Raw genomic sequence first — 113,474 nt, 5'->3', positions numbered from 1 at the left:
CGGGTCGCGATCGAGTACGAGGGCCGGCAGCACGCCGACCCCGACCGGTTCGGCCGGGACGTCGACCGCTACTCACTCATGGCGGCCGACGGGTGGCTCGTCGTCCGCTACGCCGCCGTGCACCTGCGCCGGCCGGAGGTCGTCGTGGACCGCGCGGCGCGGGCGCTGGGCAGCCGCGGCGCCACCTGGTGAGCGCGAGTGAGCAGTCGTGGTCGTCGACACGCGACGACACGCCGCGGCGAGCGACCACGACTGCTCAGTCGGTGGAAGGCGAACCCTCAGCCGGTCGGGTCGGAGGGACCCGGCGCGCCGGGCTGACCGGGCAGCGGCGGCTCCTCGGCCACCGCGTCGATGCCGGCCTCCTTGCGCTGCGCGTCGGTGATCGGCGTCGGCGCCCCGGTCAGCGGGTCGTAGCCGGCCCCGGTCTTCGGGAACGCGATCACCTCGCGGATCGAGTCGACGCCGGCCAGCAGCGCGGTCAGCCGGTCCCAGCCCAGCGCGGCGCCGGCGTGCGGCGGCGGGCCGTAGGCGAACGCCTCGAGGAAGAAGCCGAACCGCTCGCGGGCCTCCTCGCGCGACATGCCGAGGGTCTCGAACACCCGCTCCTGCAGCTCGGGGTCGGCGATCCGGACCGAGCCGCTGGCCAGCTCGTTGCCGTTGACCACCAGGTCGTAGGCGTCCGACAGCGCGCCGGCCTTGTCCTCGGCGAAGCGGTCGCGCCACTCGGGGGTGGGCGAGGTGAAGGGGTGGTGCATGAACGTCCAGTCGCCGTCCTCGGTCTCCTCGAACATCGGGAAGTCGACGACGAACAGGAACGACCACGACCCCGGCGCGATGAGCTCCAGCCGCCGGGCGATCTCGTTGCGCGCCGCGCCGAGCAGCTCCTGCGACGACCGGCGCGGACCGGCCGCGAAGAACACGCAGTCGCCGGGCGAGGCGCCCACGGCCTCGACCAGCCCGGCACGCTCGGCGTCGGAGATGTTCTTGGCCACGGGCCCGCCGAGGGTGCCGTCCTCGGCGACCGTCACGTAGGCCAGGCCGCGGTAGCCGCGCGAGCGGGCCCAGTCCTGCCACGCGTCGAACGCCCGCCGCGGCTGCGCCCCGCCGCCGGGCATGACCACCGCGCCGACGTAGGGCGCCTGGAACACCCGGAACGGCGTGTCGGCGAAGTAGGCGGTCAGCTCGGTCAGCTCGATGCCGAAGCGGAGGTCGGGCTTGTCCGACCCGAAGCGGTCCATCGCCTCGCGGTAGGTCATCCGCGGGATCTCGGGCACCTCGTAGGAGGCCAGCTCCGACCACAGCGCGCGGACGACGTCCTCCACGATGGCCAGGACGTCGTCGCGCTCGACGAAGCTCATCTCGAAGTCGAGCTGGGTGAACTCCGGCTGCCGGTCGGCGCGGAAGTCCTCGTCCCGGAAGCAGCGGGCGATCTGGTAGTAGCGCTCCAGGCCACCGATCATCAGCAGCTGCTTGAACAGCTGCGGCGACTGCGGCAGCGCGTACCACTTCCCCGGCTGCAGCCGCACCGGCACGAGGAAGTCGCGCGCGCCCTCGGGCGTGGAGCGGGTGAGGTCCGGCGTCTCGACCTCGGTGAAGCCGTGGCGCGCCATGACCCCGCGGGCGACCCGGTTGACCTCGCTGCGCAGCCGCAGGATCCGGGCCGGGCCCTGCCGGCGCAGGTCGAGGTAGCGGTACTTGTAGCGGACGTCGTCGCTGGCGGCCTGGTCGGTCTCGATCGGGAACGGCAGCGGCGCGGCCGGCGAGAGCACCCGCAGCTCGGTGGCGGCCACCTCGATCTCACCCGTCGGCAGCTCCGGGTTCTCGTTGCCCGCCGGCCGCTGCCGCACCTCCCCGGTCACCAGCACGCAGAACTCGTTGCGGAGGGAGTGCGCCTCCTCCTCGCGGACGACGACCTGGACGTAGCCCGAGGCGTCGCGCAGGTCGACGAAGACGACGCCGCCGTGGTCGCGCCGGCGGGCCACCCAGCCGGCGAGGGTGACGGGAGAACCGGCGTCGGACGCGCGCAACGTGCCGGCGTCGTGGGTGCGGAGCACTAGAGGGCCTTTCGCAGGGGGAGGGTCACCAGCGGTCGTGCACGTGCTGCCGGATGCGCTCGTCGTAGAGCCGCTCGAGGTCGGCGAGCTCGGCGTCGGAAAGCGGCGGGAGGCCGGCGGCCTCGACGTTGCTCCGCACCTGGCCGACCCGGCTGGCGCCCGGGATGACCGACGTGACGCCGGGCTGCTGGACGACCCACCGCAGGGCCACCGCCGCCGGCGCCCGGTCCCCCGCGATCTCGACGAACTCGCGGGCCGCGGCGACGCCGACGTCGTAGGGCACGCCGGCGAAGGTCTCGCCGACGTCGAAGGCCTCGCCCTGGCGGTTGTAGTTCCGGTGGTCGTCGGCGCCGAACGTCGTCGACTCGGTGAAGCGGCCCGACAGCAGGCCGCTGGCCAGCGGCACCCGCGCCAGGACGCCGACGCCGCGCTCGGCGGCGGCCGGCAGCAGCTGCTCCAGCGGCTTGCGGCGGAAGACGTTCAGGATCACCTGGATCGACTGCACGCCGGGGTGCTCGAGGGCGGTGAGCCCCTCGGCGACGGTCTCCACCGAGACGCCGTAGGCCGCGATCGCCTGCTCCTCGACGAGGGCGTCCAGCGCGTCGTACACCCGCTGGTCGGAGTAGACGGCCGTCGGCGGGCAGTGCAGCTGCACCAGGTCGAGGGTGTCGACGCCGAGGTTGCGCCGCGACCGGTCGATCCAGGCCCGCAGGTTCTCGGGGGTGTACTGCGCGGCCTCGAACGGGTCGGCCCGGCGGCCGGCCTTGGTGGCCACGAACGGCCGCTCCGACCGGGTGGCCAGCGCCGTGCGGATCCGCTCCTCGCTGCGCCCGTCGCCGTAGACGTCGGCGGTGTCGAGCAGGGTCACCCCGGCGTCGAGGGCGGCGTCGAGCACGCCGGCCGCGGTCTCCTCGTCGACCTCGCCCCAGTCACCGCCCAGCTGCCAGGTGCCCAGGCCGACGACGGAGACCTCCGCGCCGGTCCGTCCGAGGGGTCGGGTCTCCATCACGCAGTCACCACGTCCTTCAGCGCCTGGAACAGCTCACCCACGGGGACGGCGCGCTGCTCCCCCGTGCGCAGGTCCTTGAGCTGGCCGACGCCGTCGGCCAGGTCCCGCTCGCCGACGACCACCGCGTGCGTCGCACCCGAGCGGTCGGCCGCCTTCATCGCGCCCTTGAGCCGCAGGTCGCCGTAGACGGTGTCGGCCGACACGCCGGCCGCGCGGAGCTGTCCGACCAGCCGCACCGCCAGCCGCTTGGCCTCCGCCCCCAGCGGCACGACGAACGCCTGCACACCGGCGGACGCGGCGACGTCGAGCCCCTCGGCCTGCACCGCCAGCAGCGTCCGGTCGACGCCGACGGCGTACCCGATGCCGGAGACGTCGGGCCCGCCGAGCGCGGCCGAGAGCCCGTCGTAGCGGCCGCCGCCGCCGATCGCGGACTGGGCGCCGAGGCCGTGGTGCACGAACTCGAAGGTGGTCTTGGTGTAGTAGTCCAGCCCGCGCACCAGCCGCGGCGCCTCGGTCCAGGTCACGCCGAGGTCGGTGAGGTGCTGGCGGACGGCGTCGTAGTGCGCCCTGGTGGAGTCCGACAGGTGGTCGACCATGAGCGGCGCGTCGTCGAGCTGGGCCTGCACCTCCGGGCGCTTGTCGTCGAGCACCCGCAGCGGGTTGATCTCCGCCCGGCGGCGCGTCTCCTCGTCGAGGTCGAGCTTCTCCAGGTGGGCGACGAGCAGCTCGCGGTACTGCGGGCGGCAGGTGGCGTCGCCCAGCGAGGTGAGCAGCAGCTCGAAGTCGGTCAGCCCCAGGTCGCGGAACCCCTGCACGCCCAGGGCCACCACCTCGGCGTCCAGCGCCGGGTCGTCGACGCCGAGGGCCTCCATGTCGACCTGGGTGAAGTGCCGGTAGCGCCCCGCCTGCGGCCGCTCGTAGCGGAAGGCCGAGCCCACGGTCCACAGCTTCACCGGGAGCGCGCCGGTGTGCAGCCGGTGCTCGATGAACGCGCGCACCAGCCCGGCGGTGAGCTCGGGGCGCAGCGTCAGCGACCGGCCGCCGCGGTCGTCGAAGGTGTACATCTCCTTGGTGACGACGTCGGTGGACTCACCCACGCCGCGGGAGAAGACCTCGGTGTGCTCGAACACCGGCGTCTCGACGTAGCCGTAGCCGGCCCGCCGCAGCGGTGCGGTGAGCGTGTCGCGGACGGCGAGGAAGCGCGCCGAGTCCGGGGGCAGGACGTCGAAGGCGCCCTTCGGGGCGGTCATCCCGCTCACAGCCCCCGCCCCCTCGGGGCCGCCGCGCCGGCCTCGGCCAGGTAGGGGTTGGTCGCCCGCTCGCGGCCGATCGTGGTGGCCGGGCCGTGGCCGGGCAGCACGACCGTGGCGTCGTCCAGCGGCAGCACGACGTCGCGCAGCGAGGCGAGCATCGCCTCCCAGGACCCGCCGGGCAGGTCCACCCGGCCCACCGACCCGGCGAAGAGCACGTCGCCGGCCAGCAGCCCGGGGGCCTCCCCCAGGTCGAGGGAGAACACGACCGAACCCTGCGTGTGCCCGGGCGCGTGCCGCACGGTCAGCTCCACGCCGGCCAGCGACAGCACGGCGCCGTCGTCGAGCGGGCGCACCTCCGACGGGTCGGGCAGCGCGACCCCGCTGATCAGCGGCGCGAGCGCCGGGCCGTGCCAGCGCGCCGGGTCGGCGAGCATCCCGTGGTCGTCGGGGTGCAGGTAGGCGGGGATGTCGTACCCCTCGCACACCGGCAGCACGGAGAAGGTGTGGTCGAGGTGGCCGTGGGTGAGGACGACGGCGACCGGCTTGAGGCCGTCCTCGGCCAGCATGCGGGCCAGCGGCTCGACCGCGTCCATCCCGGGGTCGACGACGACGCACTCCGACCGGGGCCCGGAGGCGACGGCGTAGCAGTTGGTGCCGAAGGCGCCGGCCGGGAACGAGCGGATGAGCACCCGTGCAGGTTACGCGGGTGATCTCACGCCCCTCCGGTCCGGCGACCGGGCCGGCTCAGGGAGCGCACCTACACTCGCGGCCGAGCAGCGGGGCACCGCGCGGCGCGCCCGGGACCGGGCAGCGGCGCCGCAGGGAGGCAGGCCCCGCCGAGCAGCCGCCCGTCCGAGGAGTGTCCGTCCCGTGCCGACCAACAAGCAGCGCCGCGTCGCCGCGCAGCGCCGTCTGCAGCGCCAGCTCGAGCGCCGCGCCGAGCTCGCCCGCAGGCGCCGCCGCAACCTGCTCGTCGTGGTGACCGTCCTCGCCGTGGTCCTGGTGGCCGGGGCGGTGGCGCTGGTCGCGGGCCTGGGCGGGGACGACGACCCCGGCGCCGCGGCCGCCTCGAGCAGCAGCACCAGCGCCGCCGCGGAGGCCACCGCGGCCCCGGCCACCACGAACGCCGACGGCACGGTCGGCTGCACCTACGTCCCCGACACGTCGGGCAACAGCAACCTGGTCGAGGCCGGCACCCCGCCCGACCCGGCCGCCACGCCGGCCACCGGCACCGTCTCGCTGCTGATGAGCACCTCACAGGGCGAGATCCCGCTGACCCTCGACCGGGCGAAGGCGCCGTGCGCGGCCGCCAGCTTCGCCTACCTGGCCCAGCAGCGGTTCTTCGACGGCAGCCCCTGCCACCGCGAGGTGAACGCGGAGAGCTTCGGCGTGCTGCAGTGCGGCGACCCGACCGGCACCGGCCAGGGCGGCCCGACGTACAAGTTCGCCGAGGAGGTCACCCCGGAGACCACCTACCCGCGCGGCACGATCGCGATGGCCAACAGCGGCTCCCCCGGTTCCACCGGCAGCCAGTTCTTCCTCGTGTTCACCGACTCGCAGCTCCCGCCGGACTACACGGTGGTGGGCACCGTCGACGAGGCCGGCCTGGCCGTGCTCGACACCATCGCCGCGGCGGGCAACGACGGCTCGTTCGAGCCCAGCCCCGGCGGCGGCGCCCCGAACCTGCCGGTCACCATCGACTCGATGACCGTCGTCGCGTGAGCCGCCGGCGCGCGGCCGGGCTGGCCGCCGCGCTGCTGTCGCTGGCGGCGTGCGGCGGCACGGTGTCCGGCGGGGCGAGCCCCACGGCGGAGGCCGGCGGCGGCGCCGCCGGCGGGGGCGGCACGGCGGGGTCGACGGCGGCCTGCGACTGGGTGGCCGCGCGCTCGGGCAACCCCTACGCCGTCGAGGTGCCTCCGCCTCCGGACGAGGTGCCCGCCGAGGGCACCGCGGCGCTGCGGGTGGGCACCAGCCTCGGCGAGCTGACGCTCACCCTCGACCGCGCGGGCGCCCCGTGCGCGGCGGCGAGCATGCTGCACCTGGCCGCGGAGGGCTTCTTCGACGGGTCGGCCTGCCACCGCGAGGTCGACAGCGAGGGCCTGCAGGTGCTCCAGTGCGGCGACCCCACCGGCACCGGCGCGGGCGGGCCCACCTACGCCTTCCCCACCGACGTCGACGGCGACGAGACCTACCCCCGGGGGACGGTGGCGATGGCCAACAGCGGGCAGGGCCTCGACGGCAGCCAGTTCTTCCTCGTGTGGGGCGACAGCCTCCTGCCGCCGGACTACACCGTCGTCGGCACGGTCGACGACGCCGGGCTGGCGGTGCTCGACCAGGTCGCGGCCAACGGCAACGACGGCTCGCTGGACCCCAGCCCGGGCGGCGGGGCCCCCACGGTCCCGGTGACCCTGACGTCGGTGACCCCGGTCCCGTGAGCGACCCCGACCCGTACGCCGGCTCCCACGAGGACCCCTACGCCGGCTTCCCGAGGGGCTTCTTCGACCGCGACGACGAGTCCCCGGACCCGCTCTTCTACGGCCCGCCGCGGCTGGTCACCCACATCGACGACGCCGCGATCGCCGCCGTCGGCGAGCTCTACGCCGAGCTCGGCATCGACGGGGCCGCCCCGGGGCCCCGCCGCGTGCTCGACCTCATGTCCTCGTGGGTCTCGCACTTCCGCACCCCGCCGGCCGAGCTGGTCGTGCTGGGCCTCAACGCCGAGGAGCTGGCCGCCAACCCGGCGGCCACCGAGCGGCTGGTGCACGACCTCAACGCCGACCCCCGGCTGCCGCTGCCCGACGACGACGTCGACGCCGCCGTCTGCTGCGTGTCGATCGACTACCTGACCCGCCCCGTCGAGGTGCTGGCCGAGGTCGGCCGGGTGCTGCGCCCCGGTGGCCCGCTGGCGGTCACCTTCAGCAACCGCTGCTTCCCCACCAAGGCCGTCCGCGGCTGGCTGTACACCGACGACGTGCAGCACGGGGCGATCGTCGCCGAGCTGGTGCGCCGCACCGGCCGGTTCACCGAGCCCGAGGTCTCGCTCCGCACCCGCCCGGGCGCCGGCGACCCGCTGTACGCGGTGGTGGCCCGGGCCCGCTGAGCCGGGGTCAGGTGAGGTCCTCGACCTCGACGTCGACCGCGGCCACCGGCAGCCCGAGGGTCGCCCCGGCCACCGCCGCGACGCGGGCCCGCACCCGGTCCGCGAGCTCGGGCAGCGGCACCCCGGCGCGGGCGGTCACCGCGACCGACACGCGCAGCACGCCTCCCCCGGCGGCCACCCGGCACCGGCCGGCCCGGACGTCGCCGGCCGACTCCACCGCCGCGCGCACCACCCGCAGCACCGCCGCCTCGGCCACCTCGACCCGGGCCCCGGGGACGGCGGAGAGCACCACCGGCGCCCCGGAGGGCCGCGGCTCGGCGCGGACGGCGTCCATCACCCGCCGCAGCAGCGCCGGCGGGGGCACCAGCGAGGCGTCCTCGCGGCGGGCGGCCGCGGTGGCGGCGGCCAGCACCTCGGACACCGGACCGTCGTCGTGCACCTCGTCGTCGTGCACCGCGTCGTCGTGCACCGCGTCGTCCGGCACTGCCTGGTCCGGCTCGCCGGGGGTCAGCGCCACGCGGTCATCGCCTCCGCCAGGTCGGCCCGGGCCCGCGCCAGGCGCCCGCGCACCGCCACCGGGGTGGTCCCGAGCGCCTCGGCGATCTCGGCGTAGGAGCGCTCGTGCAGCTCGCGGAGCACCCAGACCGCGCGCTGCTCCGGCGTCAGGCCGCGCAGCGCCGCGGCCAGGGCGTGCACGCCGGCGGCGGCCTCCACCACCCGCTGCGGCTGGTCGCCGGGGCGCGGGTCCGGCAGCTGCTCGAACGCGTCGGCGGGCAGCGCACGGCGGTCGCGCAGCCGGTTGAGGCAGCGGTTGGTGGCGGCCCGGTAGAGCCAGCCGCCCACGGCCGCGTCGTCGCGCAGCTCCGGCAGCCGACGCCAGGCGGTCACGAACACGTCCTGCACCACGTCCTCGGCCTCCTGCCGGTCGTCGAGCACCCGCACCGCCAGCCGGTACAGCGGCGCCTGGTGGCGCCGCACCAGCGCCTCGAAGGCACCGGCGTCACCCGCCCGCGCCCGGGCGGCCAGCTCGCCGTCCGGGACGGGGTGGTGACCCGCGTCCGGCGCCGCGGCGCTCAGTCCGCCCCCTCGTGCACCCGGCCACTGTGGCAGCGCCCGCCCGGTCCGGCAGCGCAGTGGCCGGCCGGTGACCCTGCGTACCGGCACCACGAGGTGGCGCGCATCACAGGACGGATCGGCGGTGAGCGCGTGACGACCCGGGAACTGGTGGGTCCTACCTGATGTCACGACATCCGATGCCGCACAACGGATCCCAGGAGGAACGACATGAGCGCCCCCACCACCACGTCCACCGCCACGTCGACCAGCAGCACCGCGGTCGCCACCAAGCAGAACGCCGGCACCTCGACCGGCACACAGCTGACCAGCTCGCAGGGCCGGACCACGATCGCCGACACCGTCGTCTCCAAGATCGCCGGCATGGCCGCCCGCGAGGTCAACGGCGTGTACCGCCTCGGCGGCGGCGTGGCCCGCGCCTTCGGCGCCATCCGCGAGCGCATCCCCGGCTCGGGCGGCCCGAACGTCTCCCAGGGCGTCTCGGTCGAGGTCGGCGAGACCCAGGCCGCCGTGGACATCGACATCGTCGCCGAGTACGGCGTCCCGATCGCCGACCTGGCCACCGGCATCCGCCGCAACGTGATCACCAGCCTGGAGCGGATGACCGGTCTGGAGGTCGTCGAGGTGAACATCAGCGTCAACGACGTCCACCTGCCCACCGACGACGACGCCGAGCAGCCGCAGCCCAGCCGCGTCGCGTGACGTCCCCCGGCACCGTCGTCGGCGGCACCCTCGTCGACGGGATCGACGTCGACCTGCTGGCGGCCGCGGTGGCCGCCTGCCCCGTGGTGGCCCGGCTGACCGCCGGCCCCGCGGGCGCGGGCGTCTACCTGCCGGGCCGCCGGGTGGCCGGCGTCGCCGTCCGCCCGCAGCTGGGCGGCGACCCGGCCCGGGTGGCGGTGCACGTCGTCGCACGGGCGGGGGTGCCGGTCCGGGAGGTCGCCGACCAGGTGCGGGCGGCGGTCGGCACCGTCGCACCGGGCTCGCCGGTCGACGTCGCCGTCGAGGACGTCGAGGACCCCGCTGCCGCGGACGGCTCGCCGTGAGCCCGCCCGGCGGCCCCGCGCCGGACGACGCCCGCGCCCGGCGGCGCGCGGAACGGGCGTGGATCCGCACGCACCACCCCGACGTCGGCGGCGACCCCGCCGCCTTCGCCGCGGGGCTGGCCGCGCTCCGGGCCGGCCACCTGCCGGCGAGCGACGCCCCGCCCCGGCCGCGGGTCACCGTCGTCCGCAGCCGCGGGCCGCGCGCCTGGCTGCGGCACCTGCTCGCCCCGCGGCGCCCGCCCCGCGCCCGCCCCCTCCGCTGACCCCTCAGGAGATCCCCATGCGCCCCAGCCTCGTCGGCCTGCTGGTCGGCCTCGTCCTCGGTCTCGCCGGTGCCTTCGGCGGGTTCGACGCCTTCCTGCTCGTCGCCGTCCTCGGCGCCGTCGGCCTCCTCGTCGGCCAGGTCGTCGAGGGCCGCGTCGACCTGTCCGCCTACCTCAGCGGCACCGGGGGACGGCGGTGACCGCGACGCCGGCGGGCGCGTCCGCGTCGGGCACCGTGGCCGACGCGCCGCGCGGCGAGCTCGACGGCCGCGGCCGGCTGGTCGTGGCCGACCGGGTCGTGGAGCGGATCGCCGCGCAGGCCGCCGCGGAGGTGGACCGGGCCACCGGGTCGCCGCGCCGGCTCCTCGGCGTCGCGGTCGGCTCCGCGGAGGACCGCCCGCAGGTCGACGCCCGCGTCGACTGGCCGGTCGCGACCGTCTCGGTGGTCATGTCGGTCGCCTGGCCCGCGCCGGTGCTCGAGGTGACCGAGCAGGTGCGCCGGCACGTCACCGAGCGGCTGGCCGCCCTGGCCGGCGTGCGCACCGCGGGCGTCGACATCCGGGTCACGGCCCTGCCCGGCCCGCGCTCCCGTGACCGGCGGGTGAGCTGACGTGCGCGCGGTCGACCGCGTCCTCGCCGTCCTGCTCGCCGTCGCCGGCCTGCTGCTCGGCGTCCTCGTCGTCGTCGAGGTCGTCGCCGCCGCCGTCGGTCGCGGTCCGGTCGCGCTGCCCTACGGCGCGGTGGCGGCCTGGCTGCGCGAGACGCCGTGGTCGGCGGGCGCCGCGGTCGCCGTCGCCGTGGGGCTGCTCGTGCTCGGCCTGCTGCTCCTCGTGGCCGAGCTGACGCCCCGCCGGCGCACCGACCTCGTGCTCACCGGCACCGACCCCGCGGTGACCACCACGCTGTCCACCCGCAGCCTGGGCCACGTCCTCGAGGCCGCCGCCACCGCCACCCCCGGCGTCGAGCGGGCCACCGCCCGTGCCCGGGCCCGCCGCGCCCGGCTGTCGGTGCGCGTGGCGCTGCGCGACGCCGACGAGGTGGCGCGCGTCGGGCGCGAGGCGCAGGCCCACGCGACCGCGGCGCTCGAGGAGCTGCGGCTGCGCCGGACGCCGCGGCTGCGGGTCCGCACCCGACAGGAGGCCCGATGACCACCACTGAGGACCGCCCGGCGCCCGCCCCTGCCCCCGGCGGGACGGCCGGCCCGGCCGCGCTGCTCCCGCGCACCCGCGCCCGCGGCGTCGTCCGCGCGAACCGGGTCGTGCTGGCCCTGCTCGGGCTGCTGCTGGCCGCGGCCGGCGCCGCCGCGCTCGCCGTCGTCCTGGGGCTGTTCGGCTCCCGGCTGGCCGACCGGCCGGTGCTCGACACCCCGGTCGCCGGGTTCGTGGACGCCCGCCCCTGGGCCTGGCCGGTGGTCGGCGTGGCCGGGGCCCTGCTGGCGCTGCTGTGCCTCCGGTGGCTGCTGGCCCAGGCGCGGTCCGACCGCGTCACCCGGCTGCCGCTGGCCCGCGACCCGCGGCGCGGTGACACCGAGCTCGACGCCGCCGCGCTCACCGGGGCGGTCGAGGACGAGGTCGAGGGCTACCACGGCGTCACCCGCGCCCGCGCCGGTCTGTCGGGGGCCGCGACCGCGCCGCTGCTCACCCTCACGGTCACCCTCGACGGGCGGGTCGACGCCGGGGAGCTGCACACCCGCGTCGTCGACAGCGCCATCGCGCACGCCCGGCAGGCGCTGGGCCGGCCGGACCTGCCCGCCCGAGTGGAGCTGGTGCTGCCCCGCCGGACCCGCCGCGACGTCCGCTGACGGAGGCCGCACTCAGGCGGTGACGCGCTCGACGTCGAAGACGCCCTCCACGTTGCGCACGGTCTGCAGCACCGCGCCGAGGTGGGCCGGGTCGGCCAGCTCGAAGGTGAACCGGCTGACCGCCACCCGGTCGCGGCTGGTCTGCACCGACGCCGACAGGATGTTGACCCGCTCGTCGGCCAGCGCCTTGGTGACGTCGGAGAGCAGGCGGTGCCGGTCGAGCGCCTCGACCTGGATCGACACCAGGAACACCGACCCCGGCTGGCTGGCCCACTCCACCTCGACCAGCCGCTCGGGCTTGCGCTGGAGGTCGCCGGCGTTGGTGCAGTCGGTGCGGTGCACGCTGACGCCGCCGCCGCGGGTGACGAAGCCGAGGATCTCGTCGCCGGGCACCGGGGTGCAGCACTTGGCGAGCTTGGCCCACACGTCGCTCATCCCGTGCACCACGACGCCGGGGTCGCCGCTGGCGGGGCGCCGGTGCGCCGCCCGGCGGGTGGGGATGGCGGTCTCGGCGATGTCCTCGACGGCACCCTCGGCGCCGCCGAGCGCGGTCATCAGCTTCTCCACCACCGAGGCGGCGGAGATCTGGTTCTCCCCGACGGCGGCGTAGAGCGCGGTGACGTCGGCGTGGCGCAGGTCCTTGGCCAGCGTGGCCAGCGCGTCGCCGCCGAGCAGCCGCTGCAGCGGCAGCCCGGACTTGCGCATGGCCCGGGTCAGGGCCTCCTTGCCGGCCTCCACCGCGTCGTCGCGGCGCTCCTTGGTGAACCACTGCCGGATCTTGGTGCGGGCCCGCGACGACCCGACGAAGCCCAGCCAGTCCTTCGACGGGCCGGCCGTGGGCGAGCGGGAGGTGAACACCTCGACGACGTCGCCGTTGGACAGCGTGCTGTCCAGGCTGACCAGCGCCCCGTTGACCCGGGCGCCGATGCAGCGGTGCCCCACCTCGGTGTGCACCGCGTAGGCGAAGTCCACCGGCGTGGACTGCCCGGGCAGGCTGATGACGTCGCCCTTGGGCGTGAAGACGAAGACCTCCTGGGGCCCGAGGTCGTAGCGCAGCGTCTCGAGGAACTCGCCGGGCTCCTGCGCCTCGCGCTGCCAGTCCAGCAGCTGGCGCAGCCACAGCATGTCGTCGGGCGAGCCGATCTTGGCCGCACCCATCTCCCCGGCGCTGGGGCGACCGCCCGCGCGGGCCTTCTCCTTGTACTTCCAGTGCGCGGCGATGCCGTACTCGGCGGTGCGGTGCATGTCGTGCGTGCGGATCTGCAGCTCGACCGGCTTGCCCTGCGGGCCGATCACGGTCGTGTGCAGCGACTGGTACATGTTGAACTTCGGCATCGCGACGAAGTCCTTGAACCGCCCGGGGACCGGCTGCCAGTGGGCGTGCATGATGCCCAGCGCGGCGTAGCAGTCGCGCACGGTGTCGACCAGGATGCGGATGCCGACGAGGTCCCAGATGTCGGTGAAGTCCCGGCCGCGGACGATCATCTTCTGGTAGATCGAGTAGTAGTGCTTGGGCCGGCCGGTGACGACGGCCTCGATGCCGGCGGCCTTGAGCTGCTCGGTGACCGCCGCGGTGACCTCGGCGAGATAGGTGTCGCGCGACGGCGCCCGCTCGGCGACCAGCCGGACGATCTCGTCGTAGCGCTTGGGGTAGAGCGTGGCGAAGGCGAGGTCCTCGAGCTCCCACTTGATGGTGTTCATGCCCAGGCGGTGGGCCAGCGGGGCGAGGATCTCCAGCGTCTCGCGCGCCTTCTTCTCCTGCTTCTCCGGCGGGAGGAAGCGCAGGGTGCGCATGTTGTGCAGCCGGTCGGCGAGCTTGATGACCAGCACCCGCGGGTCGCGGGCCATCGCGACGATCATCTTGCGGATCGTCTCGGCCTGGGCGGCGTCGCCCAGCTTCACCTTGTCGATCTTGGTGACGCCGTCGACGAGGTGGGCCACCTCGGGGCCGAAGTCGGCGCTGATCGCCTCCAACGTCGCGCCGGTGTCCTCGACGGTGTCGTGCAGCAGCGCGGCCACCAGCGTGGTGGTGTCCATCCCGAGCCCGGCGAGGATGGTGGCCACGGCCAGCGGGTGGGTGATGTAGGGGTCGCCGCTCTTGCGCTTCTGGGTGGCGTGCGCGGCCTCGGCGACGTCGTAGGCCCGCTGCAGCAGGACCAGGTCGGCCTTGGGGTGGCTCTGCCGGTGCAGCGCCGCCAGCGGCTCGAGCACCGGGCGGACCGGCCCGCCGCGCTGGCCGGCGACGATGCGCCGGGCCAGTCGGTCGCGCACCCGGCGCGGGCGGGGGGCGCTGGTCTCGCCCTCGGCCGGCGGCTCGCTGCCGACGTCGTCGGGACGGCGGACGAGGGGGCGGCTGGGCAGCGGGGCCCGCTGGTCCGGCGACGTGCCGCCCGGCTCCTCGGGTCGCGCGGCAGCCACTCCGGTGGCGGGCGCGTCGGGGGACACGGCGGCTCCTGCGCGGCTGAGGAGGTGAGACCCTCCCCATGCTAGCCGTGAGCAGCTCGTCCGCGGCCCGACCGGGCGGGAGAGCTCGCCCTCAGGTGGCCCAGAGGGAGTGGACGGCGTGCGGGGCCAGCCGCGCGCGTCCGCCCAGCTCGGTCAGCTCGATGACCACCGACACCGCGGTCACCACCGCGCCGAGCTCCTCGACCAGCGCCAGCGCCGCGGCCAGGGTGCCGCCGGTGGCCAGGACGTCGTCGACGAGCAGCACCCGCTGGCCGGCCCGCAGCGAGTCGGTGTGCATCTCGATGCTCGCCGTGCCGTACTCGAGGGCGTAGTCGGCGCTGACCCGCTCCCGCGGCAGCTTGCCGGCCTTGCGGACGGGGACGACCCCGACGCCGGCGTGCAGCGCCACCGCGGCGGCCAGCAGGAACCCGCGGGCCTCGACGCCGACGACGACGTCGAAGCCCGGGTCGGACGCGCCGCGGTCGTCGGCGTGCGCCACCGCGGCGGCGCGGGGATCGGCCTGCTGCGGCGCGGCCAGGCCCTCGACCATCCGCCGGAACGCCGCACCGTGGGCGAACACCGGCGTCAGGTCGCGGAAGAGCACCCCCGGCGTCGGGAAGTCGGGGACGTCGACGGCGAGCGTCGCGATGAGCTCCTCGAGCGGGAGCTCGGCCTCCGGTGCGCTCACCGGCGTCGCTTGGCGCCGGGGCGGCCGCCGGCGCGCTGGGGACGCTGCCCCGGCCGCGGCGCGGCGGTGGCGCCCCGCGGCCCGGGGGTGCGGGCGGGCTCCGGCGCCACCGAGGACGGCGACTCGACGACGACGTCGGCCTGCGCCGGGCCCAGCGCGCCGGGGTCGCGCTCGGCCAGCGCCACCCCGCCGCGGGCGGGGCCGCGGGTGCGGCGGGCGCTGGCGACGGTGCCCGCGGGGGCGCGGGTCCCCTGGCGGGCGGCGGAGGACCGGCGGGCCAGCACGCGCCGGCGCAGCGCCTGCACCTCCGGCTCGCGCTCCTTGAGGTCGGCGACGATCGGCGTGGCCAGGAAGATCGACGAGTAGGCGCCCGCGGCCAGGCCGACGAAGAGCACCAGCGCGAGGTCCTTGAGCGTGCCCACGCCGAGCAGGCCGGCGCCGACGAACAGCAGCCCGGCCACCGGCAGCAGCGCGATGACCGAGGTGTTGATCGAGCGCATCAGCGTCTGGTTGACCGCCAGGTTGGCCGCCTCGCCCCAGGTCATCCGGGCGCTGGCGGACAGACCCCGGGTGTTCTCGTCGACCTTGTCGAAGACCACGACGGTGTCGTAGAGCGAGAACCCGAGGATGGTGAGCAGGCCGATGACGGTGGAGGGCGTGACCTCGAAGCCGATGAGCGAGTAGACGCCGGCGGTGACCACCAGGTCGTGCAGCAGCGCGAGGATGGCGCCGATCGCCATCTTGGGCTGGAACCGGATCGCCAGGAACGCGATGACCGCGACGAGGAACACCGCGAGGGCCAGCAGCGCCTGGTCGGTGATGTCCTGTCCCCACTCGGCGCTCACCGACTCGGGGCTGACCTGGTCGGGGGTGATGCCGACGGTGCCGGCGACGGCCTCGACCACGGCCCGCTCGCCGGCGTTGTCCAGGGCGCCGGTGCGCAGCAGGATCTCGCTGCCGCCCACCACCTGGGCCGAGGCGACGTCGGCGCCGGCCTCGGTGGCCGCCTCGCGGACCTCCGTGAGCTCGGCGGTGGTGCCGGGCAGCCGGAAGCTGTTGCCGCCGGCGAAGTCGATGCCGAAGTTGAAGCCGCGGAAGACCATCGAGGCGATGCAGACGAGCACGACGACCGCGGTGACCTTGTAGATCAGCCGGCTGCGGCCGACGACGTCGAGGCCGGCCTCGCCGTTGTAGAGCCGGTTGACCAGCGACGCGCGCCTCTGCGGACGGCGCACCCCGCCCTCGGCCGGCAGGCCCGCCTCGGCCAGCGCCGCGTCGTCCGCGGCCGCCGCGGCGTCCTCGGTCGCCGATCCCGCCGCGTCGCCCGCGCGGGCCTCGTCGGCGTCGGTGCCCACGGGCACCTCGGTGTCGTGCTCGCGGCTCATGCCTGGCTCCTGTCCTGCGGGCGGCGGGCGCCGGACCCGGCGCCGACGAGCTCCCGCTCGGCGGCGGGCGCCTGCGCGGCGGCGTGGCTCGAGCGGTCGACCCTGCCGAGGCCGGAGAACCGGCTCCGGCCGAACGCCCGGTAGCGGGCCAGCACGGCCATCAGCGGGTGGGTGAAGAGGAAGACGACGATCAGGTCGAGCACCGTGGACAGGCCCAGGGTGAACGCGAAGCCCTTCACGTCGCCGATGGCCAGCCAGTAGAGGATCGCCGCGGCCAGGAAGCTGACCGCGTCGGCCGACAGGATCGTGCGGCGGGCCCGCACCCAGGCGCGCGGCACCGCCGAGCGCAGCGTGCGGCCCTCGCGGACCTCGTCCTTGAGGCGCTCGAAGTAGACGACGAAGGAGTCGGCGGTGATGCCGATGGAGACGATGAACCCGGCGATGCCGGCGAGGCTGAGCGTGAAGCCGATCTCGCGGCCCAGCAGCACGAGGCTGGCGTAGACGACCACCGCCGACAGGAACAGGCTGGCGATCATCACCAGGCCCAGCAGCCGGTAGTAGACCAGTGCGTAGACGAAGACCAGTGCGATGCCGATGGCGCCGGCGATCAGGCCCGCCCGCAGCTGCTCGGAGCCCAGCTCGGTGGAGATCGACTGGGCGGTCGCCTGGGTGAAGGTGAGCGGCAGCGCGCCGTAGCGCAGCTGGTTGGCCAGCTCCTCGGCGCTCTGCTGGTCGAAGGACCCCTGGATGGTCGTCTGGCCGTTGATCGCGTTCTGGATGGTGGGCGCGGAGACCACGCGCCCGTCGAGGGTGAAGGCGACGTTGCTGCCGATGTTGGCTGCGGTGTACGCCGCCCAGGTGGCCCGGCCCTCGCTCTTGAAGTCGAGCAGCACGACCCACTCGCCGGTGGTCTGCTGCGTGCCGGCGCTGGCGTCGGCGATGTCGGTGCCCTCGAGGATCGCCGGGCCGAGCAGGTACTTCTGCGTGCCGTCCTCGCTGCAGGCCGCGACGTGGTCGATCGACCGGTCGACGCTGCCGGTGACCTCCTCGGGCGAGCAGGTCAGCGTCGCGTACTGGGCGGCCGCCTCCTCCTGGGTCACCGCGGGCGCGTCGGGGGCGGGGATGGAGGGGTCCTCCACCGCGCCGTCGGTCGGCGCCGCGCTGTCGGTGGGTGCCGCGCTGTCGGTGGGTGCCGCGCCGTCGGTCGGGGTCGCGGCGTCGCTCGGCGTGGCGGCGTCCGACGGCTGCGCGCCGTCGGTGGTCTCGGCCGGTGCGGCCGGCTCGGGGCCGCCCAGCACCGGGCGGAAGCGCAGCTGCGCCGTCTGGCCGAGCTCGCGCGCCTGCTCGCCGTCGTCACCGGGCACCGAGATGACGATGTTCGAGTCGCCCTCGGTGACCACCTCGGCCTCGGCCACGCCCAGGCCGTTGACCCGCTGCTCGATGATCTGGCGGGCCAGCTCGAGGTCCTCGGGGTCGGGCGCCTGCCCGTCCGGCGTCCGGGCCGAGAGCGTGACGGTGGTGCCGCCGCGCAGGTCCAGACCCAGCTGCGGAGTCCGGTCGCTGCCGGTGAGGAAGATGAGGCCGTACATCACGGCGATGATCAGCACCAGCGCCGCGAAGTAGCGGCGCGCGGGCAGGGCGCGGTTGGCCACGGGTGGGACTCCGCTCAGAGGGTCTTGCCGCTGGGGCCGTCCCCGGGACGGTCGTCCCGGGACGGCGTGTCGTCGACGACCGGGTCGACGACGGTCTCGCCGGTGGCCACCGGGCCGGCGAGGTCACCGGCCGGCGGGCGCACCTGCAGGACCGCCTGCCGGGCGTAGGTCACCACGACGCCCGGGGCGATCTCGACCTGGATGGTGGCCGGGTCGGCGATGCCGGCCACCGTGCCGTGGACGCCGCCGGCCATGGTGACCGGGACGCCGACGGCCAGCGCCGACTGCGTCTGCTGCTGCTGGCGCTTGCGCGCCCGGTTGGGCAGCACGATCAGCGCCACGAAGGCCAGCACGAGCAGGAGGAGGGGGAACAGTTCCACGACGGTGGTGCCTCTCTACCGCGCTCGCGTGCACGCGGTCGGTGCGGTCCGGGTCGGGACCGCTCGGGTACGTCGGTCACGGCGCGCACGGCGACCGGTCGCCGATCCCGCAGGTCGCGCGGCCGGGACCGGTCGACCCGAGGGGTCGAGTTGCGCGCCAGCGCGGACGAGTCTAGGCGTCGAACAACGGTTCCGACGACGAACCCGGGTCACGCGGGACTGCTGTGACACCTCCGAGGGGGATCCCGCCGCGCGGCACCGGCCGGCCGAGGTGCTGCCAGGCCGCCTCGGTGGCCACCCGCCCGCGCGGCGTGCGCGCCAGCAGGCCGGCCCGCACGAGGAAGGGCTCGCAGACCTCCTCGACGGTGTGCGACTCCTCCCCCACCGCGACGGCCAGGGTGCTGACGCCCACCGGGCCGCCGGAGAAGCGGCTCACCAGCGCCTCGAGCACCGCGCGGTCGAGCCGGTCGAGGCCGAGGTCGTCGACGTCGTAGAGGGCGAGCGCGGCCCGGGCGACCGCGCGGGTCACCCGCCCGTCGGCCTCGACCTCGGCGTAGTCGCGCACCCGGCGCAGCAGCCGGTTGGCGATGCGGGGCGTCCCGCGGGAGCGGCGGGCGATCTCGGCCGAGCCGTCGTCGGTGAGCTCGACGCCGAGCAGCTCGGCGCTGCGGGCCAGCACCAGCTGCAGCTCGGCCGGCTCGTAGAACTCCATCTGGCCGACGAAGCCGAACCGGTCGCGCAGCGGCCCGGTCAGCAGCCCGGCCCGGGTGGTGGCGCCGACCAGGGTGAACGGGTTGATCTCCAGCGGGATGGCGGTGGCACCCGGGCCCTTGCCGACGACGACGTCGACCCGGAAGTCCTCCATCGCCATGTACAGCAGCTCCTCGGCGGGCCGGGCGATGCGGTGGATCTCGTCGATGAACAGCACGTCGCCGGGGCCGAGGTTGGACAGCATCGCCGCGAGGTCGCCGGAGCGCTCGATCGCCGGGCCGCTGGTGATCTTCACCGAGGTGCCGAGCTCAGAGCCGATGATCAGCGCGAGACTGGTCTTGCCCAGCCCCGGCGGACCCGACAGCAGCACGTGGTCCGGCGGCCGGCCCCGGCGCTTGGCGCCCTCGAGCACCAGCGCGAGCTGGCGGGCCACCTTGGGCTGGCCGATGAAGTCGGTCAGCGAGTGCGGCCGCAGCGCCGACTCGACCACCCGCTCCTCGTCGCCGGCCTGCGGGCTGACGCCGAACTCGTGGCCCGGCCCGGACTCGACCTCGCCGGTCAGCGACCGGTCGAACGGCGCGCTCACGACCGACCCAGCAGCTGCAGGGCCTGCCGCAGCAGCGCGGCGACGTCGACCCGGCCGGTGGCGGCCTGCTGCTCGTCGGCCACCGGGGCCAGCGCGGCCAGCGCGGTGTCGGCCTCACGGCTGCTCCAGCCCAGCCCGACCAGCGCCGAGGTCAGCTGGTCGCGCCAGGGCGCCACCGGGGTGAACGGCGCGGCGCCGCCCGGCAGCGGCGGGCCGTCGAGCTGGGTGTCGGTGGTGGTGGCGCCCAGCCGGTCGCGCAGCTCGAGGATCAGCCGCTCGGCGCCCTTCTTGCCGATGCCGGGCACCTGCATGAGCGCCTTGACGTCGGCCATCGACACCGCGCGCCGCACCTCCCGCGGCGGGTGGATGGCCAGCACCGCCTGGGCCAGCCGCGGCCCGACCCCGTTGGCGGTCTGCAGCAGCTCGAACAGCTGCCGCTCGTCGTCGTCGGCGAAGCCGTAGAGGGTGAGGGAGTCCTCCCGGACGACCAGGCTGGTGGCCAGCCGGGCCTGCTCCCCCACGGTCAGCCGCGCGATGGTGCCGGGGGTGCACTGCACCGCCAGGCCCACGCCGCCGACCTCGACCACCGCGCCGTCGGGCGACACCGCGGCCACCCGGCCGTTCACCGACGCGATCACCGCGACACCCCCTGCCAGCGCGGCAGCGTGCGCTGCACCACGGGCGCGCCGATGCCGCCGGCGAGCGCGGCCGAGCGCAGCCGCTGCTGGGCCGGCCCGCGCCACACGTGGCAGACCGCGAGCGCCAGCGCGTCGGCGGCGTCGGCCGGCTTGGGGGCGGCCGCGAGGCCCAGCACCCGGGTGACCATGAGGGTGACCTGCTCCTTGTCCGCGCGGCCGTTGCCGGAGATGGCGGCCTTGACCTCGCTGGGCGTGTGCCAGGCGACCGGCCGGTCGGCCTGCGCGGCGGCCAGCGCCGCGACCCCGGCCGCCTGGGCGGTGCCGGTGGCGGTGCCCTTGTTGTTCTGGGTGAACACCCGCTCGATGGCCACCACGTCGGGCCGGTGCTCCCGCAGCAGAGCCGTGACCTGGGTGTGCAGCTCCAGCAGCCGCAGCTCCAGGTCGAGGTCGGCGGAGCTGCGGATCACGCCCACGCCGACGGCGGCCGGGCGCGCGCCGGGGCGGCCGTCGACCACGCCCCAGCCGCACCGGGTCAGCCCCGGGTCGATCCCGAGCACCCGCATGGCGCTGCTCCCCACCGACGTCTCCCCCTGGCCGAACTGGTGTTCGACCGAGGCTAACCGCCGCGACCGACACGGGGAACGGCGACACGCCTGGTGACGGACCGGAACGGCCCCTCTGCAGGACCCCGCCGCGAGCCTGCGAGCGGTGGGGGGCAGAGGGGTCCTTCACCCGACGCGCTCGAGCACCTCGTCGGAGACGTCGTAGTTGGCGTAGACGTTCTGCACGTCGTCGCAGTCCTCGAGGGCGTCGATGAGGCGGAACACCTTGCCGGCGCCCTCCTCGTCGAGCTCGACGGTGACGCTGGGGACGAACCCGGCCTCGGCCGAGTCGTAGTCGATGCCGGCGTCCTGCAGCGCGGTGCGGACGGCGACGAGGTCGGTCGGCTCGCAGACGACCTCGAAGGTGTCGCCGAGGTCGCGGACCTCCTCGGCGCCGGCGTCGAGGACGGCCATGAGCACGGTGTCCTCGTCCACGCCGTCGGCCGCGGGCACGACGACGACGCCCTTGCGCGTGAACAGGTAGGACACCGAGCCCGGGTCGGCCATCGAGCCGCCGTTGCGGGTCATCGCGGTGCGCACCTCGGAGGCCGACCGGTTCTTGTTGTCGGTGAGGCACTCGACGAGCACCGCCACGCCGCCGGCGGCGTAGCCCTCGTAGGTGATGGAGAGGTACTCGACGCCGCCGGCCTCGGCACCGGAGCCGCGCTTGACCGCGCGGTCGATGTTGTCGTTGGGGACCGAGGACTTCTTGGCCTTCTGGATGGCGTCGTACAGCGTCGGGTTGCCGGCCGGGTCACCGCCACCCGTGCGCGCCGCGACCTCGACGTTCTTGATCAGCTTGGCGAACAGCTTGCCGCGCTTGGCGTCGATGGCGGCCTTCTTGTGCTTCGTGGTCGCCCACTTGGAATGGCCGCTCACTGCTCTCCTCCGGGGTCGGGGGCGCCGGCTCCGGCGCCACTGGGGACGGCCACCGCCCGGCCGACCGCGGCCGCCTGCCGCACGACGTCCACGAACAGCGCGTGGACCCGGGTGTCCCCGGTCAGCTCCGGGTGGAAGCTGGTGGCCACGACGTCGCCCTGGCGCACCGCGACGATCCTACCGTCGGCCGCTCCGCCGACGACCCGCCCGAGGACCTCGACGTCCGGCCCGGCCTCCTCCACCCACGGCGCGCGGATGAACACCGCCGACAGCGGGCCGCCGGGCACGCCGGCCAGCTCGACCCGCGACTCGAAGGACTCCGCCTGCCGGCCGAAGGCGTTGCGCCGCACCGTCACGTCGAGGGCGCCGAGGGTCGGCTGGCCGGGCGGGGCGTCGAGCAGCCGCCCGGCCAGCAGCACCAGGCCAGCGCAGGTGCCGTAGGCCGGCAGCCCGCCGCGGACGGCGTCGCGCAGCGGCTCGAGCAGCCCGGTGCGGACGGCGAGCGTGGTCATCGTCGTCGACTCCCCGCCCGGCAGCACCAGCCCGTCGACGCCGGCCAGCTCCTCCGGGCGCCGCACCGGCACCGCCTCGGCGCCCAGCGCGGTCAGGACGGCGAGGTGCTCCCGGACGTCGCCCTGCAGCGCGAGGACGCCGATGCGGACACGCTCCGGGGGTGTGGCGCTCACCAGCCGCGGGCGGCGAAGCGCTGGGAGTCGGGCAGCGTGTCGACGCTGATGCCCACCATCGGCTCGCCCAGCCCGCGGGACACCTTGGCGATCACCGCCGGGTCGTCGGCGAACGTGGTGGCCTGCACGATGGCCGCGGCCCGCTGGGCGGGGTCGCCGGACTTGAAGATGCCGGAGCCGACGAACACGCCCTCGGCGCCCAGCTGCACCATCATCGCCGCGTCGGCGGGGGTGGCGATGCCGCCGGCGGTGAACAGCACGACCGGCAGCGTGCCGGCGCGGGCCACCTCGACCACCAGGTCGTGCGGCGCGCGCAGCTCCTTGGCCGCCACGAACAGCTCGGTCTCGTCGAGCGTCGTCAGCCGCCGGATGCCGGCGCGGATCGCGCGCATGTGCCGGGTGGCCTCGACGACGTTGCCGGTGCCGGCCTCGCCCTTGCTGCGGATCATCGCCGCGCCCTCGGCGATCCGGCGCAGCGCCTCGCCCAGGTCGGTGGCGCCGCAGACGAACGGCACGGTGAACGCGTGCTTGTCGATGTGGTGGGCCTCGTCGGCGGGGGTGAGCACCTCGGACTCGTCGACGTAGTCCACGCCGAGGGCCTGCAGCACCTGGGCCTCGACGAAGTGCCCGATGCGGGCCTTGGCCATCACCGGGATGGAGACCGCGTCGATGATCCCCTGCACCACGTCCGGGTCGCTCATCCGCGCGATGCCGCCCTGGGCGCGGATGTCGGCGGGCACCCGCTCGAGGGCCATGACCGCGACCGCGCCGGCGTCCTCGGCGATGCGGGCCTGCTCGGGGGTGACGACGTCCATGATGACGCCGCCCTTGAGCTGCTCGGCCAGGCCGCGCTTGACGCGGTCGGTGCCCGTGGTGGGCGTGGCGGGGACGTCGGCGTGCGAGGACACGGGCTGCTCCAGGTCGCGTGGGGTGGCCGGCCGGGGAGGCGCTCGGCCGCCGCCATGGTAGGTCGCCTCAGCGGGCGACCGGTCCGGCGCCGCTGGTGACGGCGTCCAGGCCGTCCTCGACGTCGAAGAAGCGCGGCAGCGGGCGGTCGGCGTGCAGGCGCAGCAGCCGCGGGAACCGGTGCAGCCGCAGCAGGTGGGTGTCGCGGACGGCGTCGTTGTAGAAGCGCCTCGCCAGGCCCATGCGCGCGTCGGCCTCGGCCAGCTCGGTGAGCAGCCGCGCGGGCACCCCGGGCAGCTCGTCGGGCAGCGTGCGCAGCTCCCGGCCGAGGGTGTTCTCGGCCAGCTCGCGGTCGCCGGTGCGCGGCTGCCGGGCGTCGTGGGCGGCGGTCTTGAGCCGGGTGGCGCGGTCCTCCCCGAGCGCCGCGGAGTGCTCCGAGGCCAGGTCGGCGGCGAGCGCGGCGCGCTGCTGCAGCCGGGTGTCGAGCACCGACCAGGCGCGGGCGACCCGGCTCTCGAGGCGGCGCAGCCGGGTCAGCGTCCACGCCGTCCAGGCCAGCAGGAGGACGGCGACGCCCGCGGCGAGCAGCAACCAGGCGCCGGGCGTCACGACCGCCCACGCTAGCGGCGCGGCCTCCGGAACGGGGACGCCCACACCCCGTCGGGGGCACCGGCGGCGGCGAGGTCCGCGTCCTCGGCGGCGGTGACCGCGCCGGTCCCGGCGAGGACGACGGTCTCGTAGACGTCGAGGACCCGGCGGGCCACGACCTGCCAGTCGTAGCCGGCGGCCGCCTCCTGCCCGGCCGCCGACAGCCGCGCGCGGCGGTCGGGGTCGGCGAGCAGGTCCGACAGCGCCCGGGCGAGCGCCGTGCTGTCGCCGCGGCGCACCAGCACGCCGGCCGCGCCGTCCTCCAGCACCCGCGCGAACGCGTCGAGGTCGCTGGCCACGATCGGCGCCCCGGCGGCCATGGCCTCGATGAGCACCACGCCGAAGGACTCGCCGAGCAGGTTGGGGGCGCAGTACACGTCGACCGAGCGGAGGAAGGCGGCCTTCTCGGCCTCGGAGACCTCCCCGAGCACCACCACCGAGGGTGCGAGGTCCTCGCCCAGCCCGTCGCGCAGGGCGTCGGGGTCGCCCCGGCCGGCGACCAGCAGCCGCGCGCCGGGGTGCTCCCGGACGACGGTGCGCATCGCTTCCAGCAGCACCGGCAGGCCCTTGCGCGGCTCGTCGTAGCGGCCGAGGAAGCCGACGGTCGGGCCGTCGCCGCCCCGGGCGACCCCGGGCAGCGTCGGCCCCTGCGCGAAGGAGGCCACGTGCACGCCGTTGGGGATGATCACCGCGTCGCCGCCGAGGTGCTCGACCTGCACCCGCCGGGCGAAGTCGGAGACGGCGATCCGGCCGCTGATCCGCTCCAGCCAGGGCCGCACGAGCGGGCCGAAGGTGGCCAGCCACTTGGAGCGCACCGTGGCGGCGTGGAAGGTGGCCACGATCGGGCCGGTGGCGATCATGCAGACCAGCAGCCCGGTCGACGGCGGGGCCGGGTCGTGCACGTGGACGACGTCGAAGCGCCCCTCGCGCAGCCACCGGCGCACCCGGGACGCCGACACCGGGCCGAACTGCAGGCTGGCCATCGAGCCGTTGTAGGGGATCGGCACGGTGCGCCCGGCGAAGGTGAGCCAGGGGTCGGTGAGGGACTCCTCCCGCTCGGCCGGGGTGAGCACCTCGACGTGGTGGCCGAACCCGCGCAGCGTCTCGGCGAGGTCGCGCACGTGGTACTGCACGCCGCCGGGGACGTCCCACTGGTAGGGGCAGACCAGGCCGATGCGCATCAGCCGCGCTCCCCCGCCGGCGGGTCGGGCGGCACGTCGGCCCAGACCCGGCCGAGGACGTGCCAGTCCTCGGGCTGCCGGGCGATGCCGTCGCTGAACGCGTCGGCCACGCCCTGCATCGCGTGCTGCACCCGGTCGCGCAGCCGGGTCCCGCCGTCGAGGGGCACCTCCGGGTGCACCTCGTGCACCCAGCCCCGCTCGCTGAACCGCGAGACGGCCGGGTGCAGCGCCGCCCCGGTCTGCGCCGCGAGCAGGGCCGGGCCGCCGGGCATCGTGGCGCGGCGGCCGAAGAGGTCGACCGGCACGCCGCCGCCGCCCAGGTCGCGGTCGACCAGCAGGCAGACCGACCCGCCGGCCTCGAGCCACTCGCGCAGCACGGCGGAGCTCGGCCGCGGGCCGCCGGTCAGCGGCACCACCCGCATGCCCAGGGTCTCCCGGTAGGCGAGGAAGCGCGCGTACAGCGACTCCGGGCGCAGCCGCTCGGCGACGGTCAGGAACGGCCCGCCGAGCCAGTCGACCAGCCAGACACCGGCGGCGTCCCAGTTGCCGCTGTGCGGCAGCGCCACGACCACCGGCCGCCCCTGGTCGCGGGCGCGGGCGAGGTGCTCCTGCCCGGGCAGCAGCGTGTCGCGCAGGATCCGCGCGGTGCCCAGGCGGGGCAGGCGGAACGCCTCCTGCCAGTAGCGCGCGTAGGAGCGCACCGCGCGGACGGTGAGCGCGTCGAGCTCGTCGGCGTCCAGCTTGCCGCCGGTGGCCACCCGCAGGTTGGCGCGCAGCTGGCGCACCCCGCGGCCCTCGCGCCCGGCCGCCCACCGCCCGGCCGCGTCGAAGGCGCCGCGGGCCACCGGCTCGGGCACCCGCTGGACGGCCTGCCAGCCGGCGGCGTAGCCCAGGTCGGTGAGGCGGGCGGCGACGCGGGCGCGCACGCCGCTCACCGCGCCGGTGCCGACGCCGTCGGGGCCGCCTTCCCCCGGGCCCCGCGGTGGACGGCGGCGATGCGCTGCGCCACCGTGATCGCGCCCCCGACGACCGACAGCCACAGCCCCACGTCGACGAGGTACGGCAGGCCCAGGCCGGTCAGGCCGGTGCCGGTGAGCACCAGGATCAGCCGCTCGGTGCGCTCCACCAGCCCGACGTCGCACGGGATGCCCACCCCCTCCGCGCGGGCCTTGGTGTAGCTGGTGAGCACGCCGAGGACCAGGGCCACGAGGGCCAGCAGCGCCAGCAGCCGGTCGTCGCCGGCGCCGGTGTACCACCAGACCAGGGCGCCGAAGACGGCGGCGTCCACGGCCCGGTCGCAGGTGGAGTCGAGCACCGCGCCGAACGCCGACCCGCCGCCGCGGGCGCGGGCCAGCGCGCCGTCGAGCATGTCGAGCAGCACGAAGACCGTGACGGTGGCCGCGCCCCAGAACAGCTGCCCGTGCGCGATGAGCAGCACCGCGCCGGCGATGGCGCCGAGCGTCCCGGTGACGGTGACCATGTCGGGGGTGACCCCGGCCCGCGCCAGCCGGGTGACCACCGGCGCCCAGAACCGGCCGACGGCGGCGCGGGCGCCCTGTCCCAGCACGTCAGTCCCCCTGCACCGGGGCCGAGGCCGGCCAGGACCGGGCGAGCAGTGCCCGCGTCTCGGCGAGCACCTGGGGCAGCACCCGGGTCAGCCCGATGACGGGCATGAAGTTGGTGTCGCCGCCCCAGCGCGGCACCGCGTGCTGGTGCAGGTGGTCGGCGATGCCCGCGCCGGCCACGGCGCCCTGGTTCATGCCGATGTTGAAGCCGTGCGCGCCGGTCACCTCTCGCACCACCCGCATCGCCGTCTGCGTGAACGCGCCCAGCTCGGCGACCTCGGCGGCGGTGAGGTCGGTGTAGTCGGGCACGTGCCGGTAGGGGACCACCATGAGGTGCCCGGCGTTGTAGGGATAGAGGTTGAGCACCGCGAACACCGTCGCGCCGCGGGCGACGACCAGCCCCTCCTCGTCCGGCATGGCCGGGATGAGGCAGAACGGGCAGTCGTGCTCACCGGTCGGCTTGCCCTCGCCGCGGATGTAGGCCATCCGGTACGGCGTCCACAGGTGCTCGAAGACGGTGGCCGGGCCGCCGTCGTCGCTGGAGACCGGGACGGCGAAGCCGTCCGGGCCGATGGTCACGCCCGCCCCAGCGGCGTCTCGGCGGTCGGGTCGGCGTTGTGCCGGGCGGCCACCCAGGCGGCGACGGCGTCGACGGCGTCGGCCACCGGCACCCCGTTGCGCTGGCTGCCGTCGCGGAAGCGGAAGGAGACCGCGCCGGCCTCGGCATCGGTGGCCCCGGCGATGAGCACGAAGGGCACCTTCTGCTTGCTGGCGTTGCGGATCTTCTTCTGCATGCGGTCGTCGGAGTCGTCGACCTCGACCCGGATGCCCCGCTCGCGCAGCCGCAGGGCGACGTCGCCGAGGTAGGGGACCTGGTCGTCGGTGACCGGGACCGCCGTCACCTGCACCGGCGCGAGCCACGCGGGGAACGCGCCGGCGTAGTGCTCGGTGAGGACGGCGAAGAACCGCTCGATCGAGCCGAACAGCGCCCGGTGCAGCATGACCGGCCGCTGCCGCGAGCCGTCGGCGGCGGTGTACTGCAGGGCGAAGCGCTCGGGCAGGTTGAAGTCGACCTGGATGGTCGACATCTGCCAGCTGCGGCCGATCGCGTCGCGGGCCTGCACGGAGATCTTCGGGCCGTAGAACGCCGCGCCGCCGGGGTCGGGCACCAGCTCCAGGCCGGAGTCCAGGGCCGCCTGCCGCAGCGCCTCGGTGGCGACCTCCCAGCTCTCGTCCGAGCCCACCGACTTCTGCGGGTCGCGGGTGGACAGCTCCAGGTAGAAGTCCGACAGGCCGTAGTCGGCGAGCAGCCCGAGCACGAAGTCGAGCAGGCTGCGCAGCTCCCCGCCCATCTGCTCGGGGGTGCAGTAGATGTGCGCGTCGTCCTGGGTGAAGCCGCGGGCCCGGGTCAGCCCGTGGACCACGCCGGACTTCTCGTAGCGGTACACCGTGCCGAACTCGAACAGCCGCAGCGGCAGCTCGCGGTAGGACCGGCCGCGGGACCCGAACACCAGGTTGTGCATCGGGCAGTTCATCGGCTTGAGGTAGTAGTCCTGCCCCTGCCGGCGGACGGCGCCCTCGGCGTCGCGCTCCTCGTCGAGCTGCATGGGCGGGTACATGCCCTCGGCGTACCAGTCCAGGTGACCGGAGACCTGGAACAGCCGCGCCTTGCTGATGTGCGGGGTGTTGACGAAGGAGTAGCCGGCCTCCTCGTGCCGCCGGCGGCTGTAGGCCTCCAGCTCGCGCCGGACGACGCCGCCCTTCGGGTGGAACACCGCCAGGCCCGACCCGATCTCGTCGGGGAAGCTGAACAGGTCCAGCTCCGCGCCCAGCCGCCGGTGGTCGCGGCGCTCGGCCTCGGCCAGCTGCTCCAGGTACGCCTTCTGCGCCTCGCGGCTCTCCCACGCCGTGCCGTAGACGCGCTGCAGCTGCGGGTTCTTCTCGCTGCCGCGCCAGTAGGCGGCGGCCGAGCGCATGAGGCCGAACGCCGGGATGCCCGAGGTGCGCGGCAGGTGCGGACCGCGGCACAGGTCGGTCCACACCCGGTCGCCGGTGCGGGCGTCGAGGTTGTCGTACATGGTCAGCTGGGCGCCGCCGACCTCGACGTCGGCGCCCTCGGTGTCGCCGGCGCCGCCCTTGAGCCCGATCAGCTCGAGCTTGTAGGGCTCGTGCGCGAGCTCGGCGCGGGCGTCGTCGTCGGCGATCTCGCGGCGGGAGAACCGCTGGCCGGCCTTCACGATCTGCTGCATGCGCTTCTCCAGCGCCTGCAGGTCCTCGGGCGTGAACGGCTTCTCGGGGTCGAAGTCGTAGTAGAAGCCGTTCTCCACCGGCGGGCCGATGCCCAGCCGGGTGCCGGGGAAGAGGTCCTGCACCGCCTGGGCGAGGACGTGCGCGGTGGAGTGGCGGATGACGGCGCGGCCCTCGGGGCTGGCGGCCGCCACCGGCTCGACCTCGGCGTCGGCCTCGGGGGTCCAGGCGAGGTCGCGCAGGTCGCCGGAGGCCAGGTCGCGGACGACGACGGCGCCGTCGGGACCCTTGAGCGCGACCCCGGCGTCCTTGAGCGCCTGCTCGGCCGTGGTCCCGGCCGGCACCCGGATCGGGGCGGCGGCGGCGGGGGTGGGCGCGGCGGACACGGGGTCTCCTGGGGGTCGTTCGGGGTGCCGGTCGGCGTCCGTCCGTCGGGGACGGGCACCGGCCAGCGTATCGACCGTCCGCCCCCGGCCCGGAGACCCGACTACGCCGGGACGACGTCGTCGCCGACGGCCACCGCACCCGGCTCGACCACCTCGGCGTACACGCCCAGGCAGTGCTTCGGCAGGCGGGTGACCTCCAGCACCGCCGAGCCGAGCCGCAGCCGGCGGCCCACCCACGCCCGCTCCAGCTCGCGGGAGGGGTCCCCCGGCAGGTCGAGCAGCAGGTTGGCGCGCGGGTCCTCGGCGCCGCAGCCGGCCGGGACGACGCCGGCGGCCGCGAGGTCGAGGGCCTGCCGGGACACCAGGTGCACCGCGGCGGAGCCGTCGGGCCGGGCGGTCAGCGGCTCGAGGCGCACCGGCCGGCCGAGCGCGGCGGTGACGGCGGCGGCGTCGGCGGCCGGGTCCCCGGTGGCGGCGACGCCGGCCAGGGCCGGGGCGTCCCTCCCGCGCAGCACCCGGCCGGCCTCGTCCACGGCGGCCCAGGCCCGGTCACCGGCCAGCCCCTCGGGGTCGACGTCGGCGCGCGGCAGCGCCGTCCCGGCGCACCCGCGCACGGGGTAGACCGAGATGCCGACGACGGTGCCCGCGCTCACGCCGCCACGCTACGGCGGGCGTTCGGGCCACGGGGCTCGGGCGGCGGGGCTCAGGCGGCCAGGCCACCGCGGCGGCGCAGCCGGCGCAGCTGGGACTCCAGGTAGGGCCGGGCCCGGCGCTGCCCGCCGCGGACGGCGATCGCCTCGGCCAGCTGGGTGAGGATGCGCGCGAGCCGCGCCTCGTCGGCCGGCCAGCCCCGCCGCAGGCACTCCTCCAGCCACTCGACGGGCGCGGTGTGCCCGCGCTCGGCGTTGCAGCGGCGGCAGGCGGCGACCTCGTTCTCCAGCCACGACGGCCCGCCCTTGACCCGCGGCACCACGTGCTCGGTCGTGGGGGTCACCTGCCCGGAGAGCGCGCGGCCGCACCAGATGCAGGTGGGGCCGTCCCGCTCCACGGCCGCCTCCAGGCGCGCGGCCCTGTCCAGTGCCATCTCCCCCATGGTGCGCCCGGACGACCCGGGGCGCCCGAGGGACCGGCCCCCCGGCGGGTCCCCCCACCGATGAGAAACGGGATCGGCCAGTGTCTGACCCCACGACACCGACCGAGCGGCCGCCAGGGCCGACCGACACGCGAGGAGCACGACATGGGCGCCATCCGGGTGCACGAGTTCACCACCGTCGACGGGGTGGTCGACGTCCCGATGTGGACCGTCGACTACGGCTTCCCCGACGACCTGTCCGAGTCGATCGGGGCGCTCACCGCCGCCTCCTCGGGGATCCTGCTGGGCCGCACGACCTTCGAGATGTTCGCCCCGGCCTGGTCGACGCGGACCGTCGAGGAGGACCCGGGCGCGCCGTTCTTCAACGACACGACCAAGTACGTCGTGTCCTCCACGCTTCCCGACGCCGCCGCCGTGTGGCGCAACTCCGAGGCGCTCGGCGGCTACGACCCCGACCGGATCCGCGAGCTGAAGGCCGACCGCGACCTCTACGTCAGCGGCAGCGCCACGCTGGTGCGCGCGCTGGTCGCCGACGGCCTGGCCGACGAGCTGCACCTCTACGTCTACCCGGTCGCGCTCGGCGAGGGCATCCGGCTGTTCCCCGAGGGGACGTCGCACAAGCTCTCGCTGCTCGACGTCGAGAAGCTGAGCAACGGCGTCGCGCACCTGACCTACGGCCCCGCCTGACCCACCCGGACCCCGAGGGGCCGGTCCCGCGGGACCCGGCCCCTCGGCGCCCACTCCGCGCTCCCCAGGCGCTCACTCGGCGACGACCGGCGCCCCCACGCGGATCTCGCCGTCGGTGAGGACGTCGGCGCGCAGCCCGCCGCGGTGGATGAGCGGCCGCAGCGTGCCCGGCCCGCTGAGCCGGTCGAGGTGCACGCAGGGCTCGCACAGCCGGCGCCCCTCGCACAGCACCTCGCCGACGCGGAAGCGCCGCCCGACCAGCGCGTTGACGTCGATGCCCCGGGTGAGCACGTTGCGCCGGGTGCCGGCGAGGTCCAGCGGCACCCCGGCCGCGGCCAGCTCGTCGAGCACCTCGGCGGCCACCAGCGTCAGGTCGTAGCCGGGGCGCCGCCCGGCGCGGGGGCTGAAGGTGCCGGCCCCCACCGCGTAGCGGTCGCCGTCGAGACCGCGGCCTGCGCGGGCGTGCGCGACGTCGAGCAGCCGCATCGGCGCCTCCGCGGCCGGCGCCACGGCGAGCCCCTCGACGGTGCCGCGCAGCACCTCCGCGACCGGACCGCGGCGCGGCACCGGGTCGAGCGAGGCGACGGCGTGGGCCTCGCGGATGCGCAGGTCCGCGGTGGCCCGGCCGAGCAGCGCCGGCGTCTGCGGGCTGAGCACGACGCCCGGCGGGGTGCCGAAGGCCAGCACGGCCGCCGCGCCGCCCCCCGCGCCACCCCCCGTGCCGCCGTCCTCCTGCTCGACGACGGCGATCCACCACCCCGGCCACTGGAAGCGCACCGGGTCGGCGATCGGCACCAGCCCCGAGCCGTGCCCGGCCAGCCAGCCGCGCCAGGCGCCCAGGGCGTGCGCCAGGTCCTCACCGGGCGCCGGCAGGTCGGTCACCGCCACCTCGGTGACCGAGGCCAGGCACGCGGCGAACCCCCGGGCAAGGGCGCTCGCCGGGGGGCCGGGCGGGAGCTCGACGTCGATCACGGGTCCTCCAGGGGATCGGCCGGCCGGTGGGCGGGCGGCGCCGCTCAGGCGCCGCCCACCCCGCGGACGGCGAGGGACACGGCGAGGAGGGTCATCACGGCGGCGATGACGCCGTCGAGGACCCGCCAGGCGGCCGGGCGGGCGAACACCGGCCGCAGCAGGCGCGCGCCGAAGCCCAGACCGGTGAACCACAGCACGCTGCCCAGCCCGGCGCCGGCGGCGAACTCCCACCGGTGCTCGCCGTAGGTGGAGGCCGTCGAGCCGAGCAGCACCACGGTGTCGAGGTAGACGTGCGGGTTGAGCCAGGTCAGGGCCAGGCAGGTGCCCACGGTGACCGCGAGGCCGGTGCGCACGCCGGCGGCGTCGGGCAGCAGGACTCCGGGACGCAGCGCCCGCCGCGCGGCCAGCACGCCGTAGCCGAGCAGGAAGGCCGCACCGGCGAAGCAGACCACCGGGACCAGCCACGGCAGCCGCTCCAGGGCGGCCCCGGCCCCCAGCACGCCGGCGAGGATGAGCACCACGTCGGAGAGCGCGCACACCGCCACCACCGCGGCCACGTGCTCGAGGCGCAGGCCCTGCCGCAGGACGAAGGCGTTCTGCGCACCGATGGCGACGATCAGCCCCAGGCCGAGCGCGAACCCGGACGCGACAGCGAGCAGGGCGGGGGTGGTGAGCACGCCGTCGACGCTACGAACCGCCGAAAGTGCAGTCCAGCTACAGATCCTGATGCGTCGTTAGCATCGCTGTCCGTGGACCTCGACCTGGCCCAACTGCGGGCCCTGGACGCCACCGTCCGCGGCGGCACGCTGGAGGCGGCCGCCCGGGCGTTGCACGTGACCCCGTCGGCGATCAGCCAGCGGCTGCGCGCGCTGGAGGTGGCGACCGGCCGGATCCTGCTGGTGCGGACCAAGCCGGTGCAGGTGACCGAGTCGGGACAGGCGGTGCTGCGCCTGGCGCGGCAGGTGGACCTGCTCGCCGCCGACGTCGCCCGCGAGCTCGGCGGCGAGGAGTCGTCGGCGGTGCCCACGCTGCCGATCGCGGTCAACGCCGACTCGATGGCCACCTGGGTGCTGCCCGCGCTGGCGCCGCTGGCCGGCGAGGTCTGCTTCGACCTGCACCGCGAGGACCAGGAGCACACCAGCGCCCTGCTGCGCGCCGGCACCGTCATGGCCGCGGTGACCGCGGAGGCCGAGCCGGTGCCCGGCTGCACCGCCACCCGCCTCGGCGGCATGCGCTACCGGCCGGCGGCCACGCCCGCGTTCGTGCGGCGCTGGTTCCCCGCCGGGCCCACCGCGGAGGCGCTGGTCCGCGCCCCGGTCGTCGTCTTCGACCGCAAGGACGACCTGCAGGACCGCTACCTGCACGCCCGCGCCGGTGCCGGCGTCTCCCCGCCGGTGCACTTCGTCCCCGCCGCGGCGGACTTCGTCACCGCCGTCGCCCTGGGCCTGGGCTGGGGGATGGTGCCCGACCTGCAGGCGCGCGGGACCGCCGCGGAGCTGGTCGCCCTCGACGACCCGGTCGACGTCGTCCTGCACTGGCAGCAGTGGCGGCTGCGGTCGGCCACCCTCGACCGGGTGCGCGACGCCGTGCTGGCGGCCGCCGCCCGCGAGCTGGACCGGCCCGCCCGCTGACGGGGCCGGGAACGCCGAGGGGCCGGGCACCCGGTCTCCCGGTGTGCCCGGCCCCTCGTGCCGGTGGGCGATACTGGGTTCGAACCAGTGACCTCTTCGGTGTGAACGAAGCGCTCTACCACTGAGCCAATCGCCCGCTGCGCCGACCATGATGCCAGACGCTCACCGCCACAGCGGCACCCACCCCGGCACCCAGTGCGGCACGCCCATGAGGTGCAGCACGACGACGAGCGCGCCGTAGACGAAGGCCGCCGTCAGCAGCCCCACCGCCAGGCGGACCCACACCGGCTGCCGCCCGAGCCACTCGGTCCAGGCCGAGACGCGGCGCTTGGTGAACTCCAGCAGCCGCTCGGCCCACATGAACTCGGTGGCGAGCACGAACAGGCCGGCGATGACGGTGAGCCAGCCCGGGCCGGGCAGCGGGATGGTGACCAGGCCGGCGGCGACCACGAGCCCGCCGACGATCCCGACGCCCACGCGGTAGGCGGAGTCCACCGACCGGCGGGCGGCCACCCGCCGGCGCCAACGGGTCTCGGCGACCCGCTCGCGCAGGCTGTGGTGCCCGTCCTGGTCGAAGTGCGCCCGCCGCTCCTCCGCGGTGGGGCGGGCCCGCCGCTCCCGCGGGGGCGCCGTGTCCTGTCCGCTCAGCTGGTCACCTGCCCGCTCGCCACCACGTCCGACGGTTCCGCCGGAGCCTGCCGACCGGGCTCGATGCTGATGGCGTAGCCCTCGTAGTCGTCGAGACCGGTCGAGGCGGAGCCTACGGTCCGCAGGTCGGTCTGTGAGGAGACCACGTCGAAGGTGCCCAGCGGCACGGGGGTCTCCCCCGCCACGCCCCAGACCACGTACGTGCTGTCGCTGCTGTCGTTGACGGTCAGCCCGTCGGTGACCACCTGCAGCCGGCCGTCGCGGGCCACCACGGTGGCCACGGCCGCCCCGTCGTCGTCGACGACCGGCGCGATGGCCGCCCGCCCGGGCTGCAGCAGCGACTCGAGGACCTCGGCCTGCTCGGTGGCGAGCGACCGCGCGTCGTCGCGCGCCGCCCCGAGGACGACCACCCAGGTGCCCAGCGCCAGGATCGCGGCGACCGCCGCGGCCACCAGCGCGTTGGGCAGCACCCGCCGCCACGCCGTCCGCTCGGCCTCCGCGGCCGCCGGGGCGTGGCCGGGGAACCCGGTGGCCACCGGCGGCGGGTCGGTGCGGCGGCGCCCGCCGGGCCGGCCGGCAGCGGGCGCGGCCGGCACGGAGGGGCCGTCCCCGGCGACGGCGGCGCCGGCGACGGCGTCCCCGACGGCGCTGGGCGGGGGCGGCAGCTGCTCGGTGCGCTCCACCGCGGCGCGCAGCCGGTCGCGGAGGTCGTCGGAGGGCTCGGCCGGCGGCAGGTCGCCGGCCATCGCCGCCATCACCTCGGAGGTCTCGGCGACGGTGCGGGCGCAGCGCGGGCAGCCGGGCAGGTGCGCGCCGAAGACGGCCTCGTCCTCGGGCTCGAGGGCGTGCAGCGCCCAGCCGACGGCGAGCTCGTCGAAGATCTCGTGCGGGTCGGGGCGGGTGCTCACCGGGCGGCGCCCCCGTCCACTGCCGCGGGGCCGCTCAGCGCGCCCCCGGCGCTCGCGCCGGCCACGACGCCCAGCTCCTCCTTCAGCCGGCGCATCCCGGCCAGCATGCGGGTCTTGACCGTGCCCAGCGGGGCGCGGGTGAGGGCGGCGACCTCCCGCTGCGTGTAGCCGCCGTAGTAGGCCAGCGTCAGGGCCTCCCGCTGCGCGTCGGGCAGCGCGCTCAGCGCGGTGCGCACCCGCTCGGAGACCACCCGCGCCCAGGCCTCGTCCTCGACGTCCCGCGCGCTGGTCGGCGCGGTCAGGGCCAGGTCGTCCTCGGCGCGGGACTGCCGCCGCCGGTGGGACTCCTCGCGGCGGACCGCGTCGACCGCCTTGTGGTGGACCATCGCCATGAACCAGGAGGAGAAGCTGCCCCGGGAGCGGTCGTAGGCGTACGGGTCGCGCCACACGGTGAGGAACACGTCCTGGACGACGTCCTCGGCCAGCGTGTCCTCGGCGAGGATCCGCCGGGCCAGCGCGAAGGCGGGACGGCGGAACCGCTCGTACAGGTCGTCGACGGCACCCCGGTCACCGGCGCGCACGCGCGAGACGAGGTCCGCGTCACCGGAGTCGCCCTCCGGACGTCGTGCCGGACGCGTCACGGCTCCCATGGTCACACGTCACGTTCGACAGGCACACTGATCCCGGTTCACCACGCCGTAGAACGGGTAGCGGACGGACACCCGGTCGGATGACACGTCCGGGCTCCGGGATGCGCATCATCCCGGCGTGCCGGTCGTTGGAGAGGTCATGTCGCAGCACGCTTCCCCCGGGTACTCGGTCCCCACGACGTTGCACCTGGTCGGCCCGACGTCGTGGACGGAGGTCCCGGCGGTCCTCACCTACGAGGCGCGCGACCCGTTCGCCGTCCGCATCGGTTTCGGGGAGGCCGGGGACCCCGACGACGGGATCACCTGGCTGCTCAGCCGCGAGCTGCTCGTGGCCGGGCTGGACCGCCCCGCCGGCGAGGGCGACGTCCGGCTGTGGCCGGCGCGCACCAGCGGTGACGTGCTCTACCTGCACCTGCGCGCGCCCTCGGGCGAGGCGCTGTTCGAGCTGTCGCGGGCGACGGTCGCCGCCTTCCTGCTGCAGACCGAGGCGCTGGTGCCCACCGGCCAGGAGACCGCGGCCCTCGACGTGGACCAGGAGCTGGCCGTCCTGCTGTCCGGCGGCGGCGCCGACCCCGCGACCGGCTGACCGCCGGGGACCCCCCGTGGGACCTCCTCGCGGGGTCGGGTATGGTTCTCCCCGTACGACAGCAACGCGGACGTGGCTCAGTTGGTAGAGCATCACCTTGCCAAGGTGAGGGTCGCGGGTTCGAATCCCGTCGTCCGCTCGGGACCTCGGGCGCTGGTCGCGAGACCGGCGCCCGTGTGTGCGGTGGAGTGGCCGAGAGGCGAGGCAACGGCCTGCAAAGCCGTCTACACGGGTTCAAATCCCGTCTCCACCTCGCCTCCGCGCCGAGGGTGGAGCGGGCCGGTCGGCAGACCGGACTCGGGCGATTGGCTCAGTGGTAGAGCGCTACCTTGACACGGTAGAGGTCACTGGTTCGAACCCAGTATCGCCCACCGCAGCAGGGCCCCAGGTCGACGACCTGGGGCCCTGCGCGTTCCCGGGGTCGGCCCCTGCCGATCAGGGCGTCCGCGGTGCCACCCGCTCGGCCCAGAAGCGCTCCACCTGCCCGGCCAGCGCGTCGGGGTCGCCGCTGTTGTCCAGCACGACGTCGGCCACGGCCCGGCGCTGCTCGTCGGTGGCCTGGGCGGCGATCCGCGCGCGGGCGTCGTCCTCCCCCAGCCCGCGCTGCGCCAGCCGCGCCACCCGGGTCTCCAGGTCGGCCTCGACGACGAGCACGAGGTCGTACTGGCCGGCTTGGCCGGTCTCGACGAGCAGGGGCACGTCCTGGACGACGACGGCGTCCGGGGCGGCCCGCGCGACGACCTCCTGCGCCCGGGCGCGCACCAGCGGGTGCACGATGCCGTCGAGACGGGCCCGGGCCTCGGGGTCGGCGAAGACGACCGACGCCAGCGCCGCCCGGTCCAGCGCGCCGTCCGGGGTCAGCACCCCCGGGCCGAAGGCACCGACGACGGCGGCCAGGCCCGGCGTGCCCGGCTCGACGACCTCGCGGGCGATCCGGTCGGCGTCGACGACCACCGCCCCGCGGGCCGCCAGGAGCGCGGCGACCGTGCTCTTGCCCGAGCCGATCCCGCCGGTCAGTCCGATGCGCAGCATGCACGGACCGTAACCAGCACACGGGGCGCGGTCACGGACGGGTAACACCCGCCCGACCCGCCCGGCGCGTCGCACCAGTCACACGCGTCACTCCTCATAACGTCCGCCCCGTCGGTTCCCCACGGAGGGGGACGCAGCCGAGAGAGGCAGGCACTGACGATGTCGCAGTCCCGCACCGCCGTCGCGACGGTCTCCGCGGCCCCCCGCACCCCGGGCCGGCACCGGGTCGAGCGCGCCGGCGGCGTCCGGGTGGCCGACCTGCCCGCCGTCCGCGAGCGCCTGGCTGCGCGCGGGGTCACCACCTCTCGGCGCTCCGCCTTCCTGCGGTGGCTGTTCGACGCCGCCCCGGCCGGCCGGCACACCTGGCAGGCGCTGACCGCCGCCGGCGGCCGGCCGCGCACCGCCTTCGCCATCATCCTGAGCCTCTGAGCTCCTGAGCCGGGCTCGGCCCGCCCGGACGGGGAAGCCGGGCGGGCCGATGCCCTCCACCGCCGGTGCCGCGCCCCCACTGACGCCTCGTGCCCCGCGACCGACCGCGGACACGACAGAGGCCCAGGACCTCACGGGTCCTGGGCCTCTGTCGTCGATCGGACCGTCAGGCGACGGTCAGCAGGTCACTCCCCGCCGGCGAGCTTGGCCCGCAGCGCGGCGAGCGCCTCGTCGCTGGCGAGCGTGCCGCCACCACCGGTCGCGGTGTCGCCACCGGTCGCGGTGTCACCGCCGGAGGAGTAGTTGCCCCCGGCAGCGGCCTCGGCGTCGGCCTCGCGGGCCGCGGCGATCTGCTTGCGGTGCGCCTCGAAGCGGGCCTGGGCCTCGGCGTACTGCCGCTCCCAGGTCTCGCGGGCCTCGTCGTAGCCCTCGAGCCACTCCCCGGTCTCCGGGTCGAAGCCCTCGGGGTAGATGTAGTTGCCCTGCTCGTCGTACGAGGCGGCCATGCCGTAGGCGGCGGGGTCGAACTGCTCCTCGTCGCCGATGACGCCCTCGTTGGCCTGCTTGAGCGACAGCGAGATGCGGCGCCGGTCGAGGTCGATGTCGATGACCTTGACCAGGATCTCGTCGCCGACCTGCACGACCTGCTCGGGGATCTCCACGTGGCGCTCGGCCAGCTCGGAGATGTGCACCAGGCCCTCGATGCCCTCGTCGACCCGGACGAACGCGCCGAAGGGCACCAGCTTGGTGACCTTGCCGGGCACGACCTGGCCGATCTGGTGGGTGCGGGCGAACTGACGCCACGGGTCCTCCTGCGTCGCCTTCAGCGACAGGGAGACCCGCTCGCGGTCGAGGTCGACGTCGAGGACCTCGACGGTGACCTCCTGGCCCACCTCGACGACCTCGGAGGGGTGGTCGATGTGCTTCCAGGACAGCTCGGAGACGTGCACGAGGCCGTCCACGCCGCCCAGGTCGACGAACGCGCCGAAGTTGACGATCGAGGAGACGACGCCGGTGCGCACCTGGCCGCGGGCGAGCTTGTTGAGGAACTCGCTGCGGACCTCGGACTGCGTCTGCTCCAGCCACTGCCGGCGGGAGAGGACGACGTTGTTCCGGTTCTTGTCGAGCTCGATGATCTTCGCCTCGAGCTCGCGGCCCACGTAGGGCTGCAGGTCGCGGACGCGGCGCATCTCGACCAGCGAGGCGGGGAGGAACCCGCGCAGGCCGATGTCGAGGATGAGACCGCCCTTGACGACCTCGATGACGGTGCCGGTGACGACCTCGTCGGCTTCCTTCTTCGCCTCGATCGTGCCCCAGGCGCGCTCGTACTGGGCGCGCTTCTTGGACAGGATCAGGCGGCCTTCCTTGTCCTCCTTCTGGAGGACGAGGGCTTCCACCTCGTCGCCGACGGTGACGACCTCGTGGGGGTCGACGTCGTGCTTGATGGACAGCTCGCGCGAGGGGATGACGCCCTCGGTCTTGTAGCCGATGTCCAGCAGCACCTCGTCCCGGTCGACCTTGACGATCACGCCTTCGACGATGTCGCCGTCGTTGAAGTACTTGATGGTCTGGTCGATCGCGGCGAGGAAGTCCTCGGCGGTGCCGATGTCGTTCACCGCGATCTGGGGGGTGCTGTCAGGACGGACCTGGGTGGAGGTCATGTGGTCGAGTGCTCCGGACGGGGGGATGCGTAGGGACAGGACACCGCGGCCGGGTGACCGCGGGAGCGGGGGAAGCCGGCACGCGCCGACCCCTTGCGGAGCACAGCACTGACAGACCTCTGGCGCGCTCCCCATGGTACGGACGCGGGCGCGCGCGGGTCCACCTGGGTCGACACCCGCCAGGACCGCCGCGGCGTGTCACCATCGGCGTGTCATGAGCCCGCCGACCGCGCTGCCGCTGGGCCCCGACGGCTACCCCGCCGCCGGCGGCGTCGAGCGGCGCCCCGCGGGCCCCGAGGAGTCGGCGCGGGCCAACCGCGGCTGGTGGGACGCCGCGGCGCCGGCCTACCTCGCCGAGCACGGCGCCGACCTCGGCGACGTGGACTTCCTGTGGTGCCCCGAGGGGCTGCGCGAGGCCGACGCGCACCTGCTCGGCGACGTCGCCGGGCGCCGGGTGCTGGAGGTCGGCTGCGGCTCGGCGCCCTGCGCGCGGTGGCTGCGCCGGGCGGGGGCCGACGTCCTCGCGCTCGACGTGTCCGCCGGCATGCTGGCCCGGGCCGCCGAGCTCAACCGCGCCACCGGCCTGCCCGTCCCGCTGCTGCAGGCCGACGTCGGGGCGCTGCCGCTGGCCGACGCGTCGGTCGACGTCGTCTGCTCGGCGTTCGGCGGGCTGCCGTTCGTCGCCGACGTCGAGGGGGCGCTGGCCGAGGTGGCGCGGGTGCTGCGGCCGGGCGGGCGTGTCGCGGCGTCGGTCAACCACCCGTTCCGCTGGCCGCTGCCCGACTCCCCCGACCCCGACGACCTGCGGGTGGTGTCCTCCTACTTCGACCGGCGGCCCTACGTGGAGACCGACGGCGCGGGGCGGACCGTCTACGTCGAGCACCACCGCACGGTGGGCGACTGGGTGCGCGCGGTCGTCGGCGCCGGTCTGGTGCTCGACGACCTGGTCGAGCCCGAGTGGACACCCGGCCGCACCGAGGTGTGGGGACAGTGGTCCCCGGAGCGGGGCGCGCTCGTCCCCGGCACCCTGGTCCTGGTGGCGCACCGACCCTGACTCTCGACCTGAGCTCGAGGGCAGGGTGGCCCGCTGCTAGTGGGCGGCGGCGTCCCAGCTGGCGCCGTAGCCGACCGAGACCTCCAGGGGCACCGACAGCTGGGCGGCGCCGGCCATCTCCCGGCGCACCAGCGCCTCGAGCGCGGCCCGCTCCCCCGGCGCCACCTCGAGCACGAGCTCGTCGTGCACCTGCAGCAGCACCCGGGAGGACAGGCCCTCGGCGGTGATCGCCCGGTCGACGCCGAGCATCGCCACCTTGATGACGTCGGCGGCCGACCCCTGGATGGGGGCGTTGAGGGCCATCCGCTCGGCCATCTGCCGCCGCTGCCCGTTGTCGCTGGTCAGGTCGGGCAGGTAGCGGCGGCGGCCCAGCGTCGTCTCGGTGTAGCCGGTCTGGCGGGCGTCGTCGACGACGCCGTCGAGGTACTCGCGGATCCCGCCGAAGCGCTCGAAGTAGGCGTGCATCTGCTCGCGCGCCTCCTCGGTGGAGATGCGCAGCTGCTGGGCCAGGCCGTAGGCGGAGAGCCCGTAGGCCAGGCCGTAGCTCATCGCCTTGATCCGGCGGCGCATCTCCGGGTCGACGTCCTCGATCGGGATGTCGTAGGCCCGGGACGCGACGAAGGAGTGCAGGTCCTCCCCCGACGTGAAGGCCTCGATGAGCCCCTCGTCGCCGGACAGGTGGGCCATGATCCGCATCTCGATCTGGCTGTAGTCGGCGGTCATCAGCGACTCGAAGCCCTGGCCGACCACGAACGCCTGGCGGATCCGCCGGCCCTCGGCGGTGCGGATCGGGATGTTCTGCAGGTTCGGGTCGGTGGAGGACAACCGGCCGGTGGCGGCGATCGTCTGCTGGTAGGTGGTGTGGATGCGGCCGACGTCGTCGACCATCGGGATCAGGCCGTCGAGAACCGTGCGCAGCCGGGTGACGTCGCGGTGGCGCAGCAGGTGCTCGAGGAACGGGTGCCCGGTCTGCGCCAGCAGGTAGGTCAGCGCGTCGGCGTCGGTGGTGTAGCCGCTCTTGATCTTCTTGGTCTTCGGCAGGCCCAGCTCGTCGAACAGCACCGCCTGCAGCTGCTTGGGCGAGCCCAGGTTGATCTCGTGCCCGATGACGGCGTAGGCCTCGGCGGCCGCGGCGGCCACGCCCTCGGCGAACTCGCGCTGCAGCTCGTGCAGCAGGTCGGTGTCGACGGCGATGCCGGTGCGCTCCAGGCCGGCGAGCACGCGGGTGAGCGGCAGCTCGATCTCGCCGAGCAGGGAGTCGCCGCCGCGCTGCCCGAGCACCTGCTCGAGGGCGTCGGAGAGGTCGTTGACCGCGACGGCCTTGAGCACGTCGGCGTGCGCGGCCTCGGCGGCGAGGTCGGCCTCGCTCGGGCCCATCCCGTCGAGGGTGAGCTGGCTGTCGGGGGCGGCGGTGTCCTTGAGCTCGCGGCGCAGGTAGCGCACCGCCAGGTCACCCAGGTCGAAGGACCGCTGGCCGGGCAGCGCCAGGTAGGCGGCCAGCGCCGTGTCGCTCACCAGGCCCTGCAGGTCCCAGCCGCGCGCCCACACCGCCAGCAGCGGGCCCTTGACGTCGTGGGCGACCTTCTCCGTGGCCGGGTCGGCCAGCCAGTCGGCCAGCGCCCGCTCGTCGGCGGCGTCGAGGTCGGGGCCGGCGTCGACGAAGACGGCGTGGTCGTCGGCGGCGGCCAGCGCCAGGCCGGTCAGCTCGCCGGTGCCCCGCCCCCAGGTGCCGCGGAAGACCACGCCGGTGCGCCCGGTGCGGGCGTGCGCGTCCAGCCACGCGGCCAGCTCCCCGGCGGGGACGTCGTCGGCGGTGACGTCGAAGCCGCCCTCGACCTCGGGCTCGGCGCTGGTCAGCGTGGCGAACAGCCGGTCGCGCAGCACCCGGAACTGCAGGTTGTCGAAGAGGGTGTGCACCTCGTTGCGGTCCCAGGGGCGCACGGCGAGGTCCTGCGGGCCCACCTCGAGGGGCACCTGCCGGTCGAGCTCGGTGAGCCGGCGGTTCTGCAGCACCGAGGACAGGTGCTCGCGCAGCTTCTCGCCGACCTTGCCCTTCACCGTGTCGACCCGGTCGACGAGCTCGTCGAGGGAGCCGTACTCGCGGACCCACTTGGCCGCGGTCTTCTCCCCCACGCTCGGGATGCTGGGCAGGTTGTCGCTCGGGTCGCCCCGCAGCGCCGCGAAGTCGGGGTACTGGCGCGGTGTCAGCCCGTACCGGGCCTCGACCTCCTCCGGGGTGAACCGGGTCAGGTCGGAGACGCCCTTGCGCGGGTAGAGCACGGTGACGTGCTCGTCCACCAGCTGCAGCGCGTCCCGGTCGCCGGTGCAGATGAGCACGTCCATGCCCTGCTCGACGGCCTGCACGGTGAGCGTGGCGATGACGTCGTCGGCCTCGAAGCCCTCCGCGGTGACCACCGGGACGTGCAGCGCGCCCAGCACCTCCTGGATGAGGCTGACCTGGCCGCGGAAGTCGGTCGGGCTCTCGGTGCGGTTGGCCTTGTACTCCGCGTAGATCTCGCTGCGGAAGGTCTTGCGGCCGACGTCGAAGGCGACCGCCAGGTGCGTGGGCTGCTCGTCGCGCAGCACGTTGATCAGCATCGACGTGAAGCCGTAGACGGCGTTGGTCGGCTGGCCCGTCGTGGTGGAGAAGTTCTCCACCGGCAGGGCGAAGAAGGCGCGGTAGGCCAGCGAGTGCCCGTCGAGGAGCAGCAGCCGCGGCCGCGTCCCGGGACTCGAGGGGGCGGTGGGCGCGGGGGTGGTCACCGGTGCGGACATCGCCGCGATCCTAGTTCCGGGCGCCGACGGTCAGGGCCCGCGCCGGGGGTCACCGCCGGCGCTGGTTACCGTGCCCGGTGTGACGACGTCTCCTCCGGACTGGCTGCCGGCGGTGGCCCGCAGCCCGCTCGACGACAAGCTGGGCATCGAGATCGTCGACTACTCCCCCGACCGGCTGGTGGCGACGATGCCGGTCGCGGGCAACGAGCAGCCCTACGGCCTGCTGCACGGGGGCGCCACCTGCGCGCTGGTGGAGTCCCTGGGGTCCTGGGCGGCCGTGATCGGGGCCGGCCCGGGCCGGCGGGTCGTGGGCGTGGAGCTCAACGCCAGCTACCTGCGGGCGGCCACCGCGGGCACGGTGACCGCCGTGTGCACGCCGGTGCGCCGCGGCCGGACGCTGTCGACCTTCCTCGTCGAGGTCACCGACGACCGGGGGCGGACGACGGCCAGCGCCCGGCTGACCTGCGCGATCCTCTAGCGCCCCCGGGTCAGCCCTCGGCCACCGCGCCGTAGGGGACCAGGCCGCGCGGGACCGGACGGCGGCGCGGCACCGGCCGCCGCGGCACCGGCACCCCGCCGCGCTGCCAGGCGGCCAGCGACCGCAGCAGCGTCTCCCGCGGCACGATCCGCCGGGTGGTCAGCGGCGCGAACCCCATCCGCGCGAAGAACCGCTGCCGCTCGGCCTCGTGCCCCCCGACCGCGGCCACGACGTGCTCGGCGCCCACGTCGCCGGCGTGCGCGGCGGCCGCGGCCAGCAGCGCCGCCCCGACCCCGCGCCGCCGGTGGTCCCGGTGCACGACGAGGTTGTCGACGGTCACCTGGGGGACGCCGAGCAGCGCGGAGAGCGGGTCGAGCCCGAGCACCGCCAGGCCGACGGCGACCTCCCCGGCCGACCCGCTGCCGTCCCGCGCGTTCGCGCCGGGCAGCACGGCCAGGACGACGACGTGCGCGGGGTCGGCCAGCAGCCGGCGGAAGCCCGCGGCGGCCGCGGCGCCGGGCGTCTGCCCGGTGAGGACGCCCTCGGCGTGCGCCTCGACGCGGTGCTGGCGCACGAGCGCCAGGACGGCGGGCAGGTCGCCCGGACGTGCCGTGCGCGTGACCACGCCGGACCGCTGACCGGTACCTGACACGGTGTCCTCCCCTTGGACGGTGCCGCGAGCCTGCACCCACGACGACCGCGCGCCGCTGCGACGCGCCGGTCGCGCGCACACGGGCGGTCACCCGCGCGTGTCGCGCTTCGGTCACAGGTGGGCGACGAGGGAACGGCAAGGCGACGCCGCTGGGTTACCGTCCGGACTCCACTGCCACGACCAGGGAGGTTGTGTGAGGCACCCGTCAGCCCGTGCCGGGCGGACCAGGGACGCCCGGGGCGCGATCCGCTCCGGCCCCGGGACGGCCGCCAGCCGGGTGCTGCTCCGGCTCCTGCTGGTCCTCGTCGCCGCGTGCGGCCTGGCCGTCCTCGTCCCCGGCACCGCCGGCGCCGAGGGCGAGCAGGTCATCGGCACCCTGCAGACCAGCCGCAGCGGCCCCATCGAGGGCATCGAGGTCACCGTCACCACCGCCGACGGCGACGACGTCGACACCGCCGAGACCGACGACGAGGGCCGCTTCGCCGTCGACCTCCCCGGTCCCGGCCAGTACGTCGTCTCCATCGACGCCGACTCGCTCCCCGACGGCGTGGTCATCACCGGGGAGGACAGCCGCACGATCACCGTCGACGCCGGACGGCGCCAGCCGGTGCAGTTCGGCCTCAACGACGGCAGCACCGGGTCCGGCGGCGGCAACGTCCGCGCCATCCAGCTGTTCGTCGACGGCCTGCGCTTCGGCCTGCTCATCGCGATCTCCGCGGTCGGCCTGTCGCTGATCTTCGGCACCACCGGCCTGACCAACTTCGCGCACGGCGAGCTGGTGACCATCGGCGCGCTGTTCGCCTGGTGGGTCAACGTCGGCCTGGGCGTGCCGATCATCCCGGCCGCGATCATCGCCATGATCGGCGGCGCGGCCTTCGGCGCCCTCAACGAACTCGGCCTGTGGCGGCCGCTGCGCCGTCGTGGCACCGGCCTGGTCGCCGCGCTGGTCGTCTCGATCGGCCTGTCGCTGCTGCTGCGCTACCTCATCCAGATCCTCTACGGCGGTGACTCCAACCCCTACACGGGCCTGGGCGCCTCGCGGGCGGTCGACTACGGCCTGTTCCGCCTGACCAACCAGTCCCTGGTGTCGATCGTCATCTCGGTCGTCGTCCTGGTGCTGGTGGCCGTGATGCTGCAGCGCACGAAGATCGGCAAGGCCATGCGCGCGGTCGCCGACAACCGCGACCTGGCCGCCTCGTCGGGCATCAACGTCAACCGGGTGATCCTGGTCGTCTGGATGATGGGCGGCTCGCTCGCGGCCCTGGGCGGCGTGCTGCTCGGGCTGTCCGACCAGGTCCGCTGGGACATGGGCTTCCAGCTGCTGCTGCTGATGTTCGCCGGCGTCACGCTCGGCGGCCTGGGCACGGCCTACGGCGCCCTGGTGGGCAGCGTCATCGTCGGCGTCTTCGTGCAGATGTCGACGCTGGTCATCCCGAACGACGTCAAGTACGTCGGCGGGCTGCTGCTCCTCATCGTCATCCTCGTCATCCGGCCCCAGGGGATCCTGGGCAGCCGCGCACGGATCGGCTGAGCCATGGGCGACCTCATCAACGCGCTCGCCGTCGCCGGCAAGTCGGCGCTCGGCTTCCAGGCGGTGTTCTTCGCGCTGCTGGCCATCGGCCTCAACGTGCACTTCGGCTACACCGGCCTGCTGAACTTCGGCCAGATCGGCTTCGCCCTGCTCGGCGGGTTCGGCATCGCCATCTCGGTGAGCCAGTGGGGCCTGAACTTCTGGGTCGGCGTGCTCGTCGGCCTGGGCGCGGCCGTCGTCCTGGCGCTGCTGCTGGGCCTGCCGACCCTGCGGCTGCGGGCGGACTACCTCGCCATCGCGACCATCGCGACGGCGGAGGGACTGAGACTGCTCTTCCGGTCGGTGTCGGCCAGCGGGGTCACCGGCGGCACGCGGGGCCTGTCCGCCTTCAACGGCGACTTCGTCTCCCTCGCGCCGTGGGACACCGGTCAGCGGTACTCGATCCTGGGCACCCGGTGGAGCGGCGGCGAGCTGTGGGTGGCGCTGGTCGGCTGGGTGCTGGTGGCGCTGCTGTGCCTGCTCGTGTGGCTGCTCGTGCGCAGTCCGTGGGGCCGGGTGCTCAAGGCCATCCGCGAGGACGAGGACGCCGTCCGCGCGCTGGGCAAGAACGTCTACCTCTACAAGATGCAGTCGCTGGTGCTCGGCGGCGTCATCGGCGCCCTCGGTGGGATGGTGTACGTGGTGGGCACCGGCGCGGCGAACCCCGACCAGTTCCAGAACGCCAACACGTTCCTCGCCTACGCCGTGCTCATCCTGGGCGGCGCCGCCCGCGTCCTCGGCCCGGTGGTGGGCGCGGTCATCCTGCTGTTCGTGATCCAGTTCGCCGACACCGGTCTGCGGGCACTGATCAGCAACGGGATCATCCCCGAGGGACTGCTCTCCGCCACCGACGTGGCGCAGATCCGCTTCGTCCTGGTGGGGCTGGGCCTGATGCTGCTGCTCGTCTTCCGGCCGCAGGGCATCTTCGGCGACCGACGAGAGGTGATGCTCGATGCCCGCTGAGAACACCCCCACCGGCGCGCACGCCGCGTCGCTGGGCAAGGGCTCCCCGGCCGGCGGCCGCGCGCCCCAGCGGCTGGCCCAGGCCGCGCTGCGCGACGTGCCGTGGGAGGTCGGCGTCGCCAAGCCCGACCCGGCGATCGTCGTCGAGAACGTCACCCGCACCTTCGGCGGCCTGACCGCGGTGTCGGTCGACCGCCTGGAGGTCCAGCGCGGCGGCATCACCGGCCTGATCGGGCCCAACGGCGCCGGCAAGACGACGCTGTTCAACCTGCTCACCGGGTTCGACCAGCCCAACACCGGGACCTGGTCGTTCGACGGGCGCCCGCTGGGCAAGCTGGCGCCGCACCAGGTGGCCCGGCTCGGCGTCGTCCGCACCTTCCAGCTCACCAAGGCGCTCTCGCGCCTCACGGTGCTGGAGAACATGCTGCTCGGCGCCCAGGGGCAGCGGGGCGAGAGCTTCCTGCGCGCCCTGGTGCCCGGCACCTGGCGGTCGCAGGAGAAGGCGAACACCGAGAAGGCGCTGGACCTGCTGCGGCGGTTCAAGCTCGACGCCAAGAAGGACGAGTTCGCCGGCACCCTCTCCGGCGGTCAGCGCAAGCTCCTGGAGATGGCGCGGGCGCTGATGAGCGACCCGCAGGTCGTCATGCTCGACGAGCCGATGGCCGGCGTGAACCCGGCGCTCACCCAGAGCCTGCTCGGCCACGTCAAGGACCTCCGCGAGGAGGGCATGACGGTGATCTTCGTCGAGCACGACATGGACGTCGTCCGCGACATCAGCGACTGGGTCGTCGTCATGGCCGCCGGCCGGGTGATCGCCGAGGGCCCGCCGGAGTCGATCAGCCAGAACCAGGCCGTCGTCGACGCCTACCTCGGCGCGCACCACGACGCGCCGCTCACCGTCGAGGAGGAGGACCAGGTCCTCGCCGAGGCCGAGCGGCGGATCGCGCACGAGGAGAACGGTGAGGTCATCGACTCCGACACCACCACCCGGGGAGAGGGACGATGAGCGAGCCGCTGTTCGAGGTCGACGAGTCCGGCGAGGACGTCACCCGCGCCGACGAGGCGGCCGCCGGGAGCGCCGAGCTCTCCCCGGCGGAGAAGGCCGCCACCCGGGAGGAGCACCTGCGCCTGGCCGAGGGCGCCCTGGTGCGCGCCGACGACCTGGTCGCCGGCTACGTGCCCGGCGTCAACATCCTGCGCGGGTGCGACTTCTACCTGCAGGAGGGCGAGCTCGTCGGCATCATCGGCCCGAACGGGGCCGGGAAGTCGACGCTGCTCAAGACCCTCTTCGGGCTCATCCCCGTGCGCTCGGGGCAGGTGTCGCTGCGGGGTGAGGACATCACCTCCGCCCCGGCGCACCGGCTGGTCTCGCTCGGTGTGGGCTACGTGCCGCAGAACAACAACGTGTTCCCCTCGCTGACCATCGAGGAGAACATGCAGATGGGCGTCTACCTGCGGTCGAAGACGTTCAAGGACCGCTTCGACTACGTCGTCGACCTCTTCCCGCTGCTCGGCGAGCGGCGCAAGGGCAAGGCCGGGTCGCTGTCGGGCGGCGAGCGGCAGATGGTGGCCATGGGCCGGGCGCTCATGATGGACCCGTCGGTGCTGCTGCTCGACGAGCCCTCGGCCGGTCTGTCGCCGGCCTACCAGGACGAGGTGTTCATCCGCTGCCGCCGGATCAACGCCACCGGCGTCTCGATCATCATGGTCGAGCAGAACGCCCGCCGCTGCCTGCAGATCTGCGACCGCGGCTACGTCCTCGACCAGGGCCGCAACGCCTACACCGACACCGGCCGCTCGCTGATGACCGACCCGAAGGTCATCGAGCTCTACCTGGGGACCCTCGCCAAGGCGCAGTGACCCCCTGACGGCACCGGAGGCCGGCGTCCCCCAGGGGCGCCGGCCTCCGTGCTGGGTAGCCCGGGGAGGTGAACTGGACATGGGACCTCCGGGCCTCCGACGGCGGGATGAACGGCCTGGACTTCTGCCGGGCGCTGACGGCCGGGGGCTTCTCGCGCGTGCTGGTGCACGCCGCCCCCGCCCGCCTCACCGTGCGCGTGACCGCTGACGACGACACCGTGGTCGCACGCGGCGAGGCCGACCGGGACGGCGACTACTCCCCCGTCACGCTGCTCGAGCTCACCGACGGCCGACCGCGCCGCACCGAGGTGTGGCCCGACGAGAGCCACGTGGGCCTGCCCGTGCTGCTGCCCGGTGGTGAGGTGGGCGTGCTGCTGCGCTGGGAGCACGCGCCCGACCGGACCTGGTGGCGCTGGGCGGTGGAGTTCTCCAACCACCGCGGCCGCCCGGCCGACTGGGCGCCGGAGGGCCAGCGCCTGCGGCGCTGACACGACAGCGGCCCGGCACCCGCGAGGGGTACCGGGCCGCTGCCCGAGAGGAGGACCACATCAGCGCTGTGCCGTCACAGCGCCTGCCAGCTCAGCGCTGCGGGCCGATGCCGTTCTCGTTGAGCCCCTGGATGATGCGCGAGGACTCGTTGAACCCGATGACGACGATGCCGTCGGGGTTGAGGTCCACCATCTGCTGGACCTCCGCGTCGAAGTTCGCCGCGTTGGGGTCGTAGATCACGTTCACGACCTGGTCCTCGCTCAGACCGCCGGCGAGCAGGTTCTCGCGGGTGTTCTCCGCGAGGCCGTTCCCGTAGGAGTCGTTGCGGGCGAGGATGCCGATGGTGTTGTTGCCGTCGGCGGCGAGCAGGTCGGCCAGGGCGCGGGCCTGCAGCACGTCCGGCGGGGCGGTGCGGAAGTACAGCCCGTTGTCGTTGTACGTCGTGAACTGGTCCGACGTGTTGGCGGGGCTGATCTGCATGACGCCGGCCGCGGTGATCCGGTCGATCACGTTGAGGCTGACGGTCGAGGACGCCGCACCGACGATCGCGTTGACGCCGGCCTGCAGCAGGCGGTCGACGGTCTGCGTGGCGGTGTCGGTCGTCGCGTCGCCCGAGTCACCCTCCTCGAGGCGGACCTCCTGGCCGAGGACGCCACCGGCGGCGTTGATCTCCTGGACGGCCAGGCGGGCGCCGGCGACCTCCGGGGGGCCGAGGAAGGCGAGGTCGCCGGTCAGCGGCAGCAGGGTGCCGACGACGAGCTGCTCACCGGTGGTGCCGGGAGCCGCGGGCGCCGGGCCCTCGTCGGTGGTGGCGTTGGCCTCGTCGCCGGCCAGGACGAACTCGGTCTGCGAGTCGTCGATGGCGTTGTCGTCGCCGAACTGCTGGATGCCGAAGCTCGCCGCGGCGGGCTCACCGGCGTCCACGAAGGCCAGCGGGCCGCTGATGCCGTCGTAGTCGGGGTTGCCCCCGGCGTTGACGATGTCGATGCAGGCCTGGAAGGTGTCGCACTTCTCGCCACCGGTGGTGGTGCCGTTGACGTAGGCCTTGAAGACGTTGGCGTCGTTGGTGCCGGCCAGCTGGGCGGCCAGGGCGGTGATGACGATGGCGTCGTAGGTCTCGCCCGCGTAGTTGAACGTGTTGCCCAGGTTCGGGTCGACCTGGAGGAGGCGGTCGGTGAAGTCCCCGGACAGCTCGGTGAGCGGCAGGGTGCCCTTCATGCCGGCCAGGGCGCCCTGCTCCTCGAAGTCCTCGCCGAGGGTGGAGCCCATGTTGCCGTCGGTGCCGTAGATGTTGACCTGCTTCTCGCCGCCACCAGAGGCGTCGCCGCCCGACTCGCTGCCGCCGTCGTCCCCGCCACCGCACGCGGTGAGGGCGACGAGCGCGGCTGAGGTGACGGCGATGCTGCGGGCGTAGGTACGCGTGCGCATCCAGCAACTCCCAGTTGTCGTACGTCGGTCCGCGGCCGGGCGTGAGGGCCCGGCCCCGTCAGTCCGCAGACGCTAACTGCTGCCCACTGCCGCGGAGCCGGACAGCCGGAACCGTGACGAGGTCGTGACCTCGCCCGATCCGGTCGGGTGACCGCCGTCGCTCAGGAGGGTGCACCGTCCGCGGGCACGGGTGCGTCGGGCGACAGGATCCGCTCGGCGAGGGCCTTCATCGACGTCCGCTCGTTCATCGCGGTGCGCTGGATGAAGCGGAAGGCCTCGGCCTCGGTCATGCCCTCGCGGCTCATCAGCACGCCCTTGGCCTTCTCCACGACCTTGCGCGTCTCCAGCCGCTCCTCGAGGGTGCGCACCTCGCCGTCGAGCGCGGCGATCTCGGTGAACCGGGCGCGGGCCACCTCGATGGCCGGCACGAGGTCGTTCTTGGAGAACGGCTTGACCAGGTAGGCCATGGCACCGGCGTCGCGGGCCCGCTCGACCAGCTCGCGCTGGCTGAAGGCGGTCAGCACGATCACCGGGGCGATGCGCGAGGCGGCGATCTGCTCGGCGGCGGCCAGGCCGTCGAGGACCGGCATCTGGATGTCGAGGATGACCAGGTCGGGCGAGAGCTCCCGGGCCCGGTCGACGGCGGTCTGCCCGTCACCGGCCTCGGCGACGACGACGTACCCCTCCTCCTCGAGCATCTCCTTGAGGTCGAGGCGGATGAGTGCCTCGTCCTCGGCGATGAGGACCCGGGTCGGCTCGCTGCTCACGGGCGCAGAGCCTAGCGATGACGGGCGGTGGCGGCGTCCCGGTTAGGCTGCTGGCGCCGTGACCTCGGTCGCGGTGAGGTGACCGGCCCCCGTACCCCAATCGGCAGAGGGAGCGGACTCAAAACCCGCGCAGTGTGCGTTCGAGTCGCACCGGGGGCACTCTGCTCATCGTCGGCCTACCGGCCGACACCGCGGCCAGGAGCCGTCCCCGGCCTGCGTGGAGCTCACCCCGGCACTCGTCGCGGAGGCCTCCGGCCCCGACTCCTCGCACCGCCTCGCGGGGCGGCTTGCGTCCCAGCGTCGTCGTCCTGCGTCGCCTCGCTCCTCACGGACCCCTCCGGGGCCCGTTCGTCGCGGGCAATACGGTGACGGGGTGAGCGAGCCCGTGCCCCACATGACCCCCGAGCAGTTCCGGCAGCACGGTCACGAGGTGGTCGACTGGATCGCCGACTACTGGTCGCGCCTGGAGTCCTTCCCGGTGCGCTCGCGGGTCTCCCCCGGCGACGTCCGGGCCGCGCTGCCGCCGTCGGCACCCGAGCAGGGCGAGCCGTTCTCCGCCGTCCTGGCCGACCTCGACCGCGTCGTCCTGCCGGGGGTCACCCACTGGCAGCACCCCGGGTTCCTCGCCTACTTCCCGGCCAACACCTCCGGGCCGTCCGTGCTCGGCGACCTGCTCTCGGCGGGCCTGGGCGTGCAGGGCATGTCGTGGGTGACCAGCCCGGCGGCGACCGAGCTCGAGCAGCACGTCCTCGACTGGCTCGCCGACCTGCTGGGCCTGCCCGCCGCCTACCGGTCCACGGGCACCGGCGGCGGCGTCGTCCAGGACTCCAGCTCCGGGGCCAACCTCGTGGCGCTGCTCGCGGCGCTGCACCGGGCCAGCGGCGGCGGCACCGTGCGGCACGGCGTCCGGCCCGAGGAGTACACCGTCTACGTCTCCTCGGAGACGCACTCGTCGATGGAGAAGGCCGCGCGCATCGCCGGCCTGGGCACCGACGCGGTGCGGGTCGTGGAGGTCGACGGCGACCTCGCGATGCGCCCGCAGGCCCTGCGGGCCCGGGTGGAGCGCGACGTCGCCCGCGGGTTCCGCCCGGTGCTGGTCTGCGCCACGGTCGGGACGACGTCGACCACCGCCGTCGACCCGCTCGCCGAGCTCGGCCCGATCTGCCGCGACCACGGGGTGTGGCTGCACGTGGACGCCGCCTACGCGGGCGTGGCCGCCGTCGCCCCCGAGCTGCGCGCGCTGCAGGCCGGCGTCGAGTGGGCCGACAGCTACACCACCGACGCGCACAAGTGGCTGCTCACCGGCTTCGACGCCACCCTCTTCTGGGTCGCCGACCGCGCCGCGCTCACCGGCGCGCTGGCGATCCTGCCCGAGTACCTGCGCAACGCCGCCACCGACGCGGGCGCGGTCGTCGACTACCGCGACTGGCAGGTCGAGCTCGGCCGCCGCTTCCGCGCGCTCAAGCTGTGGGCGGTGTTGCGCTGGTACGGCGCGGAGGGGCTGCGGGCGCACGTGCGCTCCGGGGTGGCACTGGCGCAGGAGCTGGCCGCCTGGGCCGACGCCGACGACCGCTTCGACGTCGTCACACCGCACCCGCTGTCGCTGGTCTGCCTGCAGCCGCGGTGGCCGGCCGACGTGGACTCCGACGTCGCCACCATGACGCTGCTCGAGCGGCTCAACGACGGCGGCGAGGTCTACCTGACCCACACCGGCGTGCGCGGCCGGGTGGTGCTGCGGGTGGCCATCGGCGCGCCGACGACGACGCGGGCGCACGTCGAGCGCGCCTGGGCGCTGCTGTGCGAGGGACACGACTGGCTGGCCGCCGACTTCGCCGAGCAGGCCGCCGAGCGCGCCCGGGCCGAGGCCGAGCGCAAGGCCGAGGCGGAGCGGGAGGCCGAGGCCGGACGCCGGGCGGCGGAGGCCCGGCGTCAGGCGGCGGAGGCCGAGCGCCGGGCCGCGGAGCAGCAGGCGGCGGAGGCCGAGCGGGAGCCGGTCACTCCCCCAGTGACCGGATGAGCCCCTCCTGGGCGACCGTGGCCACGTGCGTGCCGTCGGCCGTCCAGATGCTGCCGAAGCACAGCGCGCGGCCGGAGGAGGCCGCCGGGCTGTCGGTCTCGTAGAGGAACCACTCGTCGGCGCGCACCGGCGCGTGGAACCACACGGCGTGGTCGAGGCTGGCGCCGACGTAGCGGCCGCCCCAGCCGCCGCCGACCCGCGCCAGGCCGGCCGACAGCAGGGTGAGGTCGGTGACGAAGGTCAGCGCCGCGGCGTGCACGGCGGGGTCCTCCGGCAACCTGCCGGCCACCCGGAACCACGCGTGCGACTGGGTGTCCGGCGGCGACTTGGGGTCCGGCGCGAACGGGTCGGCCAGCGGGCGCTGCTCCACCGCGCGGCTGATCTCCAGGGCCGGCGCCGCGAGGTCGCCGTGGCCGGCCGCGTGGTCGGCCAGCGACCGCAGCTCATCCGGGCCGGGGACCTCCGGCATGGGTCGGGCGTGCGCGACGACGGCGTGCTCGCCGCCGTGGAAGTCGGCGGTCAGCGCGAAGACGGCGACGTCCTCCCCCTTGCGGCGCTGGCAGGCGATCACCCGGCGGGTGGAGAACGACCGGCCGTCGCGGATCCGCTCGACCCGGTAGCGCAGCTCCTCGTGCGGGTCCCCGGGCCGCAGGAAGTAGGCGTGCAGCGAGTGCACCCCGCGCTCCCCCGGCACGGTCAGCCCGGCCGCCATGAGCGCCTGCCCGGCGACCTGCCCGCCGAAGATGCGCTGCAGGCGGGTGCTGGGCGTGCGGCCGACGAAGACGTCGGGGTCCCGCTCCTCGAGGCCGAGGACGGTCATGAGGGCGGCGGCCTGGTCGCCACCGCTCACGAGTCGGTCCCCACCTCGTGGACGCGGATGAGGTTGGTCGACCCGGGGGTGTTGGGCGGGCTGCCCGCGACGACGACGACGCGGTCGCCCTCGCGGAGCCGGCCGATGGACAGCAGGGAGAAGTCGACCTGGCGGACCATGTCGTCGGTGTGCTGCACCGAGGGCACGAGGAAGGTCTCCACGCCCCAGGACAGCGCCAGCTGGCTGCGGACCCGCGGGTCGACGGTGAAGGCCAGCAGCGGCTGCCGGGGATGCAGCGCGGCCAGCCGGCGGGCGCTGTCGCCGGTCTGGGTGAACGTCGCGAGTGCCTTGACGCCCATCGCCTCGGCGATGTCGCGGGCGGCGCGCACGATCGCCCCGGAGCGGGAGCGCGACTTGCGGTGCAGGTCGGGCACCCACGCCTCGTCGCTCTCGACGGCGTCGATGATCCGCTCCATCGTGCGGACGGCGCCGATGGCGTAGCGCCCCACCGACGTCTCCCCCGACAGCATCACCGCGTCGGCGCCGTCGAGGACGGCGTTGGCGACGTCGGAGGCCTCGGCGCGGGTGGGCCGCGAGTTCTCGATCATCGACTCGAGCATCTGGGTGGCCACGATGACCGGCTTGTTGCGCTCGCGGGCGGCCTGCACGGCGCGCTTCTGCACCAGCGGCACGGTCTCGAGGGGCAGCTCCACGCCGAGGTCGCCGCGGGCCACCATGATCCCGTCGAAGGCCTCGACGATCGCCTCCAGGTTCTCCACCGCCTCGGGCTTCTCCAGCTTGGCGATGACCGGGACGCTGATGTCCTCCTGGCGCATGATGTCGCGCACCAGCTCGACGTCGGCCGGGGAGCGGACGAACGACAGGGCGATGAAGTCGACCGAGAGGTGCAGGGCGAAGCGCAGGTCCTCCTCGTCCTTGTCCGACAGCGCGGGGACGCTCACCGCGACACCGGGCAGCGACAGACCCTTGTTGTTCGACACCTGGCCGCCCTCGACCACCAGGCACCACACGTCGGGGCCGTCGACGTTGACCACGGACAGCGCCAGCTTGCCGTCGTCGACCAGCAGCCGGTCGCCCACGCGGGCGTCGGCGGCCAGGCCCTTGTAGGTGGTCGAGACCCGCTCGGCGGTGCCCTCGACGTCGTCGACGGTGATGCACACCCGGCTGCCGGTCTCCCAGGTGACCGGGCCGTCGGCGAAGGTGCCGAGACGGATCTTGGGGCCCTGCAGGTCGGCCAGGACGGCGACGGCGTGGCCGGTCCGGTCGGAGGCCTGGCGCACCTTGAGGTAGGAGGCCTCGTGGTCGGCGTGCGACCCGTGGCTGAAGTTGAGCCGGGCGACGTCCATGCCCGACTCGACGAGGGCGGTGATCTGCTCGAGGGAGCTGGTGGCCGGGCCCAGGGTGCAGACGATCTTCGCGCGGCGGGACATGGGGAGAACGCTAGTGGTCGCCCCTGTGGGCCCGTGGAACGGGCAGGGGCCGGTCCCGCGGTGTCGCGGGACCGGCCCCCGGCCGTCGGTGGGGCTCCCTCGGTGGGAGCTCCCCTCTCAGCGCAGCGCGACCGCCGTGGGGGTGACCGGGCGCGGCAGCATGGAGCTGCCGGTCAGGTACGTGTCGACGGCGCCGGCGGCCGCGCGGCCCTCGGCGATGGCCCACACGATGAGCGACTGGCCGCGGCCGGCGTCACCGGCGACGAACACCCCGGGCACGGTGGCCATGAACTCGCCGTCGCGGGCGACGTTGCCCCGGGCGTCGAGCTCCAGCCCGAGGGTCTCCACCAGGCCCTCGCGCTGGGCGCCGGTGAAGCCCATGGCCAGCAGCACCAGCTGGGCGGGCAGCTCGCGCTCGGTGCCCTCGACCTTCTCGAAGCGGCCCTCGACCCGGCGCACCTCGTGGATGAGCAGGGCGCGCACGCGGCCCTCGTCGTCGCCGAGGAAGCGCTCGGTGTTGACCGAGTACAGCCGCTCGCCGCCCTCCTCGTGGGCCGAGGAGATGCGCATGATCATCGGGTAGGTCGGCCAGGGGTTGCCCTCGGCGCGCTTGTCCGGCGGCGCCGGCATGATCTCCAGCTGGGTCACCGAGCGGGCGCCCTGCCGGTGCGAGGTGCCCAGGCAGTCGGCGCCGGTGTCCCCGCCGCCGATGATCACGACGTCGAGCCCCTTGGCGCTGATCGGCGGGTCGTCGAGCTCGCCGAGCGCCTGCCGGTTGCCGAAGGGCAGGAACTCCATCGCCAGGTGGATGCCGGCGAGCTCGCGGCCCGGCACGGGCAGGTCGCGGCCGACGGTGGCCCCGCCGGCGAGCACGACGGCGTCGAACTCGCCGCGCAGCTGCTCGGCCGACAGGTCGCCCTCACCGCTGCCACCGACCTCGACGCCGGTGACGAAGCGGGTGCCCTCGGCGCGCATCTGGTCCAGCCGCCGGTCCAGGACGGACTTCTCCATCTTGAACTCGGGGATGCCGTAGCGGAGCAGCCCGCCCACCTTGTCCGCGCGCTCGTAGACGGTGACGTCGTGCCCGGCGCGGGTGAGCTGCTGCGCGGCGGCCAGCCCCGCCGGGCCGGACCCGACGACGGCGACCTTCCGGCCGGTGCGCTCGGCGGGGGCCTGCGGCTCGACGAAGCCCCGCTCGAAGGCCTGGTCGATGATCTCCCACTCGATCTGCTTGATCGTGACCGGCGAGTCCTGCAGGTTCAGCACGCAGGAGCCCTCGCACGGGGCGGGGCACAGCTTCCCGGTGAACTCCGGGAAGTTGTTCGTCGCGTGCAGCCGCTCGATGGCCTCGCGCCAGTCGTCGCGGCGGGCGAGGTCGTTCCACTCCGGGATGAGGTTGCCCAGCGGGCAGCCGTGGTGGCAGAACGGGATGCCGCAGTCCATGCACCGGGCGGCCTGCTGGCGCAGCGCCGCGACCGGGTAGACCGCGTCCTCCCCGCTCTGCCGGGAGAGGTAGACGTCCTTCCAGTCCAGGATGCGGACGTCGACGGGCCGCCGCGGCGGCATGGCCCGCTCGTACTTCAGGAACCCCGTGGAGTCAGCCACGTGCGGCCTCCATCACTGCTCGGTCGACGTCGGTACCGGCGGCCTCGGCGGCGCGCCGGGCCTCGAGTGCGCGGCGGTAGTCGCGCGGCATGATCGTGCTGAACTGCCCGGACCAGCGGCCCCAGTCGGCCAGCAGCGCGGCGGCCACCGGCGACTCGGTCTCGGCCTGGTAGCGGACCAGGACCTCGCGCAGCCACTGCGCGGACGCCACGTCCAGCGGCTCGACGTCCACCATCTCGGGGTTGACCCGGTGGCGGGCCAGGTCGAGCACGTAGCCGATGCCGCCGGACATGCCGGCCGCCACGTTGCGCCCGGTCGGCCCGAGGATCACCGCGCGGCCGCCGGTCATGTACTCCAGCGCGTGGTCGCCGGCGCCCTCGACGACGGCCAGCGCGCCGGAGTTGCGCACGCAGAACCGCTCACCGACGCGGCCGCGCAGGAACAGCTCCCCGCCGGTCGCGCCGTAGCCGATGACGTTGCCGGCGATGACGTTGTCCTCGGCGGCGAAGGTCGCCTCGCGCGCCGGGCGGACCACGATGCGCCCGCCCGACAGTCCCTTGCCGACGTAGTCGTTGGCGTCCCCGAGCAGCCGCATGGTGATCCCGCGCGGCACGAAGGCGCCGAAGGACTGGCCGGCCGACCCGGTGAAGGTCAGGTCGATCGTGCCGTCGGGCAGGCCCTCGCCGCCGAAGCGGCGGGTGACCATCGAGCCGAGCATCGTGCCGACGGTGCGGTTCACGTTGCGCACCGGCAGCTCGAGGGTGACCGGCCGCGCGTCGAGCAGGGCGCCCTCGCACAGCTGGATCAGCGTCTGGTCCAGGGCGACGTCGAGGCCGTGGTCCTGGGTGCGGACGGCGCGCCGCGGCGTCCCCTCGGGCAGCTCGGGCAGCGCCAGCATCCGGGACAGGTCCAGCCCGCGGGCCTTCCAGTGGTCGACGGCGTTCCGGGTGTCGAGCAGCTCGACGTGGCCGACGGCCTCGTCGACCGAGCGGAAGCCCAGCTCGGCGAGGTAGCCCCGCACCTGCTCGGCGAGGAACTCGAAGAAGGTCACCACGAACTCGGGCCGGCCGGTGAACCGCTTGCGCAGCTCCGGGTTCTGGGTGGCCACGCCGACCGGGCAGGTGTCGAGGTGGCAGACCCGCATCATGATGCAGCCGGAGACGACCAGCGGGGCGGTGGCGAAGCCGTACTCCTCGGCGCCGAGCAGCATCGCGACCATGACGTCGCGGCCGGTCTTCATCTGGCCGTCGACCTGCACCACGATCCGGTCGCGCAGGCCGTTGGCCAGCAGCGTCTGCTGCGTCTCGGCCAGGCCCAGCTCCCAGGGCGAGCCCGCGTGCTTCAGCGAGGTCAGCGGCGCGGCCCCGGTGCCGCCGTCGTGCCCGGAGATGAGCACCACGTCGGCGTGGGCCTTGCTGACGCCGGCCGCGACCGTCCCGACGCCGACCTCGGCGACCAGCTTGACGTTGACCCGCGCCTCGGTGTTGGCGTTCTTCAGGTCGTGGATCAGCTGTTTGAGGTCCTCGATCGAGTAGATGTCGTGGTGCGGCGGCGGGCTGATGAGGCCGACGCCCGGCGTCGAGTGCCGGGTGCGGGCGACCCACGGGTAGACCTTGCCGCCGGGCAGCTGGCCGCCCTCGCCGGGCTTGGCGCCCTGCGCCATCTTGATCTGGATGTCGTCGGAGTTGACCAGGTACTCGCTGGTGACGCCGAAGCGGCCGCTGGCCACCTGCTTGATCGCCGAGCGGCGCAGGTCGCCGTTGGGGTCGGGCACGAACCGGTCGGGGTCCTCGCCGCCCTCACCGGTGTTGGACCGCCCGCCGAGCCGGTTCATCGCGATGGCGAGGGTCTCGTGCGCCTCCTGCGAGATGGAGCCGTAGCTCATCGCGCCGGTCTGAAAGCGCTTGACGATCTCGCTGGCCGGCTCGACCTCCTCCAGCGGCACCGGCTCGCGCACGCCGGTCCTGAGCGTGAACAGGCCGCGCAGCGTGGCGGCGTCCTCCGACAGCTGGTCGACCGTCTGCGTGTAGCGCTCGAAGACCTCGAACTGCCGCGAGCGGGTGGAGTGCTGCAGGAGGAACACCGTCTCGGGGTTGAACAGGTGCACCTCGCCCTCGCGGCGCCACTGGTACTCCCCGCCGGTCTCCAGCCGGCGGTGCGCCCGCTCGGTCGGGTTCTCCGGGTAGGCGCGCCGGTGCCGCATGGCGACCTCCTCGGCGAGCACGTCGACGCCCACGCCGCCCAGGGGCGCGGAGGTGCCGGTGAAGTACTCGTCGACGACCTCCTGTGACAGGCCGACCGCCTCGAAGATCTGCGCCATCGTGTACGAGCCGACGGTGCTGATGCCCATCTTGCTCATGACCTTCAGGACGCCCTTGCCCAGCGCCTTGACCACGTTGCGCACCGCCTGCGCCGGCTGGACGCCGGTGAGCACGCCGTCGCGGATGAGGTCCTCGATCGACTCGAAGGCCAGGTAGGGGTTGACCGCGGCCGCGCCGTAGCCGAGCAGCAGCGCGACGTGGTGCACCTCGCGGCAGTCGCCGGACTCGACGACCAGGCCGACCTCCATGCGGGTGCGCTCGCGCACCAGCTGGTGGTGGACGGCGGCGGTCATCAGCAGCGACGGGATCGGCGCCCGCCGCTCGTCGCAGTCGCGGTCGGAGAGCACGATGACCCGCGCGCCGGCCGCGATCGCCCGGCTGACCTTGCTGCGCAGCTCCTCGACCGCCTGCACCAGCGCGGGCCCGCCGCCGGTGACGTCGAAGTGGCCGGTGATCCGCACCGCGGCGAAGCCGGGCAGGTCGCCGTCGTCGTCGATGTGCAGGATCTTGGCCAGCTCGTCGTTGTCGATGACCGGGTAGGGCAGGAACACCTGCCGGCAGGACGCGGGGGTGGCCTTCAGCAGGTTCTGCTCGGGACCGAAGGTGCGGCCCAGGCTGGTCACCAGCTCCTCGCGGATGGCGTCCAGCGGCGGGTTGGTCACCTGGGCGAACAGCTGCCCGAAGTAGTCGTAGAGCAGCCGGGAGCGGTCCGACAGCGCCGCGATCGGGGTGTCGGTGCCCATCGAGCCGATCGGCTCGGCGCCCGAGGACGCCATCGGGGTGAGCAGGACGCGCAGGTCCTCCTCGGTGTAGCCGAACAGCAGCTGCCGGCGGACGACAGACTCGTGGCTGGGCCGGGCCCGCCGCCGCTCGGGCAGCGAGGGCAGGTGCACCAGGCCGGCGTGCAGCCAGTCCTCGTAGGGGTGCTCGGCGGCCAGGGCGCCCTTGACCTCCTCGTCGGAGACGATCCGCCCGGAGGCGGTGTCGACGAGGAACATCCGGCCCGGCTGCAGCCGGCCCTTGGCGACGACGTCACCCGCCGGGATCTCCAGCACGCCGGCCTCGCTGGCGAGCACGACCAGGTCGTCCTTCGTCCGCCACCAGCGCCCCGGGCGCAGGCCGTTGCGGTCGAGGACCGCGCCGACGATCGTGCCGTCGGTGAACGCCACGCAGGCCGGCCCGTCCCAGGGCTCCATGATCGAGGAGTGGAACCGGTAGAAGGCCCGGCGGGCCGGGTCCATCTCGTCGTGGTTCTCCCACGCCTCCGGGATCATCATCAGGACGGCGTGCGGCAGTGACCGGCCCGACAGGTGCAGCAGCTCGAGCACCTCGTCGAAGGTGGCCGAGTCGCTGAAGTCGCTCGCGGTGACCGGGAAGACCCGCTCCAGGCCGAGCTCGGCGGCCGGGCCGGCGGGGCCGTCGAACAGCTCGGTCTCGAGCTTGGCCTCGCGGGCGCGCATCCGGTTGCGGTTGCCCTTGATGGTGTTGATCTCGCCGTTGTGGGCGATGAACCGGAACGGGTGGGCCAGCGGCCAGCTGGGGAAGGTGTTGGTGGAGAACCGGCTGTGCACCAGGGCGATCGCCGACTCGTAGCGCTCGTCGCGCAGGTCGGGGAAGAAGGCCGGCAGCTGGTCGGTGGTCAGCATGCCCTTGTAGGTGATGGTGCGCGAGGACAGCGACACCACGTACATCGAGCTGCCGGCCTCGCGGGCCTCCCGCTCGGCGCGCTTGCGCAGCACGAAGGAGCGCCGCTCGAGGCGGGTGACGCCGTTGACCGACACCGGGCCGCCGAACGCCGCCGCGTCGGCGCGGGCGCCCATGGTCTCGGCGACGAAGAGCTGGGCGAAGTGCGGCATGACCGCGCGGGCGGTGGGCCCGAGGTCGGCGCCGTCGGGGTCGACCGGCACGTCGCGCCAGCCGAGGACGGTCAGGCCCTCCTCGGCGGCGATGCGCGCGACGTCGGCGTGGCGGGCGGCCCGCTCCTCGGCGTCGACGGGCAGGAAGGCGATGCCGACGGAGTACTCCCCCACCGGCGGCAGGTCGAAGTCGACGCTGGCGCGCAGCAGCCGGTCGGGCACCTGGGTGAGGATCCCGGCGCCGTCCCCGGAGTTGGGCTCGGCGCCGGCGGCGCCGCGGTGGTCGAGGTTGTGCAGCGCGGTCAGGCCGGCGGCCACGATCGAGCGCGAGCTGCGGCCCCGGGCGTCGGCCACGAGGGCGACGCCGCAGGCGTCCGAGTCGTTGGCCGGGTCGTAGAGACCGGCGGCCGGCGGCACGGCCGAGAACGGCACGGCCTGGGGGGCGGGGGTGTGGGACCCGGACATGATCACTCCCGTCGTCGGCCGTCGCGCCGTCGCGCGGGCGACGGGGCGGGGGCAGGGGTGCCCGGCCGGTGGTCAAGGGGGCGGTGCGGCGGAGGTGCAGGCGGAGGACTGCGGTGAGCCGACGACCGGCCGGGACACGGTGGCCCGGGCAGGTCCGGCTCGCGAGCCCCACGGGGGTGGTGCCGTGGGGTCGTCGTCCGCGGGGCAGCGCTGGCCCGGTTCCGACACGGAGGACCACCCAGGATCGCTGGGCGGTCTGCACAGGAGGGTACACAGCGGGGACACCGGGTCCCCGCCGTCAGATCGCCGCTGCGGCGCGTCCCCTCAGGGCGTGCCCGGCGTGTCGTGAGACCGGTCACGCACCCGGTCCGACGCGTCGGCGTCGGTGCTGGTGGGGGCCTCGCCGGTCCCCTCCGCGGCGACCGGCGGGGTGTCGCCGTCGTCACCCTCACCGCGGTGCAGGACCTCCCGGGGACGGCCGCGCTGCCACACCAGGTAGGCCACCGCGAGCAGCCCGACCACCGCGGCGGTGAACACGTTGAGCCGCACGCCGAGGACCGTGTTGGCCGGGTCGATGCGCAGCAGCTCGATCCAGAACCGGCCGGCGCAGTAGAGCGCCACGTAGAGGGCGAAGGCGCGGCCGTGGGAGAGCCGGAAGCGGCGGTCGGCCCAGACGACGACGGCCGCGGCGGCGAGGTTCCACAGCAGCTCGTAGAGGAACGCCGGGTGGAAGGTGCCGAGCACGATCGGCTGCCCGTCGGCGCCGAGCACCGCCTCCCGCCCGTCCCACTCGTGGATCCGCAGCGCCCACGGCAGGTCGGTGGGGCCGCCGTAGAGCTCGTTGTTGAACCAGTTGCCCAGCCGGCCGACCGCCTGGGCCACCAGCAGGCCCGGGGCGATGGCGTCGCCGAAGGCCGGCAGCGGGATGCCGCGACGGCGGCAGGCGATCCACGCACCGACCCCGCCCAGGGCGATGGCGCCCCAGATGCCCAGGCCGCCCTCCCAGATGGCGAAGGCGCGCAGCGGGTCGCCGTCCTCGCCGAAGTAGGGCTGGGGCGTGCTGACGACGTGGTACAGCCGGCCGCCGAGGATGCCGAAGGGCACCGCCCAGACGGCGATGTCGAGCACCTCGCCGGGGCGGCCGCCGCGGGCCACCCACCGCTTCTCGGCGATCCAGCAGGCGGCCACGATGCCGGCGATGATGCACAGCGCGTAGGCCCGGACGGGGAACGGCCCCAGCTCCCAGACGCCCTGGGTGGGGCTGGGGATCACCGCGAGCGGGGTCACCGCGACACCGTCGAGCGGCGCCGGACGCCCTCGGCCAGCTGCGCCGACAGGGCGCGCACGCCCTCGGGGCCGCGGCCCTCGAGCAGCTCGCGCACGTAGGCCGACCCGACGATGACGCCGTCGGCGAAGGTCGCGACCTCGGCGGCCTGGTCGCCGTCGGAGACGCCGAGGCCCACGCAGACCGGCTTGTCGGTGACCGCGCGGGTGCGGGCCACCAGCCGCTCGGCGGCGTCACCGACCGTGGCGCGGGTGCCGGTGACGCCCATGGTGGAGGCGGCGTACACGAACCCGCGGCAGGCCTCCGTGGTGGCGCGCAGCCGGGCGTCGGTGGACGACGGCGCGACCAGGAAGACGCGGTCGAGGCCGGCGGCGTCCGAGGCGGCCAGCCACGGCCCGGCCTCGTCGGGGATGAGGTCGGGGGTGATGGCCCCCGCTCCCCCGGCCGCGGCCAGGTCGGTGGCGAACCGGTCGACGCCGTAGCGCTCGATCGGGTTCCAGTAGCTCATCACCACCGGGACCGCGCCGGCCGCGGCGACCGCCTCGACCGCGCGCAGCACGTCGCGCATGCCCACGCCCGCGCGGACGGCGACGTCGACGGCCTGCTGGATGACCGGGCCGTCCATGCCCGGGTCGCTGTAGGGGACGCCGATCTCCACGACGTCGGCCCCGCCCTCGACCGCGGCGGTCATCGCGGCGATCGAGTCCTCGACCGTCGGGTGGCCCACCGGCAGGTAGGCGACGAGGGCGGCGCGGCCCTCGGCGCGGGCCGCCCCGATGCGGTCCTCCAGCGCACTCACGCCTGGCTCCCCGCGTGCCGGCCGGCGACCGCGTCGCCGGAGGTGACCGCGCCCTCGGTGGGCCGCTGGTCGGTGTCCATGCCGGGACCGGGGTCGACCTCGGTGCGGTCGCCCAGCCCGAACCAGCGCGAGGCGGTCTCGACGTCCTTGTCCCCGCGCCCGGAGAGGTTGACCAGCAGCAGGGCGTCCGGCCCGAGCTCGCGGCCCAGCCGCACCGCCCCGGCCAGCGCGTGCGCGGACTCGATCGCCGGGATGATGCCCTCGGTGCGCGACAGCAGCGCGAAGGCCTCCATGGCCTCGGCGTCGGTGACCGGCCGGTACTCGGCGCGGCCGACGTCGTGCAGGTACGAGTGCTCGGGGCCCACGCCCGGGTAGTCCAGGCCGGCGCTGATCGAGTGCGACTCGACGGTCTGCCCGTTGTCGTCCTGCAGCAGGTAGGAGCGGGCGCCGTGCAGCACGCCGGGTGAGCCGCCGGTGATCGTCGCCGCGTGCCGGCCGGTCTCGACGCCGTCGCCGGCCGCCTCCAGGCCCACCAGCCGCACGCCCTCGTCGGGGACGAACGCGGTGAAGATCCCGATCGCGTTCGAGCCGCCGCCGACGCAGGCGAGGACGGCGTCGGGCAGCCGGCCCTCGCGCTCGAGCACCTGGGCGCGGGCCTCGTCGCCGATGACCCGCTGGAACTCGCGGACCATGAGCGGGAAGGGGTGCGGGCCCGCGACGGTGCCGAAGACGTAGTTGGTGGTCTCGACGTTGGTCACCCAGTCGCGGAAGGCCTCGTTGATGGCGTCCTTGAGGGTGCGCGAGCCGGTGGTCACCGGGATGACCTCGGCGCCCAGCAGCCGCATCCGGGCGACGTTGAGCGCCTGGCGGCGGGTGTCCTCCTCGCCCATGTAGACGGTGCAGGACAGGCCCATGAGCGCGGCGGCGGTGGCGGTGGCGACGCCGTGCTGGCCGGCGCCGGTCTCGGCGATGACCCGCTGCTTGCCGATGCGCCTGGTGAGCAGCGCCTGGCCCAGCACGTTGTTGATCTTGTGCGAGCCGGTGTGGTTGAGGTCCTCGCGCTTGAGCAGCACCCGGGCGCCGCCGCAGTGCTCGGCGAACCGCGGCACCTCGGTGACCGGGCTCGGGCGGCCGGTGTAGTCGCGCTGCAGGGCGGCGAACTCCTCGACGAAGGCCGGGTCCACGCGCATCGCCTCGAAGGCGGCGGTGAGGTCGTCGAGCGCCGCGATCAGGGCCTCGGGGACGAAGCGGCCGCCGAAGACACCGAAGTGGCCGGTGGCGTCGGGCCACGCGGGGTGCGCCGACTCGAGTCGCTGCTCGGGGAGGTGCACGGCGCTGGTCGTCATGACCCCAGCGTAAGGACCTCCCGGCCCCCCACCCCTCGCAGGCTCGCGGCGGGTCCCTGCCGGGAGGCCGGGCTAGCGCGTCGTGCGGGGGGTGGCGGGGTGCGACCCGGCGGTGACCAGGTCGGCCACGGCCTGGCGGGCGTCGCCGGCGGTGACCAGGCCCTCGCCCACGAGGACGGCGTCGGCACCGGCGGCGGCGTAGGCGATGAGGTCGTGCGGGCCGCGGACGCCGGACTCGGCGATCTTGACCACCTCGGAGGGCAGGCCCGGCGCGATCCGCTCGAAGGTCGACCGGTCGACCGCCAGCGTGGTGAGGTCGCGGGCGTTGACGCCGATCACCGCGGCGCCGGCCGACAGCGCCCGGTCGGCCTCGGCCTCGGTGTGCACCTCGACCAGCGCGGTCATGCCCAGCGACTCGACCCGCTCGAGCAGGCCGGTGAGCGCGTTCTGCTCGAGCGCGGCGACGATGAGCAGGACGACGTCGGCACCGTGGGCGCGCGCCTCGTGCACCTGGTAGCTGCTGACCACGAAGTCCTTGCACAGCACCGGCACGTCGACGGCGGCGCGGACGGCGGCCAGGTCGGCGTGCGAGCCGCCGAAGCGGCGCCGCTCGGTGAGCACGCTGATGACCCGGGCGCCGCCGGCGGCGTACTGCGCGGCGAGGACGGCGGGGTCGGGGATGTCGGCCAGCGCGCCCTTGCTGGGGCTGCGGCGCTTGACCTCGGCGATGACGCCGACGCCGGGCTCGCGCAGGGCGGCGAGGGCGTCGCGGGCCGGGCGGGCGTCGCGGGCGGCGGCCTTCACCTCGGGCAGCGGGGTGGCCGCCTCGCGCGCCGCGACGTCCTCACGGACGCCGGCGACGATCTCGTCGAGGACGGTCACTCCGCCTCCTCGCTGGGTGCTCGTGGGGTCCGTCCCGGCTGCTCCGGGGCCTGCCGGGTGGCTGGCCCCACTCTAGGCGCGACGTCCGGGGGGTCCCGTCGCAGGGTCGTCGGCGGGGTCTTCGGTCGGGTCGTCGCCGCGGTCGAGGGCACGCCAGGCGTCGAGCGCGCGCTCCTCGTCGGTGCGGGCGCGGGCCGGTGCCGGCGCGGCCGCGCCGGGCGCCCGCTCGTAGCGGCGGCCCATGCCCGGCCACCGGTGCCCGCGGGCGAGCACGAGCAGCCCGGTGGCCAGTGCGAGCACCGCGGCGACCAGGCACAGCACCGGCCAGCCGGCGGCCAGGTCGGTGCTCGCGGTCTCCCCCGGCGCCCGCGGCGCGGCCGGCGGGCCGCTGAGCAGCACGCGGGCCGCCGACCAGCCGAGCGCTCCCCCGGCCGCGGCCACCAGGACGCCCACCGCGGCGCGGGCGGCACCCCGGACGGCGAGGACGGCGACCGCGCCGGCCAGCAGCACCAGGCCCGAGGCGGTGACCAGCGGCGCGACGTCGGACCCGCTGAGGACCTCGGTGACCGGCGGCAGCGGCGCACGTCGCGTGACGTCGACGGTCGCCCAGGTCTGGCCCCCGGCCGCCAGCGCCAGCGCGCCGGCCAGCGCGCAGCCGGCCAGCGCCGTCCCGAGCTCCCGGCGCGCCGTCACCGGACCTCCCGCATGCCCTCCGCGGTCGCGATCGCCGACAGCACCGCCCGCGCCTTGTGCCGGGTCTCGGCCTCCTCGGTGGCCGGGTCGCTGTCGGCGACGACCCCCGCGCCGGCCTGCACGTAGGCGCGGCCCTGGTGCAGCACGGCGGTGCGGATGGCGATGGCCATGTCCATGTCGCCGCCGGCGTCGAGGTAGCCGACGGTGCCGGCGTACAGCGCCCGCCGGGTGGGCTCGAGGGACTCGATGATCTCCATGGCCCGCGGCTTGGGGGCCCCGGAGACGGTGCCGGCCGGGAAGGTCGCGTCGAAGACGTCGAGCGCGTCGCGGCCGGGGGCGACCTCACCGGACACCGTCGACACCAGGTGCATGACGTGGCTGTAGAGCTCGACCCGCATGAAGTCGGGCACCTCGACCGTGCCGGGCACGCAGACCCGGCCGAGGTCGTTGCGCGCCAGGTCGACCAGCATCACGTGCTCGGCGCGCTCCTTGGGGTCGGCCAGCAGCCCCTCGGCGAGCCGCACGTCCTCCTCCTCCGTGGCGCCGCGCGGGCGGGTGCCGGCCGGTGGGTGCACCACCGCGCCGGTGCCGGTGACGGTGACCAGCGCCTCGGGCGAGGAGCCGACGACGTCGAACGGCGACTCGCGCCCGGCGAAGCGCAGCAGGTACATGTACGGCGAGGGGTTGGTGGCGCGCAGCACGCGGTAGAGGTCGAGCGCGTCGACGTCGGTCTCGGTCTCGAAGCGCTGGGCCAGCACCACCTGGAAGGCGTCGCCGGCGCGGATGTGCTCGCGGACGGTCTCCACCCCGGCCTCGTACTGCCCCGGCGCCATGGTGCTGCGCACCGGCGGCGGCTCGGCCGGGGTGAACGCGGCCACGCCCGGCGGCACCGCCTTGGTCAGGTCGGCGGTCATCGCGTCGAGCCGGGCGACCGCGTCGTCCCAGGCCGCGCCGGGGTCGGCGGCGTCGTGCGTGCCGGACAGCGCGTTGGCGATGAGCAGCACGGTGCCGTCGGTGTGGTCGAGGACGGCGAGGTCGGTCACCAGCGTGAGCGCGAGCTCCGGCATGCCGAGGTCGTCGGTGGCGGTCGAGGGCAGCCGCTCCAGCCGCCGGACGACGTCGTAGCCGAGGTAGCCGACCAGCCCGCCGGTGAGCCGCGGCAGGTCGGGACGGCGCGGCGAGCGCAGCCGGCGGGCCAGCGTGCGGACGGCGGCCAGCGGGTCGGCGGGCAGGTCGTCGGTCAGGCCGGGCAGCGGGTCGCCGAGCCAGACGGTGGCGCCGTCGCGCTCGGTGAGCACACCGGCGGAGCGGACGCCGACGAAGCTGTAGCGAGACCACCGCTTGCCCTGCTCGGCGGACTCCAGCAGCACCGTGCCGGGGCGGTTGCCGGCCAGCTTGCGGTAGACGCCGACGGCGGTCTCGCCGTCGGCGAGCAGCCGCCGGGTGACCGGGACCACCGGCTGGTCCAGGCCGGCGAACTCCTCCCGCGACGGGCTGGTCTCACCGAGCCGCACGGCTGACCTCCAGCGGGCGGGAGAAGCAGGAGCGCGCGCCGGTGTGGCAGGCCGGGCCCTCCTGGTCGACGAGCAGCAGCAGCGCGTCGCCGTCGCAGTCCAGGCGCACGTCGCGCACCCACTGGCGGTGGCCGGAGGTCTCGCCCTTCACCCAGTACTCGCGCCGGCTGCGCGACCAGTAGGTGGCCCGGCCGGTGGTCAGGGTGCGCCGCAGCGCCTCGTCGTCCATCCAGGCGACCATGAGCACCTCGCCGGTGTCGTGCTGCTGGACGACGGCGGCGACCAGCCCGGCGGGGTCGCGGCGCAGCAGCGCGGCGACCGCGGGGTCCAGCGCGGGGACGGCAGCGGGGTCGGCGGTGGGGTCGGCGGTGGGCACGCCCCCGATCGTCCCACCGGGCCGGGGCCGCCCCGGTCGGCGGCCCCGGGCGGTCAGCCGGCGGCGGGCCCGGCGCCGTCGGCCCAGCGCCGGGCGTCCCGGACGAGCAGCAGGCCCAGGCCCACGCCCGGCAGGACGGCGTAGAAGAGCACCAGGACGACCAGCACCCCGACCGGGCCGGGGCCGGCGACGCCGTCGGCGAGGCCGTCGAGGGTGAGCAGCCGCACCGCCCAGTACAGGGCGATGGCCAGCTGCGCGCCGAGCGCGGCGAGCAGCGTCGTCCAGGACGCCCGGCCGCGGCGGTTGAGCAGCAGGACGCCGCCGACGACGAGGGCGACCGCCGAGAGCAGCTGGACCACGGAGAGCACGGTCGCCTCGGTGACCAGGCGCTCGGCCTCGCCGCTGCTCTGCGCGCCCAGGACCGCCAGCGTGCCGAGGGTGCTGGCGAGCAGCAGCACGTAGGCCGAGGACAGCGCGACGACGCCGGCCTGGACGAAGCCCAGCACCGCGGCGGTGGTGACCTGCCCGGGGCGGCGCGGCCGTGGTGGCGGCGGGCCCCACGGCAGGACGGCGGGCGGGTACCCGGGCGCCCAGCCGTAGGCGGGCGGCGGGGAGGCGGCCGCGACGGCGTACGACGGGGGCGCGGTGACCGGTGGGCCGGTGTACCCGGCCGGGTCGGTCGGCGCGGACGGGTCGGCCCAGGGGCTGCTCACAGCGCCGCCGCCAGCGCCCGGCCGGCCACCCGGCCGGAGAACAGGCAGCCCCCGAGGAAGGTACCCTCCAGCGAGCGGTAGCCGTGCATGCCGCCGCCACCGAAGCCGGCGACCTCCCCGGCGGCGTACAGGCCGGGGAACACCTCGCCGCCGGGCCGCAGCACCCGGCCGGACAGGTCGGTCTCCAGCCCGCCGAGGGTCTTGCGGGTGAGCAGGTTGAGCCGGACGGCGATCAGCGGGCCGGCCTCGGGCTCGAGCAGCCGGTGCGGCGGCGCGACCCGGATGAGCTTGTCGCCGAGGTAGCTGCGCGCCCCGCGGACGGCGGTCAGCTGCAGGTCCTTGGTGAACTCGTTGGCCACCTCGCGGTCGCGGGCGAGCACCTCGCGCTCGACGGTGGCCAGGTCGACCTCGGGGCGGCCGCCGGTGACGCGGTTCATCCCGGCGACCAGCTCGGGCAGCGTCGTGGCGGTGACGAAGTCCTCGCCGCGGTCGAGGAAGGCCTGCACCGGCGCGGACACCCCGGCCCGCACCCGGTTGAGCAGCAGCCGGACGTCGCGGCCGGTCAGGTCCGGGTTCTGCTCGGAGCCCGAGAGCGCGAACTCCTTCTCGACGATCTTCCTCGTCGCGACGAACCAGGTGTGCTCGTGACCGGTCTGCCCGATGTGGGCCAGCGTGCCCAGGGTGTCGAACCCGGGGAACAGCGGCACCGGCAGCCGCCGGCCGGTGGCGTCGAGCCACAGCGACGAGGGCCCGGGCAGGATGCGGATGCCGTGCCGCGCCCACACCGGCGAGTGGTTGGCGATGCCCTCGGTGTAGTGCCACATGCGGTCGCGGTTGACCAGGTTCGCCCCGGCCTTCTCGGTGGCCTCCAGCATCAGCCCGTCGACGTGCGCCGGGACGCCGGACAGCAGCCGCTGCGGCACCGGGCCCAGGCGCGCCGGCCAGTTGCGGCGGACCAGGTCGTGGTTGCCGCCGATCCCGCCGGAGGTGACGACGACGGCCTGCGCGGACAGCTCGAAGGGCGCCACCTCGGCGCGGGAGCTGGCCTCCCCGCGGGCGGCGTCGCTGGGCTCGAGCACCGCGCCGCGGACGCCGGTGACCGTGCCGCCGTCGACCACCAGCTCGGTCACCCGGTGGCGGAAGCGCAGCTCGACCAGGCCGCGGTCGACGGCGGCGCGCACCCGCCGGGCGAACGGCTCGACGAGCCCGGGCCCGGTCCCCCACACGATGTGGAAGCGGGGCACGGAGTTGCCGTGGCCGGTGGCGGTGTACCCGCCGCGCTCGGCCCAGCCGACGACCGGGAAGAAGCCGACGCCCTGCTCGCGCAGCCACGCCCGCTTCTCACCGGCGGCGAAGTCCAGGTAGGCCTCGGCCCACTGGCGCGGCCAGTGGTCCTCGGGGCGGTCGAAGGCGGCGGTGCCGAACCAGTCCTGGCGGGCCAGCTCGAGGGAGTCGCGCACCCGCAGCCGCCGCTGCTCCGGCGAGTCGACGAGGAACAGGCCGCCGAAGGACCACCACGCCTGCCCGCCGAAGGACGCCTCGGGCTCCTGCTCCAGCAGCACCACCCGCCGGCCGGCGTCGGCCAGCTCGGCGGTGGCCACCAGCCCGGCCAGGCCGGACCCGACCACGACGACGTCTGTGTCTGTCACGGGCGGCACGCTAGCGGCCCGCGGCCCCGCCCCGGCCCGTCCCCGCCGGCCGCGCCGCCGGTGTCCTCCGTGCGGGGCGGGTCCACTCCCGGATCGGGCGGCCGAGGGCCAGCACGAGGGCGCCGACCGGGCCGGCGAGCAGCAGCAGCGCCCAGCCGACGGACCCGCCGTCCCCGAGCGCGCCGAACAGCCCCGCGACGCCGAGCAGCAGCAGGGCCGGGAGCACGGCGGCGACGGCGAGCACCAGCCAGCCGCGCCCGCGGCCGAGGAGCACCAGGACGGCCCCGGCGACGGCGAGCAGCGCCAGCCCGGCGGACACGACCACGTACCAGTGCCAGCCCGGGTCCGGCTCGAGCAGCAGCCAGCCGAGGTAGAGGTCCTCGGCGGCGACCAGCAGTCCGAAGACGAACGCGAACGGGGCGGCCAGCGGGCGCCCCGCGGGCGGCGGAGGAGCGGCCCGGCGGACGGCCGGCGACGGGGCGGCCGCCCGCGGGGAGCGGCGGGTCGTCGTCCGGCGGGGTGGCGGCGGCACGGCGGGCGGCCCGGAGGTCAGTCCGCGGCGCCGGCGCGCGGGCGGCCGGCCAGCCACTCCCCGGCGGGCGGGGTCATCGCCAGGACCGCGGCCACCAGCGGGCAGACGACCAGGACAAACGGCCAGACGCCCACCGACTGGCCGACCCGGGCGGCCATGCCGAGCACCAGCCCGGTCACCGCGAGCGACGCGGCGGCGGCGGCCACGAGCGGCCAGCGCCCGCGGCGGGTGAGCAGCAGGACGATGCCGGCCAGCTCGAGCACCGGCGGGGCGATGAGCAGGAGGGTCCACCAGTCCCGGCCGCCGGCGTCGCTCCCGAGCAGGACGGCGGTGGCCGCGACGAGGGCCAGCGGCAGCACCCCGATGCCCGCGACGACGGCGGCGACGAGCACGAGGACGGGCATCCCGGAGGGCAGCCGGGCGGACGTCGTCACGATCGGCAGCGTATGGGAGGACCCGGCGGCACAGCGCTCAGCCGACGCGCTCGGGGGTGCCCGCCGAGGAGCGGCGCCAGGAGGCGTGCAGCCGGGCGTACGGGCCGACGACGTCGACCAGGTCGGCGTGCGTGCCGCGCTGCACCACCCGGCCGGCGTCGACGACGAGCACCTCGTCGGCGCGCTCGGCGGTCGAGAGCCGGTGCGCGATGGTCAGCGTCGTCCGGCCCTCGGTGAGCCGCTCCAGCGCGTGCGTGATCCGCCGCTCGGTGGCCGGGTCGACGGCGCTGGTGGCCTCGTCGAGCACGAGCAGGTCGGGCGCGGCCACGTGCGCGCGGGCGATGGCGACCAGCTGCCGCTCCCCCGCCGACAGCGACTCGCCGCGCTGGCCGACCGGGGTGGCGACGCCCTCGGGCAGGCCGGCCAGCCAGTCCCCCAGGCCGAGCTCCTCGAGGGCCGCGGCGACCTGCGCGTCGGAGAGACCCGGACGGCCGTAGCGCACGTTGTCGGCGACGGTCGCGTCGAAGAGGAAGCCGTCCTGCGGCACCATGCCCACCCGCCGGCGCAGCGAGGCGAAGGCGACCTCGGTCAGCGGCACCCAGCCGGCGGCGTCCGAGCCGAGCAGCACCCGCCCCTCGGTGGGGTCCATGAGCCGGGTGACCAGCTTGGCGAACGTCGTCTTGCCCGAGCCGGTCTCCCCGACGACGGCGTAGCTGCGCTGCGGGGCGAGGGCCAGGTCGACGCCGTCGAGGGCGGGGCGGGCGCCGGGCGCGTAGCGGAAGGTGACGTGCTCGAGCCGCACGCCGAGCGGCCCGTCGGGCAGCGCGAGCGCCGAGCCGGTGGCGGCGGGGTCGCGGACGTCGGGCTCGGTGTCGAGGACGTCGAGGACGCGGCGGAACCCGGCGATGGCGTTCTGGCCCTCGTTGAGCACCTCGGTGGCGGTCTGCACCGGGGCGACGAACAGGGTGACGAGGAACAGGAACGCGACGAGCGTGCCGGCGGTGATCTCCCCGGCCAGCCCGAGCAGGACGCCGACGACGATCACGGCGGCGTTGGCGAGCGCGGCCACGAACTCGCCGCTGACGAACACCGCCGCGGTGACCTTCTGCGCGTCGACCTGGGCGCGGTAGTGCCGGCCGATGGAGCGGTCGAGGCGGGCCGCCGTCCGCTCGCGGATGCCGTAGGCGCGCACCGTCGGGGCGCCGACGACGGACTCCGACACCGCGGCGAGGACGTCGCCGACCCGCTCGCGGACGACGCCGTAGGCGAGGTGCAGCCGGCGGGCGAACCAGCGGACGGCGATCGCCAGCGGCACGAAGCAGACGACCACCAGCAGGGTGAGCTGCCAGGAGTAGACGGCCATGACGACGGTCGCCACGACCAGCTGGCCGAGGCTCACCACGCCGATGACGCCGCCCCACTGCATGAAGGTGGACAGCTGGTCGACGTCGCTGGTGACGCGGGAGACCAGCGAGCCGCGGCGCTGCCCCTGCTGGTGCAGGACCGACAGGTCGTGCACGTGCCGGAACGCCCGGGAGCGCAGCCCGGCGAGCGCGGTCTCGGTGGTGCGGAACAGCCGGACGTTCATCCGGTACACCGCCACGCCGGTGACCAGCACGACCCCGGCGCAGACGAGCACCAGCGTGCGGACCAGGCCGAGGTCGGGACCGCCGGGGGCGAGCAGGCCGCGGTCGATGACCTGCTGGACGGCGATCGGCACGACCACCCGCCCGGCGGTGGCCACCAGCGCGAGCGCGAAGGTGGCCGGCAGGCCGCGACGGAACTCCGGCAGCATCCGCAGGCCGCGGCGCAGCGTGGCGACCGCGCCCTCCCGCGGCTCGGCGACGGCGGCGCTCACGCCGCCACCTCCGCCTGGGAGTAGGCGCGGACGAGGGCGGCGTAACCCGGCACGGTGGCCAGCAGCTGCTCGTGGCTGCCGCGGGCGGTGACCCGGCCGTCCTCCATCCACACCACCTCGTCGGCGAGCGCGATGGTGGCCTGCCGGTAGGCGATCACGACCACCGTGGCGGGCCGCTCGCTGGAGCGCAAGGCGTCGAGGATGCGCGCCTCGACGGCGGGGTCGACGGCGCTGGTGGCGTCGTCGAGGACCAGCAGCCGCGGCCGGCGGACGACGGCGCGGGCCAGCGCCAGCCGCTGCCGCTGACCGCCCGAGAGCGTGGCGCCGCGCTCGCCGACGCGGGTGTCGAGGCCCTCGGGCAGCCGGTCGACGAACTCGTCGGCCGCGGCCACCCGCAGCGCCGCGCGGACCTCCTCGTCGGAGAAGTCGCCGCCCAGGGTGACGTTGCCGCGCACCGTGTCGTCGAAGAGGAAGGTGCCCTGGGGGACGAACGCGGCCTGGCCGCTGACCTCGCCCTCGCGCAGCCGGCGCACGTCGACGCCGTCGAGGAGCACCTCGCCGCGGACGGGGTCGACCAGCCGCACCAGCAGCCCGGCCAGCGTGGACTTGCCGGAGCCGGTCGGCCCGACGACGGCGACCGTGCTGCCGGCGGCGACGTCGAAGGTGACGCCGGAGAGCACCGGCCGGTCGGCGCCGTCGAAGACGTGGTCGACCGCGCGCAGGCCCAGGCCCGCCCCGCCGGTCCCGGTGGCGGCGGTCTCCGGGCCGTGCGGGGTCTCGCCGGTGGCGTCGAGGACGGGGGTGACCCGGTCGAAGCCGGCGAGCGCGCGCGGCAGGTCGGCGAGCACCCAGCCGATCGCGCGGATGGGCAGCGCGAGCAGGGTGAACAGGTAGGCGATGCTCACCAGGTCACCGGCGTCGGTGGCGCCGGACGCGACCCGACCGGCGCCGACCAGCAGCACGGCGAGCGTGCCGAGGTTGGGCAGCGCCTCCATGAGCGGGTCGAACAGCCCGCGCACCCGGCCCACGGCGACCAGCCCGTCGCGCAGCTCCTCCGCGCGCTCGGTGAACCGGACGCTCTCGACGTCCTCGCGGCCGAGGGTCTTGACCACCAGGCCCGCGTCGAAGCTCTCGTGCGCGATCTCGCTGACCTCGGCGCGCAGCTGCTGGGCGCGCTGCATGCGCGGGCTCATCACCTGGGAGTAGACGGCGTTGAGGACGAAGACCAGCGGGAAGACGACCAGGCCGACCAGCGCCAGCAGCGGGTCGGTGAGGACCAGCGCGACGACGGTGATCGCGATCATGACCAGCGTCCCGCAGGCGAAGGGCAGCGGGGAGACGAAGTACCAGGCGGACTCGACGTCGGAGTTGGCGTTGCTCAGCAACTGGCCGGTCGGGTGGCGCTGGTGCCAGGCGAGCGGCAGCCGCAGGTACTGCCCGGTGACGCGGCGGCGGTAGTCGGCCTGCAGCCGGTAGGCCATGATCCCGGCGAACAGCCGGCGGCCGAGGATGCCGAGGATCTTGAGGACGGCGACGCCCAGGAGCACCGTGACGGCGAGGGTGAGCGCGCCGGCGGTGGTGTCGCCGTCGGCGAAGGCCGGGAGGACGACGCGGTCGGTGATGCCGCCGATGACGAAGGCCGACAGCACGCTCATGCCCGCGTAGAGGCTGCTGGCCAGGACGGCCAGGGTGAACATCCCCGGCTGCTCGCGGATGGCCAGGCCGATGTGGCGCATCCCCCGCCGGACGACGGCGTCTCGGGCGCGGGGCACGGATCTCCTCGGGGTGGTGCGACGACGGCGGCGCTCCACACGTCGTCAGCCAGGCTAACCATCTTCCCGACGGAGGGCGCGGCGTTTTCCGGGTGGGCGAGATCGGTAACCCCGAGCGGTGACCGATGCTTCCCGCCCGCTCGCCGCCCGTGAGCGCGCCGACCTCGCCGACCTGCTCGACGCGCTCGGCCCGGACGCGCCCACCTGCTGCGAGGGGTGGACGACGGCGCACCTGGCCGCGCACCTGGTCACCCGCGACCGCCGGCCGGACGCCGGGCCCGGCTACGCGCTCGAGCGCACGCCCGTCGGCGACCGGCTGCACGCCCACTCGGTCCGGCTGGAGGAGCGGCTGCGGACCTCGACGCCCTATCCCGAGCTGGTGGCCCGGGTGCGGTCGGGCCCGCCGCGGTGGCTGCCGATGGGCTGGCCGGGGCTGGGCGACGTCGTCAATGGCGTCGAGTTCGCCGTCCACCACGAGGACGCGCGCCGCGCGCAGCCCGGCTGGGAGCCCCGGGCGCTGCCGCTGCGCGACGCCGACACGCTCTGGGGCGCGGCGCAGCTGTTCGCCCGCGCCGCGGCTCCCCGCCACCCCGGCGGGCTGGTGCTCCAGCGCAGCGACGTCCCCGGGCCGGGAAAGCGCATCCGCGCGGGGTCGTCGCCGACCACAGTCGAGGGCGAGCCGCTGGAGGTGCTGCTGTGGGCCACCGGCCGCACGGACGTCGCCCGGGTGGCCGTGCGGGGCGGCGCGCCGGCCAGCTGAGCCCGGTCAGCCCAGCGGCGTGTCCCGCTCGTGCCGGACGGGGGCGCCGGCCTGCGCCAGCGCGGCCTTGACGTCGCCGATCCGCAGCGTGCCGAAGTGGAAGACGCTGGCGGCGAGCACCGCGTCGGCGCCGGCCGCCACCGCCGGCGGGAAGTGCTCGACCGCCCCGGCGCCCCCGCTGGCGACCACCGGCACGGTCACCTCGCGGCGCACCGCGCGGATCAGCTCGGTGTCGAAGCCGGCGCGGGTGCCGTCGGCGTCCATGGAGTTGAGCAGCACCTCCCCCACCCCGAGCCCGGCGGCCTGCACCACCCACTCGACGGCGTCGCGGCCGGTGCCCCGGCGCCCGCCGTGGGTGGTGATCTCGAAGCCGGAGTCGGTGGCCGCGCCGTCGCGCACCCGGCGGGCGTCGAGGGAGAGCACGAGCACCTGGTTGCCGAAGCGGTCGGCGATCTCGCTGATCAGCTCCGGCCGGGCGACGGCGGCGGTGTTCACCGCGACCTTGTCCGCGCCGGCCCGCAGCAGCCGGTCGACGTCGTCGGCACTGCGCACGCCACCGCCGACGGTGAGCGGGATGAACACGCTCTCGGCGGTGCGCCGCACGACGTCGTAGGTGGTCTCGCGGTCGCCGGAGCTGGCGGTGATGTCGAGGAAGGTGAGCTCGTCGGCGCCCTCGGCGTCGTAGACGCGGGCCATCTCGACCGGGTCGCCGGCGTCGCGCAGGTCGACGAAGTTGACGCCCTTGACCACCCGGCCGGCGTCGACGTCCAGGCACGGGATGACCCGCACGGCGAGGGTCACGCCGACTTCACCGCGTCGGCCTCGACCTCGACGAGCATGTCGGGGTGCAGCAGGGCGGCCACGCCGATCATCGCGGTGGCCGGGCGGACGGCGCCGAACACCTCGCCGTGCACCCGCCCGACCTCCTCCCAGCGGGAGGTGTCGGTGACGTACATGCGGGTGCGGACGACGTCGGCGGCGGTCAGACCGGCCGACTCCAGCGCGTCGACCAGCACGCCGAACGCGACCCGCGCCTGCGCGGCCACGTCGCCGGGGTGGACGACCTCGCCGTCGACGGTGGCGGTGCAGCCGCTGACCCACGCCTGCGACCCGGCGACGACGACCCGGCTGTAGCCGACGACGTCCTCCCAGGGGCCGCCGGAGCCGATCCGCCGCACGGTCACGACGCCGCCTCGCGGGTGACGGCCAGCGCCTCGGGCAGCGTGAAGGCGCCCGCGTAGAGCGCCTTGCCCACGATGGCGCCCTCGACGCCGACGGCGGTCAGCCCGGCCAGCGCGCGGACGTCGTCGAGCGAGCTGACCCCGCCGGAGGCGACCACCGGCTTCGGGGTGGCGGCGCAGACCTCGCGCAGCAGGTCGAGGTTGGGGCCGCGCAGCGTGCCGTCCTTGGTGATGTCGGTGACCACGTAGCGGGCGCAGCCCTCGGCGTCGAGGCGGGCGAGGGTCTCGTAGAGCTCGCCGCCCTCGCGGGTCCAGCCGCGGGCGGCCAGCCGGGTGCCGCGCACGTCGAGGCCGACGGCGATGCGGTCGCCGTGCTCGGCGATCGCGCGGGCGCACCACTCGGGCGACTCCAGCGCGGCCGTGCCGAGGTTGACGCGGCGGCAGCCGGTGGCCAGGGCCGCGGCCAGCGACGCGTCGTCGCGGATGCCGCCGGAGAGCTCGACGTCGACGTCGAGCGCGCCGACGACGCGGGCCAGCAGCTCGCGGTTGCTGCCCCGGCCGAAGGCGGCGTCGAGGTCGACGAGGTGCACCCACTCGGCGCCGTCGCGCTGCCACTGCAGGGCGGCCTCCAGCGGGTCGCCGTAGGCGGTCTCGCTGCCGGCCTCCCCCTGCACGAGGCGGACGGCCTGGCCGTCGGCGACGTCGACGGCGGGGAGCAGCTGCAGGGTCGGCACGGCGTCCAGCCTAGGGACCGGCCGGCTGTGGCCCGGCCCACCCGGTGCAGGCTGCCGGGTGTGGAGTTCGCCGACGTCGTCCGCAGGCGCCGCATGGTGCGCGACTACGACCCCGACCGGCCGGTGCCGCCGGAGGTGCGCGAGCGGCTGCTCGCGCACGCGGTCCGAGCGCCGTCGGCCGGGTTCACCCAGGGCTGGGCGTTCCTCGTGCTCGAGGAGCCGGCCGACCGGGAGCTGTTCTGGTCGGTGACCGCCGGCCCCGGTGCCCCCGACGCGTGGCTGACCCGGATGCGGCGGGCACCGCTGCTCGTCGTCCCGCTGTCGTCCAAGGACGCCTACCTCGACCGCTACGCCGAGCCGGACAAGGGCTGGACCGACCGCGACCCCGCCGGTGTCGCTGCCCGCTGGCCGGTGCCCTACTGGGACGTCGACGCGGGCATGGCCGCCCTCATGGTGCTGCTGACCGCCGTCGACGAGGGGCTCGGCGCCTGCTTCTTCGGCGTCCCGGCCGAGCGGGTGGACCCCTTCCGCGCCGCGTTCGGGATCCCCGGGACCCACCGGCCGGTCGGCGTCGTGTCGGTCGGGTACCCGGGCGCGGACGACCGGCGCTCGCCGTCGCTGCGCCGGGGCCGGCGGGCGCTGGAGGAGGTCGTGCACCGCGGCCGGTGGACGCCGGCTGGTTGACTGCCCGCCCGTGACCTCCTCCTCGCGCGCCGTCCTCGTCACCGGTGGCTCCCGCGGCATCGGCCGCGCGATCGCCCGGGCCTTCGCCGAGCGGGGCGACCGGGTGGCCGTGCACTGGGGGGCCTCGCGCGCCCGCGCCGAGGAAGTGCTCGCCGAGCTGCCCGGGTCCGGGCACGTGCTGGTGCAGGCCGACCTGGCCGACGCCGACTCGGTGGGGACGATGGTCGACACGGCCGCCGACGCGCTGGGCGGGCTGGACGTGCTGGTCAACAACGCCGGCGTCTTCGTGGCCTCGCCGCCGCTGACCTCCTCCTACGAGCACTGGCAGCAGGTGTGGGCGCAGACGCTCGCGGTGAACCTGGTGGGGGCGGCCAACGCCACCTTCCGCGCCGTGCCGCACCTGCGGGCCGCCGGGGGCGGGGCGGTGGTGAACGTGTCCAGCCGCGGGGCGTTCCGGGGCGAGCCGGACAACCCGGCGTACGGCGCGTCGAAGGCCGGCATGAACGCCTTCGCCCAGTCGATGGCGCTCGCGCTGGCGCCGCTGGGCATCGCGGTGACCGCCGTGGCGCCGGGCTTCGTGCAGACCGAGATGGCGCGGGAGGTGCTCGACGGCCCCGGCGGGGACGCCGTCCGCGCGCAGTCGCCGTTCGGCCGGGTGGCGCGGCCGGAGGAGGTCGCCGCGGCGGTGCTGTGGCTGGCCTCGCCGGAGGCGCGGTTCAGCACCGGGACGATCGTGGACGTGAACGGGGCGTCCTACCTGCGCAGCTGACCGGCGCCGCCGCGGGATGAGCGCGGTCTCACCGGCGTCTCACCGCGGCGTCACCGGGACGGACGACGGTCGGCGGGTGGACCCCGCGCTGCTCGCCCCGACCGCCCTCCCCCCGTCGTGGCCGCCGTCGCTGCAGGTGCTGCTCGGCGAGCCGGCGGGCGACGTGTGGGCGGCCGTCCTCGGACCGCTGGGCGGCCGGCTGCGCAGCCTCACCGCGAGCACGGTGACGCTGCGGCCCGACGCGGCGGCGACCGTGCGCTACGGCGCCGTCGTCGACTGGGCCGACGGCCGGGCGACGCGGGAGTCGCTGGCGGCCACGACGGGGGCCGAGGTGCCGCCGGGCGCCGCGGTGCTCGAGGGTGCCGCGCCCGACGGCCGGCCGGTGACCGTGGGGCTGTGGCGGTGGCCGCTGGACCCGGCGCTGCCCGGGCTGGCGTGGGCGGCGTCGGCGGCCCGCACCGCGGAGCGGCTGGCCGGCCTGGGTCTGGACGTCGGCAGCCCGCGGCTGCGGCTGCGCGCCTACCGGCCCGGCCGGCGGGCGGTGGTCGAGGTGACCTCGCCCGCGGGGTGCTGGTTCCTCAAGGTGGTCCGCCCCGCGGCGGTGGCCGACCTCGCCGACCGGCACCGGCGGCTCGCGGCGTCCGTGCCGGTCCCGCCGGTGCTCGCGGCCACCGACGACGGCGTGGTCGTGCTGCCCGGCCTGCCGGGGACGCCGATGCGGACGGCGCTGGCCGGCGACCCGGCCGCGCTGCCGGACCCGGCGGCGCTGGAGGCGCTGCTCGACGCGCTGCCGCCCGTCGGGTCCGCGGGACGGCGGGACCCGGCTGACCCGGTGCCGCGGGTGCGGGCGCACGCGACGGTGCTGGGGATGGTCTGCCCCGGCCTGGCGCCGCGGCTGGACCGGCTGGTGGCGGCGGTCGGTGCGGCGGCGGGGACGCACCCGGTGGTGCCGGTGCACGGCGACTTCTACGAGGCGCAGCTGCTCGTGTCCGAGGGAGCGGTGAGCGGCCTGCTCGACGTCGACACCGCCGGGCCGGGCGCGCGCATCGACGACTGGGCGACGCTGCTGGCGCACCTGGCGCTGCTCGAGCGGCTGGGCGGGCCCGGCCCGGTGGCCGCCTACCGGGCGCGGGTGCAGGCGCTGCTGGCCGGGCGGCTGCCGGCCGGTGAGCTGGCGGCGCGGGTGGCCGGGGTGCTCGTCGGGCTGGCGACCGGCCCGTTCCGGGTGCAGCAGGCCGGCTGGGCCGCGGCCACGGAGGCCCGGGTGGCGCTGGCCGAGGAGTGGGTGAGCGGTTCCCCGTCCCGGTGAGAGCGCCCTCACCGGGGTCTCCCGGTCGCCTCACCCGCGCCGGGCACCGTCGGGACCGACACCGAGACAGCACCGAACGAGGAGGAACACCGTGACCACTCGCCCCGCCACCTGGAAGGTCGTCACCCTCGGCACCGCGCTCACCGGCCTGGGTCTGGTCGGCGCGGGGGTCGCCACCGCCGGCGACGACGGCGGCGGTGCGGCCCAGCAGCCGGCCGCCGTCGCCCCGGCCGCCGTGGACGACACCCCGGACAGCACCCCGGACACCGCGCCCGCCGACGCCTCGCCGGAGACCGCGGACTCGCCGACCGAGAGCGCCGTCGACACCCCCGGCGAGACCCCGGACACCGCCACCCCCGACGACACGCTCACCCCGGACGACACCCCGGACGCCTGAGCCGCACGACACGCCACGGCCCCGGTCCCGCGGAGGGACCGGGGTCGTGGCGCGTCCGGGGGCCGTGGCGCGTCCGGGGCCGGGCGGCTCAGGCGGCGGCGAGCCGGTACCCCATGCCGCGCACCGTCTCGATCCGCTCCGCGCCGAGCTTCCGGCGCAGGTAGCGCACGTAGACGTCGACGACGTTGGAGCCCGGGTCGAAGTCGTAGCCCCACACGTGGCTGAGCAGCTGCTCGCGGGCGAGCACCTGGCCGGGGTGGCGCAGGAAGGTCTCGGCGAGGGCGAACTCGCGGGCCGAGAGGTCGACGGTGCGGCCGCCCACGCTGGCCCGCCGGGTGCGCAGGTCCAGCGACAGGTCGCCGACCGACAGCACGGTCACCTCGCCCTGCCGGGCGCCGGCCAGGCGCAGCCGCACCCGCGCGAGCAGCTCCTCGAAGCGGAAGGGCTTGGGCACGTAGTCGTCGGCGCCGCCCTCGAGCCCGGCCACGGTGTCCTGGACGCTGTCGCGCGCGGTCAGCACGATGACCGGCACCGCGCACCGCTCGGCGCGCAGGGCCCGCAGCACCGCGAACCCGTCGAGCACGGGCAGGCCGATGTCGAGGACGACGAGGTCGAACTCGCCGCTGCGGGCGCGGTCGAGGGCGGTGAGCCCGTCGCCGACGACCGCGGTGGCGAACCCGTTGGCCCGCAGGCCCTTCTCGACGAACGCGGCGATGCGCGGCTCGTCCTCGGCGATCAGCACCCGGCTCACCGGGTTCCTCCCTCGGTCGGGGCCGCCGGCACCTCGGCCCCCGCTCCGGCCGGCGGCGGGGTGGCGAGCGGGTCGTCGCCGGTGCCGGCGGCGGGGTCGCTGGTGGGGACGGCGTCGGGGTCGGTGCCGGCGTCCCGTGGCGGTGCGGGGCGGGCCGGCAGGACGAGGGTGAACGTCGCCCCGTCGCCGGGCCGGCTGTGCAGCTCCACGCGGCCGCCGTGCGCCGCGGCGATGGCCTGCACGATCGACAGGCCCAGGCCCGCGCCGTCGCTGCGGCGGGCGCCGGAGCCGCCGCGAGCGAAGCGCTCGAAGACGCGCGCCTGGTCGGCCTCGGCGATCCCGGGACCGGTGTCGTCGACCCACACGAGCAGCTGTCCGCCGGTGAGCCGGCTGCCCAGCACGATCCGGTCGCCGGGCGCGGTGTAGCGGGCGGCGTTGTCGGCGAGCGCGACCACGGCCTGGGTCAGCCGCTGCGGGTCGAGCAGCAGGTCGGCGCGTGCCAGGGCACCGAGCTGCCAGTCGCGGTCCCCCAGGCGCTGCACCTTGCCGAAGACCTCGGCGGTGAGCTCGGCGACGTCGACCGGCTGGGGCCGCACGAACTCCGGCTGCTCGGCCCGGGCGAGCAGCAGCAGCTCGGAGACCATGCGGTTCATCCGCTCGAGCTCGTCGTCGACGAGGGCGACGGTCTGCCGGACGTCGTCGGGGTCGGCGGGGTCGAGCACGTCGAGGTGGCCGCGGACGATGGTGATCGGCGTCCGCAGCTCGTGGCCGGCGTCGTCGAGGAAGCGGCGCTGGGCGGCCACGCCGGTCTCGACCCGGTCGAGCATGGCGTTGACGGCGACGGCGAGGTCGGTGAGCTCGTCGGGCGGGCGGCCGTCGACGGGGATGCGCCCGGACAGGTCGGTCTCGGTGATGCCCTGCGCGGTGTGCGCGACGGCGCGCACGGGCGCGAGCACCCGCCCGGCGACCACCCAGGCGCCGGCCGCCGCGAGCAGCAGCGTCACCGCGCCGACGCCGAGCATGAGTGTGGCGGTGTCGTCGGCGGCCTGGCGCTCCTGGTCGGCGAAGTAGGCGACGACGGCCACGCCGCGCGACGGGTCGCCCTCCAGCGACACCGGGACGGCGAGGTAGCGCACCTCCCCCGCCCCGCTGGCGTAGCGGCCCGACGTCGTCTGCTCGACCGAGGCGACCAGCCGGGTGAACGCGGTGTCCTCGCTGAGCAGGACGGGCGCCTCGATGCGGCTCTGGAAGCGGTACCCGCCGTCGACGTAGCCGAGGAACTTCTCGTTCGGCCGGGCGAGGTTGTAGGTGATCATCGTCTGGAGGACGTCGGCGACCGAGCGGAACGGCTCGCCGCTGCGGGGGTCGACGTTGCCCTCGATGATCCGGCGGAACTCGCCGACCTCGGCGGTCAGCGCGACGTCCATGCGCTCGTTGGTGGCCCGCACCAGCAGCTGCCAGGTGACCAGGGTGACCACGGCCAGCGCCATCAGGACCATCAGCAGGACCCAGCCGATGATCCGCGTGCGGGCGGCGCGGGGCGCCAGGCGTCGGCGGGCGCGGGCGCGCCACCCGGCCGGCTGCCGCTCAGTCGTCACCGTCGTCGGTGTCCCCTGCTCCGTCATCGTCGTCATCGTCGTCGTCGGGCAGCGGCGGTGGGGGGACGACGTCGGTCGGCTGCGGCGCGGGCGCCGGTGCGGGGGTGGGTGCCGGGACGGGGTCGGGTGCCGGTGTCAGGTCGGGCGGCTCCGCCGGTGTCCCGTCGTCGACCGAGGGGGCGGCGGGGGTGTCGCGGGCCGGGATGTCGATCGGCGCCGGGACCGTGGTCTGCCCCGCGCCGTTGCCCTCGCCGGAGCCGCCGAGCAGCGCCCAGGCCGTCCCGCCGGCGAGCAGCCCGACGGCGAGGCTGGCCAGCACGGCGAGCAGCAGGCGGGAGCGCATGCCGCCGAGCCTCGGCGGGGCCGGTGACGGACCCGTGAGAGTCGGATGAGAGGCCTCTCATGGCTCCGGTCGCCCGCGTTCCGGTCCGCGAGCCGCTCAGAAGGGGCAGCCGGACGGTCCGGGCGGCACGCCGCCGTCCAGCAGACGTCGGTCCCCACCGCTCGGCGGAGGCCTGCTCCCGACCGTGGACGGCTCCGGCGCCCCTGTGGCGCTGGCGGCAGCACCCGGTGCGGGTCGGTGACCCGGGTGACGCCGGAGGGCGTGGTCACCTCGAGCCGCCCTCCGGGCAGCAGCCGGAGGCGCCAGCCACGGGCGTGGGTCTTGAGCCGGTGGTGCCTGCGGCACAGGCAGCACAGGTTGTCGCAGTGGGTGTGGCCCCACGGCCAGGGCACGACGTGGTCGGCGTCGACGCGGCCCACCGGCCGGGTGCAGTGCGGGTGCCGGCATCTGCGGTCACGGACGTGGGTGAACTGGCGTTGTCCTCTGCTGGGCCGGTACCTCGTGGTCGGCGGCGGGCGTCGCAGGCCCGCTCCGCGGGCTCCGCGTCCCAGTGCGCGGCGGGTGCCGACCGCCACCAGGTCGCCGGCGCGGTCGTGCAGCGCGAAGACGAGGCTGCCGCCGTCGGGCCGTTGCAGTCCCAGTGAGTCCACCTGGGCGAGCAGTTCGCGGCACTCGGCGGCGCTCACCGGGTGACCGTCGACCTCGGCCGGTTCGTCCCCGCCCTGCAGCGTCGACAGGTGCGCGTGCACGACCAGGGAGATCCCGACGACCGGGCGGTCGACCCACGGGCGGAGCACGAGGTCCTGGAGCACCTCCGCGCGCAACTGCCCGATCGGGCGCTCGTCGCCGTCGGCACGCAGCTGCCGGGCCAGGCCGTCGATGGCCTTGCCGCAGGCGGCCGCGGCAGGGAGCGTGAGGTCGGCGGCCAGGCGGGCCATCCCGTCCTCGGTGGCCCACCAGCGCACGTCGGCGTCGGCCCGGGCCCGCCGGTGTCGCTGCTCCCAGGCCGCGGGGTCGAGTCGGTCGATGCAGCGGCGGGTGCTCGCGCGCAGGTCGGTCGGCGTCTGCCCCGGCGCCCGGGCCAGCACCCGGGCCTCGACCCGGGCGGCCAGCTCGTCCTCGAGCGGCCCGAGCAGGTCGACGATCACGTCGGCCCGCGCCTCGTCGATCTCGCCGCGGGCCAGCAGGTCGAGCGTCGCCAGGAAGCGCGACGTCAACGCCAGGGACGTGCGGATGACCCGGCCCGCCCGTCGCTCGCCGTAGGGGTGGACCAGCGCGAGCTCGCAGGGCAACCACTCGCTGACGTCCATGACCTCGGGCACCGGGCGGCTGCCGTCGGCGGGGCGCTGTGCGGCGAGCTGGCTGACGAGCTCCACCCGCTCGGCGGCCAGGGCGGCAGCTCGCCGCTCGGCGAGCTGCAGGAGGCGGACCACCCAGTGGTCGGGCAGGACGGCGCGCTCGGCGCTGCCCGGCGGGCGCATCCGAAACATGAACTCGTCCGTGGACGGCAGGGGCCCGATCGACGCGCGCAGCTCCTCCCGGGACACGGGTGAGCCATCGTCGGCGAAGCAGCCGAGGGACCGCACCGTCCCGTTGGGGAGGACCTCCGCACTTTCGTACACGCGTTCGATCCTATCGGGGGGAACCTCCTGTGCACCGAGTGAATCCGCAGGTCAAGCCGCCGTCCACAGATCTGACGTGCGCCTTGCGCGCCCCACACGTGCACTGAACCGTCGCGGCCATCCCGGGTCGGAGACGAGCCACCGTCGGCATCGGCGGTTCCATCAGGGACCACATCGTCACGACCTGTACACGACCCGACTCGAGCACGCGGCCGGGACTTGACGTTGCACTTGCATTTTGCAAGTGTCGCCCGCATGAGCCTCTTCATCACCTGCCCGGTCGAGAGCGTCGAGCGCGCGACCGCCTTCTACACCGCCCTCGGCTGGACCCTCAACGCCGAGATGTCCGATCACAACGTGTCCTGCTTCGCGATCGCGCCCGAGCAGTACGTCATGCTCGGCAGCCGCGAGATGTACGCGAGCGTCGGCGGGGTCGAGGAGCTGGTCGGCGGACCACGCACGCCCTCGAAGGTCACCGTCTCGTTCGACCTGGGCAGCCGCGAGGCGGTCGACGAGCTCACCGAGCGCGCCGGCGCCGCAGGCGGGCGGATCGGTGACACCGACGACTACCCCTTCATGTACCAGCGCCAGTTCGACGACCTCGACGGCTACCACTACTCGCCGTTCTGGATGAAGCCGGACGCCGATCCGACCGCGTGAGCGACCTCGCCGCGGCCCTCGACGTCGTCGGAGCCCGGTGGGCTCTCCTGGTCGTGGAGAGACTGCTCGACGGGCCGCAGCGCTACGGCGATCTGCAGCGCGACCTCGGAGTGCCGACGAACATGCTCGCGACCCGCCTGCGCGAGCTCGAAGCGGCCGGCGTGCTGACCCGTCTGCCGCTCCGGCACAACACCCGGGCCTACGCGCTGACCGATCGCGGGCTTGCCTTGCGCGAGGCGATCGTCGCGCTCGCACGCTGGGGCGCCGAGCAGGCCTAGGCGTGGCGTGGGATCGCGATGCGCTCCAGGGACCGCGCCGGGGCGGAGCCTGTCTCATGGTGGGCCGCTCAGGGACACCGGCCAAGTCGCGAGACAGGTGACTCAAGCCTGAGCGTCCATGTGGGCCTGATCAGCGTGGCCACTCGAGGACCCGGCCTCTTCCCACCGCCCGTTCTCGTCCTCCTGGAAGAAGACGACGTACTCGTAGTCGCCGTTGACGAAGAGGTTCACTGCGACCCTCTTGGTCGAGACGATCACCGAGTCGACCCGGGCGTCGGCTGCTGACGACCACTCGGACAGGGCGAGGCGCACCAGCCGCTGCTGCTCAGCAGGGTCGAGGTCGCCCTGAGTGCCCACCTCCAGAGGCTATGGCGACTGTCGTCCATGGGCCGAGCCCTGTCTCATCGTGGGCCGCTCAGAGACACGGGCGTGCTGGCTCAGCGGGCGGCCTACGGGACACGCGGCTTCCCGACCACCGGTTGATAGGCCGGCAGCCGGGCGCTCGACGACACTCGTGATCGTCAGGCGTCGCGGCGGCGCAGGAGTAGCCAGGCGCCGAGCAGCGCCGCCGCCCCCCAGCCGGCCAGGACCACCAGCCCCACGGCTGGGCCGAAGACGTCGATGGGCCGGTCGTGCAGCCGGAGGGCGACCTGGCCGGCGCGGTCGGGGAGGAAGACCGCGGCCCGCTGCAGGCCGGGGACGAGCTCGAGGACCGGGGAGACGAGGAAGAACAGCGGCACGAGCAGGCTCAGCGCCGCGGTCTGGTCGCGCAGCACCAGGCCCACGCCCATGCAGACGACGGCGAGCAGCGTCGGGTAGAGCGCGGCGGCGGCGGTGGCGCGCAGCATGCCAGGAGTGGCCAGGCCGACTGCGTACTCGCCCATGAACGCCTGGGTGGCCAGCAGCGTGACGACCGCGGTGACCGCGGCGGTGGCCAGCACCAGGCCAGCGCCGACGGCGACCTTCGCCGCGAGGAACACCCCACGGCGGGGTACGGCGGTCAGCGAGGCGTGGACGGTGCGGTGCGTGTACTCGCTCGCGGTGAGCAGCACAGCGAAGGCGATGACGGCGACGTGACCGAAGTTGAGCCCGTAGAAGGCCAGGACGCCGGGGTCGTACTCGGCTCCGTCCAGCCGGGCCTGCTCGACGCCGATCGCGGCCGCGACGCCGGTGCTGACGGCGACCACGACGAGGACGTAACCGGCGAGCGCCACGCGGGTCGACCACAGGCTGGTGGCCTTGATCCACTCGGCGCGGAGGGCGGCGGTGAGGGTCATGGTCGGGCGACCTCCTCGCGGGGAGCAGCGGTCGGGACGGGGGCGGTGAGGGCGAGGAACGCGTCCTCCAGGGAGCGGGCGCCGTCGCGGCGCAGCTCCAGCAGCGGGATGCCGTGGCGGGCGGCGACCTCACCGAGCCGGCGCTCAGCGATCCCGCCCACCGCCAGCGCCCCGCCGGCGAGGTCGACCTCGGCACCGGTGGCCCTGAGCACTCCGGCCAGCCGCTCCGGCTCCGGCGTGCGGACCCGCAGCCGGGGCCCGCCCTGTCCGGCCACGAACTCCGCCAACGGCATGTCGGCCAGCAGTCGACCGCGGCCGACGACCAGCAGGTGATCGGCGGTCAACCCCACCTCCCCCATCAGGTGGCTGGAGACGACCACGGTGCGTCCCTCGGCGGCCAGGTCGCGCAGGAAGCCGCGCAGCCAGCGGATGCCCTCGGGGTCCAGCCCGTTGGTCGGCTCGTCGAGCAGCAGCACCGGCGGGTCGCCGAGCAGCGCGGCGGCGATCCCGAGGCGCTGGCGCATGCCCAGCGAGTAGCCGCGGACGCGGCGGCCGGCGTCGGCGGACAGGTCGACCAGCCGCAGGACGTCGGCGACCCGGCGGGACGGGATGCGGTTGCTGGCGGCCAGCCAGCGCAGGTGGTCCCGGCCGGTGCGGCCGGGGTGCGGAGCGCTGCTGTCCAGCAGCGCTCCGACCGCGTGCAGCGGCGCGGGCAGGTCGGCGTAGGCGCGGCCGTCGACACGAGCGGTGCCCCCGGTCGGCCGGTCCAGGCCCAGCAGCATCCGCAGCGTGGTGGACTTGCCGGCCCCGTTGCGGCCGAGGAAGGCGGTGACGACGCCGGGGGCGACGTCGAAGGTCAGCTCATCGACCGCCACCACCGAGCCGTACCGCCTGGTCAAGCTGCGCACTTCGATCATGCCGTCACGGTGGCCGCCGGTGACGTCCCCGCGGATCCCTCTCGCGGTCCGACCTCCTCCCTCTCCAGCGGGAGGTCCGCCACCGGTCGGCTGGGGGAGGATCGGCCGGTGCGCACGCTGCTCCGGCCGCTGACCAGCAGGTCGACCTGGGCGCGGGTGCTGCACCTGGCGATCGGGTTGTGGTTCGCCGTCGTCTGCGCGTTCGTGTGGCCCGGGCTGCCGGACGCGTCGGTGCACAGCCTCGCCGGGCTGTACCTGGCGCCGCTGCCGGTGCTGGCCGTGCTGGCCTGCGTGCCGCTGGTCCGCCGGAGCGAGGGCGTGCAGGCCCGGGCGCTGCTGTTGCCCGGCGACGACCAGATCACCGTGGAGCCCTCTCGGACCTGGTCCGACCGCGGCCGGCTGCTGGGCTGGCTGTTCGCCCGGGTGGGGCTCGGCGTGCTCGCCGGCCAGCTGACCGCTCTCGCCATCGCGGTCGCCTGGTCACTGCTGCGGTCCTCGCCGGCAGCCCCTGACCTGCCCGGCTGGGCCGGGATGCTGTTGGCGGCCGTCGTGGTGCTCGCGCTGGGCTACGCGCTCGCCGGCCTGGGCGGGGTCGCTGCCGCGGTCGCCCGGCACCTGCTGCACCCGTCGCCGGCCGAGCGGCTGGCCGCGGCCGAGGCCCGCTCGGAGCGGCTGCTCGAGCGCGCCCGGTTGGCGGCCGAGCTGCACGACTCGATCGGCCACGCCCTGACGGTCACCCTGCTGCAGGCCGGCGCGGCACGGGAGGTCGCCGACCGCGACCCGGTGTTCGTCGACCGGGCCCTCGCCGCGATCGAGGACAGCGCCCGGCACGCGGCCGCCGATCTGGACCGGGTGCTCGCCTTGCTGCGCCGGGAGGGCTCACCGGCGCTGCACGCGCCGACCCTGGCCGATGCCGGCGGGTTGGTGCGTGCCGCGGAGGCCGCCGGTGCCGTCGTGGACGCCGAGTTCACCGGGCCGGTGGCCGAACTGCCTCCGGCGCTGTCCCGGGAGGCCTACCGGATCGCGCAGGAGGCGCTGACCAACGCGCTGCGGCACGCCGGCCCGGTGCCCGTCCGGCTACGGATCGCCGTCGCCCGCGACGCGGTGCGGCTGGAGGTGGTCAACCCACTGCCCGTGCCGGCCCCAGCCGGCGGCCGCAGGGGCAGCGGCGTGCGTGGACTGCACGAGCGCGCCGCAGTCCTCGGTGGCTCGGCCGAGGCCGGGCCGGTGGCCGGCGAGTGGCGGGTGGCCGTCCGGCTCCCGCTGGCCGGTGTGACATGAACACCCGGGTGCTGCTCGTCGACGACGAGGAGCTGGTGCGCGGCGGACTGCGGGCCATCCTCGACGCGCAGGACGACCTGGAGGTCGTCGGCGAGGGGGCCGACGGGGCTGTCGTGGTCCCCCTGGTCGCCTTGCTGCGGCCCGACGTCGTCGTCCTCGACATCCGGATGCCGCTGGTCGACGGCATCCAGGCCACCCGTGACCTGCGCCGCCGACTGGACGCGCCGCCGCGCATCCTGGTGTTGACGACCTTCGCCGATGACGAGAACGTCTACGCCGCGCTGCATGCCGGCGCGGACGGTTTCCTGCCCAAGCGCGCCCGGCCCACGGAGATCGTCGACGCCGTGCGCGTCGTCGCCCGAGGCGAGAGCCTGCTGTTCCCGGCAGCCATCAGGTCCCTGGCCGCCCGACACGCGACTCCTCGGGCCCGTGCCGGCACCGCGGTCGTCGACCTGACCCCGCGGGAACGGGAGATCCTGCGACTGGTGGCTGGCGGGTTGTCCAACGGCGAGATCGCCAACGAGCTGTTCCTGGGTGTGCAGACCGTCAAGACCCACGTCAGCAGCCTGCTCCGCAAACTCGGCGCCAGGGACCGCACACAGGCGGTGATCGCCGCGTACGAGTCCGGGCTCGTCCCGTTGTGAGCCCCACCGCCCGGAACCGCGCACCTGTGCCACCCGAGGGCGGAGTCGGACCGCCACAGCAGCACGCCGGGAACCAATCCGAACCCCTCGACCCGAACCGCGGCCGCTCCTGACAGCGCCGCCCCGGCGCCCGCCGCGGCGGCTGTCCCATGGTGGGCCGCTCCGGGACACCGGCGTCACCGGGCCCGCGGATCCTCCACAGGACTGACCTACGCGGGCGGAGCGAAGAACTCGAGCGGAAGGCCGTCCGGGTCCCGGAACGAGAGGCCGAAGCCGTAGCCGGCCTCCTCGATCCCGCCGTGCCGGATCCCGAGCTCGTCGAGCCGGGCGGCCCACTGCGCCAGCTCGCCCTGGTCGGCGCATGCGAAGGAGAGGTGGTCGAGGCCCGGTCGACGCTCGTCGAACGGCACGTCGTCGAGGCCGTCCGGGAACTGGTGCAGACCGACCAGCGTGTCGCCCAGCGACCACACGACGTGCCGGAACGGACCGGTGTCCTCGTCCAGGACCGGCTCGGCGCCGAACAGCCGCCGATACCAGGGCACGCTCCGCTCGAGATCGGCGACCGTGAGGGCGACGTGGGCGATGCGGGGGAACGACATGGTGGAGCCTCTCCAGGCTGGAACCTCCCGGCGAAGGTCGTGCTGCATCGTGTGGAGTCCAGGTCGACGCGTCAAGGGCCGCGCGTCCCCGGACCCGGCGCCGCCGCCTGGACCCGCTGCTCGACCGCAGACGGCCCCGGAGACGTCAGAGGCCGCCGAGGGATCCTCGTCGCGTCGAGCGCCGGGCACCAGCGACAGCATCGCCACGACGACCACCGCACCGGTCCGCCTGACCGACCTCCCCGGTCAGTACAGCCGGCACTCGACCGAGGCAACGTCTTCCCCGTGGGCGCTCGAGGACCGGCAGCACCCACCACGCACACCGTGCGCCGGACGGGCCCCAGTCAGCCGAGCTCCGTCGTCGCCCCCACGACCACGAGGTCGGAGCTGTGCGTGCCCGCCGCGTCGACGCCGGGCGGCCGCGGCTCGAAGCCCGGCAGCCCGGACAGCCCGTCGCTGCCGTCGACCGCCCGCAGCGTCAGCGGCCCGTCGCCGTCCACGGTGACGGTCGCCTCGACGCCCGCGGCCGGCGGCGCGTGGAAGGTCAGCCACAGGCGGTCCTCGCCGAGCGCGTCGTCCGGGACGTCCCGGGCCTCGGCGCGCGCGCCGACCACCCGCCCGCCGTCGGTCCGCAGGTCGAGCACCACCAGCCGGACGTCGCGCTGCGGCCGCACCCGCACGGTCACCGTGCGCCGGCCGTCCGCGACCCGGTCCTCGAGCACCTGGACCGTCGACGGCGGCAGGCCGGCCGGTTCCGCCTGCCCGACCGCGACCGCGCGGCCGGCGAGGTAGGGGTAGTCGTGCGGCAGCGTCCGCGGCGTGCCGACGTAGCGCGCGGTGTACTCCCCCGGCTGCGCCTCGGTGCTGGCCCACCACGCCTCGCCGGTGTCGGCCTCCAGCGCGTAGACCAGCTGGCTGGGCACCGGGTGCTGCTGGTCGAACCGGTCGACGGCGATCCCCACCACGGTCAGCGCGACCACCAGCACCGCGGCCACACCCGGCACCGCCAGCGCGCGCAGCCGCCCGGGACCGGCCGGGAACAGCTCCTCGACCACCGGCAGCAGCGCGAGCACCAGCAGCGTCGTCACCGCCGCCGGCGCCGCCCCGCCCGCCAGCCCCAGGGCCGGGAAGAACAGCGCCACGGTCGGCGCCAGCACCACGACGGCGACCGTCCCGGCGACCACCCCGCCCGCCAGCCGCAGCGGCCGCGACGACCCCGGCAGCAGCCCGGCGAGCACCCCGGCCAGCGCGGGCAGCGCCGCCAGGTACGAGCCGCCGGGCGCCATGGCGGCGAGCACGGCGGCGAGGACGGCGAGCAGCGCCAGCGCGCCGGTCCGCAGCGCCGGGGCACCGAGCCGTCGCCGCAGCAGCGCGTACCAGGCGAGCACCACGAGCAGGACGACGGCGACCGCCGCCAGCCGGAACCACCCCGGCCGCCACGGGTCGATCATGGACGCGTACCCCGGCCGCACCAGCACCAGCAGCCGCCACAGCCCGACCACACCGAGCGGCGCGAGCACCAGCGGCACGACGGCGGCGGCCGCGCCCAGCAGCGTCCGCGGCAGCGGCGACCCCCGGCGCCGGTCGACGACGGCCAGCGCGACCACCCCGAGCACCGCCGCCCCGGCCAGCGGCCACACCAGCCACCCGGGGTAGCGGGCCAGCCCCGACAGCAGCGGGAAGTAGGTGGCGTCGCCGTCGCCGGGCCGGGCGAGGTCGGTCAGGTCGGCGTCGCCGAGCTCCCGGGTCAGCGCCAGGGTGTTGTCGCCGAGCGCCTGCAGGGTGCCCCGGTCCAGCCGGGACGGGGTGTCCTGCGGCGTGTGGTACGCCGCGTTGCCGTCGATGAAGGCGGTGTTGAGGCCGGTGAAGCCCCGCGCCAGCAGCACGCTGAAGTCGGTGTCGTTGGGCAGCGTCCGGTACACCTCGACGGCGAAGCTGCTGGCCACCGGGTGCGGCGCCGCGGCGGCGTACCGGGCGGCCAGGCCCGCGTTGCCCTGCGACGTCTCGAACGTGATCGGCGGGCCGGTGGTGCCGCGCGCCTCCAGGTTGAGCACGACGCCGCCCTGCGGGGCCAGCGGGTGGCTGGCGGCGAACGCCTCCGCGCCGCAGAGGCAGGCCTCCTCCGCGTCGGTGAGCACCACGACGACGTCGTTGCGCAGCGGCTCGCCCTCCCCCAGCGCCCGCACCGTCTCCAGGAGCGCGGCCACGCCGGCGGTGTCGTCACTGGCGCCCGGGCCGGTCTCGACGGAGTCGGTGTGCGCCACCAGGAACAGCCGCCCGGTGGGCTCGGTGCCCGGCAGGACGGCGACGACGTTGCGCACCCGTGCCATCTCGGCCGCGCCCGGCCCGGACTGCCAGGTGCCGACGGCGTTCTGCACGCGGGTGTCCAGGCCCAGCCCGGTGAGCGTGGAGACCAGCCCGTCGACCACCCGCTGGTGCGCGTCGCTGCCCGCCACGTGCGTCTCCGCGGCGAACCGCTCGACGTGCTCGAACGCCCGCGCCGCGCTGAACGACGGCGCCGGTGCGTCGGCCGGCGCCGGGGACGGCGGCTGCAGCGCCAGCACGCTCCACGCCGCCAGTCCGGCCAGCAGGGCCAGTGCGAGGAGCGGGGCGAGCAGCCCCCGCTCGGGGACGGGGGGACGGGCGGCGGGCAACGGGTCCTCCTCGACCGGGCCGGGACCGGGTCACCCTAGGTCGGGCGGGGGGACACTCCGGGGATGCCGGCCGTGCTCCTCCCGCGTCGCGCCGGTCGGCGCACCAACCTCGGCCTGCTCGCCCTCCTCCTGCTCGCCGGGGGCACCGGGGTGCTCGCCTTCGGCGTCGGGACGCCGCTGCCGGCCCGGCTGGTGACCGCCGCGCACGGCGCCGCGGGACTGGGTCTGCTGCTGCTCGTGCCGTGGAAGGGCGTCGTCGTCCGGCGGTCGCGGACCCGCACCGCCGGCCGCCGCGATCCCACCGCCGCCTGGGTGCTGGCCGTCCTGGTGGTGCTCACGCTGGTCACCGGCGTCGCGCACACCGTCGCCGGACCGGCGGCGTCCCTCGGCGGCGTGGGCGTGCTGCTGGTGCACGTCGCGGTGGGCGTGGGCACCGGCGCGCTGCTGGCCGTGCACGTCGCCGGCAGCCGCCAGCGCCCGCGGCGGGCGGACCTGTCGAGGCGGGCGCTGCTGCGCGCCGGCGGGCTGGCGGTCGGCGCCGTGGCGCTGTGGGGCGCGGTCGAGGGCGGCCTGCGGCTGACCGGCGCGCCGGGCGGACGGCGCCGGGGCACCGGCTCGCACGAGCTCGGCAGCGGGGACCCGGCCGCGATGCCGGTCACCCAGTGGTTCACCGACACCGTCCCCGACGACGCGGGCGACACCGTCGAGCTGGTCGCCGGCGGCCGCACCACCCGGCTGCGCGCCGCCGACCTCGACCGCGGCGACCGCGTGACCGCCGTCCTCGACTGCACCGGCGGCTGGTACGCCGAGCAGGAGTGGCGCGGCGTGCGGCTGGACCGGCTGCTGGCCGGACTCGACCTGCCCGACGGCGGCAGCGTCGACGTCGTCGGCGTCACCGGGTACCGCCGGCGGCTGTCGCTGGCCGACGCCGGGTCGCTGCTGCTGGCCACCCACTGCGCGGGCCGGCCGCTGTCGACCGGGCACGGGGCGCCGGTGCGGCTGGTGGCGCCGGGGCGGCGCGGCTACTGGTGGGTGAAGTGGGTGCGGCGGGTCGAGGTGGTCGACGCGCCGTGGTGGGCACAGCCGCCGGTGCCCCTGCAGTGACTCAGAGGGTGCCGAGCCAGTTGGTGAGCAGCTGCGCGCCGGCGTCGCCGCTCTTCTCCGGGTGGAACTGGGTGGCCGACAGCGCGACGTTCTCCACCCCGGCGACGAACCGGTCGCCGTGCTCGGCCCAGGTCACCTTCGGCGGGGCCAGCCGCGAGGGCGGGCCGTCCTGGCCGAGGGGGAACTCGCGCACGCCGTAGGAGTGCACGAAGTAGAAGCGCTCGTCGGCCAGGCCGGCGAACAGCACGCTGTCCGCGGGCGCGGAGACGGTGTTCCACCCCATGTGCGGCAGCACCGGCGCCGCGAGCTGCTCGACCGTGCCGGGCCACTCGCCGCAGCCCTCGGCGTCGTGGCCGTGCTCGACGCCGCGCTCGAAGAGCACCTGCATGCCCACGCAGATGCCGAGCACCGGGCGCCCGCCGGCCAGCCGGCGGCCGATCGTGCGGGGCCCGTCGACGGCGCGCAGCTCCTGCATGCAGTGCGCGAAGGCGCCGACCCCGGGGACGACGAGACCGTCGGCCTCCAGCGCCGCGTCCCGGTCGGCGGTCACGGTGACGTCGGCGCCGACCCGGCTCAGCGCCCGCTCGGCCGACCGCAGGTTGCCCGACCCGTAGTCGAGGACGACCACCTTCTTCACGTTCGCCACGGTACCGAGCAGCGCGGGGAGGGCCGGCCGTGTTCCCGGTCCCGGTCTCCGGGCGCACCCACCCCGGCGGGGTACGCCCCGGTCCCCCGAGCCGCCCGGGTCAGGAGTCGAAGGGCAGCACGGTGAGCTCGGGCCAGACGGCCTGCCAGCGGGCGGCCTTGGCCTCGTAGACCCCCCGCGGCGCGGGGCTGTGCGGGTTGGGCCGCACGACCATGCCGAGGAGGTCGTCGAGGCCGTACGGCGCGTACAGCCGCGGGCCGTCGTCGGCCACGGTCACGCCGACGGCGCAGCAGACGGCGGCGAAGGCGTCGATCGCCTGCCGGCAGTCGCGGAAGGGCGCCGGCGCGGCGGTGCCGAAGCGGTCGGCGTACCAGAGGTGCACCCGCGCCTCGTTGCGCACCTCGACCGGCACCGGCACGTCCGCGAAGAGGTCCGCGGCGCGGCGGATGACGGCGTCCTCGGCGTCCCAGGAGGTGTCGGCGTCCCAGTAGAAGAGGTCGGCGTCGCGGACGCCGGTGCCCGGCGGCCGGCCGGCGAGCCCGTTCCACGCCGTCTGGAACAGCACCCCGGCGGTCAGCCACCAGTCGCCGACCCCGAGGGCCGGTGCTCGCTGGAGCACCCCCGCCACCACCGGGTCGGCCAGGACCAGCGCCAGGAACCGGTTCCTCAGATCAATCGCAGGATCCCCGACGCCGTCGCCAGCAGCGCCGCCACCAGCAGGACGACGGCGAACAGGACCTGCGGGCCGGTGCGGCCCTTCGTGTCGTGGTCGGCCCGCCAGATGCTCCACGCCCCGCCGAGCAGGAAGCCGCCGACCACGACGAGGACGGCGCCGAACGACACCTAGAGCGCGCCCTTGGTGGAGGGCACCCCGGCGACCCGCGGGTCGATCGCGACGGCGGTGCGCAGCGCCCGGGCCAGCGCCTTGAACTGGCCCTCGACGATGTGGTGGGCGTCGCGGCCGGCGTAGAGCACCCGCACGTGCAGGGTGATCCGCGCGTTGAACGCGAACGACTCGAGCACGTGCTTGGTGAGCGACGTCGGGTAGTCCGGCCCGATCATCGGCGTCATCGTCTCGGGCTCGGCGTGCACGAAGTACGGCCGGCCCGACAGGTCGACGGCAGCCTGCACGAGGACCTCGTCCATCGGGATCGTGGCGTCGCCGTAGCGGGTGATGCCCTGCTTGTCCCCGAGCGCCTCGCCGAAGGCCTGGCCGAGCGCGATCGCGACGTCCTCGACGGTGTGGTGGGCGTCGATGTGCAGGTCGCCGTCGGCCCGGACGGTGAGGTCGATGCCGCTGTGCCGGGACAGCGCGGTCAGCATGTGGTCGTAGAAGCCGACGCCGGTGCTGATCGAGCTCCTGCCGGTGCCATCGAGGTCCAGCTCGACGACCAGCTTGGTCTCGCTGGTGGCGCGCTCCACGCGGGCGGTACGGCTCATGGGTCTCAGTCTCCCAGGCGGTGGTCGGGGGCGATCTCGCCCAGGGCGGCGAGGAAGGCGTCGGTCTCCGCGGGCGTCCCGGCGGTGACCCGCAGCCAGCCGGGGATGCCCACGTCCCGCACCAGCACGTCGCGGTCGAGCAGCGCCTGCCAGGCGGCGGGCGCGTCGGCGAAGCGGCCGAACAGCACGAAGTTGGCGTCGCTGGGCACGCTGGTCAGGCCCAGCCCGGGCAGCGCGGCGACGATCCGGTCGCGCTGGTCCTTGACCGCGTCCACGGTGGCCAGCAGGGCGTCGGTGTGCGCGAGCGCGGCCCGCGCGGCGGCCTGGGTCAGCGAGGACAGGTGGTAGGGCAGCCGGACGAGCTGGACGGCGTCGACGACGGCGGGGTCGGCGGCGAGGTAGCCCAGCCGCAGCCCCGCCATGCCGAACGCCTTGCTCATCGTGCGGCTGACCACCAGCCGCGGGCGGCCCGGCAGCAGGGTGAGCGCCGACGGCGTCCCGGTGCGGGCGAACTCCGCGTACGCCTCGTCGACGACGACCACGCCCTCGGTGGCGTCGTGGAGCTGCTCGATCGTCTCCAGCGCGACCGCGGTGCCCGTCGGGTTGTTGGGGCTGGTCACGAAGACGACGTCGGGGCGCACCTCGCGCACCTGGGCGACGGCCTGCGCGGCGTCGATGGTGAAGTCCGCGCGCCGGTGGCCGTCCACCCACGCCGTCCCGGTGCCGGCCGAGATGATCGGGTGCATCGAGTACGACGGCGTGAAGCCCAGCGCCGTCCGCCCGGCCCCGCCGAAGGCCTGCAGCAGCTGCTGCAGCACCTCGTTGCTGCCGTTGGCCGCCCACACCTGCGCCGGGTCGATCCGCTCCCCGCCGCGGGACAGGTAGGCGGCGAGGTCGGCGCGCAGGGCGACGGCGTCGCGGTCGGGGTAGCGGTTGAGGTCGACCGCGGCGTGCCCGAGCGCCTCGCCGAGGGTCGCCAGCAGCTCGTCGGGCAGCGGGTGCGGGTTCTCGTTGGTGTTGAGCCGGTGGGAGACCCGCAGCTGCGGGGCGCCGTAGGGCGTGCGGCCGCGCAGCTCCGGCCGCAGCGGGAGCTGGTCCAGCGACGTCCGGGGAGTGGCCGTCACGAGCGCTGCCGGAGCCGGACGGCGGCGGCGTGCGCGGGCAGGTCCTCGGCGTGGGCGAGCGCGTCGACGTGCCCGGCGACCTCGGCGAGGGCCTGCTCGTCGTACTCGACGACGTGGACGCCGCGCAGGAACGTCTGCACGCTCAGGCCCGACGAGTGCCGGGCGCAGCCGCCGGTGGGCAGCACGTGGTTGGAGCCGGCGATGTAGTCGCCCAGCGAGACCGGCGACCAGGCGCCGACGAACACCGCGCCGGCGTTGCGCACCCGCAGCGCCACGGCGCGGGCGTCCCGGGTCTGGATCTCCAGGTGCTCCGCGGCATAGGCGTCGACGACGGCGAGGCCGGCGTCGACGTCGTCGACCAGCACGATCCCCGACTGGCTGCCGTCGAGCGCGGTGAGGATCCGGTCGGAGTGCTTGGTGGCCGCGACCTGCGCCGGCACGAGGTCGAGGACGGCGTCGGCGAGCGCCTCGCTCGTCGTCACCAGGACCGCACCGGCCAGCGGGTCGTGCTCGGCCTGGCTGATCAGGTCGGCGGCGACGTGCACCGGGTCGGCGGTGTCGTCGGCGAGGATGGCGACCTCGGTCGGGCCGGCCTCGGAGTCGATGCCGATCAGCCCGCGCAGCAGCCGCTTGGCGGCGGTGACGTAGACGTTGCCCGGCCCGGTGACCAGGTCGACCGGCTCGCAGGCGCCCGCGCCGTAGCCGAACACGGCGATCGCCTGCGCCCCGCCGACGGCGTGCACCTCCGTCACGCCGAGCAGCGCGCACGCGGCCAGCACGCCGGTGTCGGGCAGCCCGCCGTTGTCCCGCTGCGGCGGCGAGGCGACCGCGATCGACTCGACGCCGGCGATCTGCGCCGGGACGACGTTCATCACCACGCTGGACAGCAGCGGCGCCAGCCCGCCGGGCACGTAGAGGCCCACCCGGCGCACCGGCACCCACCGCTCGGTGACCGTGCCGCCGCGCACGACCTGGGTGGTGACGTCGGTGCGGGCCTGGTCGGCGTGCACGCGGCGCACCCGCGCGATGGACTCCTCCAGCGCGGCGCGCACGGTGGGGTCGAGGCCGTCGAGGGCGGCCTGCAGCGCCGCGGGCGGGACGGTGAAGTCCTCGGCGTCGACGCCGTCGAGGCGGGCGGTGATCTCGCGGACCGCCTGGGCGCCGCGCAGGCGGACGTCCTCGCACAGCGGGCGGACGGTGGCCAGCACCGCGTCGATGTCGGTGGCGGCGCGGGGCAGCAGGCCGGCCAGGTCGCGGACCCCCGGCAGCGCGGAGCCGCGCAGGTCGATGCGGGCGAGCACGGGGACCTCCGGGGAGAGTTCGGGGAGATCTCCAGGGTAGTAGCGGCGGCCCCGCCGCTCGTCACCGCCGCCGGTCCGGCGCCGCGCCCGTAGGCTCTCGGCGTGGGCGACCTCATCCCGCTGTTCCCGCTCGGGTCGCCGCTGTTCCCGGGGATCGTGCTGCCGCTGCAGGTGTTCGAGCCCCGGTACCGGGCGCTGGTCCGCGACCTGCTGGCCCTGCCCGAGGACCGCGGCCGGCGCTTCGGCGTGGTCGCGATCCGCCAGGGCTGGGAGGTCGAGCGGGTGGCGCCGGCCGAGGCGCTCTACGACGTCGGCTGCACCGCGGAGCTGCAGGTGGTGCGGCCGCAGCCCGACGGCGGGTTCCGGGTGATGACCGTGGGCGGCGACCGGTTCCGGCTGCTCGACGTCGTCGTCGGCGGCGAGGGCGAGGGCGACACGCCCTACCTGCGCGCCGAGGTGGAGTGGCTGACCGAGGAGGAGGCCGCCGAGGAGGCGGCCGGCGACCAGGAGCAGGTCCTGGGCTCCCCAGCCGCCGGTGGTGCCGGGCTGGACGAGGGCCTGGTGCGCGAGGTGGCCAGCGGGTCGCTCGGCGTGCTGGAGCGCGGCGTCGGCGGGCTGTTCACCCGCTACGTCGCCGCGGTCGCCGCCCTGCAGACCGGCGTGGAGGAGACCGCCGCGGCGGGCGAGGCGGAGGAGCTGGCCGGCGCGGAGACGCTGCTCGAGGCGGTGGCCGGCGACCCCCGGGCGCTGTCCTACCTGGTGGCGTCGGCGGCCCTGCTGACCACCGAGGACCGGCAGTCGCTGCTGGCCGAGTCGGCCACCCGCCGCCGGCTGGTGGCCGAGGCCCGGATGCTGCGCCGGGAGCTGACCCTGCTGGAGGCCGTGGGCGCGGTGCCCGCGCCGCTGCACCAGTTCGCCGGCCCGCTCGGCCTCAACTGATCGAGGACCACCTCTCCCCCACGTCTCGCACGCTCGGCGCGGGCCCCTGAGAGGTGGCCGTTCCAGGCACTCACCAGGCTCGCGGCGGGGCCCTGCAGGAAGTCGTTCCAGCACGTCACCCGCGGCCGAGGTCGTCGCTGCTGGCGAACAGCGCGGCGACGACGTAGACCAGCAGCGCGCAGAACGGCGCGACCGCCAGCGCGGGCAGCGAGGACAGCTCGAGGCCCGTGGTCACCCGCGCGCCGACGTCGGCCAGCTGCGCCGCGGTGGGGCCGGGCGCCAGCCCCTCCCCCAGCCGCCAGGCCAGCACCCCGGCCAGCGCGGTCCCCAGCGCCGTGGCGAGCAGCCAGGCCAGGCCGCGGCGCCGGCGCACCGCCCAGGCCACGCCGCCGGCGAGCAGCCCGAGGCCGGCGAGGACGAGCACCAGGACGGCGTCGTCGCCCACGAGCAGCTCCGCCGACGGGCGCCCCACCGGCACCGCGCCGCCCTCGACGACCTCGAAGCGGGCCCGCGGCGCCAGCCACACCCACAGCAGCCCGGCCGGCAGTCCGCTCAGCGCCAGCAGCCCGGCCCACACCGCGGCGCCGCGCAGGTCCGACCGCAGCTCGGCCCGCCACCCGCCCCAGCGGGCGGGGGCCGCCGCGGCGACGACCGTCGGCACGACCGAGCCGCCGTGGGCGAGACCGCCGTGCGTCAGACCGCCGTGGGTCAGAGCGCCGTGGCCCGCACCGCCGTGGGACACCGACGGGCCGTCGGGGACCGGGGAGGGACTGCTCACGACCCCCAGTGAACCCGTCCGCCCGGGGACACGCTCACAGCAGGGCGACGCTGGTGGGTCCCAGCAGCGCCTTGATGTCGCCCATCAGCGCCGTGCTCGGCCGCACCCGCAGCCCCTGGTCGAGCCGCAGCACCGTCTCCCGGCCGCCGTTGACCAGCTTCAGGTGCACCTCGGTGGTGCCCGGGTGGCTCCCCAGCACCTCCCGCAGCCGCTCGACCACCGGCGGGGTGCACCGGGCCGCGGCCATCTGCACCAGCACCGGGCCGCGCGGCCCCTCGGTGAGCTCCGGGATGGTCACCTCGGAGCCGAACAGCGAGGGCTGGTCGTCGCGGCGGCTGATCCGGCCCTTGACCACGATGATCTGGTCGCGGACGACCTTCTCCGACACCTCGGCCCAGGTCTTGGGGAAGAACAGCACCTCGATGCCGGACTCCAGGTCCTCCAGCGTCGCGATGGCCCAGGGTGCGCCCTGCTTGTTGGTGCGCGGGGCGACCGAGGTGAGGATGCCGGCGATGGTGACGTTGGCGCCGTCCTCGACCCCGCCGGCGTTGATCTCCGCGATCGGGGTGTCGGCGTTGGCGGCGAGCACGTGCTCGACGCCGTGCAACGGGTGGTCGGAGACGTAGAGGCCGAGCATGTCGCGCTCGAAGACCAGCCGCTCGGACTTCGACCAGTCCGCCGTGGGGACGGCGATGTCCAGCGCGCCGCCGAACGGGTCGTCCCCGCCGCCGTCGCCGCCGAAGCTGCCGAACAGGTCGAACTGGCCCTCGGCCTCCTTGCGCTTGAGCGACATGGCGGCGTCCACGGCCTGGGCGTGGATGGCGGCGATGCCCTGCCGCGAGTGGCCGAGGGAGTCGAAGGCGCCGGCCTTGGCGAGGGACTCGACGACCTTCTTGTTGCAGGCGACGGTGTCGATCTTGCGCATGAAGTCGGCGAAGTCCTTGAACGCGCCCTTCTCCTCGCGCGCCCGGACGATCGAGTCGACGACGTTGGTGCCCACGTTGCGCACCGAGGCCAGGCCGAAGCGGATGTCGGTGCCGACGGCGGTGAAGTCCCACGAGGACTCGTTGACGTCGGGCGGGAGCACCTTGATGCCCATGCGCCGGCACTCGGCCAGGTAGATCGGCCGGCGGTCCTTGTCGTCGCCGACGCTGGTGAGCAGGCCGGCCATGTACTCGGCCGGGTAGTTGGCCTTGAGGTAGGCGGTCCAGTAGCTGACCAGGCCGTAGGCGGCGGAGTGGGCCTTGTTGAACGCGTAGTCGGCGAACGGGACGAGGATGTCCCACAGGGTCTTGATCGCCGCGTCGGAGTAGCCGCGCTCCTTCATCCCGGCCTCGAAGCCGACGAACTCCGCGTCGAGGACCGACTTCTTCTTCTTGCCCATCGCGCGGCGCAGCAGGTCGGCCTTGCCGAGGGAGTACCCGGCGACCTTCTGCGCGATCGCCATGACCTGCTCCTGGTACACGATCAGGCCGTAGGTGCCGCCGAGGATCTCCTCGAGCGGCTCGGCCAGCTCGGGGTGGATCGGCGTGATCTCCTGCTGGCCGTTCTTGCGCAGCGCGTAGTTGGTGTGCGAGTTCGCGCCCATCGGGCCGGGCCGGTAGAGCGCGCCGACGGCGGAGATGTCCTCGAAGTTGTCCGGCCGCATGAGCCGCAGCAGCGAGCGCATCGGCCCGCCGTCGAACTGGAAGACCCCGAGGGTGTCCCCGCGGGCCAGCAGGTCGTAGGTGGCCTTGTCGGTGAGGTCCTTGCTGATCTCGTCGAGGTCGATCGGCTCCTTGCCGTTGAGCTCGATGTTGCGCAGCGCGTCGTCGATGACCGTGAGGTTGCGCAGGCCCAGGAAGTCCATCTTGAGCAGGCCGAGCGTCTCGCAGGTCGGGTAGTCGAACTGCGTGATGATCGCGCCGTCGGCCTCGCGCCGCATGATCGGGATCGAGTCGATCAGCGGGAAGCGGCCGATGATGACGCCGGCGGCGTGCACGCCCCACTGGCGCTTGAGGCCCTCGAGCTTGCGGGCCTGGTCGACCACCTCGGCCGCACCCGGGTCGGACTCGTAGCGGGCGCGGAACTCCGCCGCCTCCTTGTAGCGCGGGTGGGCCGGGTCGAAGACCCCCGACAGCGGGATGCCCTTGCCCATCACGTCCGGGGGCATGAGCTTGGTCAGCTCGTCGCCCACCGAGTAGGGCCGGTCGAGCACGCGCGCGGCGTCCTTGATCGCGGCCTTGGCCTTGATCGTCCCGTAGGTGACGATCTGGCTGACCCGCTCCTCGCCGTACTTCTGCGAGACGTACTGGATGACCTCGCCGCGGCGGCGGTCGTCGAAGTCGATGTCGACGTCGGGCATCGAGACGCGCTCGGGGTTGAGGAACCGCTCGAAGATCAGCCCGTGCGCCAGCGGGTCGAGGTCGGTGATGCCCATCGCGTAGGCGGCCAGCGAGCCGGCGGCCGAGCCACGGCCGGGACCGACGCGGATGCCGTTGTCCTTGGCCCAGTTGATGAAGTCGGCGACCACGAGGAAGTACCCCGGGAAGCCCATCTGGGTGATGATCCCGACCTCGTAGTCGGCCTGCTTGCGCACGTGGTCGGGGATGCCGTTCGGGTAGCGCTTGTGCAGGCCCCGCTCGACCTCCTTGACGAACCAGGAGGTCTCGTCCTCCCCGGGCGGCAGCGGGAACCGGGGCATCAGGTCGGCGCCCTCGGTGAACTCCACCTCGCACTGCTCGGCGACCAGCAGCGTGTTGTCGCACGCCGCGGCGAGGTCACCGGGGAACAGCGCCCGCATCTCCTCGGCGCTCTTGAGGTAGTAGCCGTCGCCGTTGAACTTGAAGCGGTTGGTCTCGTTGAGCCGCGCGCCGGTCTGGATGCACAGCAGGGCGTCGTGGGCCTCGGCGTCCTCCTTGCGCGTGTAGTGCAGGTCGTTGGTCGCCAGCAGCGGGATGCCGAGCTCCTGCGCGATCTTCATGAGCTGCGGGCGGGTCTTCTGCTCGATGGTCAGGCCGTGGTCCATCAGCTCGGCGTAGAAGTTGCCCTTGCCGAAGATGTCCTGGAAGTCGGCGGCGGCCTGCCGGGCGCGGTCGTACTTGCCCGCGCGCAGCCACATGTTGACCTCGCCCGACGGGCAGCCGGTGGTGGCGATGAGGCCCGTGCCGTAGCGCTCGAGCAGGTCGCGGTCGAAGCGCGGCTTGCGGTACTGGCCCTCGAGGCTGGCCATCGAGGAGATGCGGAAGAGGTTGTGCATCCCCTCGGTGGTGCGGGCCAGCAGCGTCATGTGCGTGTAGGCGGCCTTGCCGCGGGAGGACCCGCCCTCGCCGTCCTCGTCGACGAGGTTGTCGCCGAAGTCGAAGGGCGCGCGGTCGAACCGCGAGCCGGGCGTGTAGTAGCCCTCCATGCCGATGATCGGCTTCACGCCGGCGGCCTTGGCCTGCTTGTAGAAGTCGTAGGCGCCGAACACGTTGCCGTGGTCGGTCATCGCCAGTGCCGGCATGCCGTACTCGGCGGCGGCCTTCGTGACCTCGGGCAGCTTGGCCGCCCCGTCGAGCATCGAGTACTCGGTGTGGGTGTGCAGGTGCACGAACGAGCCGGTCGCTGCTCGATGGCCTGGGCTGCTCACGGTGCTGCGGCGCTCCTCACGGGTCGTGCTGGCCCAGCCGTCGGGTGCTCCGGCGGGCGACCGGCGGGGAAGACCGGGCGGTGCGGTGCGACGACCGACGGCGGCCCGGGCCGGTGCCTGCGATCCTCGCACTGGGGACTGTCTACGCCGAGGGTCTGACAGGACGTGTCTCGGCCCGGGAGCGCGGCCACGGCGGTCCGCGTGCGCACCGTCACAGCGGCGGGAGCGGGGGCTACAGGCGGCGGCGCATCGTCACGTGGCGGATGCCGGCCTCCTCGTACTCCCCGCCCACGGCCGTGTAGCCGGCCCGCTCGTAGAAGCCGCGGGCGGTGACCTGGGCGTGCAGCTCGACCTCCGGCAGGCCGCGTGCCGCGGCCTGCCGGTGCAGCTCGGCGAGCACCGCGGCGCCGTACCCGCCGCCGCGGGCGGCCGCGTCGACCGCCATCCGGCCGACCACCGCGCGCCCGCCGCGCTCGAGCAGCCGGCCGGTGGCCACGACCCGCCCCTCGGCGTCGAGGGCGACGGCGTGCACGGCGGTGGCGTCGGCGGCGTCCTGCTCGACCTCGGGCGGCACGCCCTGCTCCTCGACGAAGACCCGGGTGCGCAGCGCCACCACCGCCGGCCAGTCGGCGGCGCCGGCCACGCGGGCGGTGGGCCGGCCGGTCACGCGGCCGCTCCGCCGGCCGCCCGGGGCGCGGGCAGCCCGCCGGGCAGCGCCGAGGCCGGCACCAGCAGGAAGCGCAGGTCCACCGCGGCGTGCAGCACGACGGGCAGCAGCAGCGAGCCGGTGTCGAGGTAGAGCGCGGCGAACACCCCGCCGAGGACGCCGGTGAGCACCACGCCCGGCAGCCCCTGGTAGGCGTGCGCCAGGCCGAAGGCCACCGCCGCGACCAGCACGAGCACCGGCGACGGCAGGTCCGGGGCGACCGCCGCCGCGACGGCGAGGAAGAAGCCTCGGTAGAGCCACTCCTCGCACACGCCGGCGGTCACCCCGACGACGCCGAACAGCCGCCGCTCCGACGGGGTCCGCGGCAGCAGCGCCAGGGTCGCGTGCCCCTCCGGCTCGGCGTGCCGGCCCTCGCCCGGCCGCGGTGCCCGCACCAGCGCCCCGCCGCGCAGCGCGCGCACCGAGACGAACGAGAGCACCAGCACCAGCACGGTCGCCGTCCCGGTGACCGGCCCGGGCCAGCCGGTGGGCCAGGCCAGCCCGACGGCGGCGGCGTCCACGCCCGGGGCGGACAGCCACAGCACGACGGCGAGCACCGCCAACCCCCACTCGAGCACCAGCAGCCGCCGGTAGAACGACCGCCGCGCGGAGGCGTCGGTGCGCAGCCGGCCCTCGAACCGGCGGTGCAGCACGTGCCCGACCAGCGGCTCGCCGGCCACGAGGTAGCCGGCCACGACGACGGCCGAGAGCGCCGCCGGCCCGAAGGCGGCGAGCTCGTCGGGCAGCGCGGTCACGGGGCGGCGCTCACCGGGTGAGGGACACCGCCTCAGGACTCGGCGCGCAGCACGGCCAGCGCGCCGGCCAGGTCGGACGGGTAGGCGCTGGTGAACTCCACCCAGTGCCCGTCGGCCGGGTGGGCGAAGCCCAGCCGCACCGCGTGCAGCCACTGCCGGGAGACGCCCAGCCGGGCGGCCAGGGTCGGGTCGGCGCCGTAGGTGGCGTCGCCGACGCAGGGGTGGCGCATCGCGGAGAAGTGCACGCGGATCTGGTGGGTGCGCCCGGTCTCGAGGTGGATGTCGACCAGGCTGGCCGCGGGGAAGGCCTCGATGACCTCGTAGTGCGTCACCGACGGCCGCCCGCCGCTGACGACGGCGAAGCGCCAGTCGTGCCGCGGGTGCCGGTCGATCGGGGCGTCGATGGTGCCGCGCGAGGGGTCGGGGTGGCCCTGCACGAGCGCGTGGTAGCCCTTGTCGACCGTGCGCTCCTTGAACGCGGCCTTGAGCACGGTGTAGGCGCGCTCGCTCTTGGCCACGACCATCAGGCCGGTGGTGGCGGCGTCCAGGCGGTGCACCACGCCCTGCCGCTCGGGAGCGCCGGAGGTGGAGACGCGGTAGCCGCCCGCGGCCAGCCCGCCGACGACCGTGGGTCCCTCCCACCCGGGACTGGGGTGCGCGGCCACGCCGACCGGCTTGTCGACGACCACGACGTCGTCGTCGTCGTGGACGACGGTCAGCCCGGGCACCGGCTCCGGCGCCGGGGGCTCGCCGGGCGGCGGGGGCAGCTCGACCTCCAGCCAGCTGCCGCCGGTGAGCCGGTCGCCCTTGCCGCGCGCGCGGCCGTCGACCCACACCTTGTCGGCGTCGGCGAGCTCGGCGGCGACCGCGCGCGACAGGCCGAACAGCCGCGCCAGGGCCTGGTCGACCCGCTGGCCCTCGAGCCCGTCGGGGACCGGCAGCGCGCGGTGCAGCCCGGAGGAGGTCACGTCCGTCATCGTCCCAGGTCGCGGCGGTCAGTCGCGGGCGACCGCGTCGTCCCCGCGGTCGCTGCCGGGGGTGCCGCTGGCGGTGCCGCTGCGGGTGCTGCTGCGGGTGCCGTCGAACTCGACGCCGCGCAGTGCCAGCACGGCGCCGAGCACGCCGCCGCAGACGATGGCCGAGTCGGCCAGGTTGAAGATCGGGTAGACCTCGCCGTCGGGCGCGAAGACCGACACGAAGTCGACGACGCCGCCGCGGAGGAAGCCGGGGTCGCGGAACACCCGGTCGACGAGGTTGCCCACCGCGCCGCCGAGCACGAGGCCCAGGGCCACCGCCCAGCCCAGCGAGGCCAGCCGCCGCGCCGTCCGCACGATCACCACGGCGACCGCCACGGCGATGAGGGTGAACACCACGGTGAAGCCCTCGGCGAAGGAGAACGCGGCGCCGGTGTTGCGCGCCTGGGTCAGGTACACCAGCCCGCCGAGCACGCGGATGTCCGCGCCGGGCGCGATGGTGGCCACGACGAGCAGCTTGGTGGCCAGGTCGGCGAGCAGGACCAGCGCGGCGAGCGTGAGCAGCAGCCGGGTGCGGGGACGGCGGACCGCCGTCGTCCCCTCGGGGACGGCGGGCGGCTGGGCGGGCTCGTCGGTCAGGGCCGGGTCTCCTGCTCACGGGTCGGGGGCACTGCGGCGTCGTCCGACGATAGCCGCGGCCGGTCCCGCAGCCGCTGCAGACACCGGCCGGCCCCGCCACCCGAGGGCCGGGTGAGACATCTCACAGCGACCGGGACGCATCTCACACCGTGAACGAGGCGTGTCCGGACCGTTTCCCGCCGATGGTCGGAGGTGGCACACGTCCACGTCAGGAAGGCAGTCGTGTCCACCGACCTCGCTTCAGCCACCGACCCCGACGTCGTACTCGTCGGCGGCGGCGTCATGAGCGCGACCCTGGCGTCGCTGCTCGGTGTCGTCGCCCCCGAGTGGAGCGTCACCGTGTTCGAGTCCGCGGCCGAGGTGGCCGGCGAGAGCTCGGACGCGTGGAACAACGCCGGCACCGGCCACGCCGCGCTGTGCGAGCTCAACTACACGCCGGCCGGTCCCGACGGGCGGGTGGACACCACCAAGGCGCGGGCGATCAACGAGCAGTTCCAGGTCTCGCGCCAGTTCTGGTCGCACCTGGTGCGCACCGGGCTGACCGGCTCGCCCAAGGACTTCATCACGCCGGTCCCGCACGTCAGCTTCGTCACCGGCGAGCAGGGCCGTACCTACATGCGCAACCGGCACGCCGCGCTGTCGGCCGAGCCGCTGTTCACCGGCCTGGAGTACACCGACGACCCGGCCGAGCTGGCCTCCTGGGTGCCGCTGGTCATGGACGGCCGCGACCCGCAGCAGGTCGTCGCCGCGACCCGGTCGGTGGCCGGCACCGACGTCAACTTCGGCGCGCTCACCCGGCTGCTGCTCGCCCAGGGCGAGGCCCGCGGCGTGCAGGTGCACACCCACCAGCGGGTCACCGACCTCGACCGGCTGCCCGACGGCCGCTGGAAGGTCACCGTCACCGACAAGCGGACCGGCGAGGACCGCACGCTGCGCACCCGGTTCGTCTTCGTCGGCGCCGGCGGTGGCGCGCTGCCGCTGCTGCAGAAGGCCGCCATCCCCGAGATCCGCGGCTTCGGCGGCTTCCCGGTCAGCGGCAAGTTCCTGCGCACCCGCTCACCCGAGCTGGTCACCAGGCACCAGGCCAAGGTCTACGGCCAGGCCGCCGTCGGCGCGCCGCCGATGTCGGTGCCGCACCTGGACCTGCGCCTGGTCGACGGCGAGTACTCGCTGCTGTTCGGCCCCTACGCGGGCTGGTCGCCGAAGTTCCTCAAGGCGGGGTCGGTCTTCGACCTGCCGCTGTCGGTCAAGCCGAACAACCTCGGCTCCATGCTCGGCGTCGGCCGCACCGAGCTCGCGCTGACCAAGTACCTCGTCACCGAGGTGCTGGCCTCCCGCAGCGCCAAGCACCGCACGCTGCAGGCGTTCGTGCCGCTGGCCGAGCAGGGCGACTGGGAGATGATCACCGCGGGCCAGCGGGTGCAGGTCATCAAGGCCGACCCGAAGACCGGCAGGGGCGTGCTGCAGTTCGGCACCGAGCTGATCGTCGGCTCCGACGGCTCCATCGCCGGCCTGCTCGGCGCCTCGCCCGGTGCCTCGACCGCCGTCTCGGCGATGCTCACCCTGGTCGAGCGGTGCTTCCCCGACCGGGTCGCCGCCCGCCGTGCGGCGCTCGAGGAGGCCATCCCCTCCTACGGCCGCGACCTCTCCCGCGACCCGGCCCTGCTGGCCGCCGTCCGCGAGGAGACCACCCGCACCCTGGAGCTCAACGGCTGACCCCTCCGGTGCACTTCCGCGGACGTGCCCGGGTGCAACTCCGCGGAAGTGCACCGGCGGCATCACGCCGGTCGCCGGTCGAGTGCGGCGCGGACGCGCGCCACGACGTCGTCCAGCGCGCGCAGGTCGTGCGCCGCCACGCGGACGACCGTCCAGCCGGCCGCGACGAGGCGGGCGAGCCGGGCGTCGTCGACGACGATCTGCACGCCGTCGAAGTGGTGTGCCCCCTCGTACTCGACGATCACCCGCTGCTCCGGCCAGGCGAGGTCGACCCGGGCCAGCCACCGACCGCCCTCGACGACCTCGTACTGCGGCACCGGTGCCGGCAGGCCCGCCAGGACGCAGGCGACCCGCACCCACGACTCCGGCGGCGACTCGCTGCGCGCGTCGGCCAGGTCGAGCACCCGCCGCACCCGTCGGCTCGAACACCGCGACGTCCCACGCCGTCCGCAGCGGCGCCGTCCACCGGAAGCCGTAGCCGTCCTCGCGGATCTCGTGCGGACGGAGCTCCACCTGGTGCACGCGGACCCCGGCCGGCCCGCGCCACTCGGCCGGGGCGGGCAGCACGACCGTCACGGTGTCGCGCCAGTCCGGTGCGGGTGCGCCGAGGACCGCGGCGGCCGATCGCCCACCCAGGGCGGCTTCCGGGGGCATGAGCAGCGCCGTCGCGCGGCAGCGCAGCAGGTGGTCGCGGGGGACGGAGGCGTCGGCGTACACCCCGTGCAGGACCCGGACGTAGGGGCCCTCCGCGAGTCGCCGCCGGGTGGTGCGGCCCTCGGCGATGGCCTGGGACCCGACGAAGACGCCCTCGGGTGCGGTCGGTCGCAGCAGCACGCCGTGATGGTGGTGCCACCGACGAGCCGGCGACGGCGTCGTCCACAGGCCGCCGTCGTCCGGTGCGACTCCGCGGAGTCGCACCGGTGCAACTCCGCGGAAGTGCACCGCGCAACTGCGCGGAGGTGCACGGGGGACCTCAGTCGGCCTCGGTCACCGCGCCCTGCTCGCCACGCCAGGAGGCCAGCCGGCCGGCGCGGCTGACCGCGCGCAGCCGCCGCTCGGCCTCCGAGCGGGAGCGGCGGGCCGACACCAGCAGCGCCTGGTCGCCGCGCATCAGCCGGGTGGTGCGGTCGGGCACGAACGAGCGGCCGTCGCGGACGATGAGCACCACCGCGGCGTCCTCGGGCAGCCGCAGCTCGGGCAGGTAGACGCCGTGCAGCCGGGAGCCCTCCGGCACCCGCATCTGCATCAGCTCGGCGTCGAGCTCCTCCAGCGGCGCGGACTCCACCTCGACGTCGCGCGGGGTCAGCGGCGTGGCGATGCCCAGCCGGCGGGCCACCCACGGCAGCGACCAGCCCTGCACGAGGGTGAAGACGACGACCAGCACGAAGACGGTGTCGAAGACGAGCGTGGCCTCGGGCACCTGCGCGGTGAGCGGGAAGGTGGCCAGCACGATGGGCACCGCCCCGCGCAGCCCCGCCCAGGAGATGAACACCTGCTGGGCCCACGGCATCCGGAACCACACCAGGCTGGCCGCCACCGACAGCGGCCGGGCCACCAGCAGCAGCGCCCCGCCGACCAGCAGGGCCGGGCCGATCGCCTCGGGCAGCCGGCCCGGTGAGACGAGCAGCCCGAGCAGCACGAACAGCCCGATCTGGGCCAGCGAGGCCATCCCCTCGGCGAAGCCGATGGAGGCGGCCCGGTGCGGCAGCGCGGCGTTGCCCAGCACCAGCCCGCACAGGTAGACCGCGACGAAGCCCGAGGTGTGCGCCAGCGTCGCCGAGGCGTAGGCCAGCACGCACAGCGCCAGCGTGGCCAGCGGGTAGAAGCCCGACAGCGGCAGGGCCGAGCGGCGCAGCAGCCAGGCACCGGCGGCCCCCAGGGCCACGCCGACCACCGACCCGCCGACCAGCTCGGCCACCACCACGACCGCGGTCACCCACCAGGCGCTCGCCGCCCCGCCGGTCAGCGTGTCGGCCAGGACCATCACCAGCAGGATCACCGGGGCGTCGTTGAGGCCGCTCTCGGCCTCCAGGGCGGCGGCCACCCGGCGCGGCAGCGGCAGCCGGCGCAGCGTGGCGAACACCGCCGCGGCGTCGGTGGAGCTGACGACGGCGCCCAGCAGCAGCGCGAACGGCCAGTCCAGGCCGAGCAGCCAGACGGCTACCGCCGCCGTCGTCGCCACGCTCACCACGACGCCGACGGTGGCCAGCGACAGGCCCGGGCCGATGGCCCGGCGGACGTCGTTCCAGCGGGTGGTCAGCCCGCCCTCGGCGAGGATGACCACGAGCGCGGCGACGCCGAGGGTCTGGGTGAGCGCGAAGTCCTCGAACTGGATGCCGGCGCCGCTCTCCCCCAGCGCGACGCCGAGCGCCAGGTAGAGCAGCAGGCTGGGCAGCCCGAGCCGGTCGGCCAGGCGCAGCGCGATCGCGGCCACCAGGACGACGAGCGCGCCGACGGCGAGGGCGACGGTGACCGTGGTGTTCACCGCCCGCCGCCGATCACGGCGGCAGTCTGTCGTACGCCCGTGCCGCGGCTCTCGCCCCGCTGCCCGAACGCGCTCGACGGCTCGGGGACAATGACGGTGTGAGCTCTCCGTTCCGTGCGCTGCCGCCCCAGGTCGACCTGCCCGCGCTCGAGCAGGACGTCCTGCGGCGCTGGGAGGAGCGCGGCGTCTTCGAGCGGTCGCTGGCCGCGACCGAGGGCCGGCCGCAGTGGGTGTTCTACGAGGGCCCGCCCACCGCCAACGGCCGCCCGGGCACCCACCACATCGAGGCGCGCGCGTTCAAGGACGTCTTCCCGCGCTTCAAGACGATGCAGGGCTGGCACGTGCCCCGCCGCGCCGGCTGGGACTGCCACGGCCTGCCGGTCGAGATCGCCGTGGAGCAGGAGCTCGGGTTCGCCGGCAAGCCGGACATCGAGCGCTACGGCATCGCCGAGTTCAACGCCCGCTGCCGCGAGTCGGTGATGCGGCACGTCGACGCCTTCAGCGACCTCACCCGCCGGATGGGCTACTGGGTGGACATGTCCACCGCCTACTGGACGATGGACCCGCACTACATCGAGAGCGTCTGGTGGTCGCTCAAGCAGGTCTTCGACAAGGGGCTGCTCGTCGAGGACCACCGGGTCGCCCCGTACTGCCCGCGCTGCGGCACCGGCCTGTCCGACCACGAGGTCGCCCAGGGTTACGAGTCGATCACCGACCCGTCGGTGTACGTCCGGCTGCCCGTCACCGACGGCGAGTGGGCCGGCCGGGCCGACCTGCTGGTCTGGACGACGACGCCGTGGACGCTGCCGAGCAACACCGCCGTGGCGGTCAACCCCGACGTGACCTACGTGGTCGCCCGGCGCGGGACGGACACGCTCGTGGTGGCCGAGCCGCTGCTGGGG

General features: G+C 75.3%; 113 protein-coding genes, 5 tRNA genes and 1 pseudogene (1 of these 119 only partly in view). 39 read left to right on the top strand and 80 right to left on the bottom strand.

What is annotated here, in order from left to right; all coding sequences use genetic code 11:
• Positions 1-278: 278 nt before the first annotated feature.
• From aspS to LY71_RS06325, 4 genes are read right to left on the bottom strand one after another with little or no spacing between them, the layout of a single operon-like run.
• Positions 279-2,054 (bottom strand): aspartate--tRNA ligase, encoded by a 1,776-nt coding sequence (gene aspS, locus LY71_RS06340; RefSeq protein ID WP_106276102.1) that lies wholly within the window; start codon positions 2,052-2,054, stop codon positions 279-281.
• Between the two features lie 25 nt (positions 2,055-2,079).
• Entirely contained in the window at positions 2,080-3,060 is a 981-nt protein-coding gene (locus LY71_RS06335) for an aldo/keto reductase (protein WP_106276101.1), read from the bottom strand.
• On the bottom strand, positions 3,060-4,313 hold the full coding sequence (hisS, locus tag LY71_RS06330; protein WP_170121239.1) for a histidine--tRNA ligase: 1,254 nt from the start codon (positions 4,311-4,313) through the stop codon (positions 3,060-3,062). Before hisS ends, LY71_RS06335 begins: the two co-directional genes overlap by 1 nt.
• 5 nt (positions 4,314-4,318) lie before the next feature.
• Positions 4,319-5,005 (bottom strand): MBL fold metallo-hydrolase, encoded by a 687-nt coding sequence (locus LY71_RS06325; RefSeq protein ID WP_106276099.1) that lies wholly within the window; start codon positions 5,003-5,005, stop codon positions 4,319-4,321.
• A 181-nt stretch (positions 5,006-5,186) separates the two neighbouring features.
• Here LY71_RS06325 and LY71_RS06320 point away from each other — a divergent pair, with 181 nt between their 5' ends.
• Genes LY71_RS06320 through LY71_RS06310 form a run of 3 tightly spaced genes read left to right on the top strand, consistent with a single transcriptional unit; the run spans position 5,187 to position 7,416 of the window.
• Positions 5,187-6,038, top strand: a complete 852-nt coding sequence (locus tag LY71_RS06320; RefSeq protein WP_211297172.1) for a peptidylprolyl isomerase — start codon at positions 5,187-5,189, stop codon at positions 6,036-6,038.
• Entirely contained in the window at positions 6,035-6,751 is a 717-nt protein-coding gene (locus LY71_RS06315; RefSeq protein WP_106276097.1) for a peptidylprolyl isomerase, read from the top strand. Before LY71_RS06320 ends, LY71_RS06315 begins: the two co-directional genes overlap by 4 nt.
• Positions 6,748-7,416, top strand: coding sequence for a class I SAM-dependent methyltransferase (locus tag LY71_RS06310; protein ID WP_106276096.1), 669 nt, complete (start codon positions 6,748-6,750; stop codon positions 7,414-7,416). The genes LY71_RS06315 and LY71_RS06310 overlap by 4 nt, the downstream gene beginning before the upstream one ends.
• Before the next feature lie 7 nt (positions 7,417-7,423).
• On the opposite strand, the gene LY71_RS06305 is transcribed toward LY71_RS06310, so the two are convergent.
• Together LY71_RS06305 and LY71_RS06300 are read right to left on the bottom strand one after the other, a co-directional pair.
• Complete coding sequence (locus LY71_RS06305; RefSeq protein WP_106276095.1) at positions 7,424-7,933, bottom strand: hypothetical protein; 510 nt, start codon at positions 7,931-7,933, stop codon at positions 7,424-7,426.
• Complete coding sequence (locus LY71_RS06300; protein WP_211297171.1) at positions 7,924-8,580, bottom strand: RNA polymerase sigma factor; 657 nt, start codon at positions 8,578-8,580, stop codon at positions 7,924-7,926. Before LY71_RS06300 ends, LY71_RS06305 begins: the two co-directional genes overlap by 10 nt.
• 120 nt (positions 8,581-8,700) lie before the next feature.
• Between LY71_RS06300 and LY71_RS06295 the strand changes: the two genes are divergently transcribed.
• Genes LY71_RS06295 through amaP form a run of 7 tightly spaced genes read left to right on the top strand, consistent with a single transcriptional unit; the run spans position 8,701 to position 11,600 of the window.
• Positions 8,701-9,192, top strand: a complete 492-nt coding sequence (locus tag LY71_RS06295) for an Asp23/Gls24 family envelope stress response protein (RefSeq protein ID WP_106276094.1) — start codon at positions 8,701-8,703, stop codon at positions 9,190-9,192.
• Positions 9,189-9,536, top strand: coding sequence for a hypothetical protein (locus LY71_RS06290; protein WP_211297170.1), 348 nt, complete (start codon positions 9,189-9,191; stop codon positions 9,534-9,536). Before LY71_RS06295 ends, LY71_RS06290 begins: the two co-directional genes overlap by 4 nt.
• Positions 9,533-9,799 (top strand): hypothetical protein, encoded by a 267-nt coding sequence (locus LY71_RS06285; protein ID WP_106276093.1) that lies wholly within the window; start codon positions 9,533-9,535, stop codon positions 9,797-9,799. The genes LY71_RS06290 and LY71_RS06285 overlap by 4 nt, the downstream gene beginning before the upstream one ends.
• 17 nt (positions 9,800-9,816) lie before the next feature.
• A complete protein-coding gene (locus LY71_RS06280; RefSeq protein WP_106276092.1) occupies positions 9,817-9,999 on the top strand; it encodes a hypothetical protein in 183 nt (60 codons plus the stop codon).
• Positions 9,996-10,409: an Asp23/Gls24 family envelope stress response protein gene (locus LY71_RS06275; protein ID WP_245887709.1), complete on the top strand. Its 414-nt coding sequence runs from the start codon at positions 9,996-9,998 to the stop codon at positions 10,407-10,409. The genes LY71_RS06280 and LY71_RS06275 overlap by 4 nt, the downstream gene beginning before the upstream one ends.
• 1 nt (position 10,410) lies before the next feature.
• Positions 10,411-10,947, top strand: a complete 537-nt coding sequence (locus LY71_RS06270; protein WP_106276091.1) for a DUF6286 domain-containing protein — start codon at positions 10,411-10,413, stop codon at positions 10,945-10,947.
• On the top strand, positions 10,944-11,600 hold the full coding sequence (gene amaP, locus LY71_RS06265; protein ID WP_106276090.1) for an alkaline shock response membrane anchor protein AmaP: 657 nt from the start codon (positions 10,944-10,946) through the stop codon (positions 11,598-11,600). The genes LY71_RS06270 and amaP overlap by 4 nt, the downstream gene beginning before the upstream one ends.
• 12 nt (positions 11,601-11,612) lie before the next feature.
• On the opposite strand, the gene LY71_RS06260 is transcribed toward amaP, so the two are convergent.
• The 19 genes from LY71_RS06260 to LY71_RS06170 form a co-directional block, all read right to left on the bottom strand.
• On the bottom strand, positions 11,613-14,045 hold the full coding sequence (locus tag LY71_RS06260; RefSeq protein ID WP_281261587.1) for a RelA/SpoT family protein: 2,433 nt from the start codon (positions 14,043-14,045) through the stop codon (positions 11,613-11,615).
• A 91-nt stretch (positions 14,046-14,136) separates the two neighbouring features.
• Positions 14,137-14,733, bottom strand: a complete 597-nt coding sequence (locus tag LY71_RS06255; protein WP_106276089.1) for an adenine phosphoribosyltransferase — start codon at positions 14,731-14,733, stop codon at positions 14,137-14,139.
• Positions 14,730-16,118 (bottom strand): protein translocase subunit SecF, encoded by a 1,389-nt coding sequence (secF, locus tag LY71_RS06250; protein WP_106276088.1) that lies wholly within the window; start codon positions 16,116-16,118, stop codon positions 14,730-14,732. Before secF ends, LY71_RS06255 begins: the two co-directional genes overlap by 4 nt.
• Entirely contained in the window at positions 16,115-17,770 is a 1,656-nt protein-coding gene (gene secD, locus LY71_RS06245) for a protein translocase subunit SecD (RefSeq protein ID WP_106276087.1), read from the bottom strand. The genes secF and secD overlap by 4 nt, the downstream gene beginning before the upstream one ends.
• A 14-nt stretch (positions 17,771-17,784) precedes the next feature.
• Positions 17,785-18,150, bottom strand: coding sequence for a preprotein translocase subunit YajC (gene yajC / locus LY71_RS06240; RefSeq protein ID WP_106276086.1), 366 nt, complete (start codon positions 18,148-18,150; stop codon positions 17,785-17,787).
• Positions 18,151-18,322: 172 nt separating this feature from the next.
• A complete protein-coding gene (ruvB, locus tag LY71_RS06235) occupies positions 18,323-19,447 on the bottom strand; it encodes a Holliday junction branch migration DNA helicase RuvB (RefSeq protein ID WP_106276085.1) in 1,125 nt (374 codons plus the stop codon).
• Entirely contained in the window at positions 19,444-20,085 is a 642-nt protein-coding gene (gene ruvA, locus LY71_RS06230) for a Holliday junction branch migration protein RuvA (RefSeq protein WP_106276084.1), read from the bottom strand. The genes ruvB and ruvA overlap by 4 nt, the downstream gene beginning before the upstream one ends.
• Positions 20,082-20,663, bottom strand: a complete 582-nt coding sequence (gene ruvC, locus LY71_RS06225; protein WP_245887708.1) for a crossover junction endodeoxyribonuclease RuvC — start codon at positions 20,661-20,663, stop codon at positions 20,082-20,084. The genes ruvA and ruvC overlap by 4 nt, the downstream gene beginning before the upstream one ends.
• 150 nt (positions 20,664-20,813) lie before the next feature.
• Positions 20,814-21,566 carry a YebC/PmpR family DNA-binding transcriptional regulator gene (locus tag LY71_RS06220; protein WP_106276082.1) on the bottom strand — a complete coding sequence of 251 codons (753 nt, stop codon included), beginning with the start codon at positions 21,564-21,566 and terminating at the stop codon, positions 20,814-20,816.
• Complete coding sequence (gene pdxT / locus LY71_RS06215; protein ID WP_106276081.1) at positions 21,563-22,252, bottom strand: pyridoxal 5'-phosphate synthase glutaminase subunit PdxT; 690 nt, start codon at positions 22,250-22,252, stop codon at positions 21,563-21,565. Before pdxT ends, LY71_RS06220 begins: the two co-directional genes overlap by 4 nt.
• On the bottom strand, positions 22,249-23,160 hold the full coding sequence (gene pdxS, locus LY71_RS06210; protein ID WP_106276080.1) for a pyridoxal 5'-phosphate synthase lyase subunit PdxS: 912 nt from the start codon (positions 23,158-23,160) through the stop codon (positions 22,249-22,251). The genes pdxT and pdxS overlap by 4 nt, the downstream gene beginning before the upstream one ends.
• Before the next feature lie 67 nt (positions 23,161-23,227).
• On the bottom strand, positions 23,228-23,767 hold the full coding sequence (locus tag LY71_RS06205; protein WP_106276227.1) for a LemA family protein: 540 nt from the start codon (positions 23,765-23,767) through the stop codon (positions 23,228-23,230).
• A gap of 11 nt (positions 23,768-23,778) precedes the next feature.
• Entirely contained in the window at positions 23,779-24,987 is a 1,209-nt protein-coding gene (locus LY71_RS06200; RefSeq protein ID WP_106276079.1) for a glycosyltransferase family 4 protein, read from the bottom strand.
• Complete coding sequence (locus LY71_RS06195) at positions 24,987-25,913, bottom strand: phosphatidylinositol mannoside acyltransferase (RefSeq protein WP_245887707.1); 927 nt, start codon at positions 25,911-25,913, stop codon at positions 24,987-24,989. The genes LY71_RS06200 and LY71_RS06195 overlap by 1 nt, the downstream gene beginning before the upstream one ends.
• 5 nt (positions 25,914-25,918) lie before the next feature.
• Positions 25,919-26,554, bottom strand: coding sequence for a phosphatidylinositol phosphate synthase (pgsA, locus tag LY71_RS06190; RefSeq protein WP_106276077.1), 636 nt, complete (start codon positions 26,552-26,554; stop codon positions 25,919-25,921).
• A gap of 1 nt (position 26,555) precedes the next feature.
• Positions 26,556-27,131, bottom strand: a complete 576-nt coding sequence (locus LY71_RS06185) for an HIT family protein (RefSeq protein ID WP_281261586.1) — start codon at positions 27,129-27,131, stop codon at positions 26,556-26,558.
• Positions 27,128-29,185, bottom strand: a complete 2,058-nt coding sequence (thrS, locus tag LY71_RS06180) for a threonine--tRNA ligase (RefSeq protein ID WP_106276076.1) — start codon at positions 29,183-29,185, stop codon at positions 27,128-27,130. The genes LY71_RS06185 and thrS overlap by 4 nt, the downstream gene beginning before the upstream one ends.
• A 101-nt stretch (positions 29,186-29,286) precedes the next feature.
• A complete protein-coding gene (locus tag LY71_RS06175) occupies positions 29,287-29,838 on the bottom strand; it encodes an MOSC N-terminal beta barrel domain-containing protein (RefSeq protein ID WP_106276075.1) in 552 nt (183 codons plus the stop codon).
• Positions 29,839-29,888: 50 nt separating this feature from the next.
• On the bottom strand, positions 29,889-30,269 hold the full coding sequence (locus LY71_RS06170; protein WP_211297169.1) for an HNH endonuclease: 381 nt from the start codon (positions 30,267-30,269) through the stop codon (positions 29,889-29,891).
• Positions 30,270-30,422: 153 nt separating this feature from the next.
• Here LY71_RS06170 and LY71_RS06165 point away from each other — a divergent pair, with 153 nt between their 5' ends.
• On the top strand, positions 30,423-30,965 hold the full coding sequence (locus LY71_RS06165; RefSeq protein WP_106276074.1) for a dihydrofolate reductase family protein: 543 nt from the start codon (positions 30,423-30,425) through the stop codon (positions 30,963-30,965).
• Between the two features lie 72 nt (positions 30,966-31,037).
• Here the strand turns inward: LY71_RS06165 and LY71_RS23690 are convergent, their stop codons facing one another.
• Together LY71_RS23690 and LY71_RS06155 are read right to left on the bottom strand one after the other, a co-directional pair.
• Complete coding sequence (locus LY71_RS23690; protein ID WP_211297168.1) at positions 31,038-31,937, bottom strand: MOSC domain-containing protein; 900 nt, start codon at positions 31,935-31,937, stop codon at positions 31,038-31,040.
• A 44-nt stretch (positions 31,938-31,981) separates the two neighbouring features.
• Positions 31,982-32,614 carry a LysE/ArgO family amino acid transporter gene (locus tag LY71_RS06155; protein WP_106276073.1) on the bottom strand — a complete coding sequence of 211 codons (633 nt, stop codon included), beginning with the start codon at positions 32,612-32,614 and terminating at the stop codon, positions 31,982-31,984.
• Between the two features lie 72 nt (positions 32,615-32,686).
• Here LY71_RS06155 and LY71_RS06150 point away from each other — a divergent pair, with 72 nt between their 5' ends.
• The gene (locus LY71_RS06150; protein WP_106276072.1) at positions 32,687-33,568 is read left to right on the top strand and encodes a LysR family transcriptional regulator ArgP; all 882 of its coding nucleotides are present in this window, start codon (positions 32,687-32,689) and stop codon (positions 33,566-33,568) included.
• A 64-nt stretch (positions 33,569-33,632) separates the two neighbouring features.
• Here LY71_RS06150 and LY71_RS06145 read toward each other — a convergent pair.
• The 4 genes from LY71_RS06145 to LY71_RS06130 form a co-directional block, all read right to left on the bottom strand.
• Positions 33,633-33,704: transfer RNA gene (locus LY71_RS06145), tRNA-Val, on the bottom strand.
• A gap of 26 nt (positions 33,705-33,730) precedes the next feature.
• Entirely contained in the window at positions 33,731-34,081 is a 351-nt protein-coding gene (locus LY71_RS06140) for a TIGR02611 family protein (protein ID WP_245887706.1), read from the bottom strand.
• 131 nt (positions 34,082-34,212) lie between these two features.
• A complete protein-coding gene (locus LY71_RS06135; protein ID WP_106276071.1) occupies positions 34,213-35,124 on the bottom strand; it encodes an anti-sigma factor domain-containing protein in 912 nt (303 codons plus the stop codon).
• Entirely contained in the window at positions 35,121-35,774 is a 654-nt protein-coding gene (locus tag LY71_RS06130; protein ID WP_245887705.1) for a sigma-70 family RNA polymerase sigma factor, read from the bottom strand. The genes LY71_RS06135 and LY71_RS06130 overlap by 4 nt, the downstream gene beginning before the upstream one ends.
• 139 nt (positions 35,775-35,913) lie before the next feature.
• Here LY71_RS06130 and LY71_RS06125 point away from each other — a divergent pair, with 139 nt between their 5' ends.
• From LY71_RS06125 to LY71_RS06110, 4 genes are all read left to right on the top strand, one after another.
• Positions 35,914-36,360 carry an SsgA family sporulation/cell division regulator gene (locus LY71_RS06125; RefSeq protein WP_106276069.1) on the top strand — a complete coding sequence of 149 codons (447 nt, stop codon included), beginning with the start codon at positions 35,914-35,916 and terminating at the stop codon, positions 36,358-36,360.
• A gap of 66 nt (positions 36,361-36,426) precedes the next feature.
• Positions 36,427-36,499 (top strand) — tRNA-Gly (locus tag LY71_RS06120).
• A 43-nt stretch (positions 36,500-36,542) separates the two neighbouring features.
• Positions 36,543-36,613: transfer RNA gene (locus LY71_RS06115), tRNA-Cys, on the top strand.
• Positions 36,614-36,659: 46 nt separating this feature from the next.
• A tRNA-Val gene (locus LY71_RS06110) sits at positions 36,660-36,731 on the top strand.
• 64 nt (positions 36,732-36,795) lie between these two features.
• Here the strand turns inward: LY71_RS06110 and coaE are convergent.
• Positions 36,796-37,392 (bottom strand): dephospho-CoA kinase, encoded by a 597-nt coding sequence (gene coaE / locus LY71_RS06105; protein ID WP_106276068.1) that lies wholly within the window; start codon positions 37,390-37,392, stop codon positions 36,796-36,798.
• A gap of 159 nt (positions 37,393-37,551) precedes the next feature.
• Here coaE and LY71_RS06100 point away from each other — a divergent pair, with 159 nt between their 5' ends.
• Complete coding sequence (locus tag LY71_RS06100; RefSeq protein WP_106276067.1) at positions 37,552-37,821, top strand: hypothetical protein; 270 nt, start codon at positions 37,552-37,554, stop codon at positions 37,819-37,821.
• Positions 37,822-38,006: 185 nt separating this feature from the next.
• Here LY71_RS06100 and rpsA read toward each other — a convergent pair whose 3' ends face one another.
• Positions 38,007-39,482, bottom strand: coding sequence for a 30S ribosomal protein S1 (gene rpsA, locus LY71_RS06095; RefSeq protein WP_106276066.1), 1,476 nt, complete (start codon positions 39,480-39,482; stop codon positions 38,007-38,009).
• A 214-nt stretch (positions 39,483-39,696) separates the two neighbouring features.
• Here rpsA and LY71_RS06090 point away from each other — a divergent pair, with 214 nt between their 5' ends.
• Positions 39,697-40,536: a class I SAM-dependent methyltransferase gene (locus tag LY71_RS06090; protein WP_106276065.1), complete on the top strand. Its 840-nt coding sequence runs from the start codon at positions 39,697-39,699 to the stop codon at positions 40,534-40,536.
• A gap of 36 nt (positions 40,537-40,572) precedes the next feature.
• On the opposite strand, the gene polA is transcribed toward LY71_RS06090, so the two are convergent.
• Complete coding sequence (gene polA, locus LY71_RS06085) at positions 40,573-43,311, bottom strand: DNA polymerase I (protein ID WP_106276064.1); 2,739 nt, start codon at positions 43,309-43,311, stop codon at positions 40,573-40,575.
• A 79-nt stretch (positions 43,312-43,390) separates the two neighbouring features.
• On the opposite strand from polA, the gene LY71_RS06080 reads away from it, so the two are divergent.
• On the top strand, positions 43,391-43,789 hold the full coding sequence (locus tag LY71_RS06080) for a PaaI family thioesterase (RefSeq protein ID WP_106276063.1): 399 nt from the start codon (positions 43,391-43,393) through the stop codon (positions 43,787-43,789).
• Positions 43,790-43,799: 10 nt separating this feature from the next.
• On the opposite strand, the gene LY71_RS06075 is transcribed toward LY71_RS06080, so the two are convergent.
• Positions 43,800-44,441 (bottom strand): GNAT family N-acetyltransferase, encoded by a 642-nt coding sequence (locus LY71_RS06075; RefSeq protein ID WP_170121238.1) that lies wholly within the window; start codon positions 44,439-44,441, stop codon positions 43,800-43,802.
• A 193-nt stretch (positions 44,442-44,634) separates the two neighbouring features.
• Here LY71_RS06075 and LY71_RS06070 point away from each other — a divergent pair, with 193 nt between their 5' ends.
• From LY71_RS06070 to LY71_RS06050, 5 genes are all read left to right on the top strand, one after another.
• Positions 44,635-45,972 carry a branched-chain amino acid ABC transporter permease gene (locus LY71_RS06070; RefSeq protein WP_245887704.1) on the top strand — a complete coding sequence of 446 codons (1,338 nt, stop codon included), beginning with the start codon at positions 44,635-44,637 and terminating at the stop codon, positions 45,970-45,972.
• Positions 45,973-45,975: 3 nt separating this feature from the next.
• Positions 45,976-46,974 carry a branched-chain amino acid ABC transporter permease gene (locus LY71_RS06065; protein WP_106276060.1) on the top strand — a complete coding sequence of 333 codons (999 nt, stop codon included), beginning with the start codon at positions 45,976-45,978 and terminating at the stop codon, positions 46,972-46,974.
• Positions 46,964-47,980 carry an ABC transporter ATP-binding protein gene (locus LY71_RS06060; RefSeq protein WP_106276059.1) on the top strand — a complete coding sequence of 339 codons (1,017 nt, stop codon included), beginning with the start codon at positions 46,964-46,966 and terminating at the stop codon, positions 47,978-47,980. The genes LY71_RS06065 and LY71_RS06060 overlap by 11 nt, the downstream gene beginning before the upstream one ends.
• The gene (locus LY71_RS06055) at positions 47,977-48,834 is read left to right on the top strand and encodes an ABC transporter ATP-binding protein (RefSeq protein ID WP_211297167.1); all 858 of its coding nucleotides are present in this window, start codon (positions 47,977-47,979) and stop codon (positions 48,832-48,834) included. Before LY71_RS06060 ends, LY71_RS06055 begins: the two co-directional genes overlap by 4 nt.
• 68 nt (positions 48,835-48,902) lie before the next feature.
• Positions 48,903-49,322, top strand: a complete 420-nt coding sequence (locus LY71_RS06050; protein WP_146146068.1) for a DUF7712 family protein — start codon at positions 48,903-48,905, stop codon at positions 49,320-49,322.
• A 91-nt stretch (positions 49,323-49,413) separates the two neighbouring features.
• On the opposite strand, the gene LY71_RS06045 is transcribed toward LY71_RS06050, so the two are convergent.
• Together LY71_RS06045 and LY71_RS06040 are read right to left on the bottom strand one after the other, a co-directional pair.
• Positions 49,414-50,751: an ABC transporter substrate-binding protein gene (locus LY71_RS06045; RefSeq protein ID WP_106276057.1), complete on the bottom strand. Its 1,338-nt coding sequence runs from the start codon at positions 50,749-50,751 to the stop codon at positions 49,414-49,416.
• Positions 50,752-50,912: 161 nt separating this feature from the next.
• Positions 50,913-51,518, bottom strand: coding sequence for an ANTAR domain-containing response regulator (locus tag LY71_RS06040; protein ID WP_106276056.1), 606 nt, complete (start codon positions 51,516-51,518; stop codon positions 50,913-50,915).
• Positions 51,519-51,603: 85 nt separating this feature from the next.
• Here LY71_RS06040 and LY71_RS06035 point away from each other — a divergent pair.
• Together LY71_RS06035 and LY71_RS06030 are read left to right on the top strand one after the other, a co-directional pair.
• Positions 51,604-51,677 (top strand) — tRNA-Leu (locus LY71_RS06035).
• Positions 51,678-51,891: 214 nt separating this feature from the next.
• Entirely contained in the window at positions 51,892-53,535 is a 1,644-nt protein-coding gene (locus LY71_RS06030) for an aminotransferase class V-fold PLP-dependent enzyme (protein WP_245887703.1), read from the top strand.
• Here the strand turns inward: LY71_RS06030 and LY71_RS06025 are convergent.
• From LY71_RS06025 to LY71_RS05945, 17 genes are all read right to left on the bottom strand, one after another.
• Positions 53,513-54,385: an acyl-CoA thioesterase gene (locus LY71_RS06025; protein ID WP_245887702.1), complete on the bottom strand. Its 873-nt coding sequence runs from the start codon at positions 54,383-54,385 to the stop codon at positions 53,513-53,515. The genes LY71_RS06030 and LY71_RS06025 overlap by 23 nt on opposite strands.
• On the bottom strand, positions 54,382-55,797 hold the full coding sequence (pyk, locus tag LY71_RS06020; RefSeq protein WP_106276055.1) for a pyruvate kinase: 1,416 nt from the start codon (positions 55,795-55,797) through the stop codon (positions 54,382-54,384). The genes LY71_RS06025 and pyk overlap by 4 nt, the downstream gene beginning before the upstream one ends.
• Positions 55,798-55,914: 117 nt before the next feature.
• On the bottom strand, positions 55,915-57,402 hold the full coding sequence (locus tag LY71_RS06015) for a glutamate synthase subunit beta (RefSeq protein ID WP_106276054.1): 1,488 nt from the start codon (positions 57,400-57,402) through the stop codon (positions 55,915-55,917).
• Complete coding sequence (gene gltB, locus LY71_RS06010; RefSeq protein WP_245887701.1) at positions 57,395-62,044, bottom strand: glutamate synthase large subunit; 4,650 nt, start codon at positions 62,042-62,044, stop codon at positions 57,395-57,397. The genes LY71_RS06015 and gltB overlap by 8 nt, the downstream gene beginning before the upstream one ends.
• 324 nt (positions 62,045-62,368) lie before the next feature.
• Positions 62,369-63,331: a prolipoprotein diacylglyceryl transferase gene (gene lgt / locus LY71_RS06005; RefSeq protein WP_106276053.1), complete on the bottom strand. Its 963-nt coding sequence runs from the start codon at positions 63,329-63,331 to the stop codon at positions 62,369-62,371.
• Entirely contained in the window at positions 63,328-64,128 is an 801-nt protein-coding gene (trpA, locus tag LY71_RS06000) for a tryptophan synthase subunit alpha (RefSeq protein WP_106276052.1), read from the bottom strand. Before trpA ends, lgt begins: the two co-directional genes overlap by 4 nt.
• Complete coding sequence (trpB, locus tag LY71_RS05995) at positions 64,125-65,474, bottom strand: tryptophan synthase subunit beta (RefSeq protein WP_211297166.1); 1,350 nt, start codon at positions 65,472-65,474, stop codon at positions 64,125-64,127. The genes trpA and trpB overlap by 4 nt, the downstream gene beginning before the upstream one ends.
• Before the next feature lie 72 nt (positions 65,475-65,546).
• Complete coding sequence (gene trpC, locus LY71_RS05990) at positions 65,547-66,356, bottom strand: indole-3-glycerol phosphate synthase TrpC (RefSeq protein ID WP_106276051.1); 810 nt, start codon at positions 66,354-66,356, stop codon at positions 65,547-65,549.
• 72 nt (positions 66,357-66,428) lie between these two features.
• Complete coding sequence (locus LY71_RS05985) at positions 66,429-67,049, bottom strand: Trp biosynthesis-associated membrane protein (protein ID WP_106276050.1); 621 nt, start codon at positions 67,047-67,049, stop codon at positions 66,429-66,431.
• Positions 67,046-68,563 (bottom strand): anthranilate synthase component I, encoded by a 1,518-nt coding sequence (locus LY71_RS05980; protein WP_106276049.1) that lies wholly within the window; start codon positions 68,561-68,563, stop codon positions 67,046-67,048. The genes LY71_RS05985 and LY71_RS05980 overlap by 4 nt, the downstream gene beginning before the upstream one ends.
• Positions 68,550-68,939 (bottom strand): phosphoribosyl-AMP cyclohydrolase, encoded by a 390-nt coding sequence (gene hisI, locus LY71_RS05975; RefSeq protein WP_211297165.1) that lies wholly within the window; start codon positions 68,937-68,939, stop codon positions 68,550-68,552. Before hisI ends, LY71_RS05980 begins: the two co-directional genes overlap by 14 nt.
• A gap of 53 nt (positions 68,940-68,992) precedes the next feature.
• The gene (locus LY71_RS05970) at positions 68,993-69,652 is read right to left on the bottom strand and encodes a hypothetical protein (RefSeq protein WP_106276048.1); all 660 of its coding nucleotides are present in this window, start codon (positions 69,650-69,652) and stop codon (positions 68,993-68,995) included.
• Entirely contained in the window at positions 69,649-71,301 is a 1,653-nt protein-coding gene (locus tag LY71_RS05965; protein ID WP_106276216.1) for an FAD-binding dehydrogenase, read from the bottom strand. Before LY71_RS05965 ends, LY71_RS05970 begins: the two co-directional genes overlap by 4 nt.
• A 10-nt stretch (positions 71,302-71,311) precedes the next feature.
• Positions 71,312-71,833 (bottom strand): hypothetical protein, encoded by a 522-nt coding sequence (locus LY71_RS05960; protein WP_146146067.1) that lies wholly within the window; start codon positions 71,831-71,833, stop codon positions 71,312-71,314.
• Between the two features lie 17 nt (positions 71,834-71,850).
• Positions 71,851-72,267, bottom strand: coding sequence for a hypothetical protein (locus tag LY71_RS05955; RefSeq protein WP_146146066.1), 417 nt, complete (start codon positions 72,265-72,267; stop codon positions 71,851-71,853).
• Between the two features lie 37 nt (positions 72,268-72,304).
• Positions 72,305-74,125: an ABC transporter ATP-binding protein gene (locus tag LY71_RS05950; RefSeq protein WP_211297164.1), complete on the bottom strand. Its 1,821-nt coding sequence runs from the start codon at positions 74,123-74,125 to the stop codon at positions 72,305-72,307.
• Positions 74,122-75,897 carry an ABC transporter ATP-binding protein gene (locus LY71_RS05945; protein WP_245887700.1) on the bottom strand — a complete coding sequence of 592 codons (1,776 nt, stop codon included), beginning with the start codon at positions 75,895-75,897 and terminating at the stop codon, positions 74,122-74,124. The genes LY71_RS05950 and LY71_RS05945 overlap by 4 nt, the downstream gene beginning before the upstream one ends.
• Before the next feature lie 118 nt (positions 75,898-76,015).
• Here LY71_RS05945 and LY71_RS05940 point away from each other — a divergent pair, with 118 nt between their 5' ends.
• On the top strand, positions 76,016-76,657 hold the full coding sequence (locus tag LY71_RS05940; RefSeq protein ID WP_106276045.1) for a TIGR03085 family metal-binding protein: 642 nt from the start codon (positions 76,016-76,018) through the stop codon (positions 76,655-76,657).
• 6 nt (positions 76,658-76,663) lie between these two features.
• On the opposite strand, the gene hisF is transcribed toward LY71_RS05940, so the two are convergent.
• From hisF to priA, 3 genes are read right to left on the bottom strand one after another with little or no spacing between them, the layout of a single operon-like run.
• Entirely contained in the window at positions 76,664-77,458 is a 795-nt protein-coding gene (gene hisF, locus LY71_RS05935) for an imidazole glycerol phosphate synthase subunit HisF (RefSeq protein ID WP_106276044.1), read from the bottom strand.
• Positions 77,455-77,841, bottom strand: a complete 387-nt coding sequence (locus LY71_RS05930; RefSeq protein ID WP_106276043.1) for a RidA family protein — start codon at positions 77,839-77,841, stop codon at positions 77,455-77,457. Before LY71_RS05930 ends, hisF begins: the two co-directional genes overlap by 4 nt.
• Positions 77,838-78,572: a bifunctional 1-(5-phosphoribosyl)-5-((5-phosphoribosylamino)methylideneamino)imidazole-4-carboxamide isomerase/phosphoribosylanthranilate isomerase PriA gene (gene priA, locus LY71_RS05925; RefSeq protein ID WP_106276042.1), complete on the bottom strand. Its 735-nt coding sequence runs from the start codon at positions 78,570-78,572 to the stop codon at positions 77,838-77,840. Before priA ends, LY71_RS05930 begins: the two co-directional genes overlap by 4 nt.
• A 60-nt stretch (positions 78,573-78,632) precedes the next feature.
• Here priA and LY71_RS05920 point away from each other — a divergent pair, with 60 nt between their 5' ends.
• The 4 genes from LY71_RS05920 to LY71_RS05905 all read left to right on the top strand — a co-directional run bounded on the left by LY71_RS05920 (position 78,633) and on the right by LY71_RS05905 (position 81,731).
• Positions 78,633-79,256 carry a nitroreductase family protein gene (locus tag LY71_RS05920; protein WP_106276041.1) on the top strand — a complete coding sequence of 208 codons (624 nt, stop codon included), beginning with the start codon at positions 78,633-78,635 and terminating at the stop codon, positions 79,254-79,256.
• A 10-nt stretch (positions 79,257-79,266) separates the two neighbouring features.
• Complete coding sequence (locus LY71_RS05915; protein ID WP_106276040.1) at positions 79,267-80,025, top strand: SDR family NAD(P)-dependent oxidoreductase; 759 nt, start codon at positions 79,267-79,269, stop codon at positions 80,023-80,025.
• A gap of 76 nt (positions 80,026-80,101) precedes the next feature.
• The gene (locus LY71_RS05910) at positions 80,102-81,334 is read left to right on the top strand and encodes an aminoglycoside phosphotransferase/kinase family protein (RefSeq protein WP_106276039.1); all 1,233 of its coding nucleotides are present in this window, start codon (positions 80,102-80,104) and stop codon (positions 81,332-81,334) included.
• A 91-nt stretch (positions 81,335-81,425) separates the two neighbouring features.
• Positions 81,426-81,731 carry a hypothetical protein gene (locus LY71_RS05905; RefSeq protein ID WP_106276038.1) on the top strand — a complete coding sequence of 102 codons (306 nt, stop codon included), beginning with the start codon at positions 81,426-81,428 and terminating at the stop codon, positions 81,729-81,731.
• 88 nt (positions 81,732-81,819) lie between these two features.
• Here LY71_RS05905 and LY71_RS05900 read toward each other — a convergent pair whose 3' ends face one another.
• The 4 genes and pseudogenes from LY71_RS05900 to LY71_RS24640 form a co-directional block, all read right to left on the bottom strand.
• On the bottom strand, positions 81,820-82,482 hold the full coding sequence (locus LY71_RS05900; protein WP_106276037.1) for a response regulator transcription factor: 663 nt from the start codon (positions 82,480-82,482) through the stop codon (positions 81,820-81,822).
• Complete coding sequence (locus tag LY71_RS05895) at positions 82,479-84,107, bottom strand: sensor histidine kinase (RefSeq protein ID WP_106276213.1); 1,629 nt, start codon at positions 84,105-84,107, stop codon at positions 82,479-82,481. Before LY71_RS05895 ends, LY71_RS05900 begins: the two co-directional genes overlap by 4 nt.
• A complete protein-coding gene (locus LY71_RS23995; protein ID WP_245887699.1) occupies positions 84,070-84,423 on the bottom strand; it encodes a hypothetical protein in 354 nt (117 codons plus the stop codon). Before LY71_RS23995 ends, LY71_RS05895 begins: the two co-directional genes overlap by 38 nt.
• A 710-nt stretch (positions 84,424-85,133) precedes the next feature.
• Positions 85,134-85,904, bottom strand: a pseudogene (locus tag LY71_RS24640) (DUF222 domain-containing protein); the annotation flags it as partial.
• A 396-nt stretch (positions 85,905-86,300) separates the two neighbouring features.
• Between LY71_RS24640 and LY71_RS05885 the strand changes: the two are divergent.
• A complete protein-coding gene (locus tag LY71_RS05885; protein WP_106276035.1) occupies positions 86,301-86,705 on the top strand; it encodes a VOC family protein in 405 nt (134 codons plus the stop codon).
• Complete coding sequence (locus LY71_RS05880) at positions 86,702-86,983, top strand: winged helix-turn-helix transcriptional regulator (protein WP_106276034.1); 282 nt, start codon at positions 86,702-86,704, stop codon at positions 86,981-86,983. Before LY71_RS05885 ends, LY71_RS05880 begins: the two co-directional genes overlap by 4 nt.
• 102 nt (positions 86,984-87,085) lie before the next feature.
• Here the strand turns inward: LY71_RS05880 and LY71_RS05875 are convergent, their stop codons facing one another.
• The 3 genes from LY71_RS05875 to LY71_RS05865 form a co-directional block, all read right to left on the bottom strand.
• Positions 87,086-87,340: a hypothetical protein gene (locus LY71_RS05875; protein ID WP_106276033.1), complete on the bottom strand. Its 255-nt coding sequence runs from the start codon at positions 87,338-87,340 to the stop codon at positions 87,086-87,088.
• 164 nt (positions 87,341-87,504) lie between these two features.
• On the bottom strand, positions 87,505-88,260 hold the full coding sequence (locus tag LY71_RS05870) for an ABC transporter permease (RefSeq protein ID WP_106276032.1): 756 nt from the start codon (positions 88,258-88,260) through the stop codon (positions 87,505-87,507).
• A complete protein-coding gene (locus LY71_RS05865) occupies positions 88,257-89,177 on the bottom strand; it encodes an ABC transporter ATP-binding protein (RefSeq protein WP_106276031.1) in 921 nt (306 codons plus the stop codon). Before LY71_RS05865 ends, LY71_RS05870 begins: the two co-directional genes overlap by 4 nt.
• 108 nt (positions 89,178-89,285) lie before the next feature.
• Between LY71_RS05865 and LY71_RS05860 the strand changes: the two genes are divergently transcribed.
• Positions 89,286-90,458 carry a sensor histidine kinase gene (locus tag LY71_RS05860; protein WP_106276030.1) on the top strand — a complete coding sequence of 391 codons (1,173 nt, stop codon included), beginning with the start codon at positions 89,286-89,288 and terminating at the stop codon, positions 90,456-90,458.
• 8 nt (positions 90,459-90,466) lie between these two features.
• Entirely contained in the window at positions 90,467-91,102 is a 636-nt protein-coding gene (locus LY71_RS05855) for a response regulator (protein WP_342747999.1), read from the top strand.
• Positions 91,103-91,311: 209 nt separating this feature from the next.
• Here the strand turns inward: LY71_RS05855 and LY71_RS05850 are convergent, their stop codons facing one another.
• Together LY71_RS05850 and LY71_RS05845 are read right to left on the bottom strand one after the other, a co-directional pair.
• A complete protein-coding gene (locus LY71_RS05850; RefSeq protein ID WP_106276028.1) occupies positions 91,312-91,701 on the bottom strand; it encodes a VOC family protein in 390 nt (129 codons plus the stop codon).
• Positions 91,702-92,045: 344 nt separating this feature from the next.
• A complete protein-coding gene (locus LY71_RS05845; RefSeq protein WP_106276027.1) occupies positions 92,046-94,355 on the bottom strand; it encodes a M20/M25/M40 family metallo-hydrolase in 2,310 nt (769 codons plus the stop codon).
• Positions 94,356-94,418: 63 nt separating this feature from the next.
• Between LY71_RS05845 and LY71_RS05840 the strand changes: the two genes are divergently transcribed.
• The gene (locus tag LY71_RS05840) at positions 94,419-95,459 is read left to right on the top strand and encodes a molybdopterin-dependent oxidoreductase (RefSeq protein WP_106276026.1); all 1,041 of its coding nucleotides are present in this window, start codon (positions 94,419-94,421) and stop codon (positions 95,457-95,459) included.
• 1 nt (position 95,460) lies between these two features.
• Here LY71_RS05840 and hisH read toward each other — a convergent pair whose 3' ends face one another.
• The 6 genes from hisH to hisD form a co-directional block, all read right to left on the bottom strand.
• A complete protein-coding gene (hisH, locus tag LY71_RS05835; RefSeq protein WP_106276212.1) occupies positions 95,461-96,096 on the bottom strand; it encodes an imidazole glycerol phosphate synthase subunit HisH in 636 nt (211 codons plus the stop codon).
• A gap of 109 nt (positions 96,097-96,205) precedes the next feature.
• Positions 96,206-96,724, bottom strand: a complete 519-nt coding sequence (locus LY71_RS05830) for a nucleotidyltransferase family protein (RefSeq protein ID WP_211297163.1) — start codon at positions 96,722-96,724, stop codon at positions 96,206-96,208.
• 47 nt (positions 96,725-96,771) lie between these two features.
• Positions 96,772-96,948, bottom strand: a complete 177-nt coding sequence (locus LY71_RS23345; RefSeq protein WP_170121237.1) for a hypothetical protein — start codon at positions 96,946-96,948, stop codon at positions 96,772-96,774.
• Positions 96,949-97,545, bottom strand: a complete 597-nt coding sequence (gene hisB, locus LY71_RS05825) for an imidazoleglycerol-phosphate dehydratase HisB (RefSeq protein ID WP_106276025.1) — start codon at positions 97,543-97,545, stop codon at positions 96,949-96,951.
• A 5-nt stretch (positions 97,546-97,550) separates the two neighbouring features.
• On the bottom strand, positions 97,551-98,669 hold the full coding sequence (locus LY71_RS05820; RefSeq protein WP_106276024.1) for a histidinol-phosphate transaminase: 1,119 nt from the start codon (positions 98,667-98,669) through the stop codon (positions 97,551-97,553).
• A complete protein-coding gene (hisD, locus tag LY71_RS05815) occupies positions 98,666-99,970 on the bottom strand; it encodes a histidinol dehydrogenase (protein ID WP_106276023.1) in 1,305 nt (434 codons plus the stop codon). The genes LY71_RS05820 and hisD overlap by 4 nt, the downstream gene beginning before the upstream one ends.
• Before the next feature lie 102 nt (positions 99,971-100,072).
• On the opposite strand from hisD, the gene LY71_RS05810 reads away from it, so the two are divergent.
• Entirely contained in the window at positions 100,073-100,909 is an 837-nt protein-coding gene (locus LY71_RS05810; RefSeq protein ID WP_106276022.1) for an LON peptidase substrate-binding domain-containing protein, read from the top strand.
• 115 nt (positions 100,910-101,024) lie between these two features.
• On the opposite strand, the gene LY71_RS05805 is transcribed toward LY71_RS05810, so the two are convergent.
• The 6 genes from LY71_RS05805 to lspA all read right to left on the bottom strand — a co-directional run bounded on the left by LY71_RS05805 (position 101,025) and on the right by lspA (position 108,296).
• Complete coding sequence (locus LY71_RS05805; RefSeq protein WP_106276021.1) at positions 101,025-101,687, bottom strand: hypothetical protein; 663 nt, start codon at positions 101,685-101,687, stop codon at positions 101,025-101,027.
• Between the two features lie 34 nt (positions 101,688-101,721).
• A complete protein-coding gene (dnaE, locus tag LY71_RS05800; RefSeq protein WP_245887697.1) occupies positions 101,722-105,297 on the bottom strand; it encodes a DNA polymerase III subunit alpha in 3,576 nt (1,191 codons plus the stop codon).
• A 232-nt stretch (positions 105,298-105,529) separates the two neighbouring features.
• Positions 105,530-105,964, bottom strand: coding sequence for a GNAT family N-acetyltransferase (locus LY71_RS05795; RefSeq protein ID WP_106276019.1), 435 nt, complete (start codon positions 105,962-105,964; stop codon positions 105,530-105,532).
• Positions 105,961-106,758: a CPBP family intramembrane glutamic endopeptidase gene (locus LY71_RS05790; protein WP_106276018.1), complete on the bottom strand. Its 798-nt coding sequence runs from the start codon at positions 106,756-106,758 to the stop codon at positions 105,961-105,963. The genes LY71_RS05795 and LY71_RS05790 overlap by 4 nt, the downstream gene beginning before the upstream one ends.
• Positions 106,759-106,790: 32 nt before the next feature.
• A complete protein-coding gene (locus tag LY71_RS05785) occupies positions 106,791-107,735 on the bottom strand; it encodes an RluA family pseudouridine synthase (protein ID WP_106276017.1) in 945 nt (314 codons plus the stop codon).
• Between the two features lie 18 nt (positions 107,736-107,753).
• Positions 107,754-108,296: a signal peptidase II gene (gene lspA, locus LY71_RS05780; RefSeq protein WP_281261591.1), complete on the bottom strand. Its 543-nt coding sequence runs from the start codon at positions 108,294-108,296 to the stop codon at positions 107,754-107,756.
• A 297-nt stretch (positions 108,297-108,593) separates the two neighbouring features.
• On the opposite strand from lspA, the gene mqo reads away from it, so the two are divergent.
• Positions 108,594-110,087: a malate dehydrogenase (quinone) gene (gene mqo / locus LY71_RS05775; protein ID WP_106276015.1), complete on the top strand. Its 1,494-nt coding sequence runs from the start codon at positions 108,594-108,596 to the stop codon at positions 110,085-110,087.
• A gap of 62 nt (positions 110,088-110,149) precedes the next feature.
• On the opposite strand, the gene LY71_RS05770 is transcribed toward mqo, so the two are convergent.
• Both LY71_RS05770 and LY71_RS05765 read right to left on the bottom strand, forming a co-directional pair.
• Positions 110,150-110,491: an endonuclease domain-containing protein gene (locus tag LY71_RS05770; RefSeq protein WP_170121236.1), complete on the bottom strand. Its 342-nt coding sequence runs from the start codon at positions 110,489-110,491 to the stop codon at positions 110,150-110,152.
• 569 nt (positions 110,492-111,060) lie between these two features.
• The gene (locus tag LY71_RS05765; RefSeq protein ID WP_106276013.1) at positions 111,061-112,572 is read right to left on the bottom strand and encodes a potassium/proton antiporter; all 1,512 of its coding nucleotides are present in this window, start codon (positions 112,570-112,572) and stop codon (positions 111,061-111,063) included.
• A gap of 98 nt (positions 112,573-112,670) precedes the next feature.
• On the opposite strand from LY71_RS05765, the gene ileS reads away from it, so the two are divergent.
• A protein-coding gene (gene ileS, locus LY71_RS05760; RefSeq protein WP_106276012.1) for an isoleucine--tRNA ligase crosses the window boundary here: on the top strand, positions 112,671-113,474 show its start. Its footprint extends 2,340 nt past the window's final position; the window shows 804 of its 3,144 coding nt (coding positions 1-804); it begins with the start codon at positions 112,671-112,673; its stop codon lies off the right edge, out of view.

Origin of the sequence: Geodermatophilus tzadiensis (assembly GCF_003002915.1) — a bacterium.
GTDB classification, from domain to species: domain Bacteria; phylum Actinomycetota; class Actinomycetes; order Mycobacteriales; family Geodermatophilaceae; genus Geodermatophilus; species Geodermatophilus tzadiensis.
The sequence above is the reverse complement of the archived record's forward strand: the minus strand, read 5'-3'. Positions and strand labels throughout refer to the sequence as shown.

Excerpts from the sequence above, each read along its gene's own strand:
- LY71_RS06335 (WP_106276101.1), bottom strand. The coding sequence starts at position 3,060 with ATGGAGACCCGACCCCTCGGACGGACCGGCGCGGAGGTCTCCGTCGTC.
- hisS (WP_170121239.1), bottom strand. The coding sequence starts at position 4,313 with ATGACCGCCCCGAAGGGCGCCTTCGACGTCCTGCCCCCGGACTCGGCG.
- LY71_RS06295 (WP_106276094.1), top strand. The coding sequence starts at position 8,701 with ATGAGCGCCCCCACCACCACGTCCACCGCCACGTCGACCAGCAGCACC.
- LY71_RS06280 (WP_106276092.1), top strand. The coding sequence starts at position 9,817 with ATGCGCCCCAGCCTCGTCGGCCTGCTGGTCGGCCTCGTCCTCGGTCTC.
- amaP (WP_106276090.1), top strand. The coding sequence starts at position 10,944 with ATGACCACCACTGAGGACCGCCCGGCGCCCGCCCCTGCCCCCGGCGGG.
- secF (WP_106276088.1), bottom strand. The coding sequence starts at position 16,118 with ATGAGCCGCGAGCACGACACCGAGGTGCCCGTGGGCACCGACGCCGAC.
- LY71_RS06200 (WP_106276079.1), bottom strand. The coding sequence starts at position 24,987 with ATGCGCATCGGCCTGGTCTGCCCCTACCAGTGGGACGTCCCCGGCGGC.
- LY71_RS06170 (WP_211297169.1), bottom strand. The coding sequence starts at position 30,269 with ATGGCACTGGACAGGGCCGCGCGCCTGGAGGCGGCCGTGGAGCGGGAC.
- LY71_RS06165 (WP_106276074.1), top strand. The coding sequence starts at position 30,423 with ATGGGCGCCATCCGGGTGCACGAGTTCACCACCGTCGACGGGGTGGTC.
- LY71_RS06130 (WP_245887705.1), bottom strand. The coding sequence starts at position 35,774 with ATGGGAGCCGTGACGCGTCCGGCACGACGTCCGGAGGGCGACTCCGGT.
- LY71_RS06125 (WP_106276069.1), top strand. The coding sequence starts at position 35,914 with ATGTCGCAGCACGCTTCCCCCGGGTACTCGGTCCCCACGACGTTGCAC.
- coaE (WP_106276068.1), bottom strand. The coding sequence starts at position 37,392 with ATGCTGCGCATCGGACTGACCGGCGGGATCGGCTCGGGCAAGAGCACG.
- LY71_RS06100 (WP_106276067.1), top strand. The coding sequence starts at position 37,552 with ATGTCGCAGTCCCGCACCGCCGTCGCGACGGTCTCCGCGGCCCCCCGC.
- rpsA (WP_106276066.1), bottom strand. The coding sequence starts at position 39,482 with ATGACCTCCACCCAGGTCCGTCCTGACAGCACCCCCCAGATCGCGGTG.
- LY71_RS06090 (WP_106276065.1), top strand. The coding sequence starts at position 39,697 with ATGAGCCCGCCGACCGCGCTGCCGCTGGGCCCCGACGGCTACCCCGCC.
- polA (WP_106276064.1), bottom strand. The coding sequence starts at position 43,311 with ATGTCCGCACCGGTGACCACCCCCGCGCCCACCGCCCCCTCGAGTCCC.
- LY71_RS06065 (WP_106276060.1), top strand. The coding sequence starts at position 45,976 with ATGGGCGACCTCATCAACGCGCTCGCCGTCGCCGGCAAGTCGGCGCTC.
- LY71_RS06060 (WP_106276059.1), top strand. The coding sequence starts at position 46,964 with ATGCCCGCTGAGAACACCCCCACCGGCGCGCACGCCGCGTCGCTGGGC.
- LY71_RS06055 (WP_211297167.1), top strand. The coding sequence starts at position 47,977 with ATGAGCGAGCCGCTGTTCGAGGTCGACGAGTCCGGCGAGGACGTCACC.
- LY71_RS06045 (WP_106276057.1), bottom strand. The coding sequence starts at position 50,751 with ATGCGCACGCGTACCTACGCCCGCAGCATCGCCGTCACCTCAGCCGCG.
- pyk (WP_106276055.1), bottom strand. The coding sequence starts at position 55,797 with ATGTCCCGCCGCGCGAAGATCGTCTGCACCCTGGGCCCGGCCACCAGC.
- gltB (WP_245887701.1), bottom strand. The coding sequence starts at position 62,044 with ATGTCCGGGTCCCACACCCCCGCCCCCCAGGCCGTGCCGTTCTCGGCC.
- trpB (WP_211297166.1), bottom strand. The coding sequence starts at position 65,474 with ATGACGACCAGCGCCGTGCACCTCCCCGAGCAGCGACTCGAGTCGGCG.
- LY71_RS05895 (WP_106276213.1), bottom strand. The coding sequence starts at position 84,107 with ATGACGGAGCAGGGGACACCGACGACGGTGACGACTGAGCGGCAGCCG.
- LY71_RS23995 (WP_245887699.1), bottom strand. The coding sequence starts at position 84,423 with ATGCGCTCCCGCCTGCTGCTCGCCGTGCTGGCCAGCCTCGCCGTCGGG.
- LY71_RS05885 (WP_106276035.1), top strand. The coding sequence starts at position 86,301 with ATGAGCCTCTTCATCACCTGCCCGGTCGAGAGCGTCGAGCGCGCGACC.
- LY71_RS05870 (WP_106276032.1), bottom strand. The coding sequence starts at position 88,260 with ATGACCCTCACCGCCGCCCTCCGCGCCGAGTGGATCAAGGCCACCAGC.
- LY71_RS05865 (WP_106276031.1), bottom strand. The coding sequence starts at position 89,177 with ATGATCGAAGTGCGCAGCTTGACCAGGCGGTACGGCTCGGTGGTGGCG.
- LY71_RS05850 (WP_106276028.1), bottom strand. The coding sequence starts at position 91,701 with ATGTCGTTCCCCCGCATCGCCCACGTCGCCCTCACGGTCGCCGATCTC.
- LY71_RS05840 (WP_106276026.1), top strand. The coding sequence starts at position 94,419 with ATGCCGGCCGTGCTCCTCCCGCGTCGCGCCGGTCGGCGCACCAACCTC.
- hisB (WP_106276025.1), bottom strand. The coding sequence starts at position 97,545 with ATGAGCCGTACCGCCCGCGTGGAGCGCGCCACCAGCGAGACCAAGCTG.
- LY71_RS05785 (WP_106276017.1), bottom strand. The coding sequence starts at position 107,735 with ATGACGGACGTGACCTCCTCCGGGCTGCACCGCGCGCTGCCGGTCCCC.